The following is an 84,168-nucleotide window of genomic DNA, read 5'->3' on the forward strand; positions in this document are numbered from 1 at the left end:
TGTCTCGCGGAGCCTGCTCAAGACGTCCCTTCGGGCCAGCCTGGCCTGGATGTCGGCGCGGGGCGAATTCAGGGATCATGAGGGCAAGGAGATCCGCCGACGCTACCGCGAGCTTCTCCGGCGCAAGGGGAAGCTGTTATGAGCCGAAGGCGCGTCTTGGAGATGATCGACAAGCCTTTTCTGGGCGGCGGGCAGGCCGTGCTCCTGTCGCTCGCCCGCGGCCTCGATAAAGCCCGCTTCGAAGTCGAGATCGGTGCCCAAGGTGGCGGCCCGCTCGAAAACGCGGCCCGCGAAGCGGGGATCCCGTTCCGTCCCTTGCCGTTCGGCGGCAAGCTCAAGCGGGGACTGGTGCGGGCGATCGCCCGCGATCTCAAAGCGAACCCGCCGGATATCCTTCACACCCATGGCGGGGTCGCCGGCCTTTATGGCCGCCTGGCCGCCCGCCGGGCCGGGGTGAAAGCTGTCGTTCACACCATCCACGGCATCCATTATCTCCATTACACCAATCCGGCGGCCCGTCTTGCCTTCGTCTTGCTGGAAAGATACTGCTCTCGCCGGACGGACGCCGTCGTGCTCGTCTCCCAAGCCGATCTGGATGAAGCCGGGAAGCGGCGGCTGGCGCCCGTAGCCAATCTCAAGCTCGTCCGCAACGGGATCGACCTCGCTGGTACCGCCTCCGAGTCCTTCGCTGAACGAGTCGAGTTCGCCCGGCTGCACTTGAACATCAGCGGTCCCATGATCGGGACGGTAGCCCGGCTCCATAGGCAGAAGGGGCTGATCCACCTCCTGCGCGCGGTTCCGGCGATTTTTGAAGCGCATCCCGCGGTCCGAGTCCTTGTCGCCGGCGGCGGCGAGCTCGAGCCCAAGCTGCGGGTGGAGGTCAAACGCCTGCGGCTGGACCGCCGCTTCGCCATGCTCGGCGCCCGCCCCGACGCCCTCGAGCTGATGTCCCTTTTCGATATATTCGTCCTGCCGTCCCTGTGGGAAGGCCTGCCTCTGGTTTTGATCGAGGCCGCTTCCCTGGGCAAGCCGATCGTGGTCACGGACATCGGGGGGACGCGGGAGATCATCACCGACGGCGAGACGGGCCTGCTCGTCCCGCCCGCTGATCCCGCCGCCCTGGCCGCGGCTATAAACCGCCTTTTGTGCGATCCCGCCCTGGCCGCCCGCCTGGCGGCGAACGCCAAGTCGACGATCCCACCCCGATTCACCCTGGATCGAATGGTTTCGGATTATTCGGAAATTTATTCCTCTTTATGCCCCCCAAAATAGGGTTTTTTCATTTCCTTGATAGTAAGATCCATCTCCCAATTCCGGGAAAAGTCCGCGGTTCGGCGTGTGCCGTTGGGGGGCAACGGTATCATGCTGCGTGAACAGTTCCTTCTATAGCCATGATTCTGGCGAGGGAACAACGCAGCAAGACCGGCCAACGGCCAGGCTTTGCGCGGTCCTCGACGGGACGATTGCTTCAACGGTCCCCGCGAGGGCGAAACCGCGCGGGTTTAGCTTTTTTGCGCCCCTCTTCGAGGGAACCTGGCTGTGCAGGCGCCGAGGGATGTTTGAGCACGTAATGGTCATCGGGAACGAGACGGCGTGGGAGATCGTGCGGATTTGGGAGAGCGATGGTGCGGAGTTCCGTCCTCGCGGGGACCGTCGAAGCGACGTCCCGACGAGGACTGCGAAGCGCTGAGGCGCCGAGCCAGAGAAGCGCAGGAGGGCGTTAAAAACCCGAAGCCGTCCTCGCGAGGACCGTTGAGGCAACTCTCCTGTCGAGGACGACCAAAGCGTCGCCGGACCGGACTCCGCGACGCAGGCCCTGGAGATGGGAGACGAAGGCGGGGTAAATTGACTTTCCCTGACCCCCCTCCATATAATCGGTGGCAGAAATGGAAAAAATGCGCGTCGCCCTGGTCCACGACTGGCTGACGGGCCGGCGGGGGGGAGAGAAGGTTCTCGAAGCCCTGGCCGAGCTCTTCCCCGAGGCGCCGATCTACACCCTGTTCCACTTCAAGGGCAGCCAAGCCGCGGAGATCGAGGAGAAGGTTGTCCGAACGAGCTTTCTTCAACGGATGCCCTTCCTGAAGCGCCATTATCGCTGGTACCTTCCCCTGTACCCCATGGCGGCCGAGATGTTCGATCTGCAGGCCTACGACCTCGTCATCTCCAGTTCGCACTGCGTCGCCAAAGGGATCATTCCCCATCCGGACGCCCTGCACGTTTCCTATGTCCATTCCCCCGTCCGCTATGCCTGGAATCAATACTGGGCCTACTTCGGTCCCGGGAAACTCGGCGTGTTTTCCAAGCTGTTGATTCCGCCGATGATCCATGCGCTGCGTCAATGGGACGTGACGTCGGCGGCCCGGGTCGACCACTTCGTGGCCAACGCCGGAGCGGTCGCCCGCCGAATCGAAAAGTATTACCGGCGGCCCGCCGCCGTTATCCATCCCCCGGTGGATACGGAATTCTTCACTCTCGGCGAGGCGGCTCCCGCCAGGAATTTTGACCTGATCGTGACCGCGCTGGTCCCCTATAAGCGGGTCGATCTGGCCGTAGCGGCTTACAATCGGAACGGACTTCCCCTCAAGATCGTGGGCGACGGACCGGATTACAAGGCCCTTAAGGCGGCCGCCAAGCCCAACCTCGAATTCACCGGCGCCCTGGGCGGCAGCGATCTTCGCGAGATCTACCGGAACGCCCGGCTCTACCTCTTGCCGGGGGAAGAGGACTTCGGGATCTCCGTCGTCGAAGCCCAGGCTTGCGGGACCCCGGTCGTGGCTTTTGGCCGGGGCGGAGCCACGGAAACCGTCCTGGACGGCGTCACCGGACTCTTCTTCAAGACTCCGAATGTGGAGGGGCTTCTGGGCGCTCTTGACAAATTCCGGGGCCTGGCCTTTAATAGCCGGGCCGTTCGGGAGCATGCGCTCCTGTTCTCCGGCGACCGTTTCAAGAGCCGAATCAGCGATTTCCTCCAAGCCAAGTGGCGGGAGTCCAAGGAAAAGCCGTGATCGCCAAACATCGGGCCCGCCTGTCGGGTCTTTTTATTCTCAGCGACGTCCTGGCCATCGTCCTGTCCTTCCTCTACACATACTTATTCCGATTTTACGCCTACATCCTGCCGGTCGATCCGGTCAAAGGCGTACCCCGGATCGGGTCTTACCTGATCCTCCTGCCGATCTTTTTGGCCGCCCATCTTGGGGTCTTCTATCTGCAGGGCTTCTACAAGGCCCGCCTGCGGCGGACGAAGCTTGAGGATTTCGTCTACATCTGTTTAAACTCCCTGCTCTCGGTCATGATCGTCCTGGGCCTGTTGAGCTATTTCAACGCCTACACCCAGGGCGCCGCGCCCCTCTTCCGATTCAACCTGATTAAGCTGTCGCATGTCTTCCTAGCCATCTACGCCGTGGCCGTCGTCTTCACCATCTCCTTTTTCCGCAACCAGATCTACTACTTCATGAACCGCCGCTACGCCCGCGGCCAGAACCTGCAAAACGTCCTGATCGTCGGAGCCGGCGAACAGGGCCGCACGGTGGCCCAGAAGCTGATCGAGTATAAGGACCTGGGCTTCGTCATCAAAGGCTTCCTGGACGACGATAGGCCGGTCGGAGAGATGATCGTGGTCGACGGCGGACTGCCGGTGCTCGGCCGGGCGGCCGATATCGGGGCCGTCATCGAGGCCCAAGCCATCCAGGAAGTCTATGTCGCTCTCAGCCTGGCCAACTACGCCGAGATCGTGGAGACCCTCCAGATCGTCAACAAGTATCCGGTCAACGTCCGGATCGTGCCCGATCTATTCCAGCTTCTGACCCTTAAGGCGATGGTCCACGACCTGGACGGCTTCCCGGTCATTTCCATCGACGAGGTCCCGTTGCAGGGCGCGGCCAAGATGGTCAAACGTTCGATGGACATCGGGGTTTCGGGGCTGAGCCTCCTCTTGTTGTCCCCGGTCTTTCTGATCGTGGCCGTCCTGATCAAGCTGACCTCGCGCGGTCCCGTCTTCTATCATCAGGAGCGGGTGGGCAACGACGGCCGGCGGTTCCGCATCCACAAGTTTCGGACCATGATCTGCAACGCCGAGACGAACGGACCGCAGATGTGCCAGCCCGACGACCCCCGGATGACCCGGATCGGTCGTTTCCTGCGCAAATACAGCATCGACGAGGTGCCTCAGCTGGTCAATATTTTCAGGGGCGAGATGAGCCTGGTCGGCCCGCGGGCCGAGCGGCCCGAGTTCGTCAAGGAATTCACCGAGGCCATCCCCAAGTACATGCTCCGCCACAAGGTCCGGGCCGGCCTGACGGGTTGGGCCCAGGTCCACGGCCTGCGCCAGGACACCTCGATCGAGAAGCGGCTGGAGTATGACTTCTTCTACATCCAGAACTGGTCGCTGCTCTTCGACCTCAAGATCCTCTGGAAGACGCTCCGCGGCGGCTTCATCGACAAGAGCGTCAAGTAGGCTTCAGGCCCGTCGGGCCCGGCGTTCGCGGGCCGTCCGCAGGCCGTAGAGGAAGTAATCGACCCCCGATCCGAACGTCAGCGCCGCCGTGAGGATGTAGAACCAGGCCATCCAGCCGGGAGCTTTCCCCAAGTCGTTGAGCAGCAGGACGAGAAAGACCGTGCCCATCTGGAAAGCGGTGCTGAATTTCCCCAGGAGCGAAGGCGGAAACGTCGTCTGCCGCCAGCCCAGGTAGGCGATCAAAGCCCCGGCCGCGATCAGCAGGTCGCGGCCGAAGATAAGCAGCGTCAGAGCCAGCGGCAGAGCGTTGGGCCGGGCCAGGGGCCGTATGGTCAGGAGGATGGTAGCGGCGGCCATGAGCAGCTTGTCGCCGGCCGGGTCGAGGATCATGCCCAGCTTCGTCCGGACGTCGAGCATGCGGGCCGCCAGCCCGTCCAAAAAATCGCTGACTCCGGCGACGAAGAAGATGATCAAAGCCTCCCGCGACCGGTGGTTGAGGACGGCCCAGACGAAGACCGGGGCCAGCAGGATGCGGAAAAAACTGATTAGGTTCGGGACGGTCCACACGTCCGAGCGCAGGCCGTCGGTGCGGGCCCGTTTCATGCCGGGAGGCGCTCCCTCAACGGGCCAACCCGGCCAGCAGATCGAGAATCCGCACCGCGTCGCGGCCGGTCACCGCAAGCTCCGGTTTGAAGGTCCGGTCGGGGGCCAGCTCCATCAGGCCGTAGGCGATGGACTGGGCCACCGGCATGAAGTAGAAATGCTCTTGCGGCACATCGGCGATCCGGATGCGGTCGAGAGGGATCTGGGGCAGGATTTTGCTGCCGTTCTTCTTGAGCACCTCGATCAGCCGCGAGAGGGTCTCGGCGAACTCGGCCCGGTTCAGGGTCTTCTTGGGCTGGAAGGTGTGATTGGAATAAACCTCCAGGATGCCCAACGCCGCCACTTTGACGATGTACCGCTGGGCCCAGGAAGTCGTGATATCGACGATGACGGGCGTCTTGGGGTTGAGATCGGCTAAGATTTCCCGGAATTGGACGCCGATCAGGGCGGCCGCGTCCTCCTTGGCCAGAGACGGGGCCGAGGCGATGCCGGCGAATTGGTCGGGCAGGTCGACGACCCCCAGCCTGTTCTTAATCTGCTCGATGCGGTCCTTGGCGGCTTTTTCCTGCGGAGCCAGCGTGACGATCTGCTCGTAGATTTCGAGACTCCGCGACCATTGGCCCGATTTATACAAGGCGTCGGCGAAATCCCGCAGCAACCCCACGTCCTCGGCCCGCTCGTCTCCGGCCGCCTTCATGTGCAGATAGGCGCTGTGGAAGTCCTTTTCCTTTATGAAGAGGCGGGCCAGGGCGGTGTGGGCGCCTTTGAGCCGGGGCGAATACTCCAGGGCCTGGAGATAAGCGGACTTGCTTTTCTCCGTCTCCCCGGCCGCCGCGGCCCGCTCGGCCTCGGCCATGGCGGCGTCGGTCAGCGTCTCGGCCAGAGCCCCGGAGTTCTTCCGGGCGAAGGCGTTCTCCGGGTCTCTTTTCAGGGCCTCCAGGTACATCCGGTGGGCTTGTTCGTTTTGGCCCGTTTTCTGGTAGACCTGGCCCAAGCCCAAGTAGGAGACGATCATCTCGGGCTGCAGCTCGAGCGACCGCTGCAGGTAATCCTCGGCGGAGGGCAGGTTTTCGTCGATGATGGCGAGGTAGCCGAGGCCGGCCGCGACGAAGGGATTGTCCTGCCGGAGCTTGGCGAACAGCCGGCGGGCTTTGTCCGACCGGCCTTCGCGAAGCGCCGTCCAGGCGTCCTGGACGGCGATGCGCTCGTCCAGGGTCAGGCTGGCCGCCGCGCCCGGCGAGGGAGGCTCGATGTAAATATTCGGCCGAACGATCGGCCCCGTCATGCAGGCGGCCAGGCCGCCCAGGATCAGGGCGATCAGCAGGATCGGTTTCCTCATCAAAGCTCTCCTCGTCCGCCTTCGATATAAGGGAGATAGGATATCATGCCTTTGGGATCTGCCATGACCCGCACCTCATAATAATCCCCGTGCTCCTGCTTTTTCAAGATCAGAGTCCAGCGGGCCAGGGAGTCGAGGAGGCCGACCCGGTCCCGCGGGATGCGCAGATCGAAAGTCTTGAGGCCGCGGTATAGGAGAGGCCGCAGCCGCCGTTCCAGGGCATCCAGGCCGTCTCCAGTCCGGGCCGAAAGGTAAACGGAGTCGGATTCGGGCCCGTCGTTGCGGGCCAGCCAGGCCTCGGCGTCGGGCAGGCGGTCGATCTTGTTGTAGACGAGCAGGCGCGGGATGTCGCCGGCCCCGATTTCGTCCAGGATTCGGGTCACGGCCTCGGCCTGGGATTCGGACCCCTCGGACCCGTGGTCGATGATGTGCAAGATGACGTCGGATTCCAGGACCTCTTCCAGAGTGGCCTTGAACGAGGTGACCAATTGCGGCGGCAGCTTGCGGATGAAGCCGACCGTATCGCTGAGGAAATAGAGCAGACCGTCCGCCAGCTGGACCCGCCGGACGAGAGGGTCCAGGGTGGCGAACAACTGGGGCGAGGTCCAGGTCGACTCCCCGGCCAGGCGGTTGAACAAGGTCGACTTGCCGACGCTCGTGTAGCCGACCAGCGCCACGAGGGGGATAAGGCTCTTGCGGCGGCTCTGCCGCTGGCCCGCCCGGCGGGTCTGCAGGCCGCGGATCTGGTCCTTGATGCGGGACATCCGCAGCTCGATCCGGCGGCGGTCGACCTCGAGCTTCGTCTCGCCCGGGCCGCGCGTGCCGATGCCGCCGCCCAGCCGGGACATCTGGATGCCCTTCCCGCCCAGCCGCGGCAGGAGATAGCTCAACTGGGCCAGCTCGACCTGGAGCTTGCCCTCGGTCGAGCGGGCTCGGCGGGCGAAGATGTCCAGGATGACCTGGGTCCGGTCGATGACCCGCACACCCAGCTCCTTCTCCAAGTTCCGTCCCTGGCTGGGGCTCAAGCTGACGTCGAAGACGACCAAATCAGCGTCCTTGTCCTCGACCAGCCAGCCGATCTCCTCGGCCTTGCCCTCGCCGATATAGGTCTTGGGGTTGATCGAGGGGCGGATCTGCAGGACCGACTCCAGGACTACGGCGCCGGCGGCCCGGACGAGCCCCCCAAGCTCCGCCAGCGATTCCTCGGCTTCAATCTTTTCCCTGGCGTTGCGGGCCAGGCTGACCAAGACGGCTTTTTCCATGTTCACCTCAAGCTCGATTCGATGAAAGCGGCGACCCCGTCGACGTCGTCGGCGGCAAACCAGTGCAGATCTTCCATGCGCCGGAACCAGGTCATCTGGCGCTTGGCGTAGCGGCGGGTATCCATGGCGGTCCGGGCGGCGGCCTCCGCGGCCGGGATCTCGCCGTGCAGGACCGCCAGGGCGTGGCGATAGCCGAGAGCCCGGAAGGGCGGGGCCGACTCGTCCAAGCCCGAGGCTAAAAGCCCCCTCACCTCGTCCAAAAGCCCGCCTTCGAACATGCGGGCGATCCGGGCCTCGATCCGCCGGCAGAGCTCGGCCCGCTCCCGCTCCAGCCCGATCCGGATCGTCCGGTAGCCGGGGACGAATCCAGCGGTGCGGCGGAAATGCTCGGACAATGCGATCCCGGTCACGGCCTGAACTTCCAAGGCCCTGATGATGCGGATGCGGTCGCGGCGGCCGATCTTGGCGGCATAAACGGGATCGACGGCCTCCAGCCGGGCGTAGAGGGCCTCCAGGCCGTTCCGCCGCAAATCCTCCTCCAAGGCCGATCGGACGGCATCCTCCCGGCCCGGGCCCGGGAACAATCCGTCGAGGAGGGCCTTGACGTAAAGGCCCGTCCCGCCGACGACCATCGGCAGGCGGCCGCGGGCCGTGATGTCGAAGATCGCCTCGGAGGCCAGGGCGGCGAAGTCGGCGGCCGTGAATTGATCCCGACCGTCCCGGATGTCGAGCAGATGATGAGGGACGCGGCGGCGCTCTTCCGGGCCGGGCTTGTCGGTGCCGATGTCGAAGCCGCGATAGACCTGCATCGAGTCGCAGTTGACGATCTCGCCGCCGAACCGCTCAGCCAGGGAGACGGCTAGGGCGGTCTTGCCGACCGCGGTCGGGCCGACCACGAGGACCAGGACGCGGCCGTCAGAGGACGATGCGGATGAAGGCATAGGCCGCCAGGAGAGTCAGAAAGATGAGTCCGGCCAGGATCTGACGCCGGTTCATGGGGCGCCGACTTTTTCGAGGGCCAGCACCAGGGCGCTTTCGTGCCGGGCGCCGAGGGCCTTGCGCACCGCCAGGACTTCGGCCATCAGGATTTCTTCATAGCCGCGGAGCAGGGCTTTGCGGAGCTCCTCAGGGATGTGCGGCGAGCCCGGTTTGAGGGCGGGATCGGCCTCGATTCGGCCGTCGGGCAGGAGGGACGCCTTCTGGAATAGGGGGCCGAGCCCGGGTCGGACCTCCTCGATGGATCGGGCCACGATGGTCCGCCCCAAGGGGCCGATCTCCTTGGTCACGAAGCGATAAAGAAAGGCGCATTTCTCGTTCAGGTTCTCGACCGCCCGGCCGTTGCCGTCGGCGCTATCCTCGCCGCGCGGCCGGCGGGGCTCCCCCTCGGCCGGCCCGGCGACGCCGAGGGCGAAGAAGGCGAACAGGATCTTGCGGGCTTCCAAGCGCCCGATCTCGCAGGCCTCGCCGAAGGCTTTCAGGTTGGCGACGCAGCCGATGACTTGGAGGGCGTACCGCTCGTGCGGCTCCCAAACGATCCGGTTCAAATGGGCCGGGGCGAAGACGCGGATGGGGACCGTTTCGTCCGGCAGGAAGCGATCCATGACGGCGAGGCATCGCATCTGGCGGACGCCCTGCAGAATGAGCTCCTGGGCGGGCAATAGGCCCAGCCGTTCCCGGACGGGAAGCCCCGCCTCGGTGTCGAGGGCCCAGACGCCGGCCTCCCAGTCGAACAGGGGAAAGATCCGGCGGGCGTAGAACGATTCCAGAAGACTCCAGAGGGCCTGCGGCGAGATCAAGCCGAGGTCGCCGAGGGCCCGGAACGGCGAGACGTCCCCGGCCTTGGCCGCGCGGACGCACGTCTTGGCCTGCTCGGCCGTCAGAAAATTCTTTTTGACCAGGGCGGCCAGAAAGTCCTTCTCGGATAGGCCCTCCCGCTCGACCACGATGTCGCCGTTCTCGAGGTGGAGGGTTTTCTCGGCGCCGCCGTTGCGGAGGCACAGGCGGCCGGTCGTCCCCGCCCGCCAGAGATCGAAGAGCAGGCGGGCGAAAGGCGATTCGAGAAGCGATCCTTCCCGCGGGAGGGGGGCCGTCATGCCTCTAATCTATCCCAACGCGGGGTCCGGCCTCAAGCGCGCGGCTTGCGCTCCTCGCGCTCCAGCTTGCCGTCGCGGATGAAGAGGATTCGCTGGGTCTGGTCGGCCACGTCCCGATCGTGAGTGACCAGGATGATGGTGTTGCCCTCGGCGTGGAGCTTATGTAAGAGGTTGAGGATCTCCTGGCCGGTTTTGGAGTCGAGATTTCCGGTCGGCTCGTCGGCCAGGATGAGCGAAGGCTCGTTGACCAGAGCTCGGGCGATAGCCACCCGCTGGCGCTCGCCGCCCGACAGCTCGGGCGGACGGTGGGTCATCCGGTTGGTCATATCGACCTGGGCCAGGGCGGCCTTGACTCGGGTCTCGCGGTCTTTTTTATGGGTGCCCCTGTAGATCAGCGGCAGCTCGACGTTGCGGAAGGCCGTGGCCCGCGGCAGGAGGTTGAAAACTTGGAAGACGAAGCCGATCTCGCGGTTGCGGATCTCGGCCAGCTCGTTCTCGGTCATCCGGCTGGCCAGCTTTCCGTTCAGGAAATACTGCCCGCTGGTGGGCGAATCCAGGCAGCCGAGCAGGTTCATCAGGGTGCTCTTGCCGGATCCGGAGGGTCCCATGATGGAGATGAGCTCGCCGCGTTTGACCTCGAAATTGACCCCGCAAAGCGCCTCGACCTTGGTCTTGCCCAGGTCGTAAATCTTGCCGAGATTCTCTACCTTGATGACGATGCCGTTCGGTTCGGTCATTTGGTCTTCTTGGCCTCGATCTTTTCATCGATCTTGATCAGGTCGCCGTCCTTGAGCAGGCGCAGGGCGTCGTAGGGGCCGGCGATGATCTCCTGGCCTTCCTTGAGCCCGGACTTGATTTCGATCTCCAGCTCGCCGGTGATGCCCTTGACGACCGGGACGAACTTGGCCCGGCCGGCATCGACGATGAAGAGGCCCTCCTCCTCGACCGTCTTCTTGTCCGCCTTGATCGTCACGCCGTCCGCGCCCTTCTTTTCCCGTAGAACCAGGGCGGAGATGGGGACGGCCAGGACGTCCTTCTTCTCGGCCGCGATGATGTCGGCCGAGGCGGACAGTCCGGGCTTGAGCTGCTTGGGGTCCTCCAGCGTCACCACGACCTTGAAGTCCCGGGACTCCTGGGTCGAGGCGGTGGCGGCGGTCTTCTGCAGGGCCGAGCTGCCGATCTCCGTCACCAGGCCCTTGAAGACCCGGTCGGGAAAGGCGTCTACCCGGACGTTGGCCGTCTGGCCGAGCTTGACGCCGATGACATCGGTCTCGTCGACCTCGACCTCGACCTCCATCACCGACAGGTCGGCGATGGTCATCAGGACGGTGCCCGGGTTGTTCATGGTCCCGATGATGGCCACTTCGCCCTCTTCGACCCGCAGGCTGGTGATGATGCCGTCGATCGGGGCCGAGAAGACCGTCTTGGAGAGATTGTCCAGGGTGCTCTTCAGCGAGGCCTGGGCCTGCTGGATCTGGAAGCTGATGGCCTTGAAGGAGGCGTCGGCGATCTCGAGCTGGACCTTGGACTGCTCCAGCTGCTCCTTGGAGATGAGCTGGTTGTCATAGAGGTTCTTCTGCCGGGCGTAGGCGTCCTGGTTGCGCTTGAGGGTCGCCTCGGCTTTGATCTCTTCGGTCTTGGTCGATTGGATGAAGGCCCGATCCCGATCGGCGTTGGCCTCGTACTGGGAGGCGTCCAATTGGAGCAGGAACTCGCCGCGCTTGACCTCCTGGCCCTCGACCACCCCGATCTTCAGGATGCGGCCGGGGATCTGAGCGCTGATGTTGATGTTCTTCTTGGGCTTGATCTCGCCCGAGGCCGAGATGAGCTCGGTCAGGTCGGTCCGTTTGACCTTCTCGACCGTGGCCTTGACCGGCTTTTCGGCCTTCGAACGGAGGGTCGAGAAGGCGATCAGACCGACGATGACGACCGCGACGGCGATCAGGATGGTTCTCTTCTTCATGGCAGGCACAACTCCAGAAAAGGGCGATAATCATAGTCTAATACGGGGTTCAAATCAAAAGGTTTGGCTCGGGGGACGGGGGTTCGCTCTGGCGGAAATATTTACGCCGTTACGGCTCGGTTTTCTCGGCGGCTCGGAACTCGCGTCCCGCATTCGATCTAACGGACACCGCCCGGGACGCTCAGACATCCTCGCCGGCCGGCCTCATTCCGGGCCGGCTTCCCTCGGCACCTGCCGGAGCCGCATGACGAATCCTCCCCTGTTATAGGGGAGGTAGGAGGGGTAATACCAATAAAAAGAGCCGGAATGCGGCTCCGCATTGGCGATATTTCCGCCCTCGCGACGACGGGCGAGGCGCTGGTCGTTACGAGGACGGCGAAGCGACCGCATCGGCGCTCACCCCCGCCCCCCTCGTCAAAGTCGAAGAAGCTCTTTGTAATTATCGGATTGAATTTTAAGCGTAATGCTCTTTTATTGGTTCTTCGCCAAATTCTGGGGAGACCAAGCGGTTCCGGGTGTCGGCCAACGGCCAGGCTTTGCGCGGTCCTCGATGGGACGATTGCTTCAACGGTCCCCGCGAGGGCGAAATCGCGAAGGAAAAGCTTTTTATTCCGAAGGCGCACAACACTTTTATTCTCATTGATATCACCACCCCTACCCCGCCTTCGAAGGCGGGGATATGTAAGCGCCTTCGGCTGCATGTGCCGAGGGCTGTTTGAGCACGCGACGATCCAACGGAATCGAAAAGGAGTGGGTGGTCAAGAAGACCGGGTGATCAAGAATGCGCAGTTCCGAGGCGCCGAAGAGAACTGTGGGAAAAGGCGAGAAGAGGCCGAAGCCGCCGGGCTGATACTCCGAACCGCCCTCCCCGGAATTGGCCGATGACCTTTATTATTGCCAAGGCAGGCGGTTTAAATCGACGTTGCCGCCGGAGATGATGACCCCGATCCGCGCGCCGGGGGCCTCGAATCCTTTCTCCCAAAGCGCAGCGAGCGGCACGGCGCTCGACGGCTCGATGACGATCTTGGCCCGCTCCCAGACGAAGCGCATGGCCTCGATGATGGCCGCTTCGGAAACCGTGACGATCCGCTCGACGAGGTCGCGGATGATTGGATAAGTGTTGTCGCCGAGCGAGGTCAGCAGGCCGTCGGCGATCGTCTTGGGGCTGAGGGAGGGGAGGATGCGGCCGGCCTGGATCGAGCGATAAGCGTCGTCGGCGGCCTTGGGTTCCGCCGCCACGATCCGGGTTTTAGGCGCTAAGGCGGAAACGGCCACGGCCGTCCCGCTCATGAGGCCGCCGCCTCCGATCGGGGCCATGACGACGTCGAGACCGGGGATTTCCTCCAGGAGCTCCATCGCCGCCGTCCCCTGGCCGGCGATGACCAGCGGATCGTTCGAGGGATGGACGAAGGCCGCTCCCGTTTCCTTGACGACTTCGGCCAGCGCCGCCTCGCGGGCCTCGTTGGTCGGCTCGCAATAAACGATCCGAGCTCCGTAACCCGCCACGGCCGCTTTCTTCACGGCCGGCGCGTTGGACGGCATGACGATGACGGCGGGGACGCCGTGCATGCGGGCAGCCAGGGTCAGCGCCTGGGCGTGGTTGCCCGAGGAATGCGTCGCGACCCCGCGAGCCGCATCCCGATCGCTCAAAGAGAAGACCGCGTTCACCGCACCGCGGAATTTAAAGGCCCCGACCTTTTGGAAGTTCTCGCACTTTAAGAACAGCGAAGCATTAAGCCGCTTATCGAGGGCGTTACAGGTCAACACTGGGGTGCGGTGGGCATAGGGGCGGATGCGTTCGGCCGCCCGCCGGACGTCGTCGATCGTGGGCTGGGTCATGGCATCCCCCATTCAGGAATTGAGGACGATGCGTTGTCCGAGTCCGCGCCGGACGGCCTCCAGATAAGCCGCGGCCGCGGCCGCCGTATCCTGCAGCGCGGTTCCCGTCGAATCGAAGATCGTGATCTCTTCGTCCGACGTCCGGCCGGGAATTCGGCCGGCGATGAGGTCGCCCAGTTCGCCGCGGACGTTGTCGATCGTCAAAAGCCCCGCATCCAAGGCGTGGTGGAGCTCGCCGACATGGGCGCTCTGGTCCAGGATGTCGACAAAGACCGAGGCGTCCGCCAGCAGGGCCGGGTCTAGCTCCCGCTTGTCCGGGCTGTCCGCTCCCACGGCGGCGATGAACGTGCCCGGCCGAACGAACGCTCGCATGAGATAGGGCTTCCGGGACGGCGTGCAGGTCACGATGATTTGACTATGTCGGGCGGCGCTCTCCAATTCGGGGGCGGGGACCACCTCGAGGCCCAGCTCGGCGGACATGTCGGCGGCGAAGACGCGGGCCGTCTCGGCTGAGGCGTCGTAGGCGAAAGCCCTGACGAGGTTGGGCCTGACAAGCTTCAGGGCCCGCAATTGAACCCGGCCTTGGTTGCCGCAGCCGCAGATCGTCGCCGTATCCGCGTCGGCCCGGGCCAAGCGCTTGGCGGCGGCAGCCGTGGCCGCGCCTGTCCGCAGGATGGTGATCTCGATCGAATCCATGACCGCCAGCGGCGTTCCGTTCGTCCCGTCGAACAGGATGATGACGCCCTGGATGGCCGGCAGGCCGAACAGCTCTTTGTTGCGGAAGAAGCCGCCGTTGGCCTTGAGGCCGACGTAGGTCCGGTCGTCGAGTCGCAGCCCTCCGCCTTTGATGTGGAATTCCCCGCCGTCGGCGTCGATATGCATCAGGCCGGGCGCCAGCGCTTTTCCATCGGCCCGCATCCGAAAGGCTTCTTCCACCGCAGGGATGCAGTCAGCCAGCGTCAGGACCGAGGCGATCTCGGATCGTCGCAGAAGAAGGAGACTCGGGTTCATCGGCGGCCTCGCACGGGGATTGGGAAAGCCGATTCGAGTATATCGTCCCGGCGGATAGGGTTCAAGGGCGGGGCCGCCGCCCGCCCGCGGGCTTGACTCCCCATCCCGCCGGGCTTAGACTCCCCGAAAAAGGGAAGAGAATGGAGGTCCCGTCATGAAACGCATCGCCGGCCCGCTGCTCATCCTGGCCCTTGTCATCCCCGCCGCCGCGCTGGTCGATCCCTTGTCCGTCCACGACCGCGCGGCCCGGGACAAGTTCGCCGCGGCCTATGTCGGAAAGCTCCAAACTCCCGCTGTCTCGTTCCAATACGGCGGCAAGCCGTCCGCGGGCCTGTTCAAGTCCTGGCCCGCGGTCACCGACACCCAAACGGCCGGGACGAAAACCATCCGTACCACCGTTTACACCGACCCTGCGACCAAGCTCCAGGTGACGGTCGTGACGACCATGTATTCCGATTTTCCGGCCGTCGAGTGGGTGGCCCGGTTCAAGAACGCGGGCGGCAAGGACACGCCGATCATCGAGGGCCTCCAAGCCTGCGACGTGGTCCTGGCCGACCGCCCCGCGGGCGCCGCGACGCTTTACCGCGCTCTGGGCAGCAGCGCCACGCGCAGCGACTTCGCCCCGGTCCAGGACGCTTTAGCGATCAATGCCGAAGTGGTGTTCGGCCCCTCCGGCGGGCGGTCATCGGACTCGACGGCTCTGCCGTTCTTCAACATCGCCTCTGATGGCGCCGGGGTCATGGCCGCGATCGGCTGGAGCGGCAGCTGGACCGCCGCCGTGAAGAGGACCGGGCCGCAGGCCATCCGCCTGAGAGCCGGCCAGTCCGCGACGCGCTTCGTTCTTCACCCCGGCGAGGAAGTCCGCATCCCCTCCGTGGCCCTCGTCTTCTGGAAGGCCCCCGACCGTCTGGCCGGGCACAATCTTTTCCGGCGCTTCATCCTGGCCCACCACTCGCCGTTCCCGAAGACTCCCCTGGCCATGCTGCCGTTCAGCAGCAGCGTCGGCTCCGGCGGCCCGCTGCCCTGCAACGAGCACGTCTGCGCCACCGAGAGCTATGTCCTGGCCGCCATCGATCGTCTGCGACAGTTCAAGCTCGAGCCGGACGCCTGCTGGATCGACGCCGGCTGGTACGAGAACGCTTCCATCTCGTGGTGGGCGGGTGTGGGCAACTGGACCATCAACAAAGCCAACTTCCCGCGCGGCTTCAGGCCGATCACCGACGCCACTCGGGCCTGGGACGGCAAGCGCTTCGTCCTGTGGTTCGAGCCCGAGCGGGTCTACGAGGGAACGCGGATTGACCGGGAGCATCCGGAGTGGGTGACCAAGCTGCCCGGCAATCCCAACCGCCTGCTCAACCTGGGCGACCCCCAAGCCCTCCGCTGGCTCATCGGCGAAATCGCACGCTTCCTCAAAGCCGAGGGCGTCTCGATCTACCGGCAGGACTTCAACTTCGACCCGGCGCTCTATTGGAAGGCTATGGACGCTCCCGACCGCGTCGGCGTCGCGGAGATGAAGCACATCGCGGGGCTTTATGCCTTCTGGGACGGCCTGCTGGCCGCCCAGCCCGGCCTGCTGATCGACAACTGCGCCTCCGGCGGCCGCCGCATCGACCTGGAGACCGTCGGCCGCAGCGTGCCGCTGTGGCGCACCGACTACTCCTACTTCGAGCCCAACGGCTACCAGTGCCACACCTACGGCCTGCACCTCTACCTGCCGTGGAGCGGAACGGGCAACAACGACCCGCGCAAGTACAACTTCCGCAGCTCCATGAACGGAGCCGTGGTCACGGGCTGGGAGCTCAACAACTCGTTCCCGATCCCCCTGGCCCAGGACGACATCGCCGAGTTCCGCGCCCTGCGCCCCTACTTCCTTGCCGACTACTATCCGCTGACCGAATATTCGACCGGCGACGAGGCCTGGGCCGCCTTCCAATGGGACAGGCCCGAGGAGCGCGACGGAATTGTCCTGGCCTTCCGTCGGCCGTCGGCGCCGGCCGCCTCGATCGTCGTCCGCCTGCGCGGGCTCGACCCGGAGGGGGACTACGAGGCCAGCTTCGAGGATTACGGGATCGCCGTGGTCAAGACGGGCCGCGAGCTGGGCCAGGGGCTGTCGGTCAAGATTCCGGATGCGCCGGGCTCGCTGCTCATCCGCTACAAGCGGGTGAGGTAGGCGAGGCCGCAGGCCTGGCGTTCGGCCGCGTCAGTCGTAATGGTCGTGGCCGACCAGCCCCAGGGTCCCGAAGCGCGGATTGACGACGTTGCTGAAGATCGAGCCGAAGGTGTAGCTCAGGCTGACCTGGAAGCCCAGGTTGTATTCCGTGGCCAGCTCGCGCCGCTCCAGCAGGACTTCCTCCAGCGAAGCGCCGCCCTTGGGCAGGGAGAGCTGGTCGCGGACCCGCTCGTAAAAGCCGTCGACGTTGAACTCCAGCCCCTTGAAGATCCGGAAGGACAGCTCGGTTTGGAGCTGAAGCCGGTTTTTAGCGAAATCGTGGAAGTAGTTCGAGCCCTCCAGGCCCGCCGAGAGGCTGCCCCACGGCTCCTTGATCTCCAGGGTGGCCGAAAGGGTCTGGGCGAACAGCGTCTCGCGCATCTTGTCGTAGATCGTCTCCTCGCGGTAGCGGTTCATCTCGGGCCCGACCCGGTAGAGGAAGCGGAGCTGACGCCGGGTGGACTGGGAGTAAGGGCAGAGGTCGTATTCCACGGCGGCGTTGGGGATGAGCTTGGATTTCAGGTTGCGGAAGGTGGAGGACGAGACGCTCAGATAGACGCCTGCCGACCAGTGCTCGCCCAGGCTCTTGACGACGAGCCCGGCGAAATCCTGCGAGTCGGAGTCGCTGAGGATGGTCTCCTCCTCGTACATGAACCGCTGCCTGGTGAGCTGGCTGTACAGCCCCAACCGGATCATGAGGCCGGGCGTGATCTTGGCCGCCGTGGCCAAGAGGCTCAAGGTCTCGTCCTTGGTCTGGCTTTGCTGGTCCAGCTCGCCGCCGACACTTAAGCTGAAGACCCAGAATTTCCAGGGATCTACGACGTCGGTCGGCGCGAGGCTCTCATTCAGCTCGATCTTGATAAGGCTTCGGATCGGGGTCCGGGCGGCGTAGGGGATGAGGCCCATCCGCAGGACACCGACGTAGCCGCGGCGGATCTCCTCCTCCGTGGCGGTCTTGTTGGAGGCGTAGATGAGCTTGTTGTCCAGGCCGGCGCAGGCGCCCTGCCCGATAAAGGCCAGGGTGTACTCCGTGCCGCCGCTGCCCGTGCTCTGGGTCGTGATCAGGACATGGACGTCGGCCTCCTTGCGGTCGCGGACGTAGTTGACGAAGGGGATCTCGGTCCGGATGTAGTCGACGTCGCACTCCTTGCAGTCTAGGAAAACCTTGGGCGCGCTCTTGCGGAGCGCGGCCGGATCGGTCTTGGCCTCCTGGGCCGGGAGGCGGGACGGCAGGACGGCGAAGGCCAGGACGGCGGCCAGGATCGAAAGCGGGCGGCGGGCTTTTCTCATGACGGATCCTCCAAGGCGAGAAGTGCGTTTCGTGTTGCCGTGCCGGGTCCGGAGAGCCGCGGCCGTTGGTCTATTCTAAACGCGAAGCCGGGAAATAGATACGTTTCTCTTGGCGTGATCGGGCCGGTCGATTCTGATATCATCCGCTCGGGAGGCGCCCATGCATCACTTCGAGATCTCCGATTCGGCCGCTCTGGACCGGCTGGCCGTCGAAGCCCGCCTGAAGATCGGGAGCCTGCGGAGCCGTGTTCTGCGCCAGGCCAACGGGGCCCTGCCCTTCGACTATATCGTGCCCAACGGCGTCTACGAGGAGCAGTGGGATTGGGACGCCTTCTTCGTCGGGCTCCACCTCATCTCGATCGACCGGGCCGACGGCATGTATCTCAAAAATTGGTGCCTGAACTTCCTGCGTTTCACCGAGCCCGACGGCCAGACGCCTGGCGGCATCCGGCCTTGGTCCGGGCGCGACGCCCGCCTCTACCAGATCAAGCCCCTCATGGGCCAGGCCGCCTATTACGCTTCGATCGCCCTGGGCGATTTCGGCTGGATCGAGCCGGTCTGGGAGACCATGGCCGCCTGCGTCACCTACCGGGAGCGCAAGATGTCCGATCCCGCGACCGGCCTGGTCAAATGGTGGGACAGCATGGAGTCGGGCGCCGACAACAACGTCTCGCTCGTCCGGCGCTACCACAACAGCATGGCTGCCGGCGATGTCAACGGCTTCATGGTGCTGGATTACCGGGCCATGGCCTTTATCGCGGCCCGGCTCGGACGGCCGGGCGACGCGGCCGCCTTCGCCGAGCGGGCCCGCCGCTTGGCGGACGCCGTCAACGCCGTCCTCTGGGACGAGGCCGGCGCGACTTACTATACCTACGACGCGGTCGAGAAGGCGCTCGTCCGGCGCGACACGTACAGCAATATGATCCCCCTGTGGGCCAGGCTGGCCTCGCCGGAGCGGGCCCGCCGGATGATCGAGCGGCGCGTTCTGGCCCCGGCCAAAATGTGGGCGCCGCACGGCGTCCGTTCGCTGGCCGCCGACGATCCGGCCTACAACAACGAGAACGTCATCAAGCCATACTCCAACTGGCAGGGGCCGATCTGGCCGCACGCCAACTGGATGGTTATGCACGCGCTCCTGCACTACGGCTATCCCGAAGCCGCCCTGGCCGTCGCCGAGCGCGTGACCAGGCTGTGCCTCAAAGACCTGGCCGAAAACGGCATGATGCGCGAGAACTACCACGCCGACACGGGGGCTCCGCTGGCTGCGCCCGACTTCATCAGCTGGAACCTGCTCGCGGCCCAGATGATCGACGAAGCCCGGACCGGCGTTTTCCAGCCGGATCCCGCCCAGACGCTGTTTTCGATCTGAGGCAGCCACGGCTGCCGTGAGTTGTAGCGTTTTCCCTCCGTCGGGCGTATAAAAGAATGAGTGCGGAGGGCGCTATGAAGCACGTCCGTTCGTCCGCCGCTTTTTCCAGCGATATCCGTCTCGGTAAGGGTGCGCTCGGCTTGGCGCTTGCGATTCTCGCCGTTTCGGGCGGCTTTCTTTTCAGTCGGCCTGCGCAAGAGGCGCAGGACCCTGTCCTGACGGCGCTTCTGGGCAAGCTGTCCGCCTACGCCGCCCGGCTGGAGGGCTCGGTCCTGGACTTCGTCTGCCGGGAAGAGATCGCGGAGAGGATCGATCCCGCCCTCGACGTCAGGGCGGCTTCGCCGCTCGTCCCCGATGCTTTCCGCGACCGGATCTATGGAAAACTAATCTCGGCCAAGAATCATTATGTCTACGACTACCAGTGTGTGCGTGGAAAGAACGGACTCGTCCGAGAAACCAGGACCCTTCTTGACGATAATGGGAAAAAGACGAATGTCCCCGACGCGAAGCTCAAGACGGAGGTTTTTGTCTTCGGCATGCCGCTCCTGGGGCCCGTCGGGATCTTCGCCGAACGCTTCCGTCCGTTCTACGACTACAAGATCACCGGCCGGGAGAAAGTCGACGGCAAACCCGCTTTGATCATCGAGGCTACGCCTACGGCGGAGCGGCCCGGCGCCACTAACCTCTACGGCAAGGCTTGGGTTGGAGCTGAGGACGGGGAGATTCTCAAGATCGAATGGAGCGAGTCGAGGGTCGGCAGACGCGAGATCTTCGAGGAGCGCGCGGAAAAGTACCAGATGCAGCCGCGCATCACCCTGCGTTCGGAGTTCAGCGCCGAGAAGAACGGCATCCGGTTCCCCAGCATGCTTTGGATGGAGGAGGCCTACCTGAATACGCGCGGCCGGGCCTTCATTCGATCCACGACAACCGTCGCCTACAAGGACTTCAAGTTCTTCACCGTCGAGGTCGACGTCCGCTAACGTACAGCTCCATGCTGTAGCGTTTTCCCCGCGCTCGGCGTATAAAGTAATGAGTGGGGAGGGCGCCATGAAGTTCATCTGTTTGAGCCCCGTTTTCATCAATCGCCGCAATCGTTTTTTGGGCTCGTTCTGCCTGACCGCGGCCGTTTTCGCCGTCGCGGGCGGCTTTCTCTTCAGCCGGCCCGCTCAGGAGGCGCAGGAACCCGTCCTGGCGAAGCTCCTGAGCAAGCTGTCCGCCTATGCCGCCCGGCTGGAGGGCTCGGTCCTCGATTTCGTCTGCCGGGAGGAAATCTCCGAGACGATCAACTACGCCCTCGACCAAGTCCGTTCACGGCCCGATATCATCTCGAACTGGGCCGTCGGAGGCGCCTTCGGGATGTCTTGGGTCGGTCGGCCGGCGGCCAAGGAGAAAGACGCCTACGTCTATGATTATCAATGCGTGCGGGACAAGAACCGGGCCGTGCGCGAAACCAGGACCCTGCTGAAGGAAAACGGAAAGCCGGCCAACGAGCCCGGGACGGGGCTTAAGACCCAAAATTTTGTCTTCGGCACGCCGCTTTTGGGACCGGTGGGCATCTTCGCCCAACGCTTCCAATCCGCGTATACCTATCGAATCATCGGACACGATAAGGTCGGGAAGACGCCGGCCGTGGTCATCGAAGCCGAGCCGCTCTATGATATGCCCGGGACGACCAACCTCTACGGCAAGGCCTGGGTCGGGCCCGACGACGGCGAGATCCTCAAGATCGAGTGGAGCGATGCAAGGATCGGCAACCGCGCCGTTTTCGAGGAGAGGGCCGGGCGCTACAAGCTCAAGCCGCGCATCACCCTGCGTTCGGAGTTCAGCGCCGAGAAGAACGGCATCCGTTTCCCGAGCAAGCTGTGGATCGAGGAAGCCTACGTCACCGAAAGAGGCCGGGCCTATGTCCGCTCCGAGACGACCGTGGCCTATACGGACTTCAAGTTCTTCACCGTCGAGGTCGACGTCCGTTGACCCGTTGACAATGCGGGATCGGCCCGGCTAGGATGGCGGGGATGATGATCCCGCGACGAACAACGCCCCCGATCCTGATCGCCCTCGTTCTGGCCGCCGCCGGCTTGGCCCAAAGCGCGTTTCCGCAAACGCCATCGCCGGAGTCTTTGATCGAAGCGGGGCATTGGCGGCGGGCCAAAGCCGCGGCCGAGGCGATGCTGAAGGCGAACCCGAACGATCCCCGAGCCCAGTTCCTGATGTCCCGCTGCCTGGACGCTGCGGGGGACCTGGATGGAGCGCTGGCCCTGGCCGAAAAGGCCTCCGAGCGCGATCCTCGAAATCCCGATGGCCACGCCTTGCTGGCCTATATTAACGGCCGACGGGCCCAGGGCGCGGGCGTCCTGAGGCAGGTTGGGCTGGCCCGGCGCATCCGCAAGGAAGCCGAGGCGGCCCTGGCGCTCGACCCGCGCCACGTCGAAGCCCATCTGATCCTGATTGAGTTCTATCGACAAGCCCCCGGCATCGTCGGCGGCGACAAGGATCGGGCCCGGCAGCTGGCCGAGGAGCTGGTCGCCATAGCCCCGGCGCGCGGATACATAGTCCAAGCGGGCTTTTTGCGGCGGGAGGCGGGTTCGGCGGGGAAAGTCGAAGAGCTTTATAAAAAGGCCGTGGCTGCCGAGCCGTCTTCATACCAGGCGCTCACGACACTGGCCGGGTATTACGCGTCCGGCCGTGAGAAACGATTCGCGGAGGGGGAAGCGCTGGCCCGCGAGGCGATGCGGCTCCAGCCCGATCGGGCGGCGGCATACGGCCTCCTGGCCCAAGCCTACGCTGCCCAAGCCCGCTTTGCGGACCTTGAAGTGGTCTTGCGGGAAGCGGAAACGAACGTCCCCGATAATCCGGCGCCTTTCCTTCAAGCCGGCCGGGCCGTCTTCCAACAGGGTTCGGATTACGCCCGGGCGGAAGCTTTGATCCGGAAATATCTTTCGCGCCCGCCCGAGCTCGGCGCCCCTTCCCACGCTCAGGCTTGGTGGCGGCTGGGCTTGGCTCTGGAAAAGCTCGGCCGGAAAAGCGAGGCGGTGGTGGCCCTCCGTAAAGCCGTGGCCCTCGATCCGAAGCTCGAGGGGGCCAAACGGGACCTTAAGCGGTTCTGACCGGGAGGCCGGTCACTTCAGCTTCTTGGCTTTGAACTCCGCGTCGCCCATGTCGGAGATCTGGACGGTGCCGGCGATCGTTTCGCCGTCGACCTTGCCTTTGAAGGTCAAAGGGATTTCCCCCATCGGGCCGGTGACCACGACGGTCCAGGCGATTTCGTTGGCTTTGATCTTCCCGTCGCTCTTGAGCTCGGTCCCTTGCTGGGTCTTCATGACCACCTTGACCGCTTCGCCGGCTTGGACGAAGGCGGTGGCATAGACCCGGGTCCCCATCGGGGTTTCGAAGGTCAGCTCCCAGCTTCCGGTGACGTCGATCTTGGCCTGGGGCAGGGCCGCGGCCGCAGCGGCGGAGAGAGCCAGCAGGGCGAGAATGATGAGGGTGTGTTTGCGCATCTGATTTCTCCTGTTGCGCCGAAATTATAACCCATCCCCGGAGGAGAGTCGACAGCCGCCGCTGGCCTTGTATACGAACTTTCCCCGCTCCCTATTCGTATCTACGGATGAACGGCGGGGTACCCGCCCGCCCTTGCGCGAACAGGAGAATGCCGATGACAGTATCCAAATCCTTGACTCTCGGGCTTCTCGCCCTCGGCTTGGCGATCGCACCCGCTTGCGTCATCAACGACGGGGGAAGCGGGCCGATGCAGGAGCGGGTCGAACGCATCCCGCTGGAGGGCCTCGATTCGGCCGAGATCGCCCTTAATCTCTCGGCCGGGCAATTGACGGTCCGCGGCTCCGACGGGGCCGACCTCGTGGCCGGCACCTTCCGCTACAACCGGACCCGGCTCGAGCCGGGCATCGACTACAGCAAGACCGGAAGCCGGGGCCGGGTCATCATCCGCCATCGCCGGCGGGGGATGTCCTTGTTCGGCCGCATCCGGAACACTTGGGACTTGGAGCTGAGCAAGCGCGTCCCGCTCGATCTGGACGTGGATTGCGGGGCCGGGGAATCCAACCTCGACTTGCGTGGTCTCGACCTTCGCTCCTTGACGATCGACATGGGCGTCGGCGCCCTGCGGGCGGACCTGACCGGCGAGCGGACCCGTAGCCTGGATGTGTCCGTGGACGGCGGCGTCGGCGAGGCGACTTTGGACTTGCCCGCCTCCGTCGGCGTGCGGGTCGATATCGACGGCGGTCTCGGCTCCATCCATGCTCCCGGCTTCGCCAAGGCCGGCCACATTTACACCAACGAGGCCTGGGGCAAGACCGCGGCTTCGATCAGCGTCTCGATCGACGCCGGCATCGGCAGCGTCAATCTGAAGCTCCGCTGACGGGCTCGCCGTTCGGAAAAAACCTCAGGGGGCTTGCTTTTCTCCCGAAATACGCCTATATTGCCGCCAACGGAGATCGCCCCTCGCCGGTCGGTCCCGGAACAATCGAAAGGAGTTTCGGATGGCAAAAGCAATGACGAAGAGCCAGATCGTGGCCGGTGTCGCTGAAGCGGCAGGCATCACCAAGAAGCAGGCGGTCGCCGCCGTCGAAGGGCTGGTCGCGATGGCTTACAAGAACGCCAAGAACGGCTTTACGGTTCCCGGTCTGGGCAAGCTCGTTCTGGTAAACCGCAAAGCTCGTATGGGCCGCAACCCGGCCACCGGCGCCGCGATCAAGATCCCGGCCAAGCGCGTCGTGAAATTCCGCGTCGCCAAGGCCTGCAAGGACGCGATCCTCGGCTGATCGACGGACCCGGTCCGTTTTCCGCCGGCATTGAACTGATGATCCGGGGCCGCTCCGTCCGGAGCGGCTCCTTTTTCTCCTTCCCGCATCATTTCGAGAAGAGGGGGGATTGAGCCTTATCCGCGATAAGGGAGTTGTCGGCTCGGATTAAGCCCGGATCAGAGCGCCCAGATTCCGCTTCAGGATGGGTCCGAAGTCGGCGGGCTTGACGGCCGGGAAGAGGCGGAGCCGCTTTTTCAGAGACTGCTTCAGCGCCTCGCTCGGCGTCCCTTTGAGGATCGCCTTAGTCTCCTCCTCCGAAACTCCCTCCAGCGTCGCCGTCAGTTCGGGGATGCGGCTGTTTTCGGGACAGGCGGACTGGCACTTCAGGCAGCCCATCAGGACGTGGTGCATGCTGGGCAGGAAGATATTGGGAAAGTCGCCGGAATTCTCGTTGAACAGCGTCAGGCAGCGCCCCGCGTCCACGATGAAATTCGTCCGGCTCAGGCATGAGGTCGGGCAGATGCGGTCGCACATATGGCAATGGCGGCATTCGTCAAGGATCTCGAGCTCGACGTCGGGGTCCGCGGCCGGCTTGGCATCGGTGACGAAGGCATGGAGGAGGTTATAGCTGCCCATCCCGTCGACGAAGATCAGGTTGTTGCGTCCGAAGCGGCCCAGCCCGCTGCGGCCGGCCAGATATTTTAGCGGGACGCGCTTGGAAATGTCGGACAGCTTCCGGCCGGGCTCCTTGAGGAGGTCCGCCTGGATGACCGATTTCAGCTTTTCCGGCGTCCATTCGTCCTCGTAATACTGGAACGGAACCAGGATGCGGTGGCTCTGGCCATTGTGCCGGAAATCGGCCGTGGCCGACTTGGCGAACGTGGCCGCGACGACGACCGACCGGGCGTCTTTAAAGTCGGCGGGCAGCCCGAAGTCGAGGGCCTCGAGCGAGGCGCGAAACAGCTTGTGCCGGCTGAGGCCGTCGCCCTGGCGGACCTTTTCAAAATCGGCTTTCAGAGCCGTCCAGCGGTCCATCGGGATGATCTTGGTGCGGTAGGGGGGAATCTGGGAGGCATCGATCGGCGCCCGCATCCGGCCGCGGCCGCCCTGACCCCACTCTTGGAATCGGGGCCAAGCCGCTCCGGCGATGAGCGCGGTCTTCAGAAAATCCCGTCGGGTCGTCATAGCGTCTCTCCTGGTCTTGAAAGAAATTGGACAATTCCGTCCCGTTATCCTTTGACGAGTGGGCCCTGCCTTTCTTCCCGCGCTCCATTCTTGACACCCATCGCGGGGCGGGACTATAGTCGGCAGGATCGTCTGAATTATCATTCGCGGAGGGACGGGACTCATGAAACGCAAGGATTTTCTCAAGGGGGCGGGAGCGTTGGTCGGCGGCTTGGCCGTGTCGCGCAAGCTTCCGGCCGCCGATTTCGGGCGCATGCTTCAGGACGGCGCCGGCCGCGGCGACGAGTTCTTCTGGGACGTCATCCGGGACCAGTTCCTCCTCGACCCGGACTGGACCTACCTTAATTTCGGCGGCTTGGGGTCGTCCCCCCTGCCCATCCTCAACAGCCTGTACGAATGGCTGCGGGTCGAGGAGCGCGCGCCCTCGGCCGGGTATGACGCCAAGGAATGGGCCTCCGTCAAGACCAAGCTGGCCACCCTGCTCGGGCCCTCGTGTAAGCCCGACGACCTGGGCCTGATCAGCGGCGCCACCGAGGGCGTCAACGCCATCGTCAACGGCCTGACGCTCAAGACGGGCGACGAGGTCATCACTTCGACCCACGAGCATGTGGCCGTCAACTCCGCCCTTCTCAATCGGATGCAGCGGGACGGCATCGTCATCAAGCTGTTCGAGCCGGATAAAGTCCGCGGCCTCGGCAACGTCGATCGCATCGCCGCCCTGATCACGCCGAAGACCCGGCTGATCATCGCCAGCCACGTCACTTGCACGACCGGCCAGAGGCTGCCCGCCAAGGAGATCTCTCAACTGGCTCGGGCGAAAGGCATCTGGTTCGCCCTGGACGGGGCCCAGGCGCCCGTCTGCGTCCCCTTCGACATCAGCGATATCGGCGTCGATTTTTATACCTGCAGCACCCACAAATGGCTGATGGGCCCGAAGCGGACGGGATTCATCTACGTCCGGCCGGGAATGATCGATGCCATCCGGCCGCTGACGGTCGGAGGCGGTTCGTCCAAGGGGTACGACATCTTCAAAAGGGAGTTCACCCTCCAACCCACGGCCCAGCGCTTCGAGTATGGAACCCAAAACGACGCGCTGTTCTACGCTATGGGCAAGGCCTGTGATTTCGTCCAAACGATCGGGCTGAGGCGCATTTTCGAACGGGCCCATGGTATGGCCGAAGCGTTCTATGCCGGCCTGCGGACGATTCCGGGCCTGGAAATCCTCTCGCCCGAGGAGGAGGCGTATCGAACTTGCATGGTCGGTTTCCGGATGAAATCCAAGACGATGAACGAAATCAGCGAACAGCTGGGCAAGGACAAGATTCGCGCCCGCCCCGTCGGCGAAGGCGGGCTGAACAGCATCCGGATCAGCTTCTTCTTGTGCAACAAGCCCTCGGATGTCGACTTGGCCCTGGGATCGATTAAGAAGCTGGCTGGATGAAGCCGCCGGTCCGTTGCTGGGGCGACGGCGATGAATTCCTGGCCCCCTATCACGACCAGGAATGGGGGGTGCCCCTGCACGACGACGGCAAGCTTTTTGAGTTTCTCGTCCTGGAGGGGATGCAGGCCGGATTAAGCTGGCGAACCATCCTGGCCAAGCGGGAGAACTTCCGGCGGGCCTTCCGCGGCTTCGACCCGGACCGGGTGGCCCGCTACGGCCGGCGCGACATGGAGCGCCTGCTGGCCGACGCCGGGATCGTCCGCAACCGGTTGAAGATTGCCTCGGCCGTCAACAACGCCAAGCGGTTTCTCGAGGTCCAGGAGGAGTTCGGATCCTTCGACGCCTATAGCTGGCGGTTTGTGGATGGCCGGCCGCTCCTGAACCGGTTTAAAACCCCGGCCGAGCTGCCGGCCCGCACCCCGCTCAGCGACGCGATCAGTGCCGACCTGAAGGCCCGCGGTTTCACCTTTGTCGGCTCCACGATCGTCTATGCTCACATGCAGGCGACGGGGATGGTCAACGACCACATCGTGCCCTGTTTTCGGCATCGGCAGGTCGCCGCCCTCTGCTGAGCGGAGGGGAACCTTTCGGCCGGCTGTTTCGTAATTAACAGGGAAGGGCGCGGTACGTTCCCAGGCGGGGAGGCCGAGCCCAATTTCGATTGGAGATCGATCATGACCCGAAACAAGCTTATCGCCGCCCTGTCGGCCTTCCTTCTCCTGGCCGGAGTCCTCTCCGCCCAAAGCCTCGACATCCCTTCCCACAGCTGGGGCCTGAGCTTCGGCAACTCCAAGAATTTCGCCGGCCTGCGCTTCAACTACCGGGACCGCGGCGTCGAGCGGGTGCGCGGGATCAACGTCACCTTGTGGCAGCCGTATGAGAAAGACACCAACGACTCCGTGATCGAGGGCCTGTCGCTCGGCCTTATCCCCGGCGGCGGGACGCTCCGAGGCGTCCAGATCGGGCTGTTGGGTGTGGCCGGCATAAAAGACATCCGCGGCGTCTCGTTCGGGCTGCTGGGTGTGGGGACGGGCGGATCGCTCGTCGGGATCAACGTCGGCGGCCTTGGTGCCGGCGCCGGCGGGAACATTGCCGGGATCAACATCGGCGGGCTGGGCATGGGCGCCGGCGGCAACGTCTCGGGCATCAGCATAGGCGGCCTGGGACTCGGCGCGGGCGGCAACCTCTCGGGCCTCAACATCGGGGGCTTGGGCCTGGGCGCGTCCGAGAACATTTCCGGCATCAGCATCGGCGGCTTGGGGCTCGGCGCGGGCAAGAACCTGTCCGGCCTGAACATCGCCGGCCTCGGTCTCGGGGCGGGCGGCAAGGTTTCCGGCCTGACCATCGGAGGCATCGCCGTCGGTGCGGGAGAAGTCCTCGGCGGGATCAGCATCGCCGGCGTCGCGGTCGGGTCGAAAGAGATCCGCGGCCTGGCCTTTGCCGGGGCCGTAGTCGGGGCCAAGATGATCAAGGGCATCGTCTCGGCGGGCGGCTGCACCCTGATCGCCGACGGCGGCGAGCTGCGGGGCGGCGCGGTGGCGCCGGTGAACTGGATCAAAGGCACCCAGACTGGCGTGGTCGTGGGGATCGTCAATTACGCCTGGAGCCTCAAGGGCGTCCAGATCGGCCTGGTCAACATCGTCCGGGACAATCCCTCCGGGCGGAAAGTGTTGCCGCTCGTGGCGCTTCGCCCGTCGCTGTGAGGGCGGCTTCGGGTTTTTCACGCTTTTTTGCGCCTTTCTTCTCGGCGCCTGCGGAACTCCGCATGCTTGTTTTAGCTGACTTGCAAGGCCACCCACTCCGTTTCTTTTCCGACTGATTGTTGCGTGCTCAAACATCCCTCGGCGCCCGCTGGGTTCCCTCGAAGATATGCGCAAAAAAAGCTAAACCCTCGCGATTTCGCCGTTGGCCGAAAACCCTGCCGCTTCGCCATCCCACGCGAAACGGAATGGCTATTAAATTTCCTCCCAATTGACGACTTCAGCCGTATCTTTGTTGGCTCTACCTGCCGTCGCATGCGGCTTAATGACCAGGGCCGGTTTGGCGTCGGCCGGGTCCGGCAGGGGGAAGACGGCGGCCGAGCCGGCATGCTTTTTGCGCAATACGTCGATGTCGCCGAAATCCAAAGCCCGCATAGGGCAGGCGGCGACGCACGAAGGCGGCTCGCCCGCCCCCGCTTGAAGATGAGCTTGGCCGTGCAGGAGGGAATGCAGGGCGGGTTCTCGCAGTGGTGGCAGGCCATGGACAGAAAATAGCCGAATACATCCGGCACCCAAACCTCGCCCTCCTTCTTCCAGCCGCCCCCGGCGACCTCGTAGACCCGCCGCCACAGAATTCCCACTTCGAGGTCGTTCTTGTCCTTGCAGGCGCCCTGGCAGGCCTTGCAGCCGGAGCAGAGGCTGGAGTCGAAGAAGAACCCGTATTGATGGACGCTCATGCCTTCACCACTTGAGCCATGATGGTGTGCTGGGCGTTGCCGAAAGCCAGAGCTGTCGGTCGGGCCGAGGTCAGGACGTTGATCGAGCCGTGCTCGTCGATGCCGGCCGGGCCCGGCCTCCACCAGGCGCCCTGCGGCAGAGCCACCACACCCGGCCGGATCTTGCGCGTCACCCGGCAAGCCACGAACACGGCCCCGCGGCCGTTGAAAACCTTGACCCGATCGCCGTCTCGGATTCCCCGGGCCTCGGCGTCGACCGGATGGATGGCCAGGCGGCGCGGAAAGGCCTCTTTCAGCCAAGCCACGTTATCCAGCGTGGAATGGGCGGTGGCCAGCGTGTGCGGCCCGACGACCTGGAGCGGCGCCGCCTTCGCCTCGGGCCCGAAGGGGTTCTCCCATTCGGGGACGTATTTCGGCACGGCCGGGATTTCATCCGGGCGGCCCATGTCGTGGAGCTTCTTGGAGAAGATCTCGATCCGGCCCGAAGGCGTCGGCAGGGGGTGCTTAATCGGGTCGCTCCGAAAATCGGCGAAGGCGATCGCGGGCTTCGTCACGGGCAGGGCGAAGACTCCGGCGTTGGACGCCTCAAACTCGTCAAGGGAAGGCAGCCCGGGGTATCGCGCCCGGCGGAGCTCGTCGATGGACCAGGCCGTCCAGCCGCGCTCGTCCCGGCCTTCGGTGTAAGCCTCGCCGAAGCCAAGCCGGACGGCGATGTCGGCGCATATGCGGAAATCGCTCTTGGCTTCGCCGGGCGGCTCCACGATCTTGGGCATCAGCAGGACTTCGTCACCGTATTTCCAGCCGTCGGCCACACCCCAAGTCTCGAACTGGGTGCAGGCCGGAAGGACGAGATCGGCGAAGCGGGCCGAAGACGTCAGGAAGTTGTCCTGCACGACGATGAACTCGAGGAGCTTTTCGTTCCGCAGGAGGGCTGCGGTCCGGTTGATGTCGGCGTGCTGGTTGAGGAGGATGTTGGAGGCGACGGCGTAGACCATCTTGATGTTCGTCGGCAGCCGGTCCGCGCCGATCAATCCGTCGGCGGCGGTCATCTTTTCGCCGCGAATGACGGCGTCGGCCCAGAGGAAAGCCGGAATCTGGGCTTTGACCGGATTGGGGCCGGACGGGAAAACGTTCCAGAGCGGTCCGCCGTCGGGCGCCTGCAGGCCCAAACCGCCCGCCCAGCCGCCCGAAATCCCGACGTTGCCGGTGATCGCGGCCAGGACGCAGCCGGCCCGGACGGCCTGTTCGCCGTAGGCCCGCCGCTGCAAGCCGTAGCCCTGGTAGAGCATGGCCGGTTTGGTTGAGGCGTATTCGCGGGCCAGGCGGGCGATGGTGCCGCGCGGGATGCCGCAGATGGGCTCCGCCCAGGCGGGCGTCTTGGGGACGCCGTCCCGGGTCCCGAGGATGTAGTCTTTATAGCTCTCCGCTCCTTCGGCCCCGGCTGGCATCTGGGTCTCGTCGAATCCAAGGCAATGGCTGCGGACGAAGGCCGTGTCATGCAGATTTCCTGCGATGATGACGTGGGCCATCGCTGAGAGCATCGCCGCGTCCGTGCCCGGCCGGATGGGAATCCACTCGTCGGCCAGGGCGGTGGCGCTTAAAGTCATCCGAGGATCCACGCAGACGATCCGGGCGCCGTTCTCTTTGGCTTGGCGGAGAAAATATTCGGAGTTCGTCCCGTCGCGCATCTCGCAGGGATTCCAGCCCCACATCAGGATATAGCGCGCGTGGACCCAGTCCTGGCGCTGGCTGCCGGTCGTGTTGGTGCCGTAGACCGTGGGTGTCGCGGCGGCCATGGCCGCCCAGGAGTAGTTGTTGTAGTAGCCGAGCGAGCCGCCGAACAGGTTCATCAGGCGCTGGGCCGTTTGGCGGCCGTTGATCTGGTTGTAGCTGCCCGTGCCGTAGGGAACGAAGATCGCGGCGTTGCCGTAGGCGGCTTTGATCCGCTTCAGCTGGGCGGCCATCGTGTTGAGGGCTTCGTCCCAGGAGATGGGCGCGAAAGATCCTTCGCCGCGCTTGCCGACCCGCTTGAGCGGATGGAGGAGACGGTCGGGATGGTATTGGCGGCGGCGGTAGAGCCGGCCCCGGATGCAGGCCCGCAGCTGGGGCGCCTCGATCCCGTCGCCGGCACGGTCGTCGCTTTCGATGCGGACGATGCGGCCCTTCTGGACAAAGACCTTTAGCAGACAGCGGCCGCCGCAGTTGTGCGAAGGGCAGCCGGTGCGGATCATCCGGATGTTGCCGGCGGCGGGGTCTTGGAGGCGGGGCGAACGGAGGGCGGGGGACGTGAGCTTGGGGGCGCCCTTGATTTTGAGCGAAAGCGCGCCGGTCCCGACGGCCGCTCCCCAGCCCAGAAAACGGCGCCTCTTCATCGGCGCCGTGTCGATGCGGCGGGGCAGGGGATTGTCGTCGGGCCGCGGATCCCGTCGGCGGGGGCTCATGCCGCGATTCTACCGGATTCCCGACTTAGCGTGAAGCGCCCGTACGCGGACTTTGCAGAGTTGACTCTTTCTGTCCGCCGCGATATCTTCCGGCCTGGATACATTCGTGGCGCCATACTCCCGATTTTCAAATCGGGGCTATAAGCGCCGCTCAGTATTAACCCTGTTAATACCCCGGGCTCGGCTTCCGCCCCGTCGGTTCGATGACGGGGTTGCGGTCCTCATTTGCGAATCTAATGAGGCCTGCAAAGACTGGGGTATCGAGCGGGTTTATTCCATCGAAGGCGGAGACATTGAACGATCCCCAGCTGATCGACCTAGAAGGACTTTTCGCCTATCCCGTCGACGCCGTGCGGCGGACGATCGAGGCTTTTCAAAGCGACATGGAGCGGGGCTTGAGCGGTGAGCCCAGCTCGCTCAAGATGCTTCCTGCCTATGTCGACAATCCCTCGGGGAACGAAAAGGGAGAGATTTTGGCCCTGGACCTGGGCGGCTCGAACTATCGCATCCTCCTGGTTCGGCTGGCCGGGGATGGCAGCGCTCCCGATGTGACCAGCCGCAAATACAGCCTCTCGCCCGAAGAGACGGACCGCAACGCGGAGACGCTGTTCGGCGCCCTGGCCCGCTCCATCAAAGCCTTTGCCGGCGAATTGGGCGTGGGCGGGGATCGGCCGCTCGGCTTCACCTTTTCGTTTCCCATTCGCCAGCCTTCCATCGACAGGGGCGAGCTGATCGTCTGGACCAAGGGCTGGTCGGCCGAGGGGGTGGTCGGAAACGACGTCGTCGGGCTTCTCAATGAAGCTATGGCCCGGGAGGGAGCGGCGCATATCCGCGTTGTCTCGCTGGACAACGATACGACGGGCACCCAGATGGCCCGCGCCTATCTCGATGCCGCCTGCGACGTCGGCTGCATTCTGGGCACGGGCACCAACATCTGCTACAGGGAGCGAACCGCCCGCATCCGCAAGCCGCTGGGGCCCTACGTCGGCGAGTCGATGATCGTCAACATGGAATCGGGAGGCTTCGACAAGGGCCTGCCCCGCAATCGCTTTGACGAGCGTCTCGACGCCGAAAGCGGGAATCCCGGCGCGCAATGGGAAGAGAAGATGGTCTCGGGCAAATACCTGGGCGAGCTCGTCCGGCTGGTTGTTGTCGAGCAGACGGCTCGAGGCTTGATGTTCGATGGCCGATTACCGAGTGTTTTCGCCGTCCGGGAGCGCTTCGGCAGCGAGCGGATCTGCGCGATCAAAGAAGACGCCACCGAAAACGCCGCCGGCGTCCGGGCCATTCTGGCCGAGCTGGGAACGCCGGGGGCTTCGATGCAGGATGCGGCGGCCGTGCGCAGCATCGCCTGGATCGTTTCCCGCCGGGCCGCCCGGATTGCCGCCGCCGGCCTGGCGGCGACCGTAACCTGGATGGATCCTGGCCTGGAGCGGGATCATACGATCGCCGTGGACGGTAGCGTCTTCGAGAAGCATCCGGGCTTTGCGGCCGGCATGGCCGCCGCCTTTCGCGAGATCCTGGGCCCTGGCGCGGCCCGCGTCCGGACGGCCCTGACCCACGACGGCTCGGGCCTCGGAGCCGCCATCATCGCCGCCGCGGCAAATACCGCCGCCGGGAAATAAAACATAGCAGCATGCCGGAAGAAATCGAGGTTGCCACGCTCCCTTCGGTCGCTCGCAATGACAACCCCGGATTGAGGGAAACCGCTGCCCTCTATTGAATCCCATGATTCCGGCTATAATACCCTCATGAACGAACTGATCGGCGGGGACATCCTCTATCGAAAATGGGACGCGGCGGGAACGCCCCGCGCCGTCCTTCTTCTCGTCCACGGCATGGGCGCCCACACCGCCCGCTGGGATTTCCTGGCTTCGTATCTCGCGGCCCGGGGGATCTCGTCCTATGCGATCGAGCTCCGGGGCTTCGGCCGTACGCCCGAGCGCCCGCGCGGCCATGTCGATTCGCCGCGCGTCTGGGAACGGGATATTCTGACCCTGCGCGAGATTATCGCCGCCGAGCATCCCGGCCTGAAAATATTCGCTCTCGGCGAAAGCCTGGGCTCCTTGATCGTGTTCAACCTGGCCGCAGCTTATCCCGAGGCGTTCGCCGGGCAGATCCTGATTTCGCCCAGCTTTAAGAACGGGATGAAGTTCCCGCTATCGTCCTATCTGACGCTCATCTGCTTCTATCTGTTCAATCCCCGCAAGACCGTCACCGTCCCCTTCACTTCGCAGATGTGCACTCGGGACGAAACATACGGCGCCGTGATGGACGCCAACCCCGACGAGCTGCGGGTGTCCAGCCTGAAGGTGCTCATGGACACCATGTCCGGCCAGAAGCGGGCTTTCAAAGCCGCGGCCTCCGCCTCCGTCCCCGCGCTCTTCCTCCTCTCCGGCAAGGACTACCTGGTCGATCCGCGAGCTTCGCGCAAGCTCTTCGGCCGCCTGACGATGACCGACAAGACCCTGATCGATTACCCCGAGATGCACCACGCCCTATCGATCGAGACCGGCCGGGAGCGCGTCTTCGACGACATGCTGGCCTGGCTGGGGTCGCGAGCTTGACGTGAAATACGTCCTGGCCATCGACCAGGGGACGACGGGCAGCCGGGCCATTGCCTACGACCGCAAAGGACGCTCGATCGTCACCGCCTACCGGGAGTTCCCGCAATACTTCCCCCGCCCCGGCTGGGTCGAACACAACCCGCGCGAAATTTGGGACAGCGTCCGGGAAACCGTCGAGGACGTCCTGCGCAACCTGCCGCCCGATTCCATCGCCGCCGTCGGCATCACCAACCAGCGAGAAACCACGATCATCTGGGACCGCAAGACAGGCCAGCCGGTCCATAACGCTATCGTCTGGCAGTGCCGCCGGACCGCGCCCCGTTGCGAGGCCCTGAACCGCGAGCGGGGGATGGCCGCGCTTGTCCGCCGCCGGACGGGGCTTCCGATCGACGCTTATTTCTCCGCCACCAAGATCGAGTGGTTGATCAAAAAGCTCGGCCTCCGCGCCCGGGCCCGCCGCGGCGAGCTCTGCTTCGGCACGACCGACACTTGGATCCTCTGGAAGCTCACCGGCGGCCGGGTCCATGCCACCGACCCGACCAACGCCTCGCGGACTATGCTCTACGACATCGATCATGGCCGCTTTGACGAGGACCTGCTTGGGGTCTTCGACGTTCCGGCGGCGCTGCTGCCGGATGTCCGGCCCTCGTCCGGCGAGTTTGGCCGGACCGTCCGCACGGGGGCCATCCCCGAAGGCATCCCGATCACGGGCATCGCAGGCGACCAGCAGGCCGCCCTGTTCGGCCAGGCCGGCTTCGCCCGTGGCGCCATCAAGGCCACCTACGGCACGGGTTGTTTCATCCTGCTCAACACCGGCCGGACGCGGACGGATTCCCGCCACGGCCTGCTGACGACCCTGGCCTGCGGCCCGGGCGGGCGGACCGTCTATGCTCTGGAAGGCTCGGTCTTTGTGGCCGGCGCGGCCATCCAATGGCTGCGGGACAAGCTGGGCCTGCTCAAGACGGCTGCGGACTCCCAGGGCCTGGCCGAGTCCGTTCCCGACAATGCGGGCGTCTATTTTGTCCCCGCTTTCGTCGGCCTAGGCGCGCCCTACTGGGACCCCGAAGCCCGGGGCACGATCGTCGGCTTGACCCGCGGTACCGAGCGCGGGCATATTGTGCGGGCGGCTCTGGAGGCGACGGCCTATGCGACGCGCGACGTCCTGGAAACGATGACCCGGGATTCGGGCCTGCGGGTTAAGGATCTTCGGGTCGACGGCGGGGGATCGGCCAACGCTTTCCTCTGCCGCTTCCAGGCCGGTGTCCTGGGCTATCCCGTCCTGCGGCCGGCGACGATCGAAACGACGGCGCTTGGCGCCGCTTATCTAGCCGGCCTGGCCGTCGGCTACTGGAAGGACACCGCGGAGATCGGCCGGTTATGGGAAATGGAGCGGCGCTTCGCGCCCGAGATTTCCCGCGCCGAGGCCGCGCGCCTCTACGCGGGCTGGAAGGACGCCGTCCGCCGGGCCCTCCCGCCCCGCCGCGGACCGGAGCGCAGCGCGCTCAGAAGCTGAACCGGACGCCGGCCTGGAAGGACAGACCGTTCAACGAGATCTCGGCCTTCTTGGCGCCGGCCGCGTCCGCATCGGTGGGGCCGTTCTTATCGAAATAACCGGCTCGGGGGAACGTCCCTCCCGTCGTGCTATTGAAAGCCCAGAGATAATATTCGGCCGAGCTGCCGGCGATTGTTCCGGCGTCATTGGCCCCGACCATGGTCCAATTCCCGAACAAATCGGACACCTTGCCGGTGCGATAGAGGGCGTCGGCAACGATCGAGACGCTCTTGAGGACGCGATAGGCCAGCCCCAGCCCGCCTTGGGCTCCCAGCGACGTCTGGCTTGCCGTGAAGGTGACGGTCTGCGAGGTGTTCAAGATCGTCATGGTTGTGGGATTCTCGACGTTGAACTGGACGATCTCGAACAGCGGGCCGGCGTAGGCGTCCAAGGTCAAGTTTGAGCCGAGTTCGAACTGGTAGTGCAGGTTGACGAAGAAGGGCATGATCGAGAGCCGGGGGATCAGGGTCGACGTGGCGTCGTAGGCTGTGCCGTTCGAAATGCCTTTGTAGGACACCGAGCCCTCGCTCCTGACCCGAAAATAGCCGCCGCCGACTCCAACGCCGAAGCGGCGTCCCAAGGGGAGGATGACCTCGGCCTGAAAACCGAACCCGTTCCTCAGCTCTTCGAAAGCGCCCATCATGGAGGTCGAGTTGGCTCGGAGATAGGCGTTTTCGCCCAGGATGCGGTCGTTGTAGTCGCCGCCCGAGATCCCGGCCAAGTTGCCGGTCAGCTTGTAGGAGAGAAGCTGGGGGAAAGCCGGGGCGGCCAGGGCCGCTAAAATCAAGGCGAAGCCGATGGTTTTTTTCATGAGAATCCTCATTTGAGGGCCTATTCTCCACTCCCGCCGGGGCAAAGTCAACCGGGCTCCGGAGTTGTCTTTCCCCCCGCCTCGGGGTATAAACGGGCCATGGCCGTGACCGTCCGCGAAATCGACACGGAGAACCGCCGGGACGTTCGGAGATTCGTGGATTTCCCCTTCGAGCTCTATCACGACAGCCGCCTCTGGTCGCCACCCCTGCGGGGGGATGTTCGGCGGGCGCTCGACCGACGAAGATACCCGTTCTACAAACGCTCCGAGGCCGCGTTTTTTCTGGCCGAGCGAGACGGCCGAACCCGGGCTCGGATCGCCGTGCTGCTGAATCGCCGCTACAACGACTATACCGGCAAGCCGGCGGCGCTGTTCAACTGGTTCGACGCCGAGGACGACGCCGAAGCGGCCCGGGCCGTCATCGACGCGGCCGCGGCCTGGGCCCGGGCCCGCGGCCTGACCACGCTCTACGGCCCCAAGGGCATGCTGCGCACGGATTGCCCGGGTATTTTGGTCGAAGGATTCGAATACGAGGCGGCCCTGGGCATGACTTACAACTACGATTACTATCCCCGTTTGCTCGAGGGCGCCGGATTGGTCAAGGAGATCGACTATCTCTCGGGCTATCTCTCGCAAGGCTACCGCCTGCCTGATCGCTTGGCCGCCTTGGTCGACAAAATCCGGGAACGGACCGGCCTGCGCGTCCACACCTTCCGGAGCAAACGCGAGCTCAAGCGCTGGATTCCGGCCTTGCAGAAGATCAACAACGAAGCTTTCGGCCATGTCTGGGGGTTCTATCCGATCGACGCGGACGAGGCTCGGACTGTGGGGAGGCAGCTGCTTCAAGTCGCCGACCCCAAGCTCCTCAACGTGGTCATGAAGGGCGACGAAATCGCCGGCTTCCTGTTCGTCTTTCGCGATATCTCGGCGGCGCTGCGGGCGACTCGGGGCCGGATCTGGCCCTTCGGCTGGATCCGGATCGGCTGGGCGCTCAAGACGAGCCGCCGGATGAGCGGCAACGGCGTCGGGCTTCTGCCCAAGTTCCAGGGCAAGGGGGCGACGGCCCTGCTCTACGCCGAGATCACCCGGACCCTGACTGCGGCCAAGGCCGTCCATTGCGACATCGCCCTGGCCCTGGAGACTAACGTCAAAAGCCTGGCCGACATGAACGCCATCGGAACGACCTGGTCCAAGCGCCACCGGGTCTACCGGCGGGATCTTTCGCCGGAACCCTAGGCCTGAAAGACTTGACCTCGGCGGCCGGGCCGAATAGGATGGCGGACGATGGTCACCATTCTGAAAACCGTCCTCGGGCTCATGACTTCGGCCTTCGGGTTCTACTACCTGCGCGATGCTTTCCGGAAGCGCAAGCAGTTTTCGGACACGGCCTGGCCGAAGCTGTGGACAGTCGGGTTCATCACCAATTTCTTCGATACTCTGGGCATCGGAAGCTTCGCCCAGCAGACGGCCGCTTTCAAGTTTTTCCGGCTGGTCGACGACCGTGTCATCCCAGGCACGATGAACGTCGGTAACACCATCGCCACCGTGACCCAGGCCTTCCTGTTCATGAGCGCGGTCCCGGTGGAGGCTCTGACCCTCATTTTGATGTCCATTGCCGCCCCGGCCGGGGCCGTCCTGGGCGCGGGGGTCGTCTGCCGCATGCCCCGGCGCAAGATTCAGCTGGGGATGGGCATCGGCCTCCTGGCGGTGGCCTTGACCATCCTGGCCGGCCTTCTCAAGTGGTTCCCGCTGGGCGGTGTGGCCATCGGCCTCACGGGCTGGAAGCTGGTCGTGGCCGTGGTCATGAGCTTCGTCTTCGGCGCCCTGCAGACGATCGGGGTCGGCTTCTACGCTCCCTGCATGGCCATGGTCTACGCCTTGGGCATGCATCCCAAGACGGCCTTCCCGATCATGATGACGGCCACGGCCATGCTGATGGCCGCCGGCAGCGCCCGCTTCGTCAAAGAGAACGCCTACGACCCCAAGGCCGCCGTCGCCCTGACGGTGTTCGGTGTCCTGGGGGTTTTCCTGGCCGCTTTTGTCGTCAAATCCCTTCCCCTGACGGTCATGAAATGGGTCGTGCTGGGGGTCGTGCTTTACACCTCGATCTGGATGTTCATCTCATCCCGGCGGACGGAGAGCCCGCCCGCCTGTCCCTAGGCTGCCGGGCGGTCATCTTGCTTCCGGGCTTGGAGCGAGCCCGCCCAATCGGATAGAATACCCGCACCGAACAGCCTGACGAGGAGATCGCATGCCCCACGCCAAGTCCGGACGGCTTCCCTGGCTGACCAAAGTCATTTACGGCACGGGCGACTGGGGCTTGGCCACGTTCAACACCCTGCGTCAGATCTTCTACGCCATCTTCCTGACCGACGTCGTCGGTCTGGACCCCCGGCTGGCCTCCTTCGCCGCCTTCGTCGGCGTGGTCTGGGACGCGGTCAACGACCCGCTGGTCGGCATCATCAGCGATAGAACCCAGACCCGTTGGGGCCGGCGGCGCCCCTTCCTGCTGATCTTCGCCGTCCCCTATGGGCTGGCCTTCCTGATCCTATGGTGGGCGCCTCCCATCCATAACCAGATTCTGCTGATGCTCTATGTCATGTTGTCCTATGCCGTGAGCGACACCTTCCAGACTCTGGTCATCGTCCCCTTCCACTCGCTGACGCCGGAGATCTCCTCGGATTACGACGAGAGGACTTCGTTGGCCGGATACCGGATGTTCTTCAATTTCCTGGCCTCGATTGCGACGGCCATGGCCTCTCCCATGATCGTGGACGCGGTGATGCGGGGAGGTGGAACTCAGCAGCAGGGCTTCGCCCTGGCCGCGGCCTGCTTCGGCGTCTCGGCCATCGTGCCGTATCTGTTGATCTTCTTCACCATCAAGGAGAAACCGAGAGAGGACATCAAGGTCGAATCGGCAACCCTCCGCCAGACCGTCCGGCTGGCCTGGAAGAACGTCCCCTTTCGCTACGCCACCGCCCTCTACATGCTAAACTGGGTGGCCTTCGACCTGACCGGGGTGGTTCTGCCGTACCTTCTCGTCTACTGGACCATGCGGGGCGACCTGCTGGCCAAGGTGCCCGGGTTGGGCCTACCCATCGAGTCGGCCGTCCTCGGCTTGATGATGATCACGGCCACGATCGTCCTGCCGTTCTGGATCTGGCTGGCCAAACGGATCGGCAAGCGGGTGGCCTTCATGTCCGCCCTGGTCTTCTGGATCGTCCTGATGCTCCTCATCCCGTTCATTCCGCAGGGGGCTACCACCTTGACCCTGGCCTTAGCGGTGGCCATCGGCATCAGCGTCTCGGCCGCCCACGTCCTTCCGGACGCCATCTTCCCGGACGTCATCGAATGGGACGAGCTGAAGACGGGCCGGCGCCACGAGGGCATCTATTACGGGGCCAAGAACTTCGTCCGCAAGCTGACCACGGCCTTCGCCATCTTCATCGTCCTGCAGGTTCTGGGCTGGTTCGGCTATCAGGCTCCGCCCAAGGGCGTGACCAAGTTTGCCCAGCCGGCCTCGGCCCTCAACGCCATCCGGTTCCTGATCGGCCCGGTCGGGGCGCTGCTGCTCGTGGCCACCCTGGTCGTGACCTGGTTCTACCCTCTTGATCGGGACAAATTCAACCGGGTCCGCCGCCTCCTGGACCATCGCCGGGACCGCCGGGCCGCCCGCCGGGCAACGGCTTCCGTAGTCCCCCCGCCCGGCTCTTAGCCGGGCCGGGACGGGGGAGCCGCCCGCCTCCCCGCTCCAGCCCTGAAGGGGCCGCCCTTGTTTTTTGATTTATATTTTTGTGCTATAATTTCGGCCGAGAATAAAGGAAGGGTCACGGGACCTGACCGGTCGCATACTCCTCTCCTTTATTTCGAGCCCCAAGTTCTGGGACGCTCCGGCGAAACAGCCGGGGAAGATCCCTCGTCAAAGGAGACGAGTATGAACATTTACGTTGGAAATCTCTCGTTCAGCGCCACTGACGCCGACCTCAAGGAAACCTTCGGCGCTTACGGCGCGGTAACGACCGCGTCCATCATCAAGGACAAGTTCAGCGGCGAATCGCGCGGCTTCGGCTTCGTCGAGATGCCGACCAAGGAAGAGGCCGACCGGGCCATCGCCGCCCTGAACGGCCGCGACCTCAAGGGCCGCAATATGACCGTCAACGAGGCTAAGCCCCGGACTGATCGCCCCCGCAGCGGCGGCGGCTTCGGCGGCGGCGGCGGGCGTGACCGCGGCTTCGGCGGCGGCGGCGGCGGCCGGCGCTTCTGACCCGATTTCCGGTCTCGGCCGACGGCCCGGACCCCGGGTCCGGACGGCCTTACTGATCTTTCGAATTTCGAGGGGGGCGGCCCTTGTCGGCCGTCCCTCTTTATCCTTATCTAGGCCTTTCGCGGCCCGGCCGTGTTTATGATAGGATGGGGACACCCTCGAGGAGGAGACGGCGATGGCTAAGAATAATCGAGCTTATAAAAGCGCCAAGCGCAATAAGGAAATCTCCCGGCTGAAGAAGGCCGAGGAAAAACGGCGACGCAAGGTTGAGCGCGAGAAATCCGGCCTCAGCGGCCCCCCGATCGAAGGCATCGACGAAGGCCCCGCCGGCGGAACCGCGGATGACGCCGAAACTCCCGAAACCCCGGAAACCTCCGAGACCCCCGAAACTGCCCCCGAGTCGCAAGAACCCGCCGCCGGCTGAAGACGCGGCGCCGGCCTCCCCCCCAGCCCGGCTCACAAGATGGACTTAGACCTTTGTCCGCTCGAGCTACTGCTTCCGCCTCAGGGTCAACAAGGCGTTTGCCCCTTTGATTAAAAGCGTTTCGTTCTTGAGCTCGTATCTTTCGGCTTCTTCCATGCCGTCGTTGGGCGCCAGGACGAGATTGTTGTGGACGACCGACCATTTGCCCTGCTGCAGGTAGCCGCTGACGTTGAGCGAATAATCCCCGTTTCGATCGAACGTCATCACGGCCCGCACCGTCATCCCCGCCGATTTCATGGTCCCTTCCCATGTTCCCGCCAGTTCCTCCGAGGGTGCCGGCGGCTCCGGCAGGGGCGGCTCGGGATTTGGCTGCAGCTTCGGCGCGGCGGCCGTCTTCAAGGCCTTCACCGAATCTGCAGGTACGCCGATCCGCATAAGCTCCATGGCCTCCTCGACCGAAAGAGCGGTTTGGACAAATCCCAGCATCTTGCCGAGCTGTTCGAAAACGGGAGGATCGGCTTTCTCCTCGGCCAAGGCTCGAACCTCGGCAACGCCCAGGGGACGGCCGCGCAGGGCGAAAATGACGGCGGCCGGGATTTTCTGGCGTTGCAGATTCAGAGCTTCCATGGCTCCCAGCGGCGGTTTCCCCGCAGCGCCGGCGATCGCGTCGATGATCCGGGCCGTAGGCTGCCCGGCCTTCACCATGCGGATCACGTCTTCGAGGGCGATGTCTCGGGGAGGATTGCCCAGGCCCTTGATCAGGGCGTCCGAGGCTCCGGCCGCCTTTAGCTGGGCCACATCGGCTTCGGTCAAGGCGAGCTTCGGGCCCGACTTGGCCGCTTCGGCCAGAATTTCCGTGTCCGAAAATCCCAGCTTCTTCAGGCTGATGACGTCCTTGACTGTCATCTGGGCCGCCCCCAAGGAGGCGCAGGCAAGCGCCGCGCAGAGGACCCCCGAGAAACGAAATAGGGATCGAGTCTTCATGCCGTTTCTCCTTTCGAGGCTCTTTTTCTAACGGTCCGATCCAAAAAAGATCTTGAGGGCATGGTGGACTACGGAGTCATCATATCGATTATAGGCGAAATTTCAAATTCAGATCCGGGGGACTCAGGGCCGAGAAAGCTCGAAGCTCAAGGGAGGTGCCGTGTCGCCGGTTCGATGAGCGGATGGATCCGGCCCGCTTGGTCGAACTCCACGCGCAGGATCCCCGGCTTCTCGGTGAACGGAGCGTTTTTATCGTTGCCGAAGAACGTGCTCCACCACCGGCCGTCCTTGTCCTTGAAGAACATGTTGTGCCCGCCGTGGGGGATGGCCAAGTAGCGATCGCTCCACGGGCCGGCCAGCGAGTCGGCGCTGGCGATCATGCCATGGTACTCGTCGTTGATGAACTCAGCGCACGACAGGTAGTACCGGCCCCTGATCTTGAACACGAACGCCGCCTCGAAGCCCACATGGTCGGCGTTGGCCGGCTTGAGCAGGCGAGGCTTCTCGGCCAGGGCACTGAGGTCGTCCTTCAAACGAGCGATCTTGCCATCCTGATAGACGAAGTACAGCTTCCCGTCGTCGTCCTGGAAGAGCGAGGCGTCGATTTCCTGCGTGAGCGGTCCGTCGGGCTTGACGTCCACGTAGGGGCCCTCGGCCTTGCCGGTCGTGCTCTTGAGAATTCCCGTGCCCCCGCCCGGCCAGTTGATGCAGTAGGCCAGCCAGAACGTCCCCTTGAGGTAGTGCAGTTCGGGGGCCCAGATCGCCCGATGGCCGTCTTTGATCGCCTTCTGCCAGGTGCCGTCCCTCTCGATGGACCACACCAGGCCCAGCGGCTCCCACGTCTTGAGGTCCTTCGACTTCCAGATCCGGATGCCCTCGTTGGTCTTCCACCAGGTCGGGGCGCCGGTCGTGCCGGTCAAGTAGTAGACGTCGTCCACCAGGCACACACAGGTGTCGCGCACGGGGAAGTCGAACAGAGGCTTGAGCCCGTCGGGGAGCCTGGCCGCGGACTGACCGGCGGCCGCGGATGGCTTGGTCCCGAGCGCCGCACCCGGTTGGAGTAGGGCGGTCATCAGAATCATCGCGATGACGGTTATGCGCATGTCGTATGCTCCTTACGCTAGGTCGCTCGTCCGACGGACACCGATCGTTTAAAGAATCTAAAAGCAAATTCCCTCTCGATCATCCACGAGCCGCCCTGACGGCGAACCGGCGTCAATTGAGAAGCCGCATCGCCCCGCGCAGCTCGACCAGAAGTCCCGGCGAGCCGGTGATGATCCCGGAAGGGAAGCGCCGGTCGGCCATGATCTCGTCGTAGAGGCTCATGCCCTTGGCGGCGTTGAGCCCGAGCCCGGCCAAGTACTGCAGACGCAGATTGCGGTCGCGGTTGATGGCCGCCCCCTTGAGATACAAGGCCAGGTCCGGCCCATAGCCGGCGAACGTGCCCAGCAGGGCGGTGGCGGAAGGGAAACCCACTTCCTCGAGCGAGGCCAGAACCGGAGCCTGGGCCGGCGCGGCCAGCCTTCCAGCCAGGGCGTCCAGATCGATGTGCAGCTCTCCGGCCTGCCCCAACAGCACGACGTCATAGCCCAGGCCTTGTAGGTCGTTACCCCAGATCGTTCCTCTCGGAAAGACGTCGAAGAAAGTGGCCATCTCGCTCTGGACGGCCTCGCGGGTGCTCTCGTAGAGCGGAACCCATTGGGTCACCAGCCCGCCCGGATTGAGCCTTTGGCGGACAAGCTCGAAATACTCCTTGGAGTAGAGCGAAGCCGAGCCCTTGACCCAGGGGTGGATGGGGTCCGAGGTGATGATGTCGAACTTTTCGCGCGTGGTCAGGATGTAGTGGCGGGCGTCGTCGATGACGACCTCGACCCGCGGGTCGTCCAGGACGCCGTGGTTCTGGGCGGCGAAGAATCGGGCCACGACCTTTGGGATGAGCGGCTCGATCTCGCAGATGACGATCCGTTTGACGCTCGGGTAGGGGACGAACGATCCGGCGGTCACCCCGGCTCCGCAGCCCACGATCAGCACCGATTCGGGCTTGGGATGGAGCAGGGCCGGGATGTGGCCGAGCATGCGTTGCAGGCGCATGTCCTGCGGGTCGCTCGAGGCTTCGACCTTGCCCGAGACGTGGAAGTTGGTGATCTGTTCGTCCAGCTTGACGACCGCCACGGATGAGCTCATGCCTTCGCCGACGTAGAGCGGCGTCCCCTTGATGGTTCGGCTGGCCACGGTCCGGCCCCAGGCGATGATCACCCAAGGCACGCCGGGCACGCTCCAGAGAAGGAGCGCGGTTGCGAGGAGCGCAGCCGTCCATGCCGGGATCGAGATGCCGAGGCCTCGTTTCGTTGCGGCGGCCGCGAGGGGCTTGCGGCGGTAAACCCCGGCGACAAGGGCGGCGGCGAAGGCCAGGCCGATCATCAGACGCTGGGACTGCTGGGTGCCGATGGTCGGGATGAAGATCAGGCTGAAGCCGACGGCGCCCAGGATCGCGCCGGCCGTGTTGGCGGCATAGACCTTGGCGACCGAGCGACCGGGATCACGGCCCGGTCCGGCCACGGAGGCCAAGGTTAGGGGGAAGCTCGCGCCCCAGAGCAGGGCGGCCGGGAAGACCGCCCAGAGGCATCGGATGAGATCGATCTGGAAGACCGGTCCCGGACTCGCGGCCATGGTCGCGTTGATCGGCCAAAGCGGCAGAGCTTTTGAAACGGAGAAAGCGGCCCAGGCGATTCCTGCCGTTAACAGGAGCTGGCAGGCTGCGAGCAGAGATCGGGCGGGGATTTTCCCCCTGGCCAGGAGCGAGCCGGCGCCGCCGCCCAGGCCGATCCCGGCCAGAAAAACGGCCAGGATAATGGAGAACGTGTAGACGGTGCCGCCGAGAAGGAGGGAGAGAAGGCGCGTCCAGACCACTTCCGCGCCGAGGGCACAGAAGCCGGACAGGCCGATGGCGACGAGAACGGCGGCGGTCCCCCGATCTTCCGATGCGGCCGCCGCGGGAAGGACGGAGGACTCGGCCTCGCCGGACTCCTTCTTCTGCCGGCGGGCGACGAGGGAAAGCACGAGCGCCGCCGAAGCAACGACCGCGTTGACGGCGACGGCAACGTAGGTGGCGACGCCCATGTCGTAGAGGCGCAGAAGATAGAACCCGGCCAGCAGGCAACCGATCACCGCGCCCAGGGTGTTGACGCCGTAGAGCAAGCCCAGCCAGGAAACGCCTCGCGGCGTCGCCTCGATCCAGCGCGAGATCGCGGGCAGGGTGGCGCCCATGAGGAGGGTGGGAACGAGGAGGCAGGCGGCCCCGACGACGCCGCGGCCGAGCAGTCCGGCGAAGCCGTGCCCTGCCAACGACGAATAGACCCGGACGACGGCCGGCATGCCGAAAAGGATGGCCAGCCCGCACAAGCCGATGCCCGCTTCGAGCGCGGCGTAAACACGGAGCGGGTTACGGCGGGGAGAAACGAGGCGGGGCAGAAGAAGGCTGCCGGCGCCCATGCCACCCATGTAAGTCCCCAGAAGAACCGCCAGCGATACCGCAGACGAACCGACCACCATCTCCAATAACTGGAACCAGACGATCTCATAGATCAGGGCGGCGCAGCCGCTGCCGAGGAAGAGGACGAGAAGCGCGGGAAGATATCGTGAGGCCGGGCGGTCGTTCATGCTGGATCCTCCGGGCGGTATTCTATACTTTTTCCAAATCCGTTCCGATCTGCTAAGATGAATTGTTCCCCAATGAACGAAGAACGCCACTCCGCCGTCTCAGCTTTGACGCCGTGCTTGACGGCATGGTTTGGCTCCCACGCGGTGGGCGATTCCGGTCGCTTGGCCGGAGAGCTCCTCGCCGTTCTGGAGGAAGCCGTCTCGGCCGGGCCGTTCGATCCCGCCGAGGCCGCGATCGTCCGAAAGGCGCTGTTTGAAACCGGCCGGCGGCCTTTCCTGCGCGCTTTGGGCGATGACGCCGCCCGCGCCCGTTGGGCCGAGTCCGCCCTGCGGCTCATCCGCGGCGTCGATTACTCCCTTCTCGAGATGTTCCAGGCCCGGGTCGAAGCCCATCCGGAGAAGGCGCTCTTCCGGGACGCCTCCGGGCCGGCGCCCGCCGAATGGAGCTATCGTCAGGTGGAGCGCAAGACGCGGGAGATCGCGGCCGCTTTCTTCCATTTGGCCGCGGCGGACGAGCCGGCCGGGCCGCCGCGCGTGGCGCTGTTCGCCGACAACGGTGTGGAAAACGCCTGCGCCGACCTGGCCTGTCTTTTCTACGACATCCTGGACACGCCGATCAACACCCATTTCAGCCAAGACAATCTGATCGACATCTTCGACCGCCTGGGCATCACCCTGGCCGTGACGGACTCCCCGGCCCGGCGGCTCCTGCTCGAACAAGTCCGGGAAAAGACGGCCGTCCCGTTCCGGATCGTCGCTCTCGACGCGGGGACGGCCGACGAAAGCCGGGGCGTTCCGTTCTTGGGCGAGGTCTGCAAACGGCTCGGTGCGGCCGAAATCGACGCTCGGCTCGCCGGCCGCCGGCGGTTCGCCCTCGACGAAGTCGCGACCGTCCTTTTCACTTCGGGCAGCACGGGCCGCCCCAAAGGCGTCTCTTTTTCGATCTACAACCTCACCGCCAAGCGGTTCGCCCGGGCGGCGGCTTTGCCGGACGTCGGCGAGGATGAAGTCTTTCTCTGCTTCCTGCCGCTCTATCACACCTTCGGCCGCTACCTGGAGCTCCTGGGGTCGATTTATTGGGGCGGGACCTACGTCGCCTCGGGTAATCCCTCGCCCGAGCGCCTGTTCTCCCTGTTCCCGCAGATCCGGCCGACCGGATTCATCAGCGTGCCCATCCGCTGGGCCCAGCTCTACGAGGTTTGCCTGGAGGCGATGGAAGCGGCCGGACCCGGGGCGGACCCGGCGGTCGTCCTGCGACGGATCGTCGGCCCGGATCTGCGCTGGGGGCTTTCCGCGGCCGGGTTTCTGGACCCCAAGGTTTTCCGGTTCTTCGAGAAAAGCGGCATCGCCCTCTGCAGCGGCTTCGGGATGACCGAGGCCACGGGCGGCATCACCATGACCCCGCCCGGCCGCTATGTCGACAATGCCCACGGCCTCCCTCTGCCCGGGATCGAGGCCCGGCTGACCGGAGAAGGGGAGCTCGAAATCCGGGGGGCCTATGTCGCCCGGTATCTCGACGCGGCTCCGCCCGGCGGCGTCGTGCCCGTCCCCGGCGAGCCTGGCGGGGACGAGTGGCTGGCCACCGGGGATGTCTTCGAAATTTTGCCCAATGGGTATTATCGGATCGTCGACCGGATCAAGGATATCTACAAGAACACCCGAGGTGAGACGGTCGCTCCGCTCAAGGTCGAGAGCAAGTTCGCCGGAGTGCCCGGCATCAAGCGCACCTTCCTGGTCGGCGACGGCCGTCCCCACAACGTCCTGTTCATCGTCCCCGACTACGGCGACGCCGTCTTGCGCGCGGCCCTGGACGCCGACGGCGAGCGGGCGTATTACCGCCGCATCGTCGGCGCGGCCAACCTGGACCTGGCCCCCTACGAACGGGTCGTCAACTTCGCCGTCCTGGATCGCGATTTCGAGGAGGCCCGCGGTGAGCTGACGACCAAAGGGTCGTACAACCGCAAGCGGATCGAGGCCGGGTTCGCGGCCGAGATCGAGGCGCTTTACCGCAAGAGCTTCGTCGAGCTGGAGTACCACGGCTGGCGGGTTCGCATTCCGCACTGGTTCTACCGCGACCTGGGCGTGCTTGAGGACGAGATCTTCTTCGTCGGCGATTTCCTGTTTGATTCGTTCCGCAAGACCATGCTGCCGCTGGCGGTCGAGGCCGGCTCGGGCCGACGGCTGATCGGGGACCTGGAGTACCGGATCGAAGGCGCAGTCATCGACTTGGGCGTGTTCGCCCGCCAGCCGCGTCTCTGGTTCGGCAACCCCGCCCTGGCCCGCTTCTGCCCTTGCCGGGCCGGCTGGGACGTGCCGGCCGAAAGCGTCGCCGAACAGGTCTTTCTGCCGGCGTCCCGCGACCGGATCTACGGAACTGACGACGTCACAGCCCCGCTTCGAGTCCGGGAGGAGAGCCTCCTCGCGGCCCACAAGCTGGCGTCCATGGCCCTCTTCGGCGAAACGCCCGAAGCCCGGGCCGCCCTGATCAGGATCGAGGGTCTGCTGGCCGCGCCCGACCTGCGGATCGCGCCGCTGCTTCGCGCCCGGCTCGAGGCCTCGGCCGGGCATCCGGAGGAGTCGATTCGTTGCGACGCTTACCGCATCCTGCTCCTCGACGAGCCGAACCCCGAGTACGACCGGGCCCTGACCTCTTTCGTCCATTCGGGGCTGAGCTTTCTCAACGAAGCCTCGATCGAGGCCATCTCTTCTTCGCCGCTCGGGCCGGAGCGCTTCGACGCCCTCCGTCGTCGCATGGCGGCCTACCGGGAAAGCCTGGCCGGAGGCGGAGAGGAGGCCGAGCCGGCCCGAGCCCAGTTCCTCCGGATCCTTCGGCTGTTCGTCGACTTCGCCCGCTATCACCCGGACTACTACCGCCATGTCCGGGCCGAGCTGGCCAGCTGGGCTCTGCATAGGGTCGATCCCGAGCTCTCGCGCTCGGCGGTCTCCCGGCTGAGCGAGCTCGATTCGGACCACGAGGGTTGGCTCGGCCGGCGGCTGCGGCCGCTGTCCCCGCAGGAGTGGGAGGCCCGCCTGGCCTTTGACGAAGGACTGCCGGCGGCCGAAGTCGGCCGCATCCGGCGCATTCTGACGGACCCGACATTCCTGCCGCAGTCGATCGGGCTCGTCTTCGGCCGCGAGGGCTTCGATCCGAGGGAGATCCCCGCCGACGGCATCTGGGTCTCCCGCCTGCCGGAGTATGACGGCCGGCCCAGCGTCCGCGTCCATGTCCGGAGCGCGTCCGGCGAGGCCTTCGATCTGCGGCTCATTACGGCGGACGATCTGGGGGTCCAACCGGAGGCCGAGACGCTGTTCTGGCACCTGGCTATCGCCAACTACCCGTTAGGCGAGCCCATCCTGCCGCGGATCGGGAGCCTCCGGCCGGGCCTCGGCGCTGTGGCCATTCTCTACTCGGGACGGCTCAACGTCTGGGAGAGGCTCCGGCTCCGTGACGGAGACGAGGAGCCGGAGCGCTCCGTGCTGGGGCCGGGCCGTTGGCGGACGCTGGCCATCGAGGGTATGGCCGCGTTCTTCAAGGCCTGGCGGTTTTCCGGCGGGCGGATCGTGCCGGGACTCCCGTCCCCGACCAACGTCATGGTCGCCGAAGCAAGCTCGCCGAGGCCCGCGATGATCCACTCGCTGGCGGGCTGGCGAGCCTACGAGGGGCCGCTGTCTCTCGTCCGGCCGCTTATCCGCAATTTTTTCCTCAAGACCGCGGCCCATTATCCGTGGCTGGCTGGGCGTCAGGATGTCCGGTGGCTCTTCGACGCCTGCTACGAGGCGCTGGGCTACGCCGAGGCCTCGGCCTTTTTCCAAGCCCTTGCGGCGGCCCTGGAGAAAGAACCCGTCGCGGGCCTCGAGGGCGTCGCCTTGGCCGAGTCTTTGAGCGCTTATCTGTCCGAGTTCCGATCCCATTACATGATCCCTCTGCCGGCGGTCAACGCCGTCCGCCGGTACAAGGAATGGGAGCTGCAAAACGCCCCGTCCGGGGCGGCCGATCGGGAGGGCAAGGTGTTGGAGGTCCTCGGCGTCTTCGGCCTGGACCGGTACCCCGAAGCGGCGCGCTACTATCTCTACCGGCAGACTTATTTCGCGGGCGCCTCCGAGGCCGTCCTGGCGGCTTTCGACAAGTTGCTCGGGCGGATGACGGAGGAGGTCAAGACGCCGGCCGTGCATTTCGCGGAGCTCTCCGATCTCCAGGCGGCTCTGGCCGACGAAGCCGATAGGGCGGTCTTCGCCAAGATGGTCTTTCCCCGGGCCGCGGCCGGCCGAAGCTTCGATATCCGGCCGTTCGGGGAGGACCGCGTCAAGCAGGTTATCGTCCGGTCCGCCGTTTCCGACCGGAAGGGCGAATCTTATGAATTCGCCGAAACGTTCGACCCGGCGGAGATCGGGCAGCTCTACCGGCTTTTCTATCTCGAGAACTATCCCAAAACGATCTCTCAGCAGGATCGTCATTATATCCTGCGCGACTCCCGGGAGCGCGTGATGGGCGGGCTGTGTTACCGGCTGATGTCGGCCAATGCCGCGTTCATCGACGGCATCGTGATCGCCTCGGCCTTGAAGGGCAGGGGCTTGGGCGGGGCGATGATCGAAGAGTTCTGCCAGCGGATGAGCGCGGCCGGAATCCATGTCATCCTGACCCACTTCTATCTGCCCGGATTCTTCCTCCATCAGGGATTTCGGGAGGACAAGCGCTGGGGATCGCTCGTCCGAGAATTGTGAAACGCGGATTTATTGATCTTTGCCGAATTCCGGAAAGGCAGCTCGGAGTATCGGCCCGGCGGCTTCGGCCTCTTCTCGCCTTTTCCCACAGCTCTCTTCGGCGCCTCCAGCGCTTCGCAGTCCTCGTAGGGACGTCGCTTCGACAGTCCCCGCGAGGGCGGAACTGCGCATTCCAGATCGCCCGGTCTTCAAGGCCCCCCACTCCTCTTCGATTCCTACAGATGGTCGCGTGCTCAAACAGCCCTTGGCGCCTGGCCAGAGCCAGGTTCCCTCAGAGAGCTATGGAAAAAGGCGCCGGCCTCGCGATTTCGCCGTTGGCCGATACCCCGAACCGCCTGATTTCACGGAATTCGGCGAAGTCCATTTTGTTTCTTACCGCTAGGCAAATCGTCGGGAATGGAATGGCAAAAATAGTACTTGACATGAGCCTGATTGGAGGTTATATAGGACTAGTCCATTATGTATGGTATGGTCCACACAGGAGGATTCATGTTTAACATAAAGCTCGATAAGTCCGACGGCTCCAGACCGGCCTATCAGCAAATCATTGATCACATCGAACACCTCATCAGGACTTCCAGGCTCAAAGTGGGAGACAAGATTCCGCCCGAGCGCGAGCTGGCCGAGATGCTCGGCGCCGCCCGCGGGACGGTCAAAAAGGCCTACGAGGAGCTGTCGCGCAAAGGGTTGATCGAAGTGACCCAAGGCCGAGGGAGCTTCGTCTCGGCCCCCTACACTCCGTCGATGGCCGACCGCAAAGAGAGGGCCGGGGTTCTCATCGCCGGAGTCATCGACGAGCTCGTCCGCTTTAAGTTCTCGTACCAGGAGATCAAAGCCTTCTTCGACCTCCGCCTGTTAGAGCGCGAAGAAGCCTTGCGCGATCTGGCGGTGGCGGCGGTCGACTGCAACCCGGAGGCCCTGGAGATTTACGAGAAGCAGATCTTCCTCCTGCCCTTCGTCAACATGGCCAAGTTCCTCCTGGACGACATCCTCAAGGACCCGGCTCTGGGCCGCCGGCTGACCCAGTTCGACCTCATCCTGACCACTCCCACCCACATCGAGGACCTCAAGTCCCGCTACCCCGAGCTGGCCGACAAGATCCTGCCGGTGGCCGTGGCCCCGGCCCGCGACTCGATCATCCGGCTGGCCCGGCTGACGCCCTCACAGCGAATCGGCGTCGTCTGCCGCTCGCCCCGCTTCTTCGCCATCATCACCCGCCACCTCAAGGAGTTCGGCATCCCGGCCGACAGCATGGCCGTTCTCTACGACCAGGATCTGGAAGGATTGGGCGACTTCATCTGCGGGTTGGATGCCGTCATCATCCCGCCCGGACTGTCGCTCATCAGCCGCAAGGAGAACCTGGCCCAAGTCCAGGCCTTCACCGAGCGCGGCGGAATCGTCATCCCCTTCGATTACAAGATCGAGCAGGGTTCGCTCCTCCACGTCGAGGAGCGCCTGCGCGGAATCCTGGCCGATGCCGCCGGGCGGGCGTGAGGGGCCGGCCATGAACATCGTCCTCGGAGTCATCGGATCGGACTGCCACTCCGTCGGCAACAAGATCCTGGAGGCCTTCTTCGGCGAAGCCGGCTTCCATGTCGTCAACCTCGGCGTCATGGTCACTCAAGAGGAGTTCATCGACGCCGCCGTCGAGTCGGACGCCAAGGCCATCCTGGTTTCGTCGCTCTACGGCCACGGCGAGATCGACTGCGAAGGTCTGCGCCAGAAATGCATCGAGCGCGGGCTGGAGGACGTCGTTCTCTATGTCGGCGGGAATCTGGTCGTGGGCAAGACGCCCTTCGACGAGATCGAGCGCAAGTTCAAGGCCATGGGTTTCGATCGGATCTTCCCCCCGAACGCCGATCTGAATCAAGCGGCCGAGGATCTCCGGACCGACATCGCGGCGAGAGGAGCCCATGCCTGAACCGGCCTGGCTCAGCGTCGACATCGGGTCGACCTTCACCAAGGGGGCCCTCTTCGTCCCCGAGGGGGACGCCCTGGCCTTGCGGGCCCAGTCCGCCGTCCCCACGACCGTCGACGACCTTTCGCGCGGCTTCGAGATCGTCGAAGCCGCGCTCAAGGCCGCCGCCGGCCCGGCCGGAATCGGCCGCGCCTATTTCTCCTCCTCGGCCCGTGGCGGGCTCAAGATCGCCGCCGTCGGGTTGACGACCGACCTGACGGTCTCGATCGCCCGTCTGGCCGCCTGCTCGGCTGGCGGCAAGGTCGTCAAGGCTTATTCCTATCGCCTGACCCGGGCCGAGATCGAGGAGCTTGAAGGCTTGGCGCCCGACATCGTCCTGTTCACGGGCGGCACGGACGGCGGCCACGAACGGACCAACCTGGCCAACGCCGAGGCCCTGGCGGCCTCCTCTCTGACGGCCGTGATCCTCTATGCCGGCAACGCCAAGATTCAAGACGAAGTCCTGGCCCGGCTGAAGGGCAAGAACGCGGTGGCCGCCGCCAACGTCATGCCCGAGGTCGGCGAGGTCCGCATCGAGCCGGCCCGCGAAGTGATCCGCCGCGTCTTCCTGGAGCGGATCGTAGACGGCAAAGGCCTGTCCCGGATCGTGCGGCGGATCGGGACCGATCCCAAGCCGACGCCCCTGGCGGTCTACGACCTGGTTCGGACGATCCCCGAGGTTCTGCCCGACTGGGACGATCTGGCTGTCATCGACATGGGTGGCGCGACCACGGATTTCTATTCCAACACCGAATCCGACCGGGCCGGAGACGGCGTCCTGGTCAAGGGCCTGCCCGAGCCTCGCGTCAAACGCACGGTCGAAGGCGACCTGGGCTTGCGGGTCAGTGTCCTGGCTTTGGCCGCCTCGCAGGCCGGCGAGATCGAGGACCGGCTGACGGCCGAGGGGTTGGACAAGCCGGGCTTCGACGCGTATGTCGCGGCCGTCGCCGCCCGCCCCGAGGCGGTCCCCGGCTCCAGGCTCGAAGAGCGCTACGATGCGATCCTGGCCGGCGCCTGCGTTCGGGCCGCAGCGCTTCGCCACGCCGGCCGGCAGACCCGATTGGCCACTCTTCAAGGCGTCGTTCACATCCGCCGGGGCAAAGATCTCAGCCGCCTCCGCCGCATTGTCGGGTCCGGCGGCTTCCTGTCCCGCTGCTCCGATGCATCCGTCCTGGCGGAAGCCTGCCTCCGGCCCCGGGAGGATCCCGAGGACCGGCCCTTGCTTCCCGCCGCTCCCGAGCTTTTTTCCGACGCCCTGTATCTCTTTCCCCTGTTGGGGAATCTCGTCGCCGATCATCCCGCGGAAGCCGCCCGGACGGCCGTCCGCCAAACCATAAAACTGGAACAAGCGAGGTCATCGATATGAAACATTTCTCCCTTCCCTGGAAGGACTTCCTGGCCGAACGCGAAGAGGTCCTGCGGGCTTGGCCGACCGGCCGCGGGATCACTCTCGAGGACGGGGTCCGCTATCAGAGCCAGATCCCCAAGGAAAAAAATTTCGCCTTGGCCATGCGCAAGGCCCGCGAGCTGAAAAAAACCTTGACCCAGCCGCGGGCCGGCGTCGCCTTGGTCGATCAGCACATCCAGCTCCTCCGCTATCTCGAGTCGGAAGGCGGGGCGGACCTCCTGCCGACGACCATCGACGCCTACACCCGCCAGAACCGCTACGAAGAGGCGGCCAAGGGCATCGAAAAGTCGCAGGCCGCCGGCCATTCCCTGCTCAATGGTTTTCCCGCCGTCAACCATGGGCTGGAAGGCTGCCGACGCGTTACGGAAGCCGTCCGGCGCCCGATCCAAGTCCGGCACGGAACGCCCGATGCCCGCCTGTTGGCGGAGATCACCCTGGCTTCGGGCTTCACCAGCTTCGAGGGCGGCGGGATCTCCTACAACATCCCCTACGCCAAGAAAGTCCCGCTGGACAAGTCCATCCGGGACTGGCAATATGTCGACCGTCTGGTCGGCTACTACGAGGAGAACGGCGTCTCGATCAATCGCGAGCCCTTCGGCCCGCTGACCGGGACACTCGTGCCGCCCTTCATCAGCCACACCATCGCCATCCTGGAAGGCCTGTTGGCCCTGGAGGAGGGCGTCAAGTCGCTGACCCTGGGCTACGGGCAGGGCGGCAACATCATCCAGGATTTGGCCGCCGTCGTCTCCCTGCGCGAGCTGGCCCACGCCTATTTCCGGGAGGCCGGCCACACCGACTACGACCTGACCATCGTCTTCCACCAGTGGATGGGCGGCTTCCCCGAGGACGAGGCCAAGGCCTTCGCGGTCATCAACCTGGGCGCCGTTGTGGCGGCCATGGCCAAGGCCGAGAAGATCATCGTCAAGACACCGCATGAAGCCATGGGCATCCCGACCAAGGAGGCCAACGCGGCGGGGCTTAAGTCGACCCGCCAGATCCTGAGCATGGTCGAGGAGCAGGTCGTCTGCGCCGACAACGAGTCCGTCCGCGAGGAAGCCGGGCTGATCGGGCGCGAAGTCGCCTGCCTGATGAAGGCTGTGGCCGCGGCGGGCGAGGGCGACCGGGCCCGCGGCATCGTCCGGGCCTTCGCCGCCGGCCTGCTCGACGTGCCCTTCGCCCCCTCTTCCTACAACCGGGGCAAAGTCCTGCCGATCAGGGACAATGAGGGCTTTATCCGCGTCTACGCCAAGGGCTTCCTGCCCCTGGACGCGGAGATCATGGCCGTCCACAAGGCCCGCCTGGACGAGCGGGCCAAGGCCGAAGGCCGCGCCGCCTCCTTCCAAATGGTGACGGACGACATCTATGCCATCAGCAAAGGCAAGCTCATCGGGAGGCCGAAATGAAGATTCAGCGAGCTGTCTTCTCGCCCGGCATCTCGGCGTTCTTCTTCGATGACCAGCGTGCCGTCAAGGCCGGCGCGGCCCACGACGGATTCGTCTATAAGGGAACGCCGGTGACCCCGGGCTTCCGAAGCATTCGCCAGGCCGGGCAGAGCGTCTCGGTCAATCTGATCCTGGAGGACGGGTCCGTCGCCGTCGGCGACTGCGCCGCCGTCCAGTATTCCGGAGCCGGGGGGCGCGATCCGCTGTTCCAGGCGGCCGAAATCATCCCCTTCCTGGAGAGCCGCATCCGGCCGCTCCTCGAGGGTCGGACGATCAATCCGTTCCGGACCATGGCGGCCGAATTCGAGGGTCTGGAGTTCGACGGCAAGCGTCTCCACACCGCGGTCCGCTACGGGCTGTCGCAAGCTCTTCTCAGCGCCCGGGCCCTGGAGCGGCGCCGGCTGATGGCCGAGGTCGTGGCCGAGGAATACGGCCAGGCCCCGCCCGACGCCCGCGTCCCCATTTTCGGGCAAAGCGGCGACAACCGCTACGAGAACGTGGACAAAATGATCCTCAAGGAGGTCGACGTCCTCCCGCACGGGCTCATCAACCACATCGACGAGAAGCTCGGCCGCAACGGCGAAAAGCTTCGCGAGTACGTCGAGTGGCTGGTCCGCCGGATCAAGGCCCTGCGCCGGCGCGAGGATTACCGGCCGGCGCTCCACATCGACGTCTACGGCACGATCGGCGCCGCCCTGGGCTTGGACGCCGGGGTCATCGCCGATTATTTGGCCGGGCTGGAAAAGGCCGCCGGCGGCCATCGCCTCTATATCGAGGGGCCGGTCGACGTCGAGGAGAAGGGCCGCCAGATCGAGACGCTGAAGGCGATCACCGAGGCCCTGCGGGCCAAGGGCTGCGGCGTCAAGATCGTGGCCGACGAGTGGTGCAACACGCTCGAGGACATCCGCGACTTCACCGACGCGGGGGCCTGCCACATGGTCCAGATCAAGACGCCCGACCTGGGCGGGGTGCAGAACATCGCCGAGAGCGTGCTGTACTGCAAGGCCCGCGGCATGGAGGCCTACCAGGGCGGCACCTGCAACGAAACCGACGTCTCGGCCCGGGCCTGTGTCCACATCGCCGTGGCCGTCCGGGCCGATCTGACCCTGGCCAAGCCCGGCATGGGCTTCGACGAGGGCTTCACCATCGTCAACAACGAGATGGAGCGCATCCTGGCCGTGGCCAAGGCCCGGCGGGAAGGAGCGACGAGATGAGAAAACGCGAAGACGAATTCCGGGTTTTATCGACCACCGCCATCTTGGGCTACGGCTTCCCCCAGGCCTCTTTCGAGGCCGGTCTGCGCCGGCGCCCGCACCTAATCGCCGTCGACGCGGGATCGACCGACCCCGGTCCCTACTACCTCGGCGCCGGCAAGTCGTTCACCAACCGGGACGCCGTCAAGCGCGACCTCCGGTTCATGCTCAAGGCCGGGATCGCCCGCGGCATCCCGGTCGTTATCGGCAGCGCCGGCGGCAGCGGCGCCCGGCCCCATGTCGACTGGTGCGAGGCCATTGTCCGCGAAATCGCCCGCGAGGAGAAGCTCAAGTTCCGGATGGCCGTCGTCTACGCCGACGTGGACAAGCGCCGGGTCCGGGCCCACCTCCGCAAGGGCGAGATCGTGCCGTTGGCCTGTGTCCCGCCGCTGGACGAAGAGACGCTGGATGCCTCCATCAACATCGTCGCCCAGATGGGTGTGGAACCGCTCCTGCAGGCCCTCGACACGGGCTGCGACGTGGTCCTGGCAGGCCGCTGCTACGACCCGGCGGTCTTCGCCGCGCCGGCCATCCGCCGAGGCTTCGACCCCGGCTTGGCCCTGCATATGGGCAAGATCCTGGAGTGTGCGGCCATCGCCGCCACCCCCGGCTCGGGCGCCGATTGCGCCATGGGCACGCTGAAGAAAGACTCGTTCATCTTGGAGGCCCTGAACCCCAAGCGCAAGTTCACCAAGGCTTCCACCGCCGCCCACACTCTTTACGAGAAGTCCGACCCCACCCATCTTCCGGGCCCGGGCGGCGAGATCGACCTGACCGACTGCACTTTCACCGAGCTGCCCGGCGGGCGGGTCGAAGTGCGCGGCAGCCGGCACGTTGATTCCGAGCGGTATTACGTCAAGCTCGAGGGCGTCCGGCGGGCCGGCTTCCGGACCATCTCCGTGGCCGGGACCCGCGACCCGATCATGATCGCCTCGATCGACCCGATCCTGAAGGCCGTCGAGGCCCAAGTTCGGGACATCCTGAAAGCCGAGAAGATCGCCGGCCGGGTCTGCTTCCACGTCTACGGCCGCGACGGCGTCATGGGCGCTCTGGAGCCCGAGACCGAGATTCGCGGCCACGAGCTGGGCCTGGTCATCGAGGCCGTGGCCCCGACCGAGCGCGAGTCGGAGTCGCTCTGCAGCCTGACCCGGTCCACACTCCTGCACTACGGCTACCCCGGCCGCATTTCCACGGCCGGCAACCTGGCCTTCCCGTTCTCGCCCTCGGACGTTAAGATGGGCGAGGTCTTCGAATTTTCGCTCTACCACCTGATGCCGGTCAAGGACCAGGGCATCTTCAAGATCCGGACCGTCCGGATCTGACCCGCAAGGAGTGCATCATGGCCCAATCCATCCTCAAAGCCGCCCGCGTCATCCGCTCCAAGAACTCCGGCCCGTACGAACTGACGCTTGACATCATCTTCAAGAACAAGCGATATTATGACCTGTTCCGGAGGCGGGGCATCGTCACGAAGAAGAGCATCGCCGCCCTCTACCGGCGACCGGTCAAAGACGTCCTCAAGCTGCTCTATTTCGAGCCCGCGACCGCCCTCAAGATCACCCTGCGGCGCCCCATCCCGTCCGGACACCCGGGCGAGACCGATATTTACGGCGCCCAGCAGCACGCGCCCCTGCTGCGGATCACCTACTAAGGCGCCGGGAGGTCCATGCGATACCGGTTCAGTTCCGGCCCGCGCGAGACGCTGGTCTACGCCACCTACTACGCCCCGCACGGCCGCCTGCGCCTCTACAGCGTCGCGGCCGAGCTGTCCCAGCGCTACCTGATGCCGACCGACCTGCTGATCGGAATCATCGGCGCCGAGGGCTCGGGCAAGTCGACTCTGATCAAGGGCCTCTTCCCGGGCCTGGAGCTGACCAACGACGACGACGGCATCAACGTCCAGCCGACGCCGCTGCTCCACTTCCAGCCGGACGACCCGTTCTCGGGCCACACCTTCCACATCGACATCCGCTACGAGTCGGCCTTCCATCAGATCTACGAGATCGTCGAGGCCGTCAACAGCGCCATCACCCGCGGCCGGCGGGTCATCATCGAGCACTTCGACCTGCTCTACGGGGCCCTGGGCTACAACGCCCAGGTCCTGATCGGGATCGGCGAGGAGATCATCGTGGCCCGGCCGACGATGTTCGGCCCCTTCCCCAAGTCGATCAAGTCGATCGTCCACCGGACGATCAAGTTCCGGCGGATGGCCCACTCGGCCGAGGATATCGTCAACTCGATCCTGCGGCGCGACCATCCCTATCTCCTGCCCTCCTCCCACTCCGATGTCAAGCAGGGCTTCGTCATCAACTTCCACCACAAGCCCGACATCGACCTGGCCGAGCTGGAGCGCAAGGCCTTGGAAGTCATCGCCCAGGACGTGCCCATTTCGCCGGTAGGGGAGGATCGCATCACCATCGGCGACTGCGCCATGCCTTGCACCGGGACGCGGACCCACGTCACTTCCTCGGGCAAGATCGATAACTTCCGGCTGATCAAGGAGTTCAAGTACGACCCGATCGCCAAGGAATACCTCCTGATCGGGCTGATCGGCCGCAAGACGATCGTGGGGTTCGAGGACATGGTCGACGTCTCGCGCTTGGACAAATAACCGATCGGAGCCGATCATGAGCCCATCTCCGACCGATCCCGTCTTTGATTATGGTCCGGACAAGGCCGCCTACCGCAAGGTCGCGGGTTCCGGCGCCCGCCGGGTCGTCTGCGGCGGCCGCGCCTATTGGAGCATCCCGGCCGGCGTCCTGACCCGCCTGGCCCGCGAGGCCTTCGAGGACCTCGCTTTCTACCTGCGGCCGTCGTTCCTGGAGAAGCTGGCCGCGATCCTCAAGGACCCCGCCGCCTCCGACAACGACCGTTTCGTGGCCCGGGCGCTCCTGCGCAACGCCGTGATCGCCGCCGAGGGCGAACTGCCTTTATGTCAGGACACGGGGACGATCAACGTCTTCGGCCGCAAAGGCCATCGCGTCCTGACCGACGGCCAGGACGAGGAGGCTTTGGTCCGCGGCGCGGCCGGCGTTTACCGGGAGCGCAATCTGCGCTATTCGATCATGGCCCCTGCGACCGTCCTGGACGAAACCAACACCGGCTCCAACCTGCCCGCCCAAGTCGACCTGGCGGCGGCCGAGGGAGTCGAATACAAGTTTCTCTTTATGGCCAAGGGAGGCGGCTCCTCGAACAAGACTTTGCTCTTTCAAGAGACCAAGGCCCTGCTCAACGAGAAAAGCCTGCAGGCGTTCCTGGTCGAGAAGATCGCGGCCCTCGGGGTCGCGGCCTGCCCGCCCTATCGGGTCGCGGTCGTCGTCGGCGGGCTCTCGCCCGAAATGACGCTCAAGACCGTCAAGCTTGCTACGGCCGGCTACCTGGACGGCCTGCCGCGGCGCGGCTCGAAACGGGGCGGCGCCTTCCGCGATCGGGCCTGGGAAGAGCGAATGCTCGCGATCGCCCGCGAGACCGGCCTGGGGGCCCAGTTCGGCGGCCGCCACCTGGCCCATGAGACCCGCTTCATCCGCCTGCCCCGCCATGCCGGCTCCTGCCCGGTCGCGATCGGGGTGGGCTGCAACGCCGACCGGAACCTCAAGGCCAAGATCACGGCCGAGGGCGTCTTCCTAGAGGCTGTCGAGCGCAACCCTGCCCGATTCCTCACCGGCGCCGAAGCAGGGGCGCCCGCGGGTACTCCCGTCGATCTCAACCGGCCCATGCCCGAAATCCTGAAAGCCCTGGCCGCTCTGCCCGTCGGGACGCTGGTCCGGCTGTCCGGCCCTCTCGTCGTAGCCCGCGACATCGCTCATGCCCGATTGAAAGAGCAGCTCGATAAGGCGGGCAGCGTCCCTGACTATCTGAAAAAGCACCCCGTTTACTACGCGGGCCCGGCCAAAACGCCGCGCGGATACGCCTCGGGCAGCTTCGGGCCGACCACGGCCCAGCGGATGGATGTCTACCTGGCCGACCTCATGAAGGCGGGCGGCTCGCTCGTGACTCTGGCCAAGGGCAATCGCGCGGCAGGCGTCACCGAGGCCTGCAAGACCTTCGGCGGCTTCTATTTGGGGACGATCGGCGGTGCCGCGGCCCTGATGGCCAAGGAGTTCATCGTCGCCTCCGAAGTCATCGATTACGCCGATCTGGGCATGGAAGCCGTGCGCCGCATCGTCGTCAAGGATTTGCCGGCCTTCGTCGTCTGCGACGACAAGGGCGGCAACCTCTACGCGCGGCGAGCTTGATATATTCGCGGTGCCGAACCCCGATTTTAATATCGGGGAAAGAAGCGCCGCTCAGTATTAGCCCTGGATATATACCCCGGGCTTCAGCCCGGGGAGTCGAGCGAATTAAAAAAGACAGGAAAATCTAAGGCGATCACAAGGGAAAGAGAGAACAAGGTTCGAACTGGAACGCCCGCCAAGCGCGGCCGGAAGCCGAACCCTTACACCCAGTCGCACAAAACTTCCATGGCCGAAATGAAACGTTGCTTGGCGCTAATAAAACGATTCGCCTGGAAGCAAGAAACCCTATGCAATCAATCCCAAGAATATCAAGCAAGCCCCATCATAGTCCTCAATCAGAGGATTGACGGCTTCTTGGCCGACAAGCGTAGGTAACTTAGAGGATTGAAGAGATCTGCCGGCGCGGCGGCTGTCGAATGATAATAAGCCAGCCTTAGCGAGAAGAGATCTTCACGCAATACACATCTGCTTCCGTTTTTAAATACTGATATATGGCTTTTGCTTTTTTACACATTCTGAAGTCTTCGCTCAACAATGCAGAGCAATAAGAAGCGTGCCCGACGTGCGATGCATCGCTGTTAATACCGGGTATTTTACTTGGATTGCTTATTTTGCTATCCGGCCAGTATCCCAAGTAATTAAGAGCGGTATAACATGCGACCACGTTGTTAAAACGGACATCGGTACTTTCACCAGTTTGAGGAGACGGAAACAATTGGCCCATCATCGAGTACCCCCATTTTGGCCCGAGAAGCTCCCATATTCTATCGATAACTGGGCCTTCTGTTTCGTCGATAGTGCTCAATTCTATCCCGGCGAGTAATTTCCTGGTTTTTTCAATCGGTTTTATCGAATCCGCTGCCGCATTGAGTGCCGACTGAAGCGCATTCCCTATACTTGCCACCGCATCCTTGAATGTCTTCTCCATTTCTTTGTTATTAATGAGCGATAATGAATCGCCAAGTAGGCTCATAATGGTGGCTTCGAAATCCTTCGCGACTTGAGCTCTCTGAATGGCATCCTTATTGCCATGGAGAAATGCTTGAAGTTTGGGGAGATCGAGACTCACCACGGGAATCTTTCCTGTAGTGTCCAAGTATTCATTGTATACATCTTCAGCTTTTCTATAAGGATCGAGAGAGCATTTATTCGTAAGATGGTTCTTTGCATCCCTCTCAATAATTATTTTTCTCGCGTGCAGAATGTCGATGCTTTCTAATAGCTTCATCATTCCGGATCTTTCAATCTCCGATAAATGTTCATCGGAATATACCCATTCCACATTATCCCTTGCCGGCAAATCTATCTTCCCTTCGGAAAGGTAGCCGAGGATATTTTGATCAATGTAGATAAGCCGCATGATACCCTTCTTATGCCATTCAAATTATTACCATTAAATACCACCATCGACAACATGAACAAATCGGGCTGAATGATACTCATCTGCTTATTGGGCTACGCATCTGCGCAGAACAAAAACGTACGTTTACTTTCCTTTGTTTGTTGATTCCTTTAAAATGCTAAGTAATCGGTAAAATGGTGTACGATATTTACCATGACGAATCGAAGCAGGAGTCATATTGGCACGTATTTCTATTCGTACCTAGGGACACTAGGGCAGACCTTCTTCGATATTTGGTCGAAGCAAGGCATCTCAACTCGTACAATGGGGACCGTCTCAACTTCAAGAATCTGAGGAGTAATAGCTCATTCTCTTGTGCTAAAAGTTGGATCTCTATCCTCGCGGCAGCATTGCAGCAAGTAGAAAAAGGCCAATTGGAGCCATTTATTCTTGGTAGAGTGCGTGCTAATCGAAATCCATCCTCAATATGTGGAGTATTCGAACGATTCTCAACGCCTCCGAAATGCAAAATAGGGGTCTTCCACCTAGAAAATGGACTCCGCGATATGTCCGTTTTTCTCGACGGTCTATCGAAAATTGAAACGACCTTCCGGATGGGGCTGCAAGGCGCTGCCCATTATCTCTTTAGCGAATCCGAACCCTTGGAGATCGGTAAAATATTCCTGGACCGCGAAGTGCATTATAGGATCGAATATAGAAGAGAATTCGATAAATCCAAGATCCTAAACAGATTGAGTACGAATTTTCGGCAATATTGCTCGTTACATCCTGATTGCGAAATTATGGGCGAAGGCGTTGGCAGTGATGACAACATCCTCTTGGATCTCGCAGATGTCGCTCTGGGAGCGATACGCTTCGCCACGCTGACACCATGCCAATTGTCATATGAAGATGCAAAGCAGCGAAAGCGAGTGGAAATCTGTAAAATGTTATTTCCGTTAGTAAAAAAGCTGCGTGATGGTCATGCGAGAATGCAGAATAGCCGCTTCGTCAATTTCGGGACTTTTTCATCTGCTAAAATTGAGGATGCGACTTGGCAGTTCAAGGATCTATCGCATCGATATCTTTTTAGTCCGGCGCATGAGTCCTTTGGCCTTTTCGAGGCAAATTAGAAACTCATTATAACCGGCCAAAGGACCTCTATTTCGCACTTGGCGGGATAGTATTTCAACTCAGGGGGAGCAATCGCTGCAGAAAAGCTAACCCGGTCTATACATGGAGGTGCTTAGAAGCCGAGCCATTCCAGGGGCGGAGAAATGTCGCCGATGATCTCTTTGAGAATCAAACCGGTGACCGATTGACGCAGATTTCCAACCAGAAAAATAGTGATGGCGGTCATCGGGCCAGGCGTACCGGAAATGGTTACCGCCGTGCCGGAAATGGTTACCGCGCAGTACTCGGATGTTGGGGTTCGTTCCCCCATGATTCCGATTTTGGTGTCTTTACCGTGGTAGATGATCCGACCGAATGCCCAACCCATTTCAGAAGGAAGGTTTGGGAGAGGATGTGAACGTTGGGGCGAATAGATAGTCATACTGTGGATGCCGATTTGACTATAGTAATAGGGCAGGCTTTGCATGGGTTTCAAGAACCGCCCCCCGCCGAATATGACGGTGTTCAAGAATTTATTGAAATCCGAGGCCGTCGCATAGAACGCCGTTGAAGGTTCAGCGGTAACATTAGTAACCGACTCTTTATTGTCCGGGGCCAAAGCGAGATGACTTTGAAAACGAGGCTCCAGCTCAAAGCCCATCGTCTTCAACGAAAGGGCGTCAAAGACATTGGATCTGGCGATTTCATTGAATTTCTTGCCGAATGTCTCAGCCAATACAAAGCGCAAGAGCCCGATCCCTTCCTCCGAGTAGCCAAACGAACCCCCCGGAGATTTTTCAAAGTTCAAGCGGTTGTCGGATCGGGCCTTTCGCGAGTTGATGAGACCGCTTTGATGGATCAGGATCTGTCGTGCGGTGAGCCGCTTATAACGGGAATCGTTTTTTAAATCTTGGAATGGCGGATATTCCGGAAGGGGCTTCGGGAGGTAGCTTTGAAGAGGCCTGTTCATATCAAACAAGCCGTCGTCGACAAGTTTAAAGACCGAATAGCCGAGAACGGCTTGCCCGAGTCGATCGACGCGGAAGAGGGTATTTTCATCGATCGGTTTTTGAGTGGAGGGATTCTCATATCCGAGATCGATCATGTATCTCGTCGAATAGGAGAGAGGGGTTTCTCTCGGGTTTTGCGATACGGCGATCGCTAATCCGGAAATGCCGTATTCTTCCATGATGTTCAGCAGCTTTTCCCGTATCTCGGGATATTGCCGAGTTTGGCCATCTATAGTCATCCATGCCCCATATGATGCATGGCTATCGTTTGCCGAGGCGGGAACACTTTCTTGCGGCGCTGTCGTAGTGGCGATAGGAGTGCAAGAGATCATCACCGTTATAGCGATGAAAAATCCTGCCCCAAGAATTCTTCCTGGAAGATTGGATTTCCAATAGACATGCGTTTTCATTTCTCCCCCTGAGCCTTTAATGAATATTAACCCATTTATAGTTACGATCAGAAGGATAGAGTCGTTTAATGCGACAAATCTCGGGGAAACGCGATTCGGGGTGTCGTCCCGGAAACGCTTTGGTAGTCCTCTTCACATCAGCTCGAAGAATTCGTCGGTCCGCACGCAACCGAGGAATCGTTTGAGCAATTTGCTAAGGGACCCCGCTGCAAGCGGCCACGACCATCCTCCATCGCCCAAGTATGTCATCCGATGCACCCAATAGCCGCCGCACTCTCGCGACGGCGCGAATTTCATCACGGGGTCGTATTGAACTCGCCGCATCATAGTGTCATCCCGGGTATGGTGACCTTGTCCATTATCCAATCGGAGGGTGTGCCTATTCCTTGGTTCGAAGACGACAATCTCGCCTTTGACAACCTCGATCCGGCAGCCTCGGAGATGAGGGAACCGGGCCATCTCCCTGCGGGCGAGAGACACGTCGGCTTCCGGCACGCTTGCCGCCGCCGAATCGATCCTCCGCACGGAAACGACTCCGTTGATGCTTTCGGAGAACTCGAAACCCTCCGGCATCGCCGGCAGCGCACCTTCACGGAGCGTTCTAACCGCGCAGTATCGGACTTTGCCTGTCTTGGTTCTGCCTTCGAGGAGGTAATAGGTGTTTCGCATACGATTGGTGTAGGTCACGACCGCGGTCTCCGAAGCCGCGCTATCGTGCCGACTGCGAGTTCGACGAGTCAATGCCGGCCTCCCGTCAGATCAATCTAACACCTGGGCCAAGCCACCGCAGGCTCACATTGGCATTCAGCGACGCGGTTTACCGCGTCGCTGGGCAATGCTCTGATTGTCCTCAAGTTTGTTGTTCCAGTACTCAATATATGACAAGTATGCTTTCTTGCTAATGAGGAAGGCTACGTGCTGGCGGGCCTGCAGCTTGTAAGCTCTCAATTTGGCTATCCCGAGGCTCCGAGCTTTCTCCATCCGGTGGTGACCGTCGATCAGATTGTAGACCCCCGGCGAAATCTCCGCCAGCACGACAGGCCGAGAGGGGTCCACGGAATCAACATGGGGTTGGCTAAGTTTTGAGTGCTCCGGAAGGAAATCTTTGACATCGACTTCCGTGAAGGCGATGTCCTCGGGGTGCTTGACGATGTGCTCAAGAATCCGAGTCACGTTGAACTCGAAAATACCGTTTTGAAACAGTTCATCACCGTCATCAACTCGACAAGGGATGAAGTTCTCGTCCGCTTTCAACATTCTGGACCTGGATGGATAAGAAATTCCTTTTCCGCCCTAGGCTTGGGCCGCGTTCGGAATCGGCTTTAATCCCCATCCTGACATCATCATAAAGGATATTTCTGTCCCGCGAGCGATGTCAAGGGCGGGAGCCTCCATGCGCGCTAGCGCCGGCGCTTCCCGGCGTGGATGAAGTCCCCGATCCGCCGCATGCGGGCCATTTCCTCTTCGCTCAAGGGGCCCCTGTCCAGCACCGACAGATTCTCCCTCATCTGTTCGACCGTCTTGGTCCCGGTCATGCAGAGATGGACGCTCGGATTGGAGAGTACGAAGCGGTAGCAGTCCGGGGCGGTGAGCGTGGCTTCCCCGGGGGGCATGTTCTTGGGCTTGAGGAGCCTTCCGTTGGCCGTGCCCACGAAGCTGATCATCCCTGGGCCGTTCACGGCCGGCAGAGTCGGGAAGATTTCGGTTTCGGCGCCGCGGTGAGCCGCGTTGTAGCGGAAATGGAAAGCGTCGATGACACCCTCGGCGGCCAGCGCCGTGATGAGCTTGCGGTTGTGGCTGGACAGGCCGATGAAACGGACCAGGCCTTTCTCCTTAAGCTTCAAGGCCCCCTCCACGACCCGCCGGGGCGGTGTCTTGGAAAAATAGCCCAGAATCAGCAGGTCGGTATGGTCCAGTCCGGCCGCGCGCAAACCTTTGTGGAAGAGCTTTTCGGTGAAGAAAGCACTGTGCGCGTATGTGAACATGGCCAGGACGAGCTTGTCTCTCTGGCCCTTGGCGACGACGGTACGGATGGCCTTGAGCATATGCTTGGATCGTCCCTTGATGACCGTCCCCCAGGTCCAGTAATTACAGCCACGCTCGAAGGCCTCCTCGAAGGCTTCCGTAGGCGCCCCATAGCCCGAGGCGAGGCCGAGCCGGCCGACTTTTAAGCCGGTCCGTCCCAGAACGACCGATTCGTTGAAGGTCATGCGCGAATCTCCTTCTCGAAGGCGATCGTTGCCGATGCCCGACCGCCCCGCTTCGCCCGCAAGCCTAAATCCGGGCCCCCTTCAAGTCAAGGGTTCTTCCGGCGCTCCCGGCTTTCTTCGCGAATCCAGCGGACGGGCGTTTTGTCGTATGATACCCCTATGAGCGAAATCAAGCTTCCGTTTGTGGGACCGGCCCTCATCACCGGCGCTTCGAGCGGTCTGGGTGAGGAATTCGCCCGCCGGCTGGCGGCAATGGGACACTCCCTGATCCTTGTCGCCCGGCGCGAAGATAAACTGCGCGCCCTGGCCTCGGAGCTGATCGCCGCCCACGGCGTTCAGGCCGACGTCGTCGTCGCCGATCTGGCCTCGGAACAGGGGATCGTCAAGGTCGAGGAGGTGCTGCGATCGCGCGGCGATGTGGCGCTCCTGGTCAATAACGCCGGGTTTGGAGCCGGCGGCTCCTTTTACCGCATCGACATGGCCATCCAGACGGCCATGATCCGGGTCCACGTCGAGGCCGCCGCCCGGCTGATGCGGGCCGCCTTGCCGTCGATGGTCGAGCGGGGCGTCGGGGCCGTTGTCAATGTCGCCTCCGTGGCCGCCTTCACCATATCCCCCAAAAGCGCCATGTACGCTTCGACCAAGGCTTGGACGGTCTCTTTCTCCCGGGCGCTGGCCCTGGAGCTGCGGCCGAAAGGAGTTCGGGTCCAGGTCCTCTGCCCGGGCTTCACCCACACCGGCTTCCACAGCACACCTGAATTCGCCACCTCCGATGGAATTGCGATTCCCCGTTTTCTCTGGGGACCGGCCGACAAGGTCGTCGGAGCCTCTCTGACAGCCCTGCGCGGGCATAGAATCGTCGTCATCCCCGGCTGGAAAAACAAGATCATGGCCCGCCTGGCCCGGATGTCCGTGGCGACGGCCGTCATTCGGGCGTTCACCCGCAAACGCGTTTGAGGATGTGAAATGCACGTGCCGGTTCACGGCTTAACGCGGGTTGACATCGTTTCTCGGCCGGACGTATTCTCCCCTCCGATAAGGATCCGCAGCATGAATACCTCCCGAGCCGGCCGCATCCTAAGAACCAAAATATTCTGCTTTGCCGCTCTATGCGGCCTGCTCTTCGCGCCGCCGGCGACTCCCCGCGGGGGACAGGAGCGAGCGACGATGGCCGATCCCGAGCACTACTTGGACGCCCTCAAGGCCGAGCTGAAGATCGAATGGCCGGCCAACCGGACGGTGAACCTGGTCTTCCACGGACATTCGGTGCCCTCCGGATATTTCAAAACCCCCGACGTGCGGACGCTCGAGGCCTATCCCCATCTCGTTCTGAAGGAATTGAAGAGCCTCTACCCGCTGGCGGTCATCAACGTCATCGTCACGGCGGTCGGCGGCGAAAACTCCGTTCAGGGCGAGAAGCGGTTCGCCGCGGACGTTCTGACGCACCATCCCGACGTCGTCTTCATCGACTATGCCCTGAACGACCGCGGGGTTTCCATGGAGGAGTCCGAAGCCGCGCTGGCCTCGATGGTCCGGCAGGCCCAATCGAAAAACCTCAAGGTTATTCTTCTGACGCCGACGCCGGATCAGGGCGAGAACATTCTCGACCCGCAAGCGCCGTTGGCCGTCCGCTCCGGCCAAGTCAGGGACTTGGCGGCGCGCTTCGGCATCGGGCTCGTCGACAGCTACGCCGCGTTCAAGGTCGTGGCCGCATCGGGCGCGCCGATCGCGGATTATATGTCCCAAGGCAATCATCCGAATGAGAGAGGCCACCGTATCGTTGCCGGCGAAATCCTGCGCTTTTTCCGCTGAATCCTGCCGAAGCAGAGGTTCTCACCCCGGTTGACAGGGCGCGGGGTGCCGCATATCATGAGGGACGATTCGGGATAAGGAGATCCGATGCCCACCCATTCCAAGAGCCCCTACCTCCCCTTCGGCGACCAGAAGACGGCCCCCTGGTACGGCAAAAATATCCTATCCGTCAACCAATTCAGCCGGGCCGACCTCGACTACATCTTCGGCGTCGCCCACGAGATGAGGACCATGGTCGAGCGGGTCGGCACCTTCGACCTGCTCAAGGGCAAGATCCTGGCCAATCTCTTCTACGAGCCCTCCACCCGGACCTCCTCCTCCTTCATGGCCGCCATGCAGCGCCTGGGTGGGGCGGTCATCCCGATCAGCGAAGTGAAGTTCTCCTCGGTGGCCAAAGGCGAAAGCCTGCCCGACACCGTCCGGACCCTGGGCTGTTACGCCGACGTCATCGTCATCCGCCACCCCGAGGTCGGCTCGGCCGCCCTGGCCTCCCAGCACGCCGGCAAGCCGGTCATCAACGCGGGCGACGGAGTGGGGGAGCACCCCACCCAGGCCCTCCTCGACACCTTCACCATCCGCGAGGAGCTGGGCCGGCTGGACAACCTGACCGTGACCATGTTGGGCGACCTCAAGTACGGCCGGACCGTCCACTCCCTGGCCCGCATTCTGACCAAATTCGCCAACGTTCGTCTGAACTACGTTTCGCCTGAGATCCTGCGCATGCCGCGCTACGTCATGGACGAGGTGGCGGCCAAAGGCGTGCCCCAGTCCGAACACGTCACTCTCGACCGCGTCCTGCCCGAGACGGACGTCCTCTATGTCACCCGCGTCCAGAGGGAGCGGTTTGAAGATCCGGCCGACTACGACAAGGTCAAGGACGCCTTCGTCATCTCGCCCGAAGTGATGAAGCCGGCCAAGGCCGAGATGATCGTCATGCATCCCCTGCCGCGCCTTGCCGAGATTTCCATGGACTTCGACGCCGACCCGCGGGCGGCCTACTTCCGCCAGATGGAATACGGCCTTTATGTCCGGATGGCCCTGCTGGCCATGGTTTTAGGCAAGGCCTGACGCTGCCGGCCGGGCCGCCTATCGATGGTCCCTTAATCCCGCCATGGACATTTCCTGGAAACCCGTTTCGAAGCCCGCCCTGATCGGCGGGAGTCTCGCCGCCGTCGCTTTCATCCTGTATGCCGCGCTTCAGGACGGCGGTTTTCTCTTTCTCGACTACGTCAATCTTCCCATCCACGAAGCCGGCCATCTGGTCTTCGCCGTCTTCGGCTCAACCTTGGCCATCTGGGGAGGAACCCTCCTCCAGCTCATTTTCCCGGCCGCGTTTTTTGTCTACTTTCTCCTCAGGGGCGATACGGCCGGAACGTTCTTCGGCGCCTTCTGGACCGGCGAGAGCCTCCTTTACTCGGCGACGTATATCGGGGACGCCCGGGCGATGGTCCTGCCCCTCGTCGGCGGGGGAGAGCACGACTGGAATATCATCCTTTCGCAGCTCGGCCTCCTGTCGGTGGACCGGACCATCTCTGACATCGTCGGCCTGGCCGGCTGGACGATCCTGGTTCTCTCCCTCCTTTGGTTCGTCAAGAAGGGCCGGGAGGGCGGCCGATAGCCCCGGATTTCCTTGACAAGGGCTGCCGCCCCGGCATATGTTCGGGTGGCTTCCGCCTCCCTGAAGGCAGGCTAAGGAGAGACGCATGAACCGCCCTAAAAACCAGAATGATTTGCCCGTCGGCTGCATCCATCATCCCGGCTTCAGCCGCCGGAAATTCCTGTCCGGCTGCGCGGCCTGCGCCGGTGCGGCCGGTCTGGCCGGCGTTCCGAATCTGACCGGCGCCCCCCGCCTCCCGCGGGCCATGAGCGGCGCCGGGAAGACGAGAGTCCGCGTCATCTACGCCCTGCACGGTCCGCGCCAGGAAGGCGCCGATTGGCCGAACAAGGGCTTCGACTTCGTCCCGGTCATGAACCGGATCAACGCCGAGCTCCTCAAGCGGGTCCCGAGCCTCGAGATCATCCCCTCGCTCGCTACGGGCGAGGAACAGACCAAGATCTGCCTTGAGGAAGACCGCAAGATGCCGGTCGACGGGTATCTCGTCTATCAGATGAATTGTTGGAATCAGGTCGCCCAGAGCGTCGTGACCACCGGCAAGCCCGTCCTGTATGCCGATTTCCAGTTCGGCGGCAGCGGTGGGTTTCTCGTCTACACGGCCGGATTCCTTCGGTCCGGGCTGAAAAATTTCGGCTTCGTCGCCTCCTCCAAGATCGAGGACCTGGCCGAAGCGGTCAAGCTGTTCGCCGCGGCCAAGGCGGCGGGCCCCAGCTTCGATTTCGCCGCCGCCGCGGCCCGGGTCCGCATCGCCCGAACGCCGAAGGCGGGTGATCTCGCCGTGACGCCCGATCCGCTGGTTTGCCTCCCGGTCGACGAGACCGTCAGGCGGCTCAAAGCCTCGCGCATCCTGGCCGTTCGCGGCGCCGAAGCCCAGCCCTCGACCACCGTCCTCGGGATTCCGGTGGACTACATCCCCTTTGCCGAGCTCAACGCCGCCTGGGCGGCCGCGAACAAGGAGGAGGCTCGGGCCATCGCCGAGCGGTGGGCCAAGTCGGCCGCCCATGTCGAGGGCGTCAGCCGCGACGAGCTGGTCAACTCGGCCGCCATGTACCTGGGCCAGAAGGCCGTCCTCAAGGCCCGCGGCGCCACGGGCATCACGGTCAACTGCCTGGGTGGATTTTACGGCGGCCATATCCACGCCTACCCCTGCCTGGGCTTCCACGAACTGCTTAACGAGGGCTTGGTCGGAGGCTGCGAGTGCGACGTCCCGTCGAGCGCGGCCTTGACGGCGATCACGACCATGACCCAAGGCCGGCCCGGTTACATTTCCGATCCGGTCATCGACACCTCCAACCGGACGATCATCTACGCCCACTGCGTCGCTTCGAATAAACCGTTCGGCCCCAAAGGGCCGGCCAATCCGTTTGAGATCCTGACCCATTCGGAGGACCGGCAGGGCGCCTCGGTGCGATCGATCCTGCCGGCCGGCTATATGACCACGACGATCGATGTCTCGCAGGACCGCAAGGAGATCATTCTCCATCGGGCCAAGTCCGTAGCCAACGATCCCGACGACCGGGCCTGCCGGACGAAGCTCGTGGCCAAGCCCGTCGGGGACATCGAGAAGCTGTTCACGATGTGGGACCGCTGGGGCTGGCATCGAGTGACGGCCTACGGCGACATCGCCGAGCCGGTCCGGGCTTTGGCCGGAGCGATCGGCTGGAAAGTCGTTGAGGAAACCTGATCAAACCGGATTCGAGCGTCATTCCGAGCCCGCCCTTTCGGGTCGGGCATGGGAATCCGTTGTTTATCCGCGCCTCTTTGATAAGCGGATGCGTTTTAGGAGGAGAAAAGCCATGTCGGTAAAATTATCCCCGCCTCTCGCGATTCTAATGGCGGCCGCCCTGCTCGCCGCCGCGCCGCTTGCGGCCGCGATCAAGCTCCCCTCGGTCATCGGCGACCACATGGTCGTCCAGCGCGACAAGCCCGTCGCCGTCTGGGGCTGGGCCGAGCCGGGGGAGACGATTACCGTCCGTCTCGCCGGCGGGGAAACGGCCGTCAAAGCCGGCCCGGACGGGCGCTTCGAGGCCTCGCTCCCGGCCTTGAAGTCCGGCGGCGGGCCTTACGAGATGACCGTGCAGGGCGGGAAAAGCCCCGCGGTCGTCGTCAAGGACATCCTGGTCGGAGAAGTCTGGGTTTGCTCGGGGCAGTCCAATATGGAGTTCCCGCTGTCTTCGACGGCGACGCCGATCCCGGAGCTCTTGCGGGCCGATCAGCCGCGCCTCCGCCTGTACCGAGTCCCCAAGCGGATTTCGGCCGTGCCTTTGGATAATATCGACGCCTCGTGGACGCTCTGTACCCCGGAAACCGCCGGCCCGTTTTCGGCCGTGGGATATTATTTCGGGCTCGAGCTGCTCAAGACTTTGGATGTTCCCATCGGCCTGATCGGGTCGGCCTGGGGCGGCACGGACATCGAACCCTGGACCCCGCCGGCCGGGTTTGCGGCCGTCCCCGAGGTCAAGCCCTATCTGGCTGCGGCCGAGCGGAGGGAGGCGGACTTCCGTCAAGCCCTGGCCGGAACGCTGCCGGCCTGGCAGGCCTGGATCGGCGAAACCAAGAAGGCCTTGGCCGCCGGGGCGTCCTTGCCCGCCAAGCCCGCCCAGCCGGTCGATCCCTTCGACTCGCCCCAGACGCCGACCGGACTCTACAACGGCATGATCCACGCCCTGATCCGTTTCCCGGTCCGGGGCGCCATCTGGTACCAGGGCGAGAACAACCGCAACGACACCTTGGCCTACGAGAAGAAGATGGAAGCCCTGATCCTGGGCTGGCGCGAAGTCTGGAAGTCGCCGGACCTGGCTTTTTATTATGTCCAGCTGGCCCCTTATTATTACGCGTACAACCGGGATTACGCCGGCGGCGATATCCCTGATTTCCTGCGCCTGCCGCTCGTCTGGGAGGCCCAGTCCAATATCCTGCGCCTGCCGCATACCGGCATGGCCGTGATCACCGACATCACGGACCTCATGGATATCCACCCGCGCAACAAGCGTGACGTCGGCTACCGGCTGTCGCTCTGGGCCCGGGCCAAGCTCTACGGAGAATCGGGGCTAGTCTGTTCGGGCCCGCTCTTCAAGTCCATGGCCGTCGAGGGCGCGAAGGCCAGAATCGCCTTCGATTTTGTCGGCGGCGGGCTGATGGCCAACGATGGCCAATCCATCAAGTGGTTCGAGATCGCCGGCGAGGATAAGATTTTTTATCGGGCCGAGGCGAAAATCGAAGGGGCTGCCGTCGTCGTCTCCAACCCCCGGGTCGCGGCTCCCAAGGCTGTCCGGTTCGGCTGGCATCAGATGGCCGTTCCCAACCTGGCCAACCAGGAAGGGCTGCCGGCCTCGCCGTTCCGCACCGACCGCTGGTGATACATTCGCTGCGCCAAACCCCGATTTTCAAATCGGGGTTATAAGCGCCGCTCAGTATGAACCCTATAAATACCCCGGGCTTCAGCCCGGGGTATCGAGCGGGTTTATTCCCGATATTAGGGCTTAGCCTCGGCCGGATGGGCCGCTTCGGCGCCGGCGACGAGCCCGCTGGCCCAAGCCCAGGCCAGGTTGTAGCCGCCGCGCGGCCCTTGGACATCCAGGACTTCGCCGGCCAGGAAGAGCCGCGGCCGTTTTTTCGATTCGAGCGTCGTCTCGTCCACTTCCCGCGCGTCGACCCCCCCCGAGGTGAATTCGGCCTCGTTCCAGCCTCTCGTGCCCTGGACGGGAAAGATTTTTCTCTTAAGTGCCGCGGCCAGGACGCGAGGCCGCGGTCCGGAAGCCGCCGGGTCGATCGGGGCGAACGAAGGCGCGAGGGCGGCCAGCTTCTCCGGGAGGAGCCCGGCGGCCAACTCGGATTCAACCCAGCCGGTTTGCGACCGTCTCCCCAGCTCAGAGGCCAAATCGTCCAAAGACAGATAGGGGACGAAATCGACAGCCACAGCCGTCTCTTGACCGCCGTCCCGGTTCAGGGCGATGGACAAGGGCTCGCTGATATCGAGGATGGCCGTCCCCGAGAGTCCGTAGGCCGTAAAAAGAAGATCCCCCTCGGCTTCGGCGGCCGTCTTCCCGCCGACGAGCGCCTCGGCCCGGACCCTGACCTTCAGGCCTTGCAGGAAATGGCAGAGCTTGTCTTTGATGACGAGCGGGACCGCGCTGGGGACCGGCGGGATGATCCGGTGGCCGAACGCGCGGGCCAGCTCGTACCCGCTCCCGTTCGAGCCCAGAGCCGGATAGGACTTGCCCCCCGCGGCTAGGATCAAGACGCGGGCCGCGAAGGATCGGCCGCCGGTGACGGCGATCTCGAAGCCTCCGCCGGCGGGCTTCAACCCGATCACTTCGCATCCCGTCTCCACGACGACGCCGAGCGCGCGGGCCTCCCGTTCGAGGAGCCGCAGGACGGAAGCCGCCTGGTTGGTGGCGGGATAGACTCGGCCTTCCTCGACCCGGGTCGCCAGGCCGAGTCCTCGGAAAAATTCCAGGATCGCGGCGCCGTCCGTCCGGTCGAGGACGGATCGGACGAGAGCGGGATTGGTGGACGTGAACGCCGCCGCTTTGAGCGGGGAGTGGCCCAGGTTGCAGCGGCCGCCGCCCGTGACGAGGATCTTTTTTCCCGGGCGGGGGAGGCGTTCGAGAATCGAGACGCGCGCGCCGGCCCGGGCGGCCGCGATCGCGGCCGCTAAACCCGCGGCGCCTCCGCCGACGACGACAACAGCTATGCGTCGGGCATCGCCGGAGCTGTCCGTCCTGGCCATAGGGAGGGGCGATCGCTTCTCAGTGCTTCTGGCGCCCGGTGTCGTCGTCGCACGGCTCATCTGCCCGGGCCGACCGGGCCTGTTCGGCCGTGTCGGTCATAACGCAGCTGGGCAGGGGCTCGGCCTTCATCGGCAGTCCGCAGCAGACCGGGATCGGGGCGCCCTCGGCGGCCGTGGCTTTGGCGCCGCACTCTTCGCAGACATAAGTGATTGTCTTCATGAGCCTATATTGACATGCTCCGGGCCGGTTGATCAAGCGCGGCCGGGAAAAGCCTGTCCGGCGGCGAAGAACGAGTCGATTTCGGTCCGCAGGCGGGCCTTGTCGGCATCCCCGCACCAGGCTGCTTCGACGGCGTTCCTGGACAGCCGCCGGACCTCGTCCTCGATCAGGCCGAAGGCCGCATCCAGGAGGGCGAACTCCCCGGGCAGATCGCAGCCGAAGACGGCCGGGTCGTCCGTGGCCAGGCTGACGCACAAGCCGCGGCGGAGAAAAGCGGCGGCCGGATGGTCCTCGATCCGAGCAACGGCGCCCAGCCGCAGGTTGGATGTCGGGCACATGGCCAGGGGAATCCTCTCCCGGGCCAGGCGATCAATCAGGGCGGGATCCGAGGCCGCCCGGACGCCGTGCGAGATCCGATCGACCCGCAGGGAATCCAGTGCTTTCCGGATGCTTTCGGGCCCAGCCGTCTCGCCGGCATGCGCCTCTGTCCGCAGTCCGGCCCGGCGGGCCCGCTCAAAGGCCGGAGCGAAGGGGGCGGGCGGATGATCGACCTCCGAGCCGCCGAGTCCCATCCCCGCCACCAATGGATGATCCATCTCGGCCAGGGCTTCGGCCAGACCGAGCGCCTCGGCCGGGCCGTTGTCCCGAACGGCGTCGGCCACGAGACGGATCGTGAGCATCCCGCAATGCGGCGCGAAGCCCGCGGCCACGGCCTCGACGATCCTTTGCGGTCCCAACGGCTTGACGGCGTCCAAAGTGGGGGAGAAGAGGACCTCGGCATATCGGATTCCCTGCCGGATGAGATCTCGGGCGACGGCGCCTGCGATCAGCCGGTAATCCTCGGCCTCCCGCAGGCAGCCGGAAATCAGCCTCCAGGCGGCCACGAAATCGGGGAAGCCGCGGAAGGCCCGATCGCGCAGGACGGCCCAGCCGGGGTCTGCGTCCAAATCGCGGCCGTATTTCTCGGCCAGGAGGCGGAGCGAGCCGATGGGGATGGCGCCCTCCAGATGAACATGGAGCTCGACCTTGGGCATCCGCTCCAGGAAGGCTCGATCCATCACGCCTCGCGACCCGCGCGCTCGACGACCCGCTCCAGCGTCTGGAACAGGTCGACCGGCTTAAGCGGTTTGGAGACGTAATCGTCCATTCCGGCCATGAGGCATCTTTCGCGGTCGCCGGCCATGGCGTGCGCGGTCATGGCCACGATCGGCAGATGAGCCTTGGTGCGGAGCTCCTTGGCTCGAATGGCGGCCGTGGCCTGGAACCCGTCCAACTCGGGCATCTGAACATCCATCAGGATGACGTCGTAGGCCGCTTTGTCAAGGGCCTCCAGCGCTTCGCGTCCGTTGCCCACGACCGTGACCTTGTGGCCGCGGTTCTCCAAAATCCGCACGGCCAGCTTCTGGTTGATGAGGTTGTCCTCGGCCAGGAGGATATCGTAGCGGGCCCGGGACGGGGCCAGCGTGTGTCGGGTGATCAACGGCGTCTCGGCCGATTTCTCGCCCGGCGTCCCCAGGGCCAGCATGATCGCGTCCAGGAGTTGGGACTGCTTGACCGGTTTGGTCAGGTAGGCTGCGAGGCCCAGCTCCCGGCATCGGGCCGAGTCGCCCCGGAAGCCCGAGGAGCTGAGCATCATGATAACGACGTTGCTGAAGCCGGGATCGTCCTTGACCCGGGACGCCAGGCCGAACCCGTCCACCTCGGGCATATTGGCGTCGGTCAGAACGAGCTTGAAGGGCCGGCCCTCGGTCGCCGCGGCTCGCAAGGCGTGCAGGGCCGGGTCGGCCCCTTCAACGGTCGTCGGAGCCATGCCCCAGTGGGTCAGCATCTCCTTCAGGATGCGCCGGTTGGTGGCGTTGTCGTCGACCACCAGTACGGGCAGATCGCGCAGATCGTCATAGGCGACCCGGTCCCGCTCCTTGGCCGCGGATTCGTCCAGATCCAGCTCGAGCGTGAAGTGGAAGACGCTGCCCCTGCCGGCCTCGCTCTCGGCCCAGATGCGGCCGTTCATCAGCTCGACAAGCTGGGTGCAAATGGCCAAGCCCAGCCCGGTGCCCCCATAGACGCGGGTCGTCGAGCTGTCGGCCTGGGTGAAGGGCTCGAAAACGAGCTTGAGCTTGTCGGGGGCGATGCCGATGCCGGTGTCCCTGACGGCGAAATGCAGCCGGACTTTGGCCGCGGTCCGTTCCTCCACCGTGGCCGAGACGATCACTTCGCCTTGAGACGTAAACTTGATGGCATTGCTTAGGAGGTTCGTCAGAACCTGGCGCAAACGGCCGGGGTCGCCGCGCAGGCCGTCCGGCGCGTCGGCCGGAATCTCATAAGCGATCTCCAGGCCTTTCTTCTCGGCCAGAAGGGCCAATCCCGAGACGATGGAGTGGATGGTGTCGCGCAGCCGGAAGGGGATGGCCTCCAGGTCGATCTTGCGGGCCTCGATCTTGGAGAAGTCCAGAATGTCGTTGATAATGGTCATCAAGGCTTCGGCGGAAGTCTTGACGCCCTCCAGGTATTCGCGCTGTTCGGTGCTGAGCACGGTATCCAGGGCCAGCTCGGTCATGCCGAAGATGCCGTTCATGGGAGTCCGGATTTCGTGGCTCATGTTGGCCAGGAACTCGCTCTTGGCCCGACTGGCTTCCCGGGCGGCGGCCTCGGCCCGTTTGAGCTCGCTGATGTCGGTGTAGACGGCCATCGAGCCGGCGAACTCGCTGCCGACCTCGATCGGCGAACTGGCCACGATGACATTGATCGGCCGGCCGTCCTTGTGGTGCCGGACGGCCTCGGCGGCTTCCACCCGCTCGCCCGACATGGTGGATCGGGTCCTCCGCAGGGCTTCCTCTTTGAACTCCGGCCGGATGACGACGTCGTCGATGAGGCGGCCGAGGACCTCGCTCCGCCCCCAGCCGAAGATCTTCTCGGCCCCGGGGCTCCACTCCTCGATGGCCCCCTTGGCATCGGTGGCGACGATGGCGTTGGAGCTGTTGAACAGGACTGCCTCCAGGTACTTCTGTCGCCGGTCGAGCTCCGCCTCGGCCTTCTCGCGAACCGCGATCTGGTCGCGGAGCTCGGCTGTGCGGGCCCGGATCTTGACTTCCAGCAGGGCGGACCGGCGCCGGACCGCCCCGACCCGGCGGAGCATGGTGCCGGTGACGAGAAGCCCGAGCCCGAGCACGGCTAGGCCCCGGAACCACCAGGTCGCCCATATCGGCGGGACCACCCGGACGGCCAGGGCGACCCCGTCCTCGTTCCAGAGGCCGTCGTTGTTGGAGGCCTTGACCCGGAAGACGTACCGGCCCGGCTTGAGGTTGGCGTAGCTGGCGTAGTTTCGGCCGCCGACTTCATTCCAGTCTTGTTCCAATGGCTCCATCCGGTAGGCGAAGCGGTTCTTTTCCGGTGCGGCGAAATGCAGGGCGGCGAACTCGAAGGAGATCAGCCGGGCCCGATAGCCCAGCCGGATGGAGGCCGTTTCGGTGATGGAGCGCTCCAGAACGACCCGGCCGTAGACCTTCCCTCCCACCGGGACGGGCTTGTTGAAGATCTGGAAGCCGGTTAGGACGACGGCCGGCGGAAAGGAATTATCCGTGATCCGGTCGGGGAAAAAGGCGTTGAGGCCGTTGGTCCCGCCGAAGAACATCTCGCCCGAGGCGGATTCGAAGCAGGAGCCGCCGTTGAATTCGTTGCCCTGCAGGCCGTCGGAGACGTCATAAGCCTTGATCGCTCCCGTCGCCGGATCCAGGCAGGCCAGGCCGCGGTTGCTGGAGACCCAGACCCGGTCTTTGGCGTCGACCAGGACGCCGTAGGCCGAGTTGTTGGGCAGGCCCTGGGCCTCGGTGTAGTTGGCGAACTTCCCGGTCTTGGGGTCGAGCCGACTCAAGCCGTCGCGCGAACCGACCCAGATCCCTCCCTTGGAATCCTCGTTCAGGCTGACGATGAAGTCGTCGGCCAGGCTGGCCGGGTTTGCCGAATTATGGAGGAACCGGGTGAAGCGGCCGTCCCCATCCATCCGGTTCAAACCGCCGCCGAACGTTCCGATCCAGAGCGATCCGGCCGCGTCGCGGCGCAGAGCCCGGATGATGTCATGGCTCAGGCTGTTGCCGTTCGAGGGGTCATGGCGGATGTGGTCGAACTCTTTCCGGCCCGGCTTCAGCCGGTTCAAGCCGCCGCCTTCGGTCCCGGCCCAGAGTGTCCCGTCGGCGTCTACCCAAAGGGCCCGGACGGAGTCAATGGCCAAGCTTCCCGGAGCGGTAGGCGCATGGCGGAAGGCCGTGAACCGGCCGGTCTTGACGTCATACCGCAGGATGCCCCCGCCCAGGGTCCCAACCCAGAGGTTCCCGGCCGCATCGCCGCGCAGGGCATAGATATTGTCGCTGGTCAAGCCCGCCGGCTTGCGCGGGTCGTATCGGAAATGTTCGACCTGGCCGGTCTTTCGGTCAAGGCGGTCCAAGCCCTTGTCCTCGGTGCCGATCCAAAGCCGCCCGCGCCCGTCCTCGGCCACCGCCCGGATGTAGTTCGAGCCCAGGCTACCGGGGATGCCGGGACGGCTTTCGATAATCCGGAAGCGGGACCGGTCGGGGATGGCCGCGTCCAGACCGCGGCCGCGGGTCCCGATCCAGAGGATCCCGGTCCGGTCCTCGAAGAACGAGACGATATAGTCGTAGCCCAAGCTGTTCGGATCGGCGGGATTGTTGCGCAGGACGGTGAAGTCCGATGTCCGCGGCTCGAAGATGTTGAGGCCGTCGTTAGTTCCGATGAGCAGGCGCCCTTCGCGGTCCTGGTGAATGGCGCAAATCAGGTCGTTGCTCAGGCTGCGCGCTTTGCCGAAAACCGTGCGGAAGCGGGTGAAGCGGCCGGTCCCGCGGTCGAGCCGGTTGAGTCCGCCCTCGGTTCCGATCCAGAGCCACCCCTCGCGGTCCTCGAAGATCGTCCGGACGCGGTCGTCGGACAGGCTACGGGGATTGCGGGCGTCGTGGCGGAAATGCTCGAAGATGCCGGTTTTCGGGTCGAACCGATCGAGCCCGCCGTGGGTGGCCAGCCACAGGGCGCCGTCCCGGGTCTGGCGGATGTCGGCGACGGTGTTGTGGCTCAAGCTGGAGGGATTCTTCGGGTCATTAAGATAGGACCGAAATTTGCCCGTGGCCCTGTCGAAGACGCTCAGGCCGCCGCCGTCGGTGCCGATCCAGAGCCTGCCGGCCTGATCCTCCCGGATTGCGGTGACGGCGTTGTGGCTGAGGCTTTGCGGGTCGAACCGGTTGTTTTGGAAGCGGGTGAAGGCGTCCCGCTCGCGGTCGTAGCGGTTCAGGCCGTTCAGGGTTCCGATCCAGAGGACGCCGCCGGCGTCTTCGTAGAGGGCGTTGATCCACTTGTCGCTCAAGGTGGACGGATCGCCGTTGGAACGGTAGACCTTGATGGCCGAGCCGTCGTAACGGTTCAGGCCGTCCTCCGTGCCGATCCAAAGGAAGCCCCGGCGGTCCTGCAGGACGGCCAAGGCCGAACCCTGGGAGAGTCCCTTCTCGATGGTCAGGTGAACGAAGCGGTTGGCCAAAGGCTCGGCCGCGGCCGCCCGGGCGGGCGGCGAGAACGCCGCCAGGACCGGGGCCAGGAGGAACAGGACGGACCGGAGGCATTTGCGGTTCATCGGAACTCCAAGGGAAACAAGGATGGCCCCCGCGGCGCGATCACGGCGGTTCGCGCGGGCTCGTGATATTCAATCATTAGGGGATATATACTTGTTCCGGCGTCCCCGATCAAGGAGGGCTCAGGGCTTGGGGGGCAAAACACGCGACAAACCCCGGCGAGGTTTGTCGCTCCGGCCGGCTCGGTCGCTCTCCTTCCCTTTGGGAAGGAACCATGCCCGCTTCCTCGCCGATGGGTTTTGCCCCCCAAACCCTTCGCCCCAGTAAAAATATTTTTCAGTACGAAGGGAGCATCATCCGTCTGAATTCCACTTTATTTAAAGAACATTCGGTCGCTCTTGCCCCCCCTAAAAAACCCTTCGCCCCAGTAAAAGGATTTTCAGTAGGAAAGGAAATCGGAATGTGGTAAGTCCCTACGCTCGAAGAACCGGAGAATTCGGTGTACTATATCTTTTCTAATTAGGAGGATGAGCATGAAAAACAACATTGCTGCGATGGCCCTCGGCGCCCTTGTCTTTGCCGCCGCGGCGGCCGGAGCGGAGGTTGAGATCGTGACGCCCAAGCAAGCCTTCGAGCGCCTTCAGGCGCCGGGGACTTTCCTCGTCGACGTCCGCAGCGTCGCCGAATATGTCTTTGTCGGCCACCCCGAGATGGGTTGGAATGTGCCCTGGTCGTTCTGGAGCGAGAGCGAGGCCAAGCTCGTCTCCAACCCGGACTTCATCAAGGACCTCAAGGCCCGCTTCAAGCCCGAGGACATCCTCCTGTTCATCTGCCGCAGCGGCGGCCGGAGTCTGAAGGCGGCCCAACTCGCGGCGGCGGACGGATTTCTCAAGACGATCAGCGTCAGCGAAGGAGTGGAGGGCGGCGCCGACGAGAAGGGCTTGCGCACGATTGGGGGTTGGAAGAACAGCGGCCTGCCGTTCACCTACAGCCTCGACCCGCAGAAAGCCTACGCCCCCGCGAAATAACGCCCCCGGCGGGGTCCGGGCGTCCCGCGAGAGGGGGGTTCTTGCGTTGTCCGCATAAAACCGATACAATTTATAGGAACATTCATATTTAAGCCCGAGCGCGAGCGGAGCCGAGGAGCCCGACATGAGGAAAATGGTCATTCTGGGGGCCGGGACGGGCGGGACCGTCATGGCCAACCTTCTCCGCAAGCGCCTCTCCCGGTCCGCATGGGCTTTGACCGTCATCGATCGGGACGACGAGCACTATTACCAGCCCGGGTTCCTGTTCCTTCCCTTCGGCTTTCTGACCAAGAAGCAGATCGTCAAGCCCAGGTCGAAGTTCCTGCCCAAGGGCGTCGAGTTCCTGGTGGCCGAAATCGACCGCATCGATCCGGCCGCCAACGAAGTCCTGCTCCAGGACGGACGCAGGATCCCCTATGATTATCTCATCGTCGCCACCGGGGCTTGGATCCAGCCGGCCGAAACGCCCGGCATGCTGGAGGGCTGGCGGGACACGATTTTCGACTTCTACACCCCCGACGGAGCCGAGGCTCTGGCCGCGAAGATGAAGTCGTTTCCGGGCGGGACGATCGTCGTGCACGTCAATGAGACGCCCATCAAGTGTCCGGTGGCGCCGCTCGAGTTCGCCTTTTTCTGCGACGACTGCCTGCGCCGGCACGACAAGCGGGATAAGGTCGAGATCGTTTATGTCACGCCCCTGCCGGGGGCCTTCACCAAGCCTGTCGCCTCGGCCGCGTTGGGCGCGATGCTGGCCGAGAAGGGCATCCGCATGGTGGCCGACTTCAACGCCGAGCGGATCGACGCCGCGGGTCGCAAGCTTGTCGGATTCGACGGCCGTGAAGTGGCCTACGACCTTTTGGTGACCGTCCCGACGAACATGGGATCGGAGATGATCGAACGGTCGGGCCTGGGCAACGAGTTCCGCTATATCCCTACCGATCCCCAGACGCTCCGTTCCAAAAAGCACGCCAACATCTTCGCCATCGGCGATGCCACCGATCTGCCCTCCTCCAAGGCCGGGTCGGTTGTCCATTTCCAGTCCGAGATTCTGGCCGAGAACCTCATCCGGGCCATCGACGGCCAACCCCTCGATCCGGCCTTCGACGGCCACTCCAACTGCTTCATCGAGTCCGGACACCACCGGGCCATCCTGATCGATTTCAACTACGAGACCGAGCCCCTGCCCGGGAAGTTCCCTTTCCCCTGGCTTGGCCCCCTGCCCCTGCTCAAGCCCAGCCGCCTGAACCATTGGGGCAAGCTGGCCTTCCGCTGGATTTACTGGCACATGCTCCTGCGGGGCCGGCCGATTCCGTTCGTTCCCTCCAGGATGAAGATGGCGGGAAAAAAGCGCCCGAAACAAATATAAGGAGAGATCCATGCCTCAGAAGACTTACGGCAGCGCCCTCGTCGACGTGGACGGGGAAGGTTACCTGACCGACTTCGGTCGGTGGACGCGGGACATCGCGGTGGCCATCGCCAAGGAAGAGGGGATCGCCGAGCTCACCCCCGCCCATTGGAAGGTCCTGGAGTTCATGCAGAAGGAATTCCGCGAGAACGGTCAGGCCCCCAGTATCCGCAAGCTCAACAAATCCGGCGTCGCCAGCACCAAGGAGCTCTACGAGCTCTTCCCCGGCGGCCCGGCCAAGAAGGCGGCCAAGATCGCCGGCTTGAAGAAGCCCGAGGGCTGCGTCTGACGGGTGCGCCGGCGCGCATCAAGGAACGATCATGGAAGAAAAAATCAAGAAAGTCTCGATCGTCATCTCCAAGGGCGGCCTGGACGGCGTTTATCCCGGCCTGATCATGGCCAACGGCGCCCGGATGGAGGGGATCGAAGCGAATTTATTCTTCACCTTCTTCGGGCTCGACGCCATCATCACCAAGCGGATGGGCAAGATCAAGATCGCCACCGTCGGCAACCCGGGCATGCATATGGTCACGATGCTGGGCATGCTGCCCGGCTTTTCGGCCATGGCCACGGGCATGATGAAGAAGACCATGGACAAGATCGACATCCCGCCGGTGCCCGAGTTCATCGAGATGGTCGCCGACGCCGGCTGCAAGCTCTACGCCTGCAAGGCTACCGTGGACATGTTCAAGCTGAAGGCCGGGGACTTCTGCCCCCAGATGGA

At 63.9% G+C, this 84,168-nt stretch carries 69 protein-coding genes and 1 pseudogene; 43 read left to right on the forward strand and 27 right to left on the reverse strand.

The window, feature by feature from the left end; all coding sequences use genetic code 11:
• The first annotated feature begins 138 nt into the window (after nt 1-138).
• From NTZ26_10965 to NTZ26_10975, 3 genes are all read left to right on the forward strand, one after another.
• The gene (locus NTZ26_10965; GenBank protein MCX6561015.1) at nt 139-1,272 is read left to right on the forward strand and encodes a glycosyltransferase; all 1,134 of its coding nucleotides are present in this window, start codon (nt 139-141) and stop codon (nt 1,270-1,272) included.
• A gap of 623 nt (nt 1,273-1,895) precedes the next feature.
• Entirely contained in the window at nt 1,896-3,005 is a 1,110-nt protein-coding gene (locus NTZ26_10970; GenBank protein MCX6561016.1) for a glycosyltransferase, read from the forward strand.
• On the forward strand, nt 3,002-4,453 hold the full coding sequence (locus NTZ26_10975) for an undecaprenyl-phosphate glucose phosphotransferase (GenBank protein ID MCX6561017.1): 1,452 nt from the start codon (nt 3,002-3,004) through the stop codon (nt 4,451-4,453). The genes NTZ26_10970 and NTZ26_10975 overlap by 4 nt, the downstream gene beginning before the upstream one ends.
• Nucleotides 4,454-4,456: 3 nt before the next feature.
• Here NTZ26_10975 and NTZ26_10980 read toward each other — a convergent pair whose 3' ends face one another.
• The 9 genes from NTZ26_10980 to NTZ26_11020 form a co-directional block, all read right to left on the reverse strand.
• Nucleotides 4,457-5,056 (reverse strand): CDP-alcohol phosphatidyltransferase family protein, encoded by a 600-nt coding sequence (locus tag NTZ26_10980; GenBank protein MCX6561018.1) that lies wholly within the window; start codon nt 5,054-5,056, stop codon nt 4,457-4,459.
• 16 nt (nt 5,057-5,072) lie between these two features.
• Nucleotides 5,073-6,395: an S-layer homology domain-containing protein gene (locus NTZ26_10985; protein ID MCX6561019.1), complete on the reverse strand. Its 1,323-nt coding sequence runs from the start codon at nt 6,393-6,395 to the stop codon at nt 5,073-5,075.
• Entirely contained in the window at nt 6,395-7,657 is a 1,263-nt protein-coding gene (gene hflX / locus NTZ26_10990; GenBank protein MCX6561020.1) for a GTPase HflX, read from the reverse strand. Before hflX ends, NTZ26_10985 begins: the two co-directional genes overlap by 1 nt.
• 2 nt (nt 7,658-7,659) lie before the next feature.
• Nucleotides 7,660-8,598 (reverse strand): tRNA (adenosine(37)-N6)-dimethylallyltransferase MiaA, encoded by a 939-nt coding sequence (gene miaA, locus NTZ26_10995; protein MCX6561021.1) that lies wholly within the window; start codon nt 8,596-8,598, stop codon nt 7,660-7,662.
• 51 nt (nt 8,599-8,649) lie between these two features.
• Nucleotides 8,650-9,750, reverse strand: a complete 1,101-nt coding sequence (locus NTZ26_11000) for a hypothetical protein (protein MCX6561022.1) — start codon at nt 9,748-9,750, stop codon at nt 8,650-8,652.
• Between the two features lie 32 nt (nt 9,751-9,782).
• A complete protein-coding gene (locus NTZ26_11005) occupies nt 9,783-10,487 on the reverse strand; it encodes an ABC transporter ATP-binding protein (protein ID MCX6561023.1) in 705 nt (234 codons plus the stop codon).
• Nucleotides 10,484-11,713, reverse strand: coding sequence for an efflux RND transporter periplasmic adaptor subunit (locus NTZ26_11010; protein ID MCX6561024.1), 1,230 nt, complete (start codon nt 11,711-11,713; stop codon nt 10,484-10,486). The genes NTZ26_11005 and NTZ26_11010 overlap by 4 nt, the downstream gene beginning before the upstream one ends.
• A gap of 891 nt (nt 11,714-12,604) precedes the next feature.
• Nucleotides 12,605-13,552, reverse strand: a complete 948-nt coding sequence (locus tag NTZ26_11015) for a pyridoxal-phosphate dependent enzyme (GenBank protein ID MCX6561025.1) — start codon at nt 13,550-13,552, stop codon at nt 12,605-12,607.
• 12 nt (nt 13,553-13,564) lie between these two features.
• Nucleotides 13,565-14,563, reverse strand: a complete 999-nt coding sequence (locus NTZ26_11020) for an ornithine cyclodeaminase family protein (GenBank protein MCX6561026.1) — start codon at nt 14,561-14,563, stop codon at nt 13,565-13,567.
• Between the two features lie 154 nt (nt 14,564-14,717).
• Here NTZ26_11020 and NTZ26_11025 point away from each other — a divergent pair, with 154 nt between their 5' ends.
• Nucleotides 14,718-16,733 carry an alpha-galactosidase gene (locus NTZ26_11025; protein MCX6561027.1) on the forward strand — a complete coding sequence of 672 codons (2,016 nt, stop codon included), beginning with the start codon at nt 14,718-14,720 and terminating at the stop codon, nt 16,731-16,733.
• Between the two features lie 30 nt (nt 16,734-16,763).
• On the opposite strand, the gene NTZ26_11030 is transcribed toward NTZ26_11025, so the two are convergent.
• Nucleotides 16,764-18,062 carry a hypothetical protein gene (locus NTZ26_11030; protein MCX6561028.1) on the reverse strand — a complete coding sequence of 433 codons (1,299 nt, stop codon included), beginning with the start codon at nt 18,060-18,062 and terminating at the stop codon, nt 16,764-16,766.
• 160 nt (nt 18,063-18,222) lie between these two features.
• Between NTZ26_11030 and NTZ26_11035 the strand changes: the two genes are divergently transcribed.
• The 4 genes from NTZ26_11035 to NTZ26_11050 all read left to right on the forward strand — a co-directional run bounded on the left by NTZ26_11035 (nt 18,223) and on the right by NTZ26_11050 (nt 22,538).
• Entirely contained in the window at nt 18,223-19,431 is a 1,209-nt protein-coding gene (locus NTZ26_11035) for a trehalase family glycosidase (GenBank protein ID MCX6561029.1), read from the forward strand.
• A 74-nt stretch (nt 19,432-19,505) separates the two neighbouring features.
• Nucleotides 19,506-20,411 carry a hypothetical protein gene (locus tag NTZ26_11040; protein MCX6561030.1) on the forward strand — a complete coding sequence of 302 codons (906 nt, stop codon included), beginning with the start codon at nt 19,506-19,508 and terminating at the stop codon, nt 20,409-20,411.
• Between the two features lie 67 nt (nt 20,412-20,478).
• Nucleotides 20,479-21,405 (forward strand): hypothetical protein, encoded by a 927-nt coding sequence (locus NTZ26_11045; protein ID MCX6561031.1) that lies wholly within the window; start codon nt 20,479-20,481, stop codon nt 21,403-21,405.
• 41 nt (nt 21,406-21,446) lie between these two features.
• Nucleotides 21,447-22,538, forward strand: a complete 1,092-nt coding sequence (locus NTZ26_11050; protein ID MCX6561032.1) for a tetratricopeptide repeat protein — start codon at nt 21,447-21,449, stop codon at nt 22,536-22,538.
• A gap of 12 nt (nt 22,539-22,550) precedes the next feature.
• Here NTZ26_11050 and NTZ26_11055 read toward each other — a convergent pair whose 3' ends face one another.
• Nucleotides 22,551-22,931: a hypothetical protein gene (locus NTZ26_11055; GenBank protein MCX6561033.1), complete on the reverse strand. Its 381-nt coding sequence runs from the start codon at nt 22,929-22,931 to the stop codon at nt 22,551-22,553.
• A 155-nt stretch (nt 22,932-23,086) separates the two neighbouring features.
• Here NTZ26_11055 and NTZ26_11060 point away from each other — a divergent pair, with 155 nt between their 5' ends.
• Nucleotides 23,087-23,809: a toast rack family protein gene (locus tag NTZ26_11060; protein ID MCX6561034.1), complete on the forward strand. Its 723-nt coding sequence runs from the start codon at nt 23,087-23,089 to the stop codon at nt 23,807-23,809.
• Nucleotides 23,810-23,930: 121 nt separating this feature from the next.
• Entirely contained in the window at nt 23,931-24,212 is a 282-nt protein-coding gene (locus NTZ26_11065) for an HU family DNA-binding protein (GenBank protein MCX6561035.1), read from the forward strand.
• Between the two features lie 147 nt (nt 24,213-24,359).
• Here the strand turns inward: NTZ26_11065 and NTZ26_11070 are convergent, their stop codons facing one another.
• On the reverse strand, nt 24,360-25,379 hold the full coding sequence (locus NTZ26_11070; protein MCX6561036.1) for a twin-arginine translocation signal domain-containing protein: 1,020 nt from the start codon (nt 25,377-25,379) through the stop codon (nt 24,360-24,362).
• A gap of 163 nt (nt 25,380-25,542) precedes the next feature.
• On the opposite strand from NTZ26_11070, the gene NTZ26_11075 reads away from it, so the two are divergent.
• The 3 genes from NTZ26_11075 to NTZ26_11085 all read left to right on the forward strand — a co-directional run bounded on the left by NTZ26_11075 (nt 25,543) and on the right by NTZ26_11085 (nt 28,523).
• Nucleotides 25,543-26,820, forward strand: a complete 1,278-nt coding sequence (locus NTZ26_11075) for an aminotransferase class V-fold PLP-dependent enzyme (GenBank protein ID MCX6561037.1) — start codon at nt 25,543-25,545, stop codon at nt 26,818-26,820.
• Nucleotides 26,817-27,392: a DNA-3-methyladenine glycosylase I gene (locus NTZ26_11080; protein ID MCX6561038.1), complete on the forward strand. Its 576-nt coding sequence runs from the start codon at nt 26,817-26,819 to the stop codon at nt 27,390-27,392. The genes NTZ26_11075 and NTZ26_11080 overlap by 4 nt, the downstream gene beginning before the upstream one ends.
• A 102-nt stretch (nt 27,393-27,494) precedes the next feature.
• A complete protein-coding gene (locus NTZ26_11085) occupies nt 27,495-28,523 on the forward strand; it encodes a hypothetical protein (protein ID MCX6561039.1) in 1,029 nt (342 codons plus the stop codon).
• A gap of 252 nt (nt 28,524-28,775) precedes the next feature.
• Here the strand turns inward: NTZ26_11085 and NTZ26_11090 are convergent.
• Together NTZ26_11090 and NTZ26_11095 are read right to left on the reverse strand one after the other, a co-directional pair.
• Nucleotides 28,776-29,257 (reverse strand): annotated as a pseudogene (locus NTZ26_11090) (hypothetical protein).
• Nucleotides 29,254-31,698 carry a molybdopterin-dependent oxidoreductase gene (locus NTZ26_11095; protein ID MCX6561040.1) on the reverse strand — a complete coding sequence of 815 codons (2,445 nt, stop codon included), beginning with the start codon at nt 31,696-31,698 and terminating at the stop codon, nt 29,254-29,256. The pseudogene NTZ26_11090 and the gene NTZ26_11095 overlap by 4 nt, the downstream one beginning before the upstream one ends.
• 293 nt (nt 31,699-31,991) lie before the next feature.
• Between NTZ26_11095 and NTZ26_11100 the strand changes: the two genes are divergently transcribed.
• The 3 genes from NTZ26_11100 (at nt 31,992) to glpK (ending at nt 35,778) form a co-directional block, all read left to right on the forward strand.
• Complete coding sequence (locus tag NTZ26_11100) at nt 31,992-33,323, forward strand: hypothetical protein (GenBank protein ID MCX6561041.1); 1,332 nt, start codon at nt 31,992-31,994, stop codon at nt 33,321-33,323.
• 126 nt (nt 33,324-33,449) lie between these two features.
• On the forward strand, nt 33,450-34,265 hold the full coding sequence (locus NTZ26_11105) for an alpha/beta fold hydrolase (protein ID MCX6561042.1): 816 nt from the start codon (nt 33,450-33,452) through the stop codon (nt 34,263-34,265).
• Between the two features lies 1 nt (nt 34,266).
• Nucleotides 34,267-35,778 carry a glycerol kinase GlpK gene (gene glpK / locus NTZ26_11110; protein ID MCX6561043.1) on the forward strand — a complete coding sequence of 504 codons (1,512 nt, stop codon included), beginning with the start codon at nt 34,267-34,269 and terminating at the stop codon, nt 35,776-35,778.
• Here the strand turns inward: glpK and NTZ26_11115 are convergent.
• A complete protein-coding gene (locus NTZ26_11115; GenBank protein MCX6561044.1) occupies nt 35,768-36,628 on the reverse strand; it encodes a hypothetical protein in 861 nt (286 codons plus the stop codon). The genes glpK and NTZ26_11115 overlap by 11 nt on opposite strands.
• Before the next feature lie 99 nt (nt 36,629-36,727).
• Between NTZ26_11115 and NTZ26_11120 the strand changes: the two genes are divergently transcribed.
• The 5 genes from NTZ26_11120 (at nt 36,728) to NTZ26_11140 (ending at nt 41,316) form a co-directional block, all read left to right on the forward strand.
• A complete protein-coding gene (locus NTZ26_11120; GenBank protein ID MCX6561045.1) occupies nt 36,728-37,864 on the forward strand; it encodes a hypothetical protein in 1,137 nt (378 codons plus the stop codon).
• A 48-nt stretch (nt 37,865-37,912) separates the two neighbouring features.
• Nucleotides 37,913-38,788: a sulfite exporter TauE/SafE family protein gene (locus NTZ26_11125; protein ID MCX6561046.1), complete on the forward strand. Its 876-nt coding sequence runs from the start codon at nt 37,913-37,915 to the stop codon at nt 38,786-38,788.
• Nucleotides 38,789-38,879: 91 nt separating this feature from the next.
• The gene (locus NTZ26_11130) at nt 38,880-40,343 is read left to right on the forward strand and encodes an MFS transporter (protein ID MCX6561047.1); all 1,464 of its coding nucleotides are present in this window, start codon (nt 38,880-38,882) and stop codon (nt 40,341-40,343) included.
• Nucleotides 40,344-40,562: 219 nt separating this feature from the next.
• Complete coding sequence (locus NTZ26_11135; protein ID MCX6561048.1) at nt 40,563-40,892, forward strand: RNA-binding protein; 330 nt, start codon at nt 40,563-40,565, stop codon at nt 40,890-40,892.
• Between the two features lie 175 nt (nt 40,893-41,067).
• A complete protein-coding gene (locus NTZ26_11140; protein ID MCX6561049.1) occupies nt 41,068-41,316 on the forward strand; it encodes a hypothetical protein in 249 nt (82 codons plus the stop codon).
• 66 nt (nt 41,317-41,382) lie between these two features.
• On the opposite strand, the gene NTZ26_11145 is transcribed toward NTZ26_11140, so the two are convergent.
• The 3 genes from NTZ26_11145 to NTZ26_11155 form a co-directional block, all read right to left on the reverse strand.
• Complete coding sequence (locus NTZ26_11145; GenBank protein ID MCX6561050.1) at nt 41,383-42,300, reverse strand: hypothetical protein; 918 nt, start codon at nt 42,298-42,300, stop codon at nt 41,383-41,385.
• A gap of 146 nt (nt 42,301-42,446) precedes the next feature.
• On the reverse strand, nt 42,447-43,403 hold the full coding sequence (locus tag NTZ26_11150) for a family 43 glycosylhydrolase (protein ID MCX6561051.1): 957 nt from the start codon (nt 43,401-43,403) through the stop codon (nt 42,447-42,449).
• 112 nt (nt 43,404-43,515) lie between these two features.
• On the reverse strand, nt 43,516-45,960 hold the full coding sequence (locus NTZ26_11155; GenBank protein MCX6561052.1) for a fused MFS/spermidine synthase: 2,445 nt from the start codon (nt 45,958-45,960) through the stop codon (nt 43,516-43,518).
• Between the two features lie 72 nt (nt 45,961-46,032).
• On the opposite strand from NTZ26_11155, the gene NTZ26_11160 reads away from it, so the two are divergent.
• The 10 genes from NTZ26_11160 to NTZ26_11205 all read left to right on the forward strand — a co-directional run bounded on the left by NTZ26_11160 (nt 46,033) and on the right by NTZ26_11205 (nt 60,977).
• A complete protein-coding gene (locus NTZ26_11160) occupies nt 46,033-50,682 on the forward strand; it encodes an AMP-binding protein (GenBank protein ID MCX6561053.1) in 4,650 nt (1,549 codons plus the stop codon).
• Between the two features lie 489 nt (nt 50,683-51,171).
• Nucleotides 51,172-52,176, forward strand: a complete 1,005-nt coding sequence (locus NTZ26_11165; GenBank protein MCX6561054.1) for a GntR family transcriptional regulator — start codon at nt 51,172-51,174, stop codon at nt 52,174-52,176.
• A gap of 10 nt (nt 52,177-52,186) precedes the next feature.
• Nucleotides 52,187-52,603 (forward strand): methylaspartate mutase subunit S, encoded by a 417-nt coding sequence (gene glmS, locus NTZ26_11170; GenBank protein MCX6561055.1) that lies wholly within the window; start codon nt 52,187-52,189, stop codon nt 52,601-52,603.
• Nucleotides 52,596-54,005: a glutamate mutase L gene (locus NTZ26_11175; protein MCX6561056.1), complete on the forward strand. Its 1,410-nt coding sequence runs from the start codon at nt 52,596-52,598 to the stop codon at nt 54,003-54,005. The genes glmS and NTZ26_11175 overlap by 8 nt, the downstream gene beginning before the upstream one ends.
• Nucleotides 54,002-55,450, forward strand: a complete 1,449-nt coding sequence (locus NTZ26_11180; GenBank protein MCX6561057.1) for a methylaspartate mutase subunit E — start codon at nt 54,002-54,004, stop codon at nt 55,448-55,450. Before NTZ26_11175 ends, NTZ26_11180 begins: the two co-directional genes overlap by 4 nt.
• Complete coding sequence (locus NTZ26_11185) at nt 55,447-56,703, forward strand: methylaspartate ammonia-lyase (GenBank protein MCX6561058.1); 1,257 nt, start codon at nt 55,447-55,449, stop codon at nt 56,701-56,703. Before NTZ26_11180 ends, NTZ26_11185 begins: the two co-directional genes overlap by 4 nt.
• Nucleotides 56,700-58,064: an acyclic terpene utilization AtuA family protein gene (locus NTZ26_11190; protein MCX6561059.1), complete on the forward strand. Its 1,365-nt coding sequence runs from the start codon at nt 56,700-56,702 to the stop codon at nt 58,062-58,064. The genes NTZ26_11185 and NTZ26_11190 overlap by 4 nt, the downstream gene beginning before the upstream one ends.
• A gap of 17 nt (nt 58,065-58,081) precedes the next feature.
• The gene (locus tag NTZ26_11195; GenBank protein ID MCX6561060.1) at nt 58,082-58,393 is read left to right on the forward strand and encodes a DUF4387 domain-containing protein; all 312 of its coding nucleotides are present in this window, start codon (nt 58,082-58,084) and stop codon (nt 58,391-58,393) included.
• Between the two features lie 15 nt (nt 58,394-58,408).
• A complete protein-coding gene (locus NTZ26_11200) occupies nt 58,409-59,353 on the forward strand; it encodes an alanine-tRNA synthetase second additional domain-containing protein (GenBank protein ID MCX6561061.1) in 945 nt (314 codons plus the stop codon).
• Between the two features lie 16 nt (nt 59,354-59,369).
• A complete protein-coding gene (locus NTZ26_11205) occupies nt 59,370-60,977 on the forward strand; it encodes a FumA C-terminus/TtdB family hydratase beta subunit (protein MCX6561062.1) in 1,608 nt (535 codons plus the stop codon).
• Nucleotides 60,978-61,410: 433 nt separating this feature from the next.
• On the opposite strand, the gene NTZ26_11210 is transcribed toward NTZ26_11205, so the two are convergent.
• Complete coding sequence (locus NTZ26_11210; GenBank protein MCX6561063.1) at nt 61,411-62,337, reverse strand: hypothetical protein; 927 nt, start codon at nt 62,335-62,337, stop codon at nt 61,411-61,413.
• A 548-nt stretch (nt 62,338-62,885) separates the two neighbouring features.
• Here NTZ26_11210 and NTZ26_11215 point away from each other — a divergent pair.
• A complete protein-coding gene (locus tag NTZ26_11215; GenBank protein MCX6561064.1) occupies nt 62,886-63,452 on the forward strand; it encodes a hypothetical protein in 567 nt (188 codons plus the stop codon).
• Nucleotides 63,453-63,565: 113 nt separating this feature from the next.
• On the opposite strand, the gene NTZ26_11220 is transcribed toward NTZ26_11215, so the two are convergent.
• The 4 genes from NTZ26_11220 to NTZ26_11235 form a co-directional block, all read right to left on the reverse strand.
• Complete coding sequence (locus tag NTZ26_11220; protein MCX6561065.1) at nt 63,566-64,852, reverse strand: serine hydrolase; 1,287 nt, start codon at nt 64,850-64,852, stop codon at nt 63,566-63,568.
• Nucleotides 64,853-64,984: 132 nt separating this feature from the next.
• Nucleotides 64,985-65,539, reverse strand: coding sequence for a hypothetical protein (locus tag NTZ26_11225; GenBank protein ID MCX6561066.1), 555 nt, complete (start codon nt 65,537-65,539; stop codon nt 64,985-64,987).
• A 117-nt stretch (nt 65,540-65,656) separates the two neighbouring features.
• A complete protein-coding gene (locus tag NTZ26_11230; GenBank protein ID MCX6561067.1) occupies nt 65,657-66,109 on the reverse strand; it encodes a hypothetical protein in 453 nt (150 codons plus the stop codon).
• Between the two features lie 143 nt (nt 66,110-66,252).
• Nucleotides 66,253-67,062, reverse strand: a complete 810-nt coding sequence (locus NTZ26_11235) for an aldo/keto reductase (GenBank protein ID MCX6561068.1) — start codon at nt 67,060-67,062, stop codon at nt 66,253-66,255.
• Nucleotides 67,063-67,221: 159 nt separating this feature from the next.
• On the opposite strand from NTZ26_11235, the gene NTZ26_11240 reads away from it, so the two are divergent.
• The 6 genes from NTZ26_11240 to NTZ26_11265 all read left to right on the forward strand — a co-directional run bounded on the left by NTZ26_11240 (nt 67,222) and on the right by NTZ26_11265 (nt 73,848).
• The gene (locus NTZ26_11240; GenBank protein MCX6561069.1) at nt 67,222-68,019 is read left to right on the forward strand and encodes an SDR family NAD(P)-dependent oxidoreductase; all 798 of its coding nucleotides are present in this window, start codon (nt 67,222-67,224) and stop codon (nt 68,017-68,019) included.
• Nucleotides 68,020-68,112: 93 nt separating this feature from the next.
• Nucleotides 68,113-68,874 (forward strand): SGNH/GDSL hydrolase family protein, encoded by a 762-nt coding sequence (locus NTZ26_11245; GenBank protein ID MCX6561070.1) that lies wholly within the window; start codon nt 68,113-68,115, stop codon nt 68,872-68,874.
• A gap of 87 nt (nt 68,875-68,961) precedes the next feature.
• A complete protein-coding gene (pyrB, locus tag NTZ26_11250; GenBank protein ID MCX6561071.1) occupies nt 68,962-69,942 on the forward strand; it encodes an aspartate carbamoyltransferase in 981 nt (326 codons plus the stop codon).
• Nucleotides 69,943-69,985: 43 nt separating this feature from the next.
• A complete protein-coding gene (locus tag NTZ26_11255; protein ID MCX6561072.1) occupies nt 69,986-70,492 on the forward strand; it encodes a hypothetical protein in 507 nt (168 codons plus the stop codon).
• Nucleotides 70,493-70,577: 85 nt separating this feature from the next.
• On the forward strand, nt 70,578-72,173 hold the full coding sequence (locus NTZ26_11260) for a twin-arginine translocation signal domain-containing protein (protein ID MCX6561073.1): 1,596 nt from the start codon (nt 70,578-70,580) through the stop codon (nt 72,171-72,173).
• 112 nt (nt 72,174-72,285) lie between these two features.
• A complete protein-coding gene (locus NTZ26_11265; GenBank protein ID MCX6561074.1) occupies nt 72,286-73,848 on the forward strand; it encodes a sialate O-acetylesterase in 1,563 nt (520 codons plus the stop codon).
• Nucleotides 73,849-73,964: 116 nt separating this feature from the next.
• Here NTZ26_11265 and NTZ26_11270 read toward each other — a convergent pair whose 3' ends face one another.
• The 4 genes from NTZ26_11270 to NTZ26_11285 are packed head-to-tail and all read right to left on the reverse strand — an operon-like array spanning nt 73,965 to nt 81,073.
• On the reverse strand, nt 73,965-75,221 hold the full coding sequence (locus tag NTZ26_11270) for an aminoacetone oxidase family FAD-binding enzyme (GenBank protein MCX6561075.1): 1,257 nt from the start codon (nt 75,219-75,221) through the stop codon (nt 73,965-73,967).
• A 19-nt stretch (nt 75,222-75,240) separates the two neighbouring features.
• Complete coding sequence (locus NTZ26_11275; protein ID MCX6561076.1) at nt 75,241-75,441, reverse strand: hypothetical protein; 201 nt, start codon at nt 75,439-75,441, stop codon at nt 75,241-75,243.
• 32 nt (nt 75,442-75,473) lie between these two features.
• On the reverse strand, nt 75,474-76,499 hold the full coding sequence (gene add / locus NTZ26_11280) for an adenosine deaminase (GenBank protein MCX6561077.1): 1,026 nt from the start codon (nt 76,497-76,499) through the stop codon (nt 75,474-75,476).
• The gene (locus tag NTZ26_11285) at nt 76,499-81,073 is read right to left on the reverse strand and encodes a response regulator (protein ID MCX6561078.1); all 4,575 of its coding nucleotides are present in this window, start codon (nt 81,071-81,073) and stop codon (nt 76,499-76,501) included. The genes add and NTZ26_11285 overlap by 1 nt, the downstream gene beginning before the upstream one ends.
• Nucleotides 81,074-81,285: 212 nt before the next feature.
• On the opposite strand from NTZ26_11285, the gene NTZ26_11290 reads away from it, so the two are divergent.
• From NTZ26_11290 to NTZ26_11310, 5 genes are all read left to right on the forward strand, one after another.
• The gene (locus NTZ26_11290; GenBank protein MCX6561079.1) at nt 81,286-81,480 is read left to right on the forward strand and encodes a hypothetical protein; all 195 of its coding nucleotides are present in this window, start codon (nt 81,286-81,288) and stop codon (nt 81,478-81,480) included.
• Between the two features lie 64 nt (nt 81,481-81,544).
• Nucleotides 81,545-82,039 (forward strand): rhodanese-like domain-containing protein, encoded by a 495-nt coding sequence (locus NTZ26_11295; protein MCX6561080.1) that lies wholly within the window; start codon nt 81,545-81,547, stop codon nt 82,037-82,039.
• A gap of 124 nt (nt 82,040-82,163) precedes the next feature.
• Nucleotides 82,164-83,405, forward strand: coding sequence for an FAD/NAD(P)-binding oxidoreductase (locus NTZ26_11300; GenBank protein ID MCX6561081.1), 1,242 nt, complete (start codon nt 82,164-82,166; stop codon nt 83,403-83,405).
• Nucleotides 83,406-83,415: 10 nt separating this feature from the next.
• On the forward strand, nt 83,416-83,733 hold the full coding sequence (locus tag NTZ26_11305) for a TusE/DsrC/DsvC family sulfur relay protein (protein ID MCX6561082.1): 318 nt from the start codon (nt 83,416-83,418) through the stop codon (nt 83,731-83,733).
• Nucleotides 83,734-83,764: 31 nt separating this feature from the next.
• On the forward strand, nt 83,765-84,168 hold a 404-nt coding region (locus NTZ26_11310), incomplete at its 3' end, for a DsrE/DsrF/DrsH-like family protein (protein MCX6561083.1).

The sequence above is a fragment of the Candidatus Aminicenantes bacterium genome (genome assembly GCA_026393855.1).
Taxonomy (GTDB): domain Bacteria; phylum Acidobacteriota; class Aminicenantia; order Aminicenantales; family UBA4085; genus UBA4085.

Excerpts from the sequence above, each read along its gene's own strand:
- NTZ26_11290 (MCX6561079.1), top strand. The coding sequence starts at position 81,286 with ATGCCCGCTTCCTCGCCGATGGGTTTTGCCCCCCAAACCCTTCGCCCC.
- NTZ26_11155 (MCX6561052.1), bottom strand. The coding sequence starts at position 45,960 with ATGAACGACCGCCCGGCCTCACGATATCTTCCCGCGCTTCTCGTCCTC.
- NTZ26_11175 (MCX6561056.1), top strand. The coding sequence starts at position 52,596 with ATGCCTGAACCGGCCTGGCTCAGCGTCGACATCGGGTCGACCTTCACC.
- NTZ26_11050 (MCX6561032.1), top strand. The coding sequence starts at position 21,447 with ATGATGATCCCGCGACGAACAACGCCCCCGATCCTGATCGCCCTCGTT.
- NTZ26_11005 (MCX6561023.1), bottom strand. The coding sequence starts at position 10,487 with ATGACCGAACCGAACGGCATCGTCATCAAGGTAGAGAATCTCGGCAAG.
- NTZ26_11245 (MCX6561070.1), top strand. The coding sequence starts at position 68,113 with ATGAATACCTCCCGAGCCGGCCGCATCCTAAGAACCAAAATATTCTGC.
- glmS (MCX6561055.1), top strand. The coding sequence starts at position 52,187 with ATGAACATCGTCCTCGGAGTCATCGGATCGGACTGCCACTCCGTCGGC.
- NTZ26_11285 (MCX6561078.1), bottom strand. The coding sequence starts at position 81,073 with ATGAACCGCAAATGCCTCCGGTCCGTCCTGTTCCTCCTGGCCCCGGTC.
- NTZ26_11190 (MCX6561059.1), top strand. The coding sequence starts at position 56,700 with ATGAGAAAACGCGAAGACGAATTCCGGGTTTTATCGACCACCGCCATC.
- NTZ26_10980 (MCX6561018.1), bottom strand. The coding sequence starts at position 5,056 with ATGAAACGGGCCCGCACCGACGGCCTGCGCTCGGACGTGTGGACCGTC.
- NTZ26_11200 (MCX6561061.1), top strand. The coding sequence starts at position 58,409 with ATGCGATACCGGTTCAGTTCCGGCCCGCGCGAGACGCTGGTCTACGCC.
- NTZ26_11195 (MCX6561060.1), top strand. The coding sequence starts at position 58,082 with ATGGCCCAATCCATCCTCAAAGCCGCCCGCGTCATCCGCTCCAAGAAC.
- NTZ26_11120 (MCX6561045.1), top strand. The coding sequence starts at position 36,728 with ATGGCCGTGACCGTCCGCGAAATCGACACGGAGAACCGCCGGGACGTT.
- NTZ26_11135 (MCX6561048.1), top strand. The coding sequence starts at position 40,563 with ATGAACATTTACGTTGGAAATCTCTCGTTCAGCGCCACTGACGCCGAC.
- NTZ26_11235 (MCX6561068.1), bottom strand. The coding sequence starts at position 67,062 with ATGACCTTCAACGAATCGGTCGTTCTGGGACGGACCGGCTTAAAAGTC.
- NTZ26_11160 (MCX6561053.1), top strand. The coding sequence starts at position 46,033 with ATGAACGAAGAACGCCACTCCGCCGTCTCAGCTTTGACGCCGTGCTTG.
- NTZ26_11275 (MCX6561076.1), bottom strand. The coding sequence starts at position 75,441 with ATGAAGACAATCACTTATGTCTGCGAAGAGTGCGGCGCCAAAGCCACG.
- NTZ26_10970 (MCX6561016.1), top strand. The coding sequence starts at position 1,896 with ATGCGCGTCGCCCTGGTCCACGACTGGCTGACGGGCCGGCGGGGGGGA.
- NTZ26_11165 (MCX6561054.1), top strand. The coding sequence starts at position 51,172 with ATGTTTAACATAAAGCTCGATAAGTCCGACGGCTCCAGACCGGCCTAT.
- NTZ26_11230 (MCX6561067.1), bottom strand. The coding sequence starts at position 66,109 with ATGTTGAAAGCGGACGAGAACTTCATCCCTTGTCGAGTTGATGACGGT.
- NTZ26_11080 (MCX6561038.1), top strand. The coding sequence starts at position 26,817 with ATGAAGCCGCCGGTCCGTTGCTGGGGCGACGGCGATGAATTCCTGGCC.
- NTZ26_10965 (MCX6561015.1), top strand. The coding sequence starts at position 139 with ATGAGCCGAAGGCGCGTCTTGGAGATGATCGACAAGCCTTTTCTGGGC.
- NTZ26_11295 (MCX6561080.1), top strand. The coding sequence starts at position 81,545 with ATGAAAAACAACATTGCTGCGATGGCCCTCGGCGCCCTTGTCTTTGCC.
- NTZ26_11260 (MCX6561073.1), top strand. The coding sequence starts at position 70,578 with ATGAACCGCCCTAAAAACCAGAATGATTTGCCCGTCGGCTGCATCCAT.
- NTZ26_11210 (MCX6561063.1), bottom strand. The coding sequence starts at position 62,337 with ATGCGGCTTATCTACATTGATCAAAATATCCTCGGCTACCTTTCCGAA.
- NTZ26_11205 (MCX6561062.1), top strand. The coding sequence starts at position 59,370 with ATGAGCCCATCTCCGACCGATCCCGTCTTTGATTATGGTCCGGACAAG.
- hflX (MCX6561020.1), bottom strand. The coding sequence starts at position 7,657 with ATGGAAAAAGCCGTCTTGGTCAGCCTGGCCCGCAACGCCAGGGAAAAG.
- NTZ26_11105 (MCX6561042.1), top strand. The coding sequence starts at position 33,450 with ATGAACGAACTGATCGGCGGGGACATCCTCTATCGAAAATGGGACGCG.
- NTZ26_11070 (MCX6561036.1), bottom strand. The coding sequence starts at position 25,379 with ATGACGACCCGACGGGATTTTCTGAAGACCGCGCTCATCGCCGGAGCG.
- NTZ26_11115 (MCX6561044.1), bottom strand. The coding sequence starts at position 36,628 with ATGAAAAAAACCATCGGCTTCGCCTTGATTTTAGCGGCCCTGGCCGCC.
- NTZ26_11055 (MCX6561033.1), bottom strand. The coding sequence starts at position 22,931 with ATGCGCAAACACACCCTCATCATTCTCGCCCTGCTGGCTCTCTCCGCC.
- NTZ26_11085 (MCX6561039.1), top strand. The coding sequence starts at position 27,495 with ATGACCCGAAACAAGCTTATCGCCGCCCTGTCGGCCTTCCTTCTCCTG.
- NTZ26_11215 (MCX6561064.1), top strand. The coding sequence starts at position 62,886 with ATGTCCGTTTTTCTCGACGGTCTATCGAAAATTGAAACGACCTTCCGG.
- NTZ26_11150 (MCX6561051.1), bottom strand. The coding sequence starts at position 43,403 with ATGCGCATAACCGTCATCGCGATGATTCTGATGACCGCCCTACTCCAA.
- NTZ26_11040 (MCX6561030.1), top strand. The coding sequence starts at position 19,506 with ATGAAGCACGTCCGTTCGTCCGCCGCTTTTTCCAGCGATATCCGTCTC.
- NTZ26_11305 (MCX6561082.1), top strand. The coding sequence starts at position 83,416 with ATGCCTCAGAAGACTTACGGCAGCGCCCTCGTCGACGTGGACGGGGAA.
- miaA (MCX6561021.1), bottom strand. The coding sequence starts at position 8,598 with ATGCCTTCATCCGCATCGTCCTCTGACGGCCGCGTCCTGGTCCTCGTG.
- NTZ26_11130 (MCX6561047.1), top strand. The coding sequence starts at position 38,880 with ATGCCCCACGCCAAGTCCGGACGGCTTCCCTGGCTGACCAAAGTCATT.
- NTZ26_11010 (MCX6561024.1), bottom strand. The coding sequence starts at position 11,713 with ATGAAGAAGAGAACCATCCTGATCGCCGTCGCGGTCGTCATCGTCGGT.
- NTZ26_11065 (MCX6561035.1), top strand. The coding sequence starts at position 23,931 with ATGGCAAAAGCAATGACGAAGAGCCAGATCGTGGCCGGTGTCGCTGAA.
- NTZ26_11025 (MCX6561027.1), top strand. The coding sequence starts at position 14,718 with ATGAAACGCATCGCCGGCCCGCTGCTCATCCTGGCCCTTGTCATCCCC.
- NTZ26_11240 (MCX6561069.1), top strand. The coding sequence starts at position 67,222 with ATGAGCGAAATCAAGCTTCCGTTTGTGGGACCGGCCCTCATCACCGGC.
- NTZ26_10985 (MCX6561019.1), bottom strand. The coding sequence starts at position 6,395 with ATGAGGAAACCGATCCTGCTGATCGCCCTGATCCTGGGCGGCCTGGCC.
- NTZ26_11020 (MCX6561026.1), bottom strand. The coding sequence starts at position 14,563 with ATGAACCCGAGTCTCCTTCTTCTGCGACGATCCGAGATCGCCTCGGTC.
- NTZ26_11075 (MCX6561037.1), top strand. The coding sequence starts at position 25,543 with ATGAAACGCAAGGATTTTCTCAAGGGGGCGGGAGCGTTGGTCGGCGGC.
- NTZ26_11140 (MCX6561049.1), top strand. The coding sequence starts at position 41,068 with ATGGCTAAGAATAATCGAGCTTATAAAAGCGCCAAGCGCAATAAGGAA.
- NTZ26_11300 (MCX6561081.1), top strand. The coding sequence starts at position 82,164 with ATGAGGAAAATGGTCATTCTGGGGGCCGGGACGGGCGGGACCGTCATG.
- NTZ26_11180 (MCX6561057.1), top strand. The coding sequence starts at position 54,002 with ATGAAACATTTCTCCCTTCCCTGGAAGGACTTCCTGGCCGAACGCGAA.
- NTZ26_11220 (MCX6561065.1), bottom strand. The coding sequence starts at position 64,852 with ATGAAAACGCATGTCTATTGGAAATCCAATCTTCCAGGAAGAATTCTT.
- NTZ26_11270 (MCX6561075.1), bottom strand. The coding sequence starts at position 75,221 with ATGGCCAGGACGGACAGCTCCGGCGATGCCCGACGCATAGCTGTTGTC.
- NTZ26_11255 (MCX6561072.1), top strand. The coding sequence starts at position 69,986 with ATGGACATTTCCTGGAAACCCGTTTCGAAGCCCGCCCTGATCGGCGGG.
- NTZ26_11060 (MCX6561034.1), top strand. The coding sequence starts at position 23,087 with ATGACAGTATCCAAATCCTTGACTCTCGGGCTTCTCGCCCTCGGCTTG.
- NTZ26_11145 (MCX6561050.1), bottom strand. The coding sequence starts at position 42,300 with ATGAAGACTCGATCCCTATTTCGTTTCTCGGGGGTCCTCTGCGCGGCG.
- NTZ26_11035 (MCX6561029.1), top strand. The coding sequence starts at position 18,223 with ATGCATCACTTCGAGATCTCCGATTCGGCCGCTCTGGACCGGCTGGCC.
- NTZ26_11045 (MCX6561031.1), top strand. The coding sequence starts at position 20,479 with ATGAAGTTCATCTGTTTGAGCCCCGTTTTCATCAATCGCCGCAATCGT.
- add (MCX6561077.1), bottom strand. The coding sequence starts at position 76,499 with ATGGATCGAGCCTTCCTGGAGCGGATGCCCAAGGTCGAGCTCCATGTT.
- NTZ26_11015 (MCX6561025.1), bottom strand. The coding sequence starts at position 13,552 with ATGACCCAGCCCACGATCGACGACGTCCGGCGGGCGGCCGAACGCATC.
- NTZ26_11000 (MCX6561022.1), bottom strand. The coding sequence starts at position 9,750 with ATGACGGCCCCCCTCCCGCGGGAAGGATCGCTTCTCGAATCGCCTTTC.
- NTZ26_11185 (MCX6561058.1), top strand. The coding sequence starts at position 55,447 with ATGAAGATTCAGCGAGCTGTCTTCTCGCCCGGCATCTCGGCGTTCTTC.
- pyrB (MCX6561071.1), top strand. The coding sequence starts at position 68,962 with ATGCCCACCCATTCCAAGAGCCCCTACCTCCCCTTCGGCGACCAGAAG.
- NTZ26_11125 (MCX6561046.1), top strand. The coding sequence starts at position 37,913 with ATGGTCACCATTCTGAAAACCGTCCTCGGGCTCATGACTTCGGCCTTC.
- NTZ26_11265 (MCX6561074.1), top strand. The coding sequence starts at position 72,286 with ATGTCGGTAAAATTATCCCCGCCTCTCGCGATTCTAATGGCGGCCGCC.
- NTZ26_11095 (MCX6561040.1), bottom strand. The coding sequence starts at position 31,698 with ATGAGCCCCCGCCGACGGGATCCGCGGCCCGACGACAATCCCCTGCCC.
- NTZ26_11030 (MCX6561028.1), bottom strand. The coding sequence starts at position 18,062 with ATGAGAAAAGCCCGCCGCCCGCTTTCGATCCTGGCCGCCGTCCTGGCC.